This window comes from Rhizobium favelukesii, from assembly GCF_000577275.2.
GTDB lineage: Bacteria > Pseudomonadota > Alphaproteobacteria > Rhizobiales > Rhizobiaceae > Rhizobium > Rhizobium favelukesii.
Window position 1 is genome coordinate 677297 of sequence record NZ_HG916852.1, and the last position, 112975, is coordinate 790271.

General features: G+C 60.4%; 112 protein-coding genes, 2 tRNA genes and 6 pseudogenes (1 of these 120 only partly in view). 80 read left to right on the plus strand and 40 right to left on the minus strand.

The window, feature by feature from the left end; translation table 11 throughout:
* Window positions 1–63 precede the first annotated feature (63 nt).
* On the plus strand, window positions 64–1176 hold the full coding sequence (locus LPU83_RS41745; RefSeq protein ID WP_024313105.1) for a flavin-containing monooxygenase: 1113 nt from the start codon (window positions 64–66) through the stop codon (window positions 1174–1176).
* A gap of 59 nt (window positions 1177–1235) precedes the next feature.
* Here LPU83_RS41745 and LPU83_RS41750 read toward each other — a convergent pair whose 3' ends face one another.
* The 4 genes from LPU83_RS41750 to LPU83_RS41765 are packed head-to-tail and all read right to left on the minus strand — an operon-like array spanning window position 1236 to window position 6746.
* Window positions 1236–3452, minus strand: coding sequence for a 3-hydroxyacyl-CoA dehydrogenase NAD-binding domain-containing protein (locus tag LPU83_RS41750; protein WP_024313104.1), 2217 nt, complete (start codon window positions 3450–3452; stop codon window positions 1236–1238).
* A gap of 34 nt (window positions 3453–3486) precedes the next feature.
* Window positions 3487–3678: a hypothetical protein gene (locus LPU83_RS41755; RefSeq protein WP_024313103.1), complete on the minus strand. Its 192-nt coding sequence runs from the start codon at window positions 3676–3678 to the stop codon at window positions 3487–3489.
* Window positions 3679–3703: 25 nt separating this feature from the next.
* The gene (locus tag LPU83_RS41760) at window positions 3704–4912 is read right to left on the minus strand and encodes an acetyl-CoA C-acetyltransferase (RefSeq protein WP_024313102.1); all 1209 of its coding nucleotides are present in this window, start codon (window positions 4910–4912) and stop codon (window positions 3704–3706) included.
* Window positions 4913–4949: 37 nt separating this feature from the next.
* On the minus strand, window positions 4950–6746 hold the full coding sequence (locus LPU83_RS41765) for an acyl-CoA dehydrogenase C-terminal domain-containing protein (RefSeq protein ID WP_024313101.1): 1797 nt from the start codon (window positions 6744–6746) through the stop codon (window positions 4950–4952).
* Window positions 6747–6951: 205 nt separating this feature from the next.
* Here LPU83_RS41765 and LPU83_RS41770 point away from each other — a divergent pair, with 205 nt between their 5' ends.
* Complete coding sequence (locus LPU83_RS41770; RefSeq protein ID WP_024313100.1) at window positions 6952–7425, plus strand: VOC family protein; 474 nt, start codon at window positions 6952–6954, stop codon at window positions 7423–7425.
* A 287-nt stretch (window positions 7426–7712) separates the two neighbouring features.
* Window positions 7713–8084 carry a hypothetical protein gene (locus tag LPU83_RS41775; protein ID WP_024313099.1) on the plus strand — a complete coding sequence of 124 codons (372 nt, stop codon included), beginning with the start codon at window positions 7713–7715 and terminating at the stop codon, window positions 8082–8084.
* A gap of 7 nt (window positions 8085–8091) precedes the next feature.
* Here LPU83_RS41775 and LPU83_RS41780 read toward each other — a convergent pair whose 3' ends face one another.
* The gene (locus LPU83_RS41780) at window positions 8092–9375 is read right to left on the minus strand and encodes a cystathionine gamma-synthase family protein (RefSeq protein ID WP_024313098.1); all 1284 of its coding nucleotides are present in this window, start codon (window positions 9373–9375) and stop codon (window positions 8092–8094) included.
* Between the two features lie 121 nt (window positions 9376–9496).
* Here LPU83_RS41780 and LPU83_RS41785 point away from each other — a divergent pair, with 121 nt between their 5' ends.
* From LPU83_RS41785 to LPU83_RS41800, 4 genes are all read left to right on the plus strand, one after another.
* A complete protein-coding gene (locus tag LPU83_RS41785) occupies window positions 9497–9955 on the plus strand; it encodes an Lrp/AsnC family transcriptional regulator (RefSeq protein ID WP_024313097.1) in 459 nt (152 codons plus the stop codon).
* A 71-nt stretch (window positions 9956–10026) separates the two neighbouring features.
* Window positions 10027–10728 (plus strand): SDR family NAD(P)-dependent oxidoreductase, encoded by a 702-nt coding sequence (locus LPU83_RS41790; RefSeq protein ID WP_024313096.1) that lies wholly within the window; start codon window positions 10027–10029, stop codon window positions 10726–10728.
* 343 nt (window positions 10729–11071) lie between these two features.
* Window positions 11072–14890 (plus strand): peptidoglycan-binding protein, encoded by a 3819-nt coding sequence (locus tag LPU83_RS41795; protein ID WP_024313095.1) that lies wholly within the window; start codon window positions 11072–11074, stop codon window positions 14888–14890.
* Window positions 14891–15165: 275 nt separating this feature from the next.
* Window positions 15166–15381 (plus strand): hypothetical protein, encoded by a 216-nt coding sequence (locus tag LPU83_RS41800; RefSeq protein ID WP_024313094.1) that lies wholly within the window; start codon window positions 15166–15168, stop codon window positions 15379–15381.
* 118 nt (window positions 15382–15499) lie between these two features.
* Here LPU83_RS41800 and LPU83_RS41805 read toward each other — a convergent pair whose 3' ends face one another.
* Window positions 15500–16000, minus strand: coding sequence for a MarR family winged helix-turn-helix transcriptional regulator (locus tag LPU83_RS41805; protein ID WP_024313093.1), 501 nt, complete (start codon window positions 15998–16000; stop codon window positions 15500–15502).
* Between the two features lie 55 nt (window positions 16001–16055).
* On the opposite strand from LPU83_RS41805, the gene LPU83_RS41810 reads away from it, so the two are divergent.
* Window positions 16056–16460, plus strand: coding sequence for a GFA family protein (locus tag LPU83_RS41810; RefSeq protein WP_024313092.1), 405 nt, complete (start codon window positions 16056–16058; stop codon window positions 16458–16460).
* On the opposite strand, the gene LPU83_RS41815 is transcribed toward LPU83_RS41810, so the two are convergent.
* Entirely contained in the window at window positions 16457–17662 is a 1206-nt protein-coding gene (locus tag LPU83_RS41815) for an MFS transporter (protein ID WP_024313091.1), read from the minus strand. The two genes, LPU83_RS41810 and LPU83_RS41815, sit on opposite strands and share 4 nt — an antisense overlap.
* Before the next feature lie 134 nt (window positions 17663–17796).
* Here LPU83_RS41815 and LPU83_RS41820 point away from each other — a divergent pair, with 134 nt between their 5' ends.
* Window positions 17797–18396, plus strand: a complete 600-nt coding sequence (locus LPU83_RS41820) for a TetR/AcrR family transcriptional regulator (protein ID WP_024313090.1) — start codon at window positions 17797–17799, stop codon at window positions 18394–18396.
* Here LPU83_RS41820 and LPU83_RS41825 read toward each other — a convergent pair.
* Window positions 18356–21859: a PAS domain-containing hybrid sensor histidine kinase/response regulator gene (locus LPU83_RS41825; protein ID WP_024313089.1), complete on the minus strand. Its 3504-nt coding sequence runs from the start codon at window positions 21857–21859 to the stop codon at window positions 18356–18358. The genes LPU83_RS41820 and LPU83_RS41825 overlap by 41 nt on opposite strands.
* 208 nt (window positions 21860–22067) lie before the next feature.
* Between LPU83_RS41825 and mscL the strand changes: the two genes are divergently transcribed.
* The 5 genes from mscL (at window position 22068) to LPU83_RS41850 (ending at window position 27099) form a co-directional block, all read left to right on the plus strand.
* The gene (gene mscL / locus LPU83_RS41830) at window positions 22068–22505 is read left to right on the plus strand and encodes a large conductance mechanosensitive channel protein MscL (protein WP_024313088.1); all 438 of its coding nucleotides are present in this window, start codon (window positions 22068–22070) and stop codon (window positions 22503–22505) included.
* 113 nt (window positions 22506–22618) lie between these two features.
* On the plus strand, window positions 22619–23785 hold the full coding sequence (locus LPU83_RS41835; RefSeq protein ID WP_024313087.1) for a pyridoxal phosphate-dependent aminotransferase: 1167 nt from the start codon (window positions 22619–22621) through the stop codon (window positions 23783–23785).
* A gap of 538 nt (window positions 23786–24323) precedes the next feature.
* Window positions 24324–24512 (plus strand): hypothetical protein, encoded by a 189-nt coding sequence (locus LPU83_RS41840; RefSeq protein WP_225039565.1) that lies wholly within the window; start codon window positions 24324–24326, stop codon window positions 24510–24512.
* Window positions 24513–24851: 339 nt separating this feature from the next.
* Window positions 24852–25886 (plus strand): UDP-glucose 4-epimerase GalE, encoded by a 1035-nt coding sequence (gene galE / locus LPU83_RS41845; RefSeq protein WP_024313085.1) that lies wholly within the window; start codon window positions 24852–24854, stop codon window positions 25884–25886.
* Window positions 25887–26034: 148 nt separating this feature from the next.
* Window positions 26035–27099 carry an enoyl-CoA hydratase/isomerase family protein gene (locus tag LPU83_RS41850; RefSeq protein WP_024313084.1) on the plus strand — a complete coding sequence of 355 codons (1065 nt, stop codon included), beginning with the start codon at window positions 26035–26037 and terminating at the stop codon, window positions 27097–27099.
* A 58-nt stretch (window positions 27100–27157) separates the two neighbouring features.
* On the opposite strand, the gene LPU83_RS41855 is transcribed toward LPU83_RS41850, so the two are convergent.
* Entirely contained in the window at window positions 27158–29218 is a 2061-nt protein-coding gene (locus tag LPU83_RS41855) for an ATP-dependent helicase (RefSeq protein WP_024313083.1), read from the minus strand.
* Window positions 29219–29314: 96 nt separating this feature from the next.
* Entirely contained in the window at window positions 29315–29578 is a 264-nt protein-coding gene (locus tag LPU83_RS41860) for a hypothetical protein (RefSeq protein WP_024313082.1), read from the minus strand.
* A gap of 165 nt (window positions 29579–29743) precedes the next feature.
* On the opposite strand from LPU83_RS41860, the gene LPU83_RS41865 reads away from it, so the two are divergent.
* The 3 genes and pseudogenes from LPU83_RS41865 to LPU83_RS41875 all read left to right on the plus strand — a co-directional run bounded on the left by LPU83_RS41865 (window position 29744) and on the right by LPU83_RS41875 (window position 31788).
* Window positions 29744–30007 carry a BON domain-containing protein gene (locus LPU83_RS41865; RefSeq protein ID WP_024313081.1) on the plus strand — a complete coding sequence of 88 codons (264 nt, stop codon included), beginning with the start codon at window positions 29744–29746 and terminating at the stop codon, window positions 30005–30007.
* Window positions 30008–30229: 222 nt separating this feature from the next.
* Window positions 30230–30487, plus strand: a complete 258-nt coding sequence (locus LPU83_RS41870) for a hypothetical protein (protein ID WP_024313080.1) — start codon at window positions 30230–30232, stop codon at window positions 30485–30487.
* A 153-nt stretch (window positions 30488–30640) separates the two neighbouring features.
* Window positions 30641–31788, plus strand: a pseudogene (locus tag LPU83_RS41875) (acyltransferase family protein).
* A 228-nt stretch (window positions 31789–32016) separates the two neighbouring features.
* Here the strand turns inward: LPU83_RS41875 and LPU83_RS41880 are convergent.
* Complete coding sequence (locus tag LPU83_RS41880) at window positions 32017–32259, minus strand: DUF982 domain-containing protein (protein WP_024313079.1); 243 nt, start codon at window positions 32257–32259, stop codon at window positions 32017–32019.
* Between LPU83_RS41880 and LPU83_RS72775 the strand changes: the two genes are divergently transcribed.
* Together LPU83_RS72775 and LPU83_RS41885 are read left to right on the plus strand one after the other, a co-directional pair.
* Window positions 32227–32553 (plus strand): hypothetical protein, encoded by a 327-nt coding sequence (locus LPU83_RS72775; protein ID WP_162392068.1) that lies wholly within the window; start codon window positions 32227–32229, stop codon window positions 32551–32553. The two genes, LPU83_RS41880 and LPU83_RS72775, sit on opposite strands and share 33 nt — an antisense overlap.
* Entirely contained in the window at window positions 32553–32801 is a 249-nt protein-coding gene (locus LPU83_RS41885) for a hypothetical protein (protein ID WP_024313078.1), read from the plus strand. Before LPU83_RS72775 ends, LPU83_RS41885 begins: the two co-directional genes overlap by 1 nt.
* Before the next feature lie 153 nt (window positions 32802–32954).
* Here the strand turns inward: LPU83_RS41885 and LPU83_RS41890 are convergent, their stop codons facing one another.
* Both LPU83_RS41890 and LPU83_RS41895 read right to left on the minus strand, forming a co-directional pair.
* Entirely contained in the window at window positions 32955–33833 is an 879-nt protein-coding gene (locus LPU83_RS41890) for a capsular polysaccharide synthesis protein (protein ID WP_024313077.1), read from the minus strand.
* An 83-nt stretch (window positions 33834–33916) separates the two neighbouring features.
* Window positions 33917–33991: transfer RNA gene (locus tag LPU83_RS41895), tRNA-Thr, on the minus strand.
* A 151-nt stretch (window positions 33992–34142) separates the two neighbouring features.
* On the opposite strand from LPU83_RS41895, the gene LPU83_RS41900 reads away from it, so the two are divergent.
* From LPU83_RS41900 to LPU83_RS41945, 10 genes are all read left to right on the plus strand, one after another.
* Window positions 34143–34337, plus strand: a complete 195-nt coding sequence (locus LPU83_RS41900; protein ID WP_024313076.1) for a hypothetical protein — start codon at window positions 34143–34145, stop codon at window positions 34335–34337.
* Window positions 34338–34442: 105 nt separating this feature from the next.
* On the plus strand, window positions 34443–35735 hold the full coding sequence (gene murA / locus LPU83_RS41905) for a UDP-N-acetylglucosamine 1-carboxyvinyltransferase (RefSeq protein ID WP_024313075.1): 1293 nt from the start codon (window positions 34443–34445) through the stop codon (window positions 35733–35735).
* A gap of 116 nt (window positions 35736–35851) precedes the next feature.
* Window positions 35852–36289: a DUF2948 family protein gene (locus tag LPU83_RS41910; protein WP_024313074.1), complete on the plus strand. Its 438-nt coding sequence runs from the start codon at window positions 35852–35854 to the stop codon at window positions 36287–36289.
* A gap of 36 nt (window positions 36290–36325) precedes the next feature.
* Window positions 36326–37624 (plus strand): histidinol dehydrogenase, encoded by a 1299-nt coding sequence (gene hisD / locus LPU83_RS41915; RefSeq protein WP_024313073.1) that lies wholly within the window; start codon window positions 36326–36328, stop codon window positions 37622–37624.
* 3 nt (window positions 37625–37627) lie between these two features.
* Window positions 37628–38101 carry a UPF0262 family protein gene (locus tag LPU83_RS41920; RefSeq protein ID WP_024313072.1) on the plus strand — a complete coding sequence of 158 codons (474 nt, stop codon included), beginning with the start codon at window positions 37628–37630 and terminating at the stop codon, window positions 38099–38101.
* A gap of 5 nt (window positions 38102–38106) precedes the next feature.
* Window positions 38107–38583, plus strand: a complete 477-nt coding sequence (locus tag LPU83_RS41925; protein WP_024313071.1) for an arsenate-mycothiol transferase ArsC — start codon at window positions 38107–38109, stop codon at window positions 38581–38583.
* 118 nt (window positions 38584–38701) lie between these two features.
* Window positions 38702–38920, plus strand: a complete 219-nt coding sequence (gene infA / locus LPU83_RS41930) for a translation initiation factor IF-1 (RefSeq protein WP_003545338.1) — start codon at window positions 38702–38704, stop codon at window positions 38918–38920.
* 57 nt (window positions 38921–38977) lie between these two features.
* Window positions 38978–39598, plus strand: a complete 621-nt coding sequence (locus LPU83_RS41935) for a Maf-like protein (protein WP_024313070.1) — start codon at window positions 38978–38980, stop codon at window positions 39596–39598.
* Window positions 39599–39616: 18 nt separating this feature from the next.
* On the plus strand, window positions 39617–39826 hold the full coding sequence (yacG, locus tag LPU83_RS41940) for a DNA gyrase inhibitor YacG (RefSeq protein ID WP_024313069.1): 210 nt from the start codon (window positions 39617–39619) through the stop codon (window positions 39824–39826).
* A gap of 182 nt (window positions 39827–40008) precedes the next feature.
* Window positions 40009–40084 (plus strand) — tRNA-Phe (locus tag LPU83_RS41945).
* Between the two features lie 205 nt (window positions 40085–40289).
* Here LPU83_RS41945 and LPU83_RS41950 read toward each other — a convergent pair.
* The 4 genes from LPU83_RS41950 to LPU83_RS41965 all read right to left on the minus strand — a co-directional run bounded on the left by LPU83_RS41950 (window position 40290) and on the right by LPU83_RS41965 (window position 43503).
* Window positions 40290–41624 carry a hypothetical protein gene (locus tag LPU83_RS41950; protein WP_051166624.1) on the minus strand — a complete coding sequence of 445 codons (1335 nt, stop codon included), beginning with the start codon at window positions 41622–41624 and terminating at the stop codon, window positions 40290–40292.
* A gap of 43 nt (window positions 41625–41667) precedes the next feature.
* Entirely contained in the window at window positions 41668–41853 is a 186-nt protein-coding gene (locus LPU83_RS41955; RefSeq protein WP_024313067.1) for a hypothetical protein, read from the minus strand.
* Window positions 41854–43060: 1207 nt separating this feature from the next.
* The gene (locus LPU83_RS41960) at window positions 43061–43246 is read right to left on the minus strand and encodes a hypothetical protein (protein ID WP_024313065.1); all 186 of its coding nucleotides are present in this window, start codon (window positions 43244–43246) and stop codon (window positions 43061–43063) included.
* A gap of 23 nt (window positions 43247–43269) precedes the next feature.
* Complete coding sequence (locus LPU83_RS41965; protein WP_024313064.1) at window positions 43270–43503, minus strand: hypothetical protein; 234 nt, start codon at window positions 43501–43503, stop codon at window positions 43270–43272.
* Window positions 43504–43746: 243 nt separating this feature from the next.
* On the opposite strand from LPU83_RS41965, the gene LPU83_RS41970 reads away from it, so the two are divergent.
* Complete coding sequence (locus LPU83_RS41970) at window positions 43747–44151, plus strand: heme-copper oxidase family protein (RefSeq protein WP_024313063.1); 405 nt, start codon at window positions 43747–43749, stop codon at window positions 44149–44151.
* Window positions 44152–44280: 129 nt separating this feature from the next.
* Here the strand turns inward: LPU83_RS41970 and LPU83_RS41975 are convergent, their stop codons facing one another.
* A complete protein-coding gene (locus LPU83_RS41975; RefSeq protein WP_024313062.1) occupies window positions 44281–44487 on the minus strand; it encodes a hypothetical protein in 207 nt (68 codons plus the stop codon).
* 237 nt (window positions 44488–44724) lie between these two features.
* On the opposite strand from LPU83_RS41975, the gene LPU83_RS41980 reads away from it, so the two are divergent.
* Both LPU83_RS41980 and LPU83_RS41985 read left to right on the plus strand, forming a co-directional pair.
* Entirely contained in the window at window positions 44725–45150 is a 426-nt protein-coding gene (locus LPU83_RS41980) for an OsmC family protein (RefSeq protein ID WP_024313061.1), read from the plus strand.
* A 146-nt stretch (window positions 45151–45296) separates the two neighbouring features.
* Entirely contained in the window at window positions 45297–46193 is an 897-nt protein-coding gene (locus LPU83_RS41985; RefSeq protein ID WP_024313060.1) for a DMT family transporter, read from the plus strand.
* Window positions 46194–46199: 6 nt separating this feature from the next.
* Here the strand turns inward: LPU83_RS41985 and LPU83_RS41990 are convergent, their stop codons facing one another.
* The 7 genes from LPU83_RS41990 to LPU83_RS42020 all read right to left on the minus strand — a co-directional run bounded on the left by LPU83_RS41990 (window position 46200) and on the right by LPU83_RS42020 (window position 56233).
* The gene (locus LPU83_RS41990) at window positions 46200–47219 is read right to left on the minus strand and encodes a polysaccharide pyruvyl transferase family protein (protein ID WP_024313059.1); all 1020 of its coding nucleotides are present in this window, start codon (window positions 47217–47219) and stop codon (window positions 46200–46202) included.
* 41 nt (window positions 47220–47260) lie between these two features.
* Complete coding sequence (locus LPU83_RS41995) at window positions 47261–48751, minus strand: lipopolysaccharide biosynthesis protein (RefSeq protein ID WP_024313058.1); 1491 nt, start codon at window positions 48749–48751, stop codon at window positions 47261–47263.
* A 67-nt stretch (window positions 48752–48818) separates the two neighbouring features.
* Window positions 48819–49487: a glycosyltransferase family 2 protein gene (locus LPU83_RS42000; protein WP_231052189.1), complete on the minus strand. Its 669-nt coding sequence runs from the start codon at window positions 49485–49487 to the stop codon at window positions 48819–48821.
* A gap of 946 nt (window positions 49488–50433) precedes the next feature.
* Entirely contained in the window at window positions 50434–52056 is a 1623-nt protein-coding gene (locus tag LPU83_RS42005; RefSeq protein ID WP_024313057.1) for a VOC family protein, read from the minus strand.
* The gene (locus LPU83_RS42010; RefSeq protein ID WP_024313056.1) at window positions 52053–53669 is read right to left on the minus strand and encodes a response regulator; all 1617 of its coding nucleotides are present in this window, start codon (window positions 53667–53669) and stop codon (window positions 52053–52055) included. Before LPU83_RS42010 ends, LPU83_RS42005 begins: the two co-directional genes overlap by 4 nt.
* On the minus strand, window positions 53662–54099 hold the full coding sequence (locus LPU83_RS42015; protein WP_024313055.1) for a response regulator: 438 nt from the start codon (window positions 54097–54099) through the stop codon (window positions 53662–53664). The genes LPU83_RS42010 and LPU83_RS42015 overlap by 8 nt, the downstream gene beginning before the upstream one ends.
* The gene (locus LPU83_RS42020) at window positions 54086–56233 is read right to left on the minus strand and encodes a sensor histidine kinase (protein ID WP_024313054.1); all 2148 of its coding nucleotides are present in this window, start codon (window positions 56231–56233) and stop codon (window positions 54086–54088) included. The genes LPU83_RS42015 and LPU83_RS42020 overlap by 14 nt, the downstream gene beginning before the upstream one ends.
* 172 nt (window positions 56234–56405) lie before the next feature.
* On the opposite strand from LPU83_RS42020, the gene LPU83_RS42025 reads away from it, so the two are divergent.
* From LPU83_RS42025 to LPU83_RS42035, 3 genes are all read left to right on the plus strand, one after another.
* A complete protein-coding gene (locus tag LPU83_RS42025; RefSeq protein WP_024313053.1) occupies window positions 56406–56780 on the plus strand; it encodes a response regulator in 375 nt (124 codons plus the stop codon).
* A gap of 312 nt (window positions 56781–57092) precedes the next feature.
* Window positions 57093–57830 (plus strand): helix-turn-helix domain-containing protein, encoded by a 738-nt coding sequence (locus LPU83_RS42030; RefSeq protein WP_051509068.1) that lies wholly within the window; start codon window positions 57093–57095, stop codon window positions 57828–57830.
* Complete coding sequence (locus LPU83_RS42035) at window positions 57812–58189, plus strand: response regulator (protein ID WP_051509069.1); 378 nt, start codon at window positions 57812–57814, stop codon at window positions 58187–58189. The genes LPU83_RS42030 and LPU83_RS42035 overlap by 19 nt, the downstream gene beginning before the upstream one ends.
* 3 nt (window positions 58190–58192) lie before the next feature.
* Here LPU83_RS42035 and LPU83_RS42040 read toward each other — a convergent pair whose 3' ends face one another.
* The 4 genes from LPU83_RS42040 to ybaL form a co-directional block, all read right to left on the minus strand.
* Window positions 58193–58900 carry a sensor histidine kinase gene (locus LPU83_RS42040; RefSeq protein WP_024313050.1) on the minus strand — a complete coding sequence of 236 codons (708 nt, stop codon included), beginning with the start codon at window positions 58898–58900 and terminating at the stop codon, window positions 58193–58195.
* Window positions 58901–58986: 86 nt separating this feature from the next.
* Window positions 58987–61542: a protein translocase subunit SecD gene (secD, locus tag LPU83_RS42045; RefSeq protein WP_024313049.1), complete on the minus strand. Its 2556-nt coding sequence runs from the start codon at window positions 61540–61542 to the stop codon at window positions 58987–58989.
* A gap of 92 nt (window positions 61543–61634) precedes the next feature.
* A complete protein-coding gene (locus LPU83_RS42050) occupies window positions 61635–62018 on the minus strand; it encodes a hypothetical protein (RefSeq protein ID WP_024313048.1) in 384 nt (127 codons plus the stop codon).
* Window positions 62019–62072: 54 nt separating this feature from the next.
* On the minus strand, window positions 62073–63890 hold the full coding sequence (gene ybaL, locus LPU83_RS42055; RefSeq protein WP_024313047.1) for a YbaL family putative K(+) efflux transporter: 1818 nt from the start codon (window positions 63888–63890) through the stop codon (window positions 62073–62075).
* 34 nt (window positions 63891–63924) lie between these two features.
* On the opposite strand from ybaL, the gene LPU83_RS42060 reads away from it, so the two are divergent.
* Complete coding sequence (locus tag LPU83_RS42060) at window positions 63925–64230, plus strand: helix-turn-helix domain-containing protein (RefSeq protein ID WP_024313046.1); 306 nt, start codon at window positions 63925–63927, stop codon at window positions 64228–64230.
* Between the two features lie 4 nt (window positions 64231–64234).
* On the opposite strand, the gene LPU83_RS42065 is transcribed toward LPU83_RS42060, so the two are convergent.
* Window positions 64235–65656, minus strand: coding sequence for a glycosyltransferase family 39 protein (locus tag LPU83_RS42065; RefSeq protein WP_024313045.1), 1422 nt, complete (start codon window positions 65654–65656; stop codon window positions 64235–64237).
* Between the two features lie 635 nt (window positions 65657–66291).
* Between LPU83_RS42065 and LPU83_RS42070 the strand changes: the two genes are divergently transcribed.
* From LPU83_RS42070 to visR, 13 genes and pseudogenes are all read left to right on the plus strand, one after another.
* A complete protein-coding gene (locus LPU83_RS42070) occupies window positions 66292–67905 on the plus strand; it encodes a globin-coupled sensor protein (protein WP_024313044.1) in 1614 nt (537 codons plus the stop codon).
* Window positions 67906–67968: 63 nt separating this feature from the next.
* Complete coding sequence (locus tag LPU83_RS42075; RefSeq protein ID WP_024313043.1) at window positions 67969–68265, plus strand: STAS domain-containing protein; 297 nt, start codon at window positions 67969–67971, stop codon at window positions 68263–68265.
* A complete protein-coding gene (gene cheY1 / locus LPU83_RS42080; RefSeq protein ID WP_007530053.1) occupies window positions 68262–68627 on the plus strand; it encodes a chemotaxis response regulator CheY1 in 366 nt (121 codons plus the stop codon). The genes LPU83_RS42075 and cheY1 overlap by 4 nt, the downstream gene beginning before the upstream one ends.
* A gap of 17 nt (window positions 68628–68644) precedes the next feature.
* On the plus strand, window positions 68645–70912 hold the full coding sequence (locus LPU83_RS42085; protein WP_024313042.1) for a chemotaxis protein CheA: 2268 nt from the start codon (window positions 68645–68647) through the stop codon (window positions 70910–70912).
* 3 nt (window positions 70913–70915) lie between these two features.
* Entirely contained in the window at window positions 70916–71383 is a 468-nt protein-coding gene (locus LPU83_RS42090; protein WP_024313041.1) for a chemotaxis protein CheW, read from the plus strand.
* The gene (cheR, locus tag LPU83_RS42095; RefSeq protein ID WP_024313040.1) at window positions 71380–72291 is read left to right on the plus strand and encodes a protein-glutamate O-methyltransferase CheR; all 912 of its coding nucleotides are present in this window, start codon (window positions 71380–71382) and stop codon (window positions 72289–72291) included. The genes LPU83_RS42090 and cheR overlap by 4 nt, the downstream gene beginning before the upstream one ends.
* Window positions 72288–73331, plus strand: coding sequence for a protein-glutamate O-methylesterase CheB (cheB, locus tag LPU83_RS42100; RefSeq protein ID WP_024313039.1), 1044 nt, complete (start codon window positions 72288–72290; stop codon window positions 73329–73331). The genes cheR and cheB overlap by 4 nt, the downstream gene beginning before the upstream one ends.
* Window positions 73331–73720 (plus strand): response regulator, encoded by a 390-nt coding sequence (locus tag LPU83_RS42105; protein WP_007530058.1) that lies wholly within the window; start codon window positions 73331–73333, stop codon window positions 73718–73720. Before cheB ends, LPU83_RS42105 begins: the two co-directional genes overlap by 1 nt.
* A complete protein-coding gene (cheD, locus tag LPU83_RS42110) occupies window positions 73717–74271 on the plus strand; it encodes a chemoreceptor glutamine deamidase CheD (protein ID WP_024313038.1) in 555 nt (184 codons plus the stop codon). Before LPU83_RS42105 ends, cheD begins: the two co-directional genes overlap by 4 nt.
* Before the next feature lie 17 nt (window positions 74272–74288).
* Window positions 74289–74681: a chemotaxis protein CheT gene (cheT, locus tag LPU83_RS42115; RefSeq protein ID WP_024313037.1), complete on the plus strand. Its 393-nt coding sequence runs from the start codon at window positions 74289–74291 to the stop codon at window positions 74679–74681.
* A 108-nt stretch (window positions 74682–74789) separates the two neighbouring features.
* Window positions 74790–76482, plus strand: a pseudogene (gene fliF, locus LPU83_RS42120) (flagellar basal-body MS-ring/collar protein FliF).
* Between the two features lie 373 nt (window positions 76483–76855).
* Window positions 76856–77602, plus strand: coding sequence for a transcriptional regulator VisN (gene visN, locus LPU83_RS42125; protein ID WP_024313035.1), 747 nt, complete (start codon window positions 76856–76858; stop codon window positions 77600–77602).
* 12 nt (window positions 77603–77614) lie between these two features.
* Window positions 77615–78361 (plus strand): transcriptional regulator VisR, encoded by a 747-nt coding sequence (gene visR, locus LPU83_RS42130; RefSeq protein ID WP_024313034.1) that lies wholly within the window; start codon window positions 77615–77617, stop codon window positions 78359–78361.
* 20 nt (window positions 78362–78381) lie between these two features.
* On the opposite strand, the gene LPU83_RS42135 is transcribed toward visR, so the two are convergent.
* From LPU83_RS42135 to motA, 6 genes are all read right to left on the minus strand, one after another.
* Complete coding sequence (locus LPU83_RS42135; RefSeq protein WP_024313033.1) at window positions 78382–78822, minus strand: hypothetical protein; 441 nt, start codon at window positions 78820–78822, stop codon at window positions 78382–78384.
* 4 nt (window positions 78823–78826) lie between these two features.
* On the minus strand, window positions 78827–79906 hold the full coding sequence (gene flhB, locus LPU83_RS42140; RefSeq protein ID WP_024313032.1) for a flagellar biosynthesis protein FlhB: 1080 nt from the start codon (window positions 79904–79906) through the stop codon (window positions 78827–78829).
* A 128-nt stretch (window positions 79907–80034) separates the two neighbouring features.
* Window positions 80035–81075 (minus strand): flagellar motor switch protein FliG, encoded by a 1041-nt coding sequence (gene fliG / locus LPU83_RS42145; protein ID WP_024313031.1) that lies wholly within the window; start codon window positions 81073–81075, stop codon window positions 80035–80037.
* A 29-nt stretch (window positions 81076–81104) separates the two neighbouring features.
* Window positions 81105–81689 (minus strand): flagellar motor switch protein FliN, encoded by a 585-nt coding sequence (fliN, locus tag LPU83_RS42150; RefSeq protein ID WP_024313030.1) that lies wholly within the window; start codon window positions 81687–81689, stop codon window positions 81105–81107.
* Between the two features lie 64 nt (window positions 81690–81753).
* A complete protein-coding gene (locus LPU83_RS42155) occupies window positions 81754–82692 on the minus strand; it encodes a FliM/FliN family flagellar motor switch protein (protein ID WP_024313029.1) in 939 nt (312 codons plus the stop codon).
* A 6-nt stretch (window positions 82693–82698) separates the two neighbouring features.
* Window positions 82699–83571 (minus strand): flagellar motor stator protein MotA, encoded by an 873-nt coding sequence (gene motA / locus LPU83_RS42160; RefSeq protein WP_024313028.1) that lies wholly within the window; start codon window positions 83569–83571, stop codon window positions 82699–82701.
* A 250-nt stretch (window positions 83572–83821) separates the two neighbouring features.
* Here motA and flgF point away from each other — a divergent pair, with 250 nt between their 5' ends.
* The 16 genes and pseudogenes from flgF (at window position 83822) to LPU83_RS75745 (ending at window position 94352) form a co-directional block, all read left to right on the plus strand.
* Window positions 83822–84556 carry a flagellar basal-body rod protein FlgF gene (flgF, locus tag LPU83_RS42165; RefSeq protein WP_037069067.1) on the plus strand — a complete coding sequence of 245 codons (735 nt, stop codon included), beginning with the start codon at window positions 83822–83824 and terminating at the stop codon, window positions 84554–84556.
* Window positions 84557–84570: 14 nt separating this feature from the next.
* Entirely contained in the window at window positions 84571–85962 is a 1392-nt protein-coding gene (gene fliI / locus LPU83_RS42170; protein ID WP_024313026.1) for a flagellar protein export ATPase FliI, read from the plus strand.
* A gap of 11 nt (window positions 85963–85973) precedes the next feature.
* Window positions 85974–86525, plus strand: a complete 552-nt coding sequence (locus LPU83_RS42175) for a hypothetical protein (protein WP_024313025.1) — start codon at window positions 85974–85976, stop codon at window positions 86523–86525.
* Window positions 86526–86698: 173 nt separating this feature from the next.
* Entirely contained in the window at window positions 86699–87091 is a 393-nt protein-coding gene (gene flgB, locus LPU83_RS42180; RefSeq protein ID WP_024313024.1) for a flagellar basal body rod protein FlgB, read from the plus strand.
* Between the two features lie 4 nt (window positions 87092–87095).
* On the plus strand, window positions 87096–87512 hold the full coding sequence (flgC, locus tag LPU83_RS42185) for a flagellar basal body rod protein FlgC (protein ID WP_024313023.1): 417 nt from the start codon (window positions 87096–87098) through the stop codon (window positions 87510–87512).
* A gap of 2 nt (window positions 87513–87514) precedes the next feature.
* Window positions 87515–87841 carry a flagellar hook-basal body complex protein FliE gene (fliE, locus tag LPU83_RS42190; protein ID WP_024313022.1) on the plus strand — a complete coding sequence of 109 codons (327 nt, stop codon included), beginning with the start codon at window positions 87515–87517 and terminating at the stop codon, window positions 87839–87841.
* Between the two features lie 19 nt (window positions 87842–87860).
* On the plus strand, window positions 87861–88649 hold the full coding sequence (gene flgG / locus LPU83_RS42195) for a flagellar basal-body rod protein FlgG (RefSeq protein WP_024313021.1): 789 nt from the start codon (window positions 87861–87863) through the stop codon (window positions 88647–88649).
* Window positions 88650–88666: 17 nt separating this feature from the next.
* Window positions 88667–89152: a flagellar basal body P-ring formation chaperone FlgA gene (gene flgA / locus LPU83_RS42200; RefSeq protein ID WP_024313020.1), complete on the plus strand. Its 486-nt coding sequence runs from the start codon at window positions 88667–88669 to the stop codon at window positions 89150–89152.
* Window positions 89149–90270, plus strand: a complete 1122-nt coding sequence (locus LPU83_RS42205; RefSeq protein ID WP_024313019.1) for a flagellar basal body P-ring protein FlgI — start codon at window positions 89149–89151, stop codon at window positions 90268–90270. Before flgA ends, LPU83_RS42205 begins: the two co-directional genes overlap by 4 nt.
* Window positions 90267–90800 carry a MotE family protein gene (locus LPU83_RS42210; protein ID WP_024313018.1) on the plus strand — a complete coding sequence of 178 codons (534 nt, stop codon included), beginning with the start codon at window positions 90267–90269 and terminating at the stop codon, window positions 90798–90800. The genes LPU83_RS42205 and LPU83_RS42210 overlap by 4 nt, the downstream gene beginning before the upstream one ends.
* Window positions 90797–91513, plus strand: coding sequence for a flagellar basal body L-ring protein FlgH (gene flgH, locus LPU83_RS42215; protein ID WP_024313017.1), 717 nt, complete (start codon window positions 90797–90799; stop codon window positions 91511–91513). The genes LPU83_RS42210 and flgH overlap by 4 nt, the downstream gene beginning before the upstream one ends.
* An 11-nt stretch (window positions 91514–91524) precedes the next feature.
* Entirely contained in the window at window positions 91525–92043 is a 519-nt protein-coding gene (locus tag LPU83_RS42220; protein ID WP_024313016.1) for a flagellar basal body-associated FliL family protein, read from the plus strand.
* Window positions 92040–92777: a flagellar type III secretion system pore protein FliP gene (gene fliP, locus LPU83_RS42225; RefSeq protein ID WP_024313015.1), complete on the plus strand. Its 738-nt coding sequence runs from the start codon at window positions 92040–92042 to the stop codon at window positions 92775–92777. Before LPU83_RS42220 ends, fliP begins: the two co-directional genes overlap by 4 nt.
* 106 nt (window positions 92778–92883) lie before the next feature.
* Window positions 92884–93033: a helix-turn-helix domain-containing protein gene (locus LPU83_RS75740; protein ID WP_112334066.1), complete on the plus strand. Its 150-nt coding sequence runs from the start codon at window positions 92884–92886 to the stop codon at window positions 93031–93033.
* Window positions 93034–93114: 81 nt separating this feature from the next.
* Window positions 93115–93408: pseudogene (locus tag LPU83_RS42235) on the plus strand (helix-turn-helix domain-containing protein); the annotation flags it as partial.
* Window positions 93409–94076: 668 nt separating this feature from the next.
* Entirely contained in the window at window positions 94077–94352 is a 276-nt protein-coding gene (locus LPU83_RS75745) for a GNAT family N-acetyltransferase (protein ID WP_374046180.1), read from the plus strand.
* Between the two features lie 33 nt (window positions 94353–94385).
* Here LPU83_RS75745 and LPU83_RS75750 read toward each other — a convergent pair.
* From LPU83_RS75750 to LPU83_RS42250, 4 genes and pseudogenes are all read right to left on the minus strand, one after another.
* Window positions 94386–94913, minus strand: a pseudogene (locus tag LPU83_RS75750) (transposase); the annotation flags it as partial.
* A 74-nt stretch (window positions 94914–94987) separates the two neighbouring features.
* Window positions 94988–95122, minus strand: a pseudogene (locus tag LPU83_RS75755) (hypothetical protein); the annotation flags it as partial.
* 11 nt (window positions 95123–95133) lie between these two features.
* Window positions 95134–95244 (minus strand): annotated as a pseudogene (locus tag LPU83_RS72965) (IS1595 family transposase); the annotation flags it as partial.
* 63 nt (window positions 95245–95307) lie between these two features.
* On the minus strand, window positions 95308–97233 hold the full coding sequence (locus tag LPU83_RS42250) for an O-linked N-acetylglucosamine transferase, SPINDLY family protein (protein WP_024313013.1): 1926 nt from the start codon (window positions 97231–97233) through the stop codon (window positions 95308–95310).
* Window positions 97234–97586: 353 nt separating this feature from the next.
* Here LPU83_RS42250 and LPU83_RS42255 point away from each other — a divergent pair, with 353 nt between their 5' ends.
* The 15 genes from LPU83_RS42255 to flbT all read left to right on the plus strand — a co-directional run.
* Window positions 97587–98477 (plus strand): flagellin N-terminal helical domain-containing protein, encoded by an 891-nt coding sequence (locus tag LPU83_RS42255; RefSeq protein WP_024313012.1) that lies wholly within the window; start codon window positions 97587–97589, stop codon window positions 98475–98477.
* Window positions 98478–98754: 277 nt separating this feature from the next.
* Complete coding sequence (locus LPU83_RS42260; protein ID WP_024313011.1) at window positions 98755–99645, plus strand: flagellin N-terminal helical domain-containing protein; 891 nt, start codon at window positions 98755–98757, stop codon at window positions 99643–99645.
* 241 nt (window positions 99646–99886) lie between these two features.
* On the plus strand, window positions 99887–100795 hold the full coding sequence (locus LPU83_RS42265; RefSeq protein WP_024313010.1) for a flagellin N-terminal helical domain-containing protein: 909 nt from the start codon (window positions 99887–99889) through the stop codon (window positions 100793–100795).
* Window positions 100796–101061: 266 nt separating this feature from the next.
* The gene (locus tag LPU83_RS42270; protein WP_024313009.1) at window positions 101062–102027 is read left to right on the plus strand and encodes a flagellin N-terminal helical domain-containing protein; all 966 of its coding nucleotides are present in this window, start codon (window positions 101062–101064) and stop codon (window positions 102025–102027) included.
* Between the two features lie 163 nt (window positions 102028–102190).
* Window positions 102191–102826, plus strand: coding sequence for a hypothetical protein (locus tag LPU83_RS42275; protein ID WP_024313008.1), 636 nt, complete (start codon window positions 102191–102193; stop codon window positions 102824–102826).
* Window positions 102823–104106 (plus strand): MotB family protein, encoded by a 1284-nt coding sequence (locus tag LPU83_RS42280; RefSeq protein ID WP_024313007.1) that lies wholly within the window; start codon window positions 102823–102825, stop codon window positions 104104–104106. The genes LPU83_RS42275 and LPU83_RS42280 overlap by 4 nt, the downstream gene beginning before the upstream one ends.
* 3 nt (window positions 104107–104109) lie before the next feature.
* Window positions 104110–105417 carry a chemotaxis protein MotC gene (motC, locus tag LPU83_RS42285; RefSeq protein WP_024313006.1) on the plus strand — a complete coding sequence of 436 codons (1308 nt, stop codon included), beginning with the start codon at window positions 104110–104112 and terminating at the stop codon, window positions 105415–105417.
* Between the two features lies 1 nt (window position 105418).
* Complete coding sequence (gene fliK / locus LPU83_RS42290) at window positions 105419–106846, plus strand: flagellar hook-length control protein FliK (protein ID WP_029709879.1); 1428 nt, start codon at window positions 105419–105421, stop codon at window positions 106844–106846.
* Entirely contained in the window at window positions 106788–107351 is a 564-nt protein-coding gene (locus LPU83_RS42295; protein ID WP_024313004.1) for a lytic transglycosylase domain-containing protein, read from the plus strand. Before fliK ends, LPU83_RS42295 begins: the two co-directional genes overlap by 59 nt.
* 282 nt (window positions 107352–107633) lie before the next feature.
* Complete coding sequence (rem, locus tag LPU83_RS42300; protein ID WP_037069073.1) at window positions 107634–108305, plus strand: transcriptional activator Rem; 672 nt, start codon at window positions 107634–107636, stop codon at window positions 108303–108305.
* A 130-nt stretch (window positions 108306–108435) separates the two neighbouring features.
* A complete protein-coding gene (locus LPU83_RS42305; RefSeq protein ID WP_024313002.1) occupies window positions 108436–109746 on the plus strand; it encodes a flagellar hook protein FlgE in 1311 nt (436 codons plus the stop codon).
* Window positions 109747–109764: 18 nt separating this feature from the next.
* The gene (gene flgK, locus LPU83_RS42310) at window positions 109765–111231 is read left to right on the plus strand and encodes a flagellar hook-associated protein FlgK (protein ID WP_024313001.1); all 1467 of its coding nucleotides are present in this window, start codon (window positions 109765–109767) and stop codon (window positions 111229–111231) included.
* A gap of 3 nt (window positions 111232–111234) precedes the next feature.
* On the plus strand, window positions 111235–112356 hold the full coding sequence (locus tag LPU83_RS42315; RefSeq protein ID WP_024313000.1) for a flagellar hook-associated family protein: 1122 nt from the start codon (window positions 111235–111237) through the stop codon (window positions 112354–112356).
* Window positions 112357–112392: 36 nt separating this feature from the next.
* Window positions 112393–112740 carry a flagellar biosynthesis regulator FlaF gene (gene flaF / locus LPU83_RS42320; protein ID WP_024312999.1) on the plus strand — a complete coding sequence of 116 codons (348 nt, stop codon included), beginning with the start codon at window positions 112393–112395 and terminating at the stop codon, window positions 112738–112740.
* Window positions 112737–112975: the 5' portion of a flagellar biosynthesis repressor FlbT gene (gene flbT / locus LPU83_RS42325; protein ID WP_024312998.1), read on the plus strand. 211 nt of this gene lie beyond the right edge of the window; 239 of the gene's 450 nt are visible here — the first part of the coding sequence; the start codon lies at window positions 112737–112739; the stop codon falls past the right edge of the window. Before flaF ends, flbT begins: the two co-directional genes overlap by 4 nt.

Here is a 112975-nt window from a genome sequence, read left to right on the forward strand (position 1 = left end):
TGCGCGGCCATATCCTTCGGAACGGCCGCTGCATATCGTACTTCGGATCAGCAAGAGGCCTCCATGACGGATGCAGAGACGATCATCATCGGCGCGGGACCGGCAGGATTGGCCTGCGCAGCGGCGCTGCGGGCGCGCGGACGCTCGTTCCTGGTGCTTGAGAAAGGGCATACGCTCGCCGCCTCCTGGCATCGCCACTATGACCGCCTTCGGCTGCATACCCACAAGATGCACTCGGCCCTGCCGGGAAAGCCGATGCCGCGGCATTTTCCGAAGTATCCGTCGCGGCTGCAGGTGATCGAGTATCTCGAAGTCTATAGCTCTTCGAACGACATCGAGGTCAGATTTGGTGTGCGCGCGACGACGATCCGCAAGGACAAGACGTGGACCGTGGAGACCTCCTACGGAGTTTTCGAGGCGAGCAACGTCATTGTCGCGACCGGCCTCGCAAACGCGCCGATAAGGCCGACCTGGGAAGGACAGGAGCTGTTTGCGGGCAAGCTTCTCCACTCCTCGGAGTTCAGGAATGCCGCGGCGCTTGCGGCTAAGCGCGTCCTTGTCGTCGGCTTCGGCAATTCGGCAGGCGAGATCGCGCTCGAATGCGCTGAGGCCGGCCTTGATGTCGCCATGTCCGTGCGCGGCCCGGTCAGTGTCGTGCCGCTCGAACTTTTCGGACTGACGAGCGCCAGCATTGCCATAGCCCAGCGGTTCCTTCCCTATCGCCTGGTCGATGCGGCGAACGCTCCGATCCTGCGCCTGCGGTTCGGGGACCTCGGGAAGTTCGGACTGGAACGAGCGAGAAATGGCCCGCTGACCGGCATCATCGAAAGGGGCCGTACGCCTCTGATCAATATCGGAACGATCGAGCGGATCCGGTCAGGGGATATCCGGGTGTTCCCCGCAATCTCGACATCCGAGGATCGGCGGGTGCATTTCTCCGACGGCCGATCCGATATATTCGACGCAATCATTCTGGCGACCGGCTACCGGCCGGGGCTTGATGCGCTTCTGCCCGATTTCGCGCAGCGATTTGGCGGCGCCGACGGTCCCCTCCGCGGGCAGATTCAACCGGCAAATGACGGCCTCTACTTTTGCGGCTTCACTGCCGTGCCGACCGGCCTTCTCCGGGAAATCGGAATTGAGGCCGAGAGGATCGCGGCCTCCATCGATAGGTAGCACCTCCACGAGGCCGCAACACGGTCTGGCCACGCAACCGCGTGATACCCAGAGGCGGCTCACGCCGCCTCCTTCTCCTTCGCGTACGGGTCGAAGCGCCCGTAGAAGGTCTCGCCCTGGGCGGCCATGTCCTTCAGCAGTGCCGTCGGCTTGAAGTGCGCCCCATAGGCTGCCGAGAGTCTATCACAGAGCGCCACGAAGGCCTTCACGCCCATGCCGTCGATATAGGAGAGCACCCCGCCGGTGTAGGGGGCGAAGCCGAAGCCGAGGATGGAGCCGACGTCTGCTTCGCGCGGATCGGTGACGATGCCTTCCTCAATGGTGCGGGCGGCTTCCAGCGCGATGGTGACGAGGAAGCGCTGCTTCAGCACCTCGACATCGACCTCTTCGGCCTTCTTCTGCGGGTAGAAGGTCTTCAGCTCCGGCCAAAGCGACTTCTTGGCCGGTTTTGCCGGATAGTCGTAGAAGCCCTTGCCGTTCTTGCGGCCACGGCGATCGAACTCGTCAACCATTTTATTGATCAGCGCCATGTGCTTCGCATCGACGGCGGCTTCGCCGAGATCGGCGACGGTGGCTTTCAGGATCTTCTGCGAGAGGTCGATCGCCACCTCGTCGTTCAAGGACAGCGGACCGACCGGCATGCCGGCCATCTTGGCGGCATTCTCGATCATGACGGGCGGCACGCCCTCGATCAGCATGTCATAGGCTTCGTGGATATAGCGGAAGACGCAGCGGTTGACGAAGAAGCCGCGCGTGTCGTTGACGACCACAGGCGTTTTCTTGATGGCGGCAACGTAGTCGAGCGCGACGGCCAGCGCCTTGTCGCCGGTCTCCTTGCCGAGAATGACTTCCGTCAGCATCATCTTCTCGACCGGCGAGAAGAAATGCACGCCGATGAAATCAGCCGGTCGTTTGGAGTTTTTGGCAAGGCCCGTGATCGGTAGGGTCGAGGTGTTGGAGGCGAAGATGGCGCCATCAGGCAATACCGCTTCAACGGCCTCGATGACGGCCTTCTTGACCTCGCGGTCCTCGAACACGGCTTCGATGACGAGATCAGCGTCCTTCAGGTCGGCATAGTCGGCGGAGGGCGTGATGCGGGAAAGCAGTGCCGCGCCCTCGTCTTGCGTAAGACGTCCCTTACCGATTGAGTCTTTCACGAGGCCTTCGCCGACGCTTTTGCCCTTTGTCGCCGCTTCGATGTCGCGGTCGATCAGGGTGACGGGGATGCCGGCGGCGGCGGTCACATAGGCGATCGAGGCTCCCATGAAACCGGCGCCGACGACACCCACCTTCTTCAACTCCGTCTTTGCAACGCCAGTGGGGCGGCGGGCCCCTTTGGCGAGCTCCTGCATGGAGATGAAGAGCGAGCGGATCATCGAAAAAGCTTCGTTGGTCTGCAGTATCTCGGTGAAATAGCGCTGTTCGATCTTCAGACCCGTATCGAAGGGCACCTGCAGGCCCTCGTAGACGCATTTGAGGATGGCGAGCGCCGCCGGATAGTTGCCTGACGTCTCGCGGCGCAGGATGGCGGGAGCAGCGGGCCAGAGCTGGGCCGCCGCTGGCGTCCAGATGCCGCCGCCCGGAGCCTTGAAGCCCTTCTCGTCCCAGGGTGCGACGGGCTTCAGGCCGTCCTTGATCATCTGCTTGGCGGCGGGGATCAGTTGATCCGGCTCGACCACTTGATGGACGAGGTTCATCGCCCTGGCGCGGGCGGCCGTCAGCGACTGGCCTGTCGTCATCATCTGCAGGGCCGACTGCGCATCCGCCAGTCGAGAAACGCGCTGCGTGCCGCCCGCACCCGGGAAGATGCCGACCTTGACCTCGGGCAGCGCGATCTTCACTGACTTGGCATTCGAGGCGATGCGGCCATGGCAGGCGAGCGACATCTCGAAAGCGCCGCCCATGCAGGTGCCGTTGATCGCCGAAACCCACGGCTTCCCCGATGTTTCGATCTTGCGGAAGAGGCCGGTCATGCGGCCGACGAGATCGAAGAGTTTTTGCGCGGCGCCATCGGGGTTGGCGGCCTTCTCCTGCTGGTAGAGGGAGAACATCGACTTGATCATCGAGAGGTCCGCGCCACCTGAGAAGCTCGACTTGCCCGAGGTGATGACCGCGCCCTTGACGGCGCCATCGGCGACCACGGCGTCGACGATGGCGTTAAGCTCGTCCATCACCGCCTCGGTGAAGACGTTCGTGGATTTGCCGGGCATGTCCCAGGTGACAAGGGCGATGCCGTCCGCGTCGGTTTCGACGGTGAAATTGGTGTAGGTGCTCATTGGGGATTTCCTCATCCCTAAATTTCCCAGGCTTTCAGAAGACGCCGAGCAGATAGCAGCTCACGCCAAGGACCAGGACGAGGAACAGCAGCAGGAAGCGGTTTTCGCCCCGCAGTCGCCGTGCGTGCTCCTTCGGATTGACATGGGATGCCTCGGCCGAAGCTTTTTCCATGTCCTTATCCAGATTTCGAAGCTCGAAATGGCGTTCTGTCTCGTTCTGGCTCATTGGGTGCTCTCCGCTCGGCAGCCCCTTAGACGCGTTCGATGATGGTCGCCGTGCCCATGCCGGCGCCGATGCAGAGGGTGACGAGCGCGGTGTTGAGGTCGCGCCGCTCCAGTTCGTCCAGCACCGTGCCGAGGATCATCGCGCCGGTGGCGCCGAGCGGATGGCCCATCGCGATGGCGCCGCCGTTGACGTTGATCTTGTCATGCGCGATGTCGAAGGCCTGCATGTAGCGCAGCACGACGGCGGCGAAGGCTTCATTGAGTTCGAAGAGATCGATGTCGGCAAGTGTCATGCTTGATCGTTTCAGGAGCTTCTCGGTGACGTCGACAGGGCCGGTCAGCATCAGCGCCGGGTCGGAGCCGATATTGGCGAAGGCCTTGATGCGACAGCGGGGCTTCAGCCCCATGCTCTCGCCGCCCGCCTTCGAGCCAAGGAGCACGGCGGCCGCGCCGTCGACGATGCCGGAAGAATTGCCGGCGTGGTGGACGTAGGTGAGGCGCTCGACCTCCGGATGAGCCTGGATCGCGACGGCCTCGAAGCCGCCCATTTCGCCCGGCATCTGGAAGGACGGGTTGAGGCTTGCCAGCGCCTGCATGTCCGTGCCTGGGCGCATGTGCTCGTCATGATCAAGGATCATCAGGCCGTTCTGGTCCTTGACCGGGATGACGGAATTCTTGAAATAGCCCTTATCCCAGGCGTTGGCCGCGCGCTTCTGGCTCTCGACCGCATAGGCATCGACGTCGTCGCGCGAAAAACCGTACTTGGTGGCGATGAGATCGGCCGAGACGCCCTGCGGCATGAAATAGGCCGGGAAGTTCACCGACGGATCCATGAACCAGGCGCCGCCCGACATGCCGAGGCCGACGCGCGACATGCTTTCGACGCCGCCGGCAATGACGATGTCGTCGGCGCCTTGCGCGATCTTGGCGGCGCCGAAATTCACAGCATCGAGGCCGGATGCGCAGAAGCGCGAGATCTGCATGCCCGGCGCCTTGGTGGAATAGCCGGCCTCGAAGGCAGCGCCGCGCGGGATGACCGCGCCGGCTTCCATGACAGGATCGACGCAGCCCATGATGATGTCGTCTACCTCAGACGTATCGAGTCCATTGCGGTCGCGGATCGCCTCGAGCGTCTTGGCGGCAAGCCGCACCGACGGTACCTCGTGCAGCGAACCGTCCTTCTTGCCACGGCCGCGCGGGGTGCGCACGTGGTCGTAAATGAAAACCTCGGTCATTCCTCTATCTCCCTATCGGCGTCGGGCGCCGTTGAACTCAAAAGGCCTCGGCGGCCAAGGTCATCATCGTCTCTGCGCCGGTCTCGATGCGGGCCTTACGCAGGGCCGTTTCCGGCATGATACGCTCCATGAAGAAGCGGGCTGTGACGAGCTTGTTGCGAAGGTAGCTTTCGCGCGGGCTGTCGCCGTTCGCAAGGCCATCCTCGGCGGCCTTCGCCATCTTCGCCCACATGTAGCCGAGCACCACGATGCCGAAGAGGTGCATGTAGTCGGTCGAACCGGCGCCGGCATTGTCGGGCTTGGCCATGGCGTGCGGCATGAACCACATGGTCGCCGCCTGCACGTCGTTCAACCCCTTCTTCAGGTTCTTGGTGAAGAAGGTCATCTGCTCGTCGTTGCGGTTCTCCTCGCAGAAATCACCGATTTCCTTGAAGAGGGCCATGACGGCGCGACCGCCGTTCTGGCCGAGCTTGCGGCCGACGAGATCGAGCGCCTGAATGCCATTGGCGCCTTCGTAGATCATGGCGATGCGGGCATCGCGCACATACTGGCTCATGCCATGCTCTTCGATATAGCCGTGGCCGCCGAAGACCTGCTGGGCCATGACGGCGTGGTCGAAGCCCTTGTCGGTCAGAACCCCCTTTAGGATCGGGGTGACGAGGCCGAGAATGTCATCGGCCGTCTGGCGGTCCTTCTCGTCCGCCGAGCGGTGGGCGATGTCGGATTTCAGCGCCGTCCAGAGCAGGAAGGCGCGGCCCGCCTCGTTGAAGGCGCGGATCGTCATCAGCGAGCGACGAATGTCGGGATGCACGATGATCGGGTCGGCTTTCTTGTCCGGCGCCTTCGGGCCGGAGAGCGAGCGCCCCTGGATTCGCTCGCGGGCATAGTTGACCGCGTTCTGATAGGCAATTTCAGAGATTGCCAGTCCCTGCAGGCCGACGCTGAGACGCGCCTCGTTCATCATCACGAACATGGCGCTAAGGCCCTTGTTCTCGGCGCCGATGAGGAAGCCGGTCGCCTCGTCATAGTTCATGACGCAGGTGGCGTTGCCGTGAATGCCCATCTTGTGCTCGATCGCACCGCAGGAGACAGCGTTGCGCTCGCCGGGCGTGCCATCGGCCGTGACCATGAACTTCGGCACGATGAATAGCGAAATGCCCTTGGTGCCCTCGGGCGCGCCTTCGATGCGCGCAAGTACCAGATGCACGATATTGTCCGTCATACCGTGCTCGCCGGCGGAGATGAAGATCTTCTGGCCCGATAGCTTATAGCTGCCATCGGCCTGCGGCACGGCCTTGGTGCGCAAGAGGCCGAGATCGGTGCCGCAATGGGGCTCGGTCAGGTTCATGGTGCCGGACCATTCGCCAGAAACCATCTTCGGCAGATAGGTCTGCTTCTGCTCGTCCGAGCCATGGACAAGGATCGCGGCGATTGCACCCTGGGTTAGCCCTGGATACATCATCAGCGACATGTTGGCGGCAGAGGTATATTCGCCGACGGCAGCATGCAGTGCATATGGAAGGCCCTGGCCGCCAAATTCCTCGGGAACGGCAAGCCCGGTCCAGCCGCCCTGGCAATAGGCGTCATAGCCGTCCTTGAAGCCCTTTGGAACGGAAACCGAGCCGTCCTCGTGGCGCACGCAGCCTTCTTGGTCACCGGAGTGGTTCAGCGGGAAGAGCACTTCCTCTGCAACCTTCGCTGCCTCGCCGAGGATCGCTTCGACCATGTCAGGCGTCGCATCGGCAAACCCCGGGAGATTGTTGTAGCGTTCCAGGCCGAGCACGTCGTTCAGCACGAAGAGCGTGTCGTTAACCGGGGCCTTGTAGACTGGCATCGTTCGAATTCCTCCAATTCGGCACGCCGGACCAGACCGGCATTTGAGAGTCTCTTACAAAATATTGACGTTTGCGTAAACGTCAAATTTCATCGGTCCTCGAATTTGTGATGATGATCGTGTGACTGCAGTGTCGGGAATGGCCGGTCGGGAACGTCCTGGGGCTGTCGAACATTTCGTCAGAGCAGCAACGAGGAGGACATCCATGCTCAAGGTCAGTTCGAATCTGTGGTTCGAGAAGGAAGTGCAGGAAGCCGTCGAATTCTATGTGGCGACGATTCCAAATTCGTCCATGGGGGGCATAACCATCCTTCCGGCCGAAACGCCGAGCGGCCCCCCGGGCAGCGTCAAGATCATCGACTTCAAGCTCGCAGATCAGGATTTCGTGGCAATGCAGGCGGGACCACTCGATGCCTTCAACCACGCCTTCTCGATCTCGGTCGAATGCGAAACGCAGGCGGAGATCGACAGGATATGGAACGCGTTCCTCGATAACGGCGGGGTGGAAGAGCAGTGCGGCTGGCTGAAGGATCGCTGGGGCCTCTCCTGGCAGATCGTTCCGCGGGTGCTGATCGAGATGATTTCCGGTCCGGACCGCGAGCGCGCCAAGCGCGTCACCGAAGTCATGCTCGACATGGTCAAACTCGATATCGCGAAGCTCGAGCAAGCGTATCGGTGAGATGCGGGTCGCGGGCTGAAAAGCAATGCGCAGCCGTCGCTCCGTCATCCTTGCAATCACCCGCCCTCGTCCCTCGAGGCACCTCAGGATGAGGGCGGCGATTTCCTCTATTGCGCTGCACCGCTCCGTCCCCATCCCGGGGTGCTCCGCCGAAGCCTCGAAGGGTCAGGGCGGCCACCGGCCGGGCCGCTGATGTCGTACAGTTGTCGCATCTGGGTTGCGTCCGAACGAAGACGCGCTAGACTTCATATGCAGACTGACGAAAAGAGCCTGGGAGGAGCGAATTTATGAGACGGATGTGGCCGGAAGAGTTCAATTCCATTCTCGACGGAGCCGAGGAAGTCACGCTGGAACTGCCGGCGGTGGAGCATGAGGACGGCACGCGCAGCGAAGCGGTCAGCCGCAAGGCCCTGAAGGTCTGCATTCCGATGGAAGACTACGAGCGCATCTGGCCGCTGGCGGAAATGCGCTACCGGCTCGACGGCAGGATGGCGGGCAAGGCGATCACGCTGATCACCACCAGTCCGCACTACCATCGCTGGCACCCCGCCGACGGCGGCAGCGTCGACAATGTTTCCGAGAGTGGCCGCCACTACACGACGAAATATATCGTCGTGCATTTCCTGCTCGACGATGTGAGGGAAACGGCGGCCGCCTGAGCCAAATTCACGCCGCGTCCAGCGCCTGTTGCAGATCGGCGACGAGATCGTCCGGATGCTCGATGCCGATTGACAGGCGGATGGTCGATTCCAGCACGCCGATCCGCTGGCGGACGTCGGCCGGCACGCCGGAGTGCGTCATCGTTGCGGGATGGCTGGCGAGCGATTCCGTGCCGCCCAGGCTGACCGCCAGCTTGAAGATCTGCAAGGCATTCAGGAATTTGAAGGACGCCGGTTGGCCGCCGACGATATCGAACGAGAAGGTCGATCCCGCACCGCTGCACTGCGCCGCGAAGGTGCGCCCGACTGGCGAATTGGCGTCGTGATAGGGCAGGTAGTGAATCCCCGCGACCTTGGGATGCTCGCGCAGGAAGTCGGCGACGACGCGGGCGTTGTTGTTGGCCCGCTCCATGCGGATCTGCAGCGTTTCCAGCGAACGGCCAAGCATCCAGCAGGAGTGCGGGTCAAGCTGCGTGCCGATGGCACCGCGCAGCGCCTTGACCTGCTTCATGACGGCCTTCGAGCCGAGGGCCGCGCCTGCGATCAGATCGGAATGGCCGCCCACATATTTGGTCAGCGAGTAAAGCGAGATGTCAGCGCCGTGTTCGATTGGCCGCTGAAAGACCGGGCCGAGCAGCGTGTTGTCGCAGGCGATAATGGGCGTGTGTCCCTGTTTCCTACCGATCATATCGGCGACGCGACGGATCATCGCGACGTCGACGAGGCTGTTTGTCGGATTGGCAGGCGTCTCGACAAGGATCACCGACACCCGGCCCTTGGCCATGGCTTCTTCGGCGGCAGCCTGGACCGACGCTTCGCTGACGCCATCGGCGAAGCCGACAGCCGCAACGCCGAGATTGAGGAACGTCTTTGCCAGCAGTGTCTCCGTTCCGCCGTACAGCGGCTGGGAATGCAGGATCGCGTCGCCCGGGCGCACGAAGGCCAGCAGCGTCGTGGCGATTGCCGACATGCCGGATGAGAAGAGGGCTGAGCTTTCAGTACGTTCATAGACGGCAAGCCGGTCTTCGACGATTTCGCTGTTGGGATGATTGAACCGGGAATAGACGAGCCCCGCACCCTTACCGGCGGGTGGTTCCTTTCGGCCGGACACGTAGTCGAAGAAATCCCGACCGTCCTCGGCGGATTTGAAGACGAATGTTGATGTCAGGAACACCGGCGGCTTCACCGCCCCTTCCGACAGTTCCGGGTCGTAGCCATAGTTCAGCATCTGCGTTTCGGGATGCAGGGCATGGTTGCCGATATGCGTCTTGGAGGGGTGCGGTGCGGTCATTGTCGTCTCCTCAAGAGGTGCGCGTGATGCCCGCAAATTATATCAGAACACGAGGACTGTTCTTGCTATTTGCTGCGCGCCTATGCTCTCTAAAGCAACTTATTGCGGAGAATGTGGAATTATGACGCAGAAAATTGCTGACGATATGGATCGGAAAATCCTCAAGGAATTGATAGGCGATGCCCGGCTTGCGAACAACGAGCTCGCCGAACGCGTCGGGCTTTCCGCCTCTGCCTGTCTTCGTCGCCTGCGCCGACTGGAGGATGCGGAGATTATCCAGGGATACACGACGCTCGTCGATCCAGCCGTCGACGGCTGGACGATGACGGCGCTGGCATCCATTCGGCTCAGCCGCCAGCATGAGGACGAGATTGAGATGTTCGAGAGCGCTGTTCGCGGATGGGACGAGGTGATCGAATGCCATCTGGTGACCGGGTCGCGCGACTATGTGCTGAAGGTGATGAGTTCTGGCCTCGAGGACTATGAGCGTTTCATCAAGGAAAAGATTGCCCGGCTGAAATGCGTCGATACGATCGAGACCAGCTTCGTGATGAACACTATCAAGGCGCGGCGGGTGTAGTATCGGCAGGCAAACTTGAGGCGTATTCTGCGGCTTAGGTTTCGGCGACATCGATCCGGAGGACGACAGGCATGACCCAGTTTCCTTACAGCTCGGCTCTTATCGTCGGTGCAGGCCCTGGCCTCAGCGCGTCGCTTGCACGCCAGCTGATAGCGCGTGGCGTCAAGGTCGCGCTGGCGGCGCGCAACGTCGACAAGCTGAGCGAACTCGCCGGCGAAACCGGTGCAAGGACCTTTGCCGCGGATGCCGCGCAGCCGGCTTCCGTCGCTGCGCTCTTTGACGACGTCGCGAGTGTCATCGGTGATCCTGAGGTCGTCGTCTATAACGCCAGTGGCCGCCTGCGCGGTCCTTTGACCGAGCTCGACCCCGGGGCTGTCGAACAGGCAATTGCAATTAGCGCCTATGGCGGCTTCCTGGTCAGCCAGCAGGCCGCAAAGCGCATGATTCCGCATGGGCGTGGCGCGATCCTGTTTACCGGGGCGACGGCGAGCATCAAGGGATATGCTCAGTCCGCCGCCTTTGCCATGGGCAAGTTCGCGCTTCGCGGCCTTGCCCAGAGCGCTGCCCGCGAGCTGGGGCCGAAGGGAATTCACGTCGCTCACGTCATCATCGACGGCGCCATCCGCTCGAAGACGCGTCGGGAAGAGCCGGCCAAGCCGGATTCGACGCTCGATCCCGATGCCATTGCGCAGAGCTACATCGATGTGCTGTTGCAGCACAGGAGCGCCTGGTCGCAGGAAATCGAGGTGCGGCCGTGGACGGAATCGTTCTGATATTGGCCTAACATGCAGTTGCCGCCTGCGGTTGCACGCGGAGCGGTGTCGGCCGGTTTCAGCACGGAAACCGGCTGAAAATCCTGAAAAGTTAAAAAAATCTCACACCGGTTAACGGGTTGTTTACCACGTTTCGCGAAAGGTACCGACTGAGCATTGGCGACTTGCATTCCTTTTTTCAGTCTCGCGTTTCATGGGATGCCGCTACGCCGTACAGGTTGCGGAAAGTCTAGTTGATTATCCCTTCATGAACGGTGCTCTCGTCCGCATCCCAATGCGGCGCTGACGGAAAAGCCAATGATCGGCCCTGACGAGGGTTCGGACAGACGAAGCGAGCAAGAAGATGAACGGATCGCGATCAAATTCCCCACGGCATTCCGACAGGGCGTCGCTCGATGCGCTGAACCGCACCATCGAAGGTCTGGAGGCGAGGATCGAGGGGCTGATCGGCACTGGTGCCCGCGACCAGCGCCAGCGCCCCCCGGCGCCGGAGCGCGAGAGCTACGCTGATCCTTATGCCGCCCGCGCACCTCATGGCGCCGAAGCGCGGCCGGATCCCTTCGCTGAAATTCGCCAGCGCCAGCGCATTCTGGAGGCGAGCCGCGAACGCCCGCCGCTGCGCGAGCCCGCATCCTACACGCGCGAGCAGCCAGCCTCTTCGCGTGCGCCGCTCCCGGTTGGCGAACACGCGCCGCGTTCCGCCGCTGCGCAGCCGGCCGCGCCACAACCGGCCTACCGCGTTGCTGAAGACACCATGACCGAGATCGCGCAGGCGCTCGTCAATCTTCGCCAGGACCTGAAGCGCGACATCTCTGAGGGCGTGACGCGCGAAATGAACGCGCTGCGCGAAGAGATCCGCAGCATCAAGGTCGGGGCGGAGGACCGCCGCTTCGCCGATGACATCCGCGCCGACATGAGCCGCCTTGCGAGTAGCATCGATCAGCTTGCCGGTCACTCCAATGTGCCTGAGGTGCAAGGGTTGCGCGGCGAGTTCGAAGAGCTGCGCTCGCTGATGGACGGGCTCGCACGCGAAGATTCAATTCGTCACATGGAGACCCGCTGGGACGGTTTCGAGCACCAGCTGCATGCACTCGACACGGCCGGCCTGCAGGAAGAGCTCGTGGCGTTTGCCTACCGGCTCGACGACATCAAGCGCCATATCGGCGGCATGGGCGAAAGCCCGGCCGTGCGGGCGCTGGAAGACAAGCTTATCTCCATCGCGACGGCGATGGAGCAGTTCGGCAGCATGATCCAGCCGCACGACCGAGCGATGGCCGAGCAGTTTGCGGCGATGGATAGCCGCCTCGACGAAATCAGCCGCGCCATCGCGGCAACCGGTCGCACCGCCGCCAGCGGCGATCCGGCCATGATGCATCGCCTCGAAGGCCGCCTCAACGCCCTGGGCGAACAGATCGATATGATGGGCCACAGCGTCGCGAGCCGCGCGGCGCCGGCCGATGGCCTGGCGGACCGGCTTGAAACCCTGACGCTGCGCGTCGAGGAACTCGCGAATGCCGAGGCCACCTCGCGCCTCGACGAGCGCCTGGAGCACCTGTCCTTTCTGCTCGAGCGGAGCCACAAGGCTGCGCCGCAGCCGGAGTTGACGGGCGCGCTTGCCGACATCTCGCGCAAGATCGACGCGCTCGAGGTCGGCTCGGTCAACGACGCCCTCGCGCAGCGCCTTGACTATCTGGCGCGCCGCATCGACGAGATGGATTTCCAGCCGCTTCAGCCCGTCGCCGCTCCCGTGGACGATAGCGCTTTCCGCCGCATCGAAAGTCGGCTCGGCGATATCGTCGCGCGCCTGGAGGAAAGCACCGCGGCATCGGCGGCCGATCCATATGCGCTGAAGAACCTCGAAGACCAGATCGCAAACCTGTCGGCGCTGATGAGCGAACCGCGGCCCGCGGCCGAGCTGCCGGCGGAGTTCGACCGCCGCATGGGCGCGATCGAAGACTACATGGCGACCAGCGACGAATATATCATCGAGGCTGCCCGCCAGGCGGCCGAAGCGGTGGTGGAGGCCTATGCGAGAAGCGGCGCTCTGCAGGGCGGTGCGCCGGCTGCGGCTGATATGTCGGCGCTCAATGCGCTTGCCGAAGACTTGCGCCAGCTCGAGGACCTCAGCCGCAGCAGCGACGAGCGCACGCACAGGACCTTTCAGGCCCTGCACGAAACGCTGGTCCAGATCGCCGAGCGGTTAGACACTATGGAAGACCGCGCTGTCGCAAGGCCGGCGCCGAGGATGCCGGCCGCCGGTGTCGAATTCGCAGTCGATACCTATGCGATGATGCAGGCCGGCGCCGACGACGCGCAGAAGCCGGCGGTGTTTGGAACCCGCGCCCCGGCGAGCCGTCAGCTCGAGGTCGCCGAAGAGGCGCCCGCCGTGCCAGTCATGGCCGCGACCGACACCAGTGCGATCGCGATCGAGGCGGCGACTAAGCCGGCATCTTCTGCAGGTCCCTCGAAGGGCAGCCTGCTTGCCGGCCTCGGCAAGCGTCTACTGCCGAGCAAGAAGGCAAAGGTGGAGACCGCTGCCGCTGAACGCACGCTTATTGATCCTGCTCCTTCCATCGATCCCGTCGACGTGATGCCGCCAGAAGCCGCCAATGAGCCGCTTGAGCCGGGCTCGGGTGCGCCGGACATCAAGAAGATCCTGGAGCGTGTGCGTGCCAGCCAGAACGCTGTGCGGACGAACGTCAAGCCGGCGACCGAAAACGAGCGCGCCGACTACATTGCTGCTGCCCGCCGCGCCGCACAAGCCGCGGCGCTGGAAACCGAACCGAGCGCAAAGCCGCAGCCCGTCAAGGCCGAGAAGAAGGCAAAGGACAAGGATGCGGTGAAGGGTAGTGCTTTCTCGCGCTTCCGCCGTCCGATCCTGCTTGCCGTCGGTGCCGTGCTGCTGGCGATCATGGCGTTCCCGCTTGCCCGCACGCTGACAAGCGGCCAACCGGCGCCGTCCGCCGAAGTTGCTGTACTGACGGATTCGTCCAGCAATGCCCTGCCGCCCGACAGCGAAACGGCGCCAGATCAGGCCGAAGCGACCGCTCCGGAAGTCCCGGCCGCAAAAGCCCCGATCGCGCCGCTTGCAAGCGCCGATCCGATACCCGCGCCGGCAGCGCCCGACCACTTGACGGCAACCGCACCACTGAATGGCGATGCGGCCGCCCCGCTCGCGCCATCCGGCACCCCGCAGGACGCATCCGGCTTCGTCGCAAAGGATACGGCTCCGGTGACCGCCGCCATGGCCACTGCGCCCGCCGCCCCGGCCACGGAAACAGCAGGTATTGCCATTCCCGATGTCGTGCAGCCGAAGTCGCTCGCCGATGCCGCCAAGAGCGGCGATGCGTTGGCGCTCTTTGAGATCGGCGCGCGCTATAGCGAAGGCCGCGCCGGCATCACCGTCGATCCAAAGGAGGCGGTAAGCTGGTATCAGCTCGCTGCGGATAAGGGCTTCGCGCCGGCCGAATACCGTCTCGGCAACATTTACGAGAAGGGCACGGGTATCGATCGCGATATCGCCAAAGCGAAGCAGTATTACGAGCAGGCTGCAAACCAGGGCAACGCCAGCGCGATGCACAATCTCGCCGTGCTCTACGCCTCCGGCGCGCTTGGCCAGCAGGACTACAAGGCGGCTGCAGACTGGTTCGTCAAGGCGGCCAATCTCGGCATCACCGACAGCCAGTTCAATCTGGCGATCCTTTGCGCCCGCGGCAATGGCGTCGCGCAGGATCTGACCGAGTCCTACAGGTGGTTCGCGATTGCCGCCAAGGGCGGTGACAAGGACGCGTCACAGAAGCGTGACGAGGTCGCCAACGCCATGAAGCCGGATCAGTTGCAGACGGCGCGCGCGAAGGCCGATCTCTGGAAGGCTGCACCGCTCGATAGCAAGGCGAATGGCGTGGACGTCCCCGATGAATGGGTCGGCAATGCCACCAAGACCTCGACCGTCGACATGAAGAAGGCGATCCGCAACATCCAGGCGATCCTCAACAACAACGGCTTCGACGCCGGCCAGCCGGACGGCGAGATGGGCGCGAAGACCGTCGCGGCGATCAAGAACTTCCAGAAGTCGATCGGCCAGGAGCCCAGCGGCAAGATCAACGACGTTACGGTGAAGGCGCTGCTGGAGCGCAACAAAGGGCCTGCCACCAAGGTCTGATCAGAGCTTGTTGCGATCTCCCATGCCGCGCGTGGGGATCGATGTGACAGTCCTGCAGGGGTCCGTCGGATGTCCCTTGAGGCAGCGTAAGCGGCCGAAAGCTCGAGTCTCCCGCGCGCGGGACTCAAGCAGAATAAATTTCGCACCGGGCGGGTGTTTTTCCGAAAATCCTATTTGCAAAATATTGCAACTATGATTCTTCTTGCTGCGTGAGTGCTCTGCGTGTCGTGATTCGTGAATGTCTTTGATGCTGAATGATTTGGCGGAGATTCCGAATGATAGGTCTTGATATTGAGAGTTGGGCGCTGACGCGAGCGCACCATATAGTCCTCAATGAGGGATTGAATCTTGCAAAGGCGGCGCAGGATCTGGATCGCAAGCGGTCGCGCACATTGGTTTACGAGCTTCAGAAAGTCATAGCCGCTGCCATCCTTGAAGCGCATGCAGCCTCGATGAACGCCGGCAGCCTGCAGGCCGGCCAGGAGACCTAGTTCACATTGGTTTGCACGCAGTGGCCGGCGTGAAGGATAAACCCGGCGACTGCTCGCGTCTTTTCCAGCAGATCTCCATAGGCAAATTGCTTCAGGCCGATTGGACGGTGAAGCGGGCCTATGCCTTGCCGGTTTCCGCATCGAGGGTTTCGATCAGTCGGGTCATCACGGCTCGGGCTGCCTCGAGCTCCGCGGGGGTGAAAGACTGTCCGAGCCTGTCGGCCCAGTCTGCCTGCGCTGCCTCGATCGCGGCGAGGCGGGCATCGCCTTCATTCGTCAATTTTACCAGCTTGGCGCGCCGATGCTGCGGATTGTCGACGTAGCTGATCAGCCTGTCAGCCTCCAGCGTATCCGCCAGCCGTTGTACGCCCTGCCGGGCAACCCCAAGCAGCCGGGCGATCTGTGCGACGGAATGCGTTCCGCTTTGAGCACCCGCAAGCACCTGCCAGCGGGCGCTCGTCTGCCCGGCCGGCCTCGCCAAGTCGTCGCCGGCGGCGGTCAGCCGGCCGGCGAGCCGCAATGCGGTGATAGCGAACAGCGAGAAGGCATCGCCTTCGGCGCTCCGCTTCGGGCGATTTTGGTTGACAACATGTTGTCGCTTATGTATTTCGTCAAGCATGACAACATATTGTCATAGTCGAGCGGCCTTGCAAAGAGCTGGAGGAGGAATTTCCATGAAGAAAACCTACACGGGCAGCTGCCATTGCGGCAAAATCCGCTACGAGGTCGATGCCGATCTCCAAGCGGGCACCGGCCGCTGCAATTGCTCGGTCTGCGGCAAGCGGCGCTATTGGGGCGCAATCGTGAAACCCGAAGACTTTCGCCTGCTGTGTGAGGAGACGGCGGCGGGCGACTATCAGTTCGCATCGATGAGCGGCCATCACCGCTTCTGCACGACATGCGGCCTGCATGCCTACGGGCACGGGCATATTCCCGAGATCGGCGGCGACTACTTTTCGATCAATATCGCTTGCCTCGACGACATACCGCCGGAGGAGCTGGCCGCGCTGCCCATCCGCTACATGGATGGGCGTCACGACAACTGGTGGAACGAGCCGGCGGTGACGAGCTACCTCTAGCCGCAGGCCGGCAGTCTCGCAGCCCTTTTGCGCTCGGCGCGGAGACCCAGCAGCCCGGCGCCCGTCACCAGAATGATCGCCGTTGCATAGAGGTCGGTGGTCAGTTGGTAGCCAAGCGATTTGACCAGGAAGCCGGCGAGGATGGCTGGGAGGCTGAAAGCCAGATAGCTCTGGATATAAAAAGCGGACAGCAGACCGGCGCGCTCGTCGGCCTTGGCGAGCGGCATGATCGTGCCGATTGAACCAAGGAAGTTTGTGCCGAACCCGGCTCCCGTCAGGAACGTGCCGATTAGCAGCAACGGCACGGCGCCGAGGTGGACGCCGCCGACCACTGTCAGAATGCCAAGCGTGGTCGCGGCTGTGCCGAAACCGAGGTTGGCCGTGCCGGACTTGCTGCGCCTGAGATAGACAGCAACCGCACCGGACGCCATCAGCGCTGTCACGATCGCCCCGCCCGTCAGCGGGGCCCGGCTGCCCGTCGTGCTGGCGACCAGCGAGGGAACCAGGGAGAGGTAGAAGCCGCCGAGCGTCCAATTGCCGATGTTGATCGGCGTCACCAAGGCGAGCGGGCGCTGGACCTGCGGCGGAATCGAGATCGTCGGCTTCAGAGAGTTCCAGAAGCCCGGCCGCCGGCCACCGCTCTCGCTCGTCGCCCAGATGGCGCCGGCCTGCCCGACGAAGGCAGCGAGCAGGATGGCGTAGACGAGGTGAAGCGGGAAAGGTCCGTATTGGATCAAGGCGCTGGTGCCGATGGCGCCAACGGCCATGCCGGAGAGCGGCGCGATGGAGTTGACGAGCTGTCCCTTCGCCCGGTCGATGTCCACAAGTGCGGCGCCGATCGAAGCGCCGGCGATGCCCGTTGCCAGGCCCTGCACGATCCGCGCTGCAATCAACCAGCCGGGGCCGCTGGCAACGACGAACAGCGCCATGGCGATGATTTCCAAAACGAGCGCGGTGAAGATCACCGGCTTGCGGCCAAGGTGGTCGGAGATCGAGCCGGCAATCAGCAGCGCCACAAGAAGCGCGAAGGCATAGACCGCGAAGATCACCGTGATCATCACCGGAGAGAGGGCGAGGTTTTCTTGATAGATCCGGTAGAGCGGCGTAGGTGCTGCCGAAGCGCCGAAGAAGGTCGCCAGCGTGATCGCGTGGAAAGGGATTGGATTGCGCGAGGTCGTTGTGGAATCGGCGGCGCGGAACATATATAAGCCCCTTAAAGCTAATTCGTTGCGTTAGCCACGTAGGTCGATCTGACGCTAAAAGCAAATGATTTGCGTTAATGAATCGGTCAAAGATTTTGAACCATGCGCCGGGGCAGGAAGACAGGACGTTAGAAATGGCAGCAAAGGAAAATCTCCGACCGGGTGGTCGCAGTGCCAGGGTGCAGGCTTCGGTGCACCAGGCGGTGCGCGCACTGCTTGCCGGCATGGACCGTGCCGATGTCACGATCCCATTGATTGCCGCAAAGGCCGGCGTCACCCCATCGACGATCTACCGTCGCTGGGGTGACCTGCAGGAGTTGCTGGCGGACGTCGCGGTCGAGCGCCTGCGCCCCGATATGCAGCCGATCGACAGCGGCAGCGGCAGGGGAGACCTGGAAGCCTGGGCGGAGCAATATGCCGAGGAGATGTCCTCCGGCGTCGGACGTGAGATGATCCGCGACGTGCTGGCCGCGCAAGACAATGCCAACGCCTGCAAGTGCTGTGCTTTCACCCGCGAGCAGATGGAACTGCTGAGCGAGCGGGCGCTTGCACGCGGCGAGAGCTTTCCGCCGGTCGATGCGGTGATGGATCAGGTTGTTGCGCCGATTATCTACCGAATTCTTTTCGGCGATGTGCCGAGCGCAGAACGGGTGCGCAGCCTCGTGGCCGACGTGATGACGAAGGACATGGACGTCACTCAGCCGCCGTGCGCTTCTGCGCAGAAATCTGCGTGATATAGGCCCTCAGCGCTGCCGGACGCACCGGCTTGTGCTGGATGCCGATGCCGTGCCGCTCCGCTTCGGCGCGAACCTCGGGCGTGCGGTCTGCAGTAACGATAAGAGCCGGGATAAACGCCGTGAACCGTTCCCTGAGTGTGACGATGGCCGAAATGCCGGTGCCGTCGCCAAGGTGATAATCGGCGATAATCACGTCGGGCGGTACCTGGCGCGCATCGACTGCACGGACCGCCCCTAGCGAGTCCAGGCATCGCACTTCGCAGCCCCAGCCGCTGATCAGCAGTTGCATGCCTTCCAGAATATGCGGTTCGTTGTCGATGCAGAGAATGCGCAGTCCCTTGAGGCTCTGCGCCGAATGCTCCACCGGTTGGGCTGCGCCGACACGCTCGGCAAGCCGTGAGGCATCACGTGGCATGACGATCCGGAAATCCGTGCCCTTGCCGTGTGTCGAGTGCAGTTCCACCGGATGGTTGAGGACGCGCGCGATACGATCGACGATCGAGAGGCCGAGCCCCAAACCGGAGGCAGTTTTGGCGCCTTCGTCGAGCCGGGCGAATTCCTTGAAGACGGTCCGGAACTTCGACGGCGGAATGCCGATCCCAGAATCCATGACCTGGATGACGACCTGACTTCCGCGGCGGCGCGCGCCGACCAGCACCTTGCCGTCGATCGTGTACTTGATTGCGTTGGAGACGAGGTTCTGCACGAGGCGGCGAAGCAAGTTGGGGTCGGAGCGGACCCGCAGCGAGGTTGGCATCACCACCAGCTTCAGCTGCTTCTCGCGGGCGATCGGCGCGAAGTCGGTCTGAATCCGCTCCAGCAGATCGGAAAGGGGCACGGAGGCGAGGCGCGGCCGCATGGCGCCGGTGTCAAGCCGCGAAATATCGAGTACCGCGCCAAGGATGGTCTCGACCGATTCCAGCGCGGAATCGATGTTGCGAACGATCGCGCTGCTTTCAGATTGGCCCATGCGCTCGACCAGCGCCGAAGAATAGAGCCGGGCGGCATTGAGAGGCTGAAGGATGTCGTGGCCGGCAGCAGCGAAGAAGCGCGTCTTCCCAAGATTGGCTTCATCTGCCGCAGCTCTCGCCTCACCGAGTTCGTGATTGACGCGGGTCAGTTCCGCCGTCCGCTCGGCCACCCGCTGTTCCAGCGTTTCGTTCGCCTGCTTCAGGGCTCGGTCGGCAGCGACCCGCTGGCTGATGTCGGTCAAGGTTGCGACGATGCCCTTATCCGGCATGGCATTGGAGCGGACTTCGATGATGCGCTCGCCGCTGCCAAGCACCAGCGCGAAGGGCTTGTCGAGCGTCAGGAAGTGGCGAACGGTCTGGTTGACGTCGCCGGCAGGAACATCGCCGCGCTGGCTAAGGATTGCCACGATGTCGGCCAGCGGGAAGCCCACTTGTCCGGCATTCTCCGGCAGATCAAGCAACTGCCGGAAACGCCGGTTCCAGATCGTCAGGTTGTTCGAGCTGTCGAAGACCGCGATGCCCTGGTCCATTTGCGAAAGCGCCGTCTGCAGCATGTCCTGGTTATATTGCAGCGCCTCGCTTGCCTGGTCGAGCAGCCAAGCGGTATCGGCGGAGGCGTCTTCTACCTTCTGAAGGATCAGCGACAACACGAGCCTGGCGGACGAAGAGCCGATGGCGCTGCCGAGCAGCTGTTCGGTAAAGTGAATGAGCGCCATGTCGGCCGGCTGGTCATCGTCCAGATTGCGGCCTGAATTTTGCTGGTAGGTCTGGAACGACCGCTCCATGCGCTCTTCGCCGAGATAGCGCGAGACCGTCGCCTTCAGGTCGCCGACGCTGATGCGGGTCTTCCAGCCACGCGTGGCAAATTGCGAGCGGGACTGCCGTTTGATGAAGATACCGGCCTGGATGCGTTCAAGCGGTCGCCCATTGCGGGTCACCGAACCGATGACAAAGAAGGCCGTGTTGACGAGCAGGCTCATCACCGTGGCATTGACCAGCGGATCGGCAGCGTTACCGGTGAAGATCGTCGTGCCGGGGAAGATGAAGCCGAGGACCGCGCTTGCGACCCCCGAATAGTCCGGTCCGCCAAGCGAGGGCAGGAACAGCAGATAGACCCAGATCACAAAGCCCGACGTCAGCCCGAGGATGGCGCCGCGGGCATTGGCCCGTCGCCAGACGAGGCCGCCGAAAAGGGCAGGGGCCATCTGCGCGATCGCGGCAAAGGAGAGGAGGCCGATCGAGGCCAGTCCCGTCGTGCTGTCGGTCGAGCGGTAATAGGCGTAGCCGAGCAGCAGCACGGCGAAGATCGCGCTGCGCCTTATGTTGAGCAGCGTCTTTGCGAAGTTGTTGCGCTGTCCTGTGCGGTCGGTCAGCTTCCGGTGCAGGAAGATCGGCATGATGATGTCGTTCGACACCATGATTGACAGTGCGACCGAAGCAACGATCACCATGGCAGTCGCCGCTGAAAAGCCGCCGATGAAGGTGATCAGCGAGACGACAGGCATCTGCCCGGCAAGCGGCAGCGAAAGCATGTACAGGTCGGCATTGCCGTTGCCGCCGAACGTCAGCAGGCCGCCGATCGCCACCGGCAGGACGAAGAGATTGATGACGACGAGATAGAGCGGGAACAGGAAGCCGGCGAACCGGAGCTCCCGGGCGGTCCTGTTCTCGACAACCGTGACGTGGAATTGCCGCGGCAGCATGATGATGGCGAAGGCCGACAGCAGGATCAGCGTGATCCAGCGACTGATCGGCGTCTGGTAATGCAGCGCCGAGAGCACGAGCTGGTTCTCGCTGGCCTTCTGCCAAAGGTCGGATGGACCGTCGAACAGGAACCAGATCACACAGACGCCGGCCGTGAGGAAGGCGAAAAGCTTGACGACGGACTCCATGGCAATGGCGAGGATCAATCCGTCCTGGTGTTCGGTCGCATCCGTGTGGCGCGTGCCGAACATGATCGCAAAGCAGGCGAGCACGAGCGTTACGAGTAGCGGCAGGTCGAGAAAATAAAGGTTGCCGCTGCCGATGCCGTAGTCCGACGGATCGAGCATCGCCGTCACGGTGCTCGATACCGATTTGAGCTGCAACGCGATGTAGGGGATGGCGCCGACGAGCGAAATCAGCGCCACGATGGTCGCGACCGTCGGGTTCTTGCCGTAGCGCGCGGAAATGAAGTCGGCGACCGATGTCAGCTTCTCGGCCTTGGCAAGCTCGATAATCCGTCGCAGCACGGGCATGCCGAGCGTGAAGACGAGAATCGGGCCAATGTAGATGCCGAGGAACTCCAGCCCGCGCTGGGATGCAAGGCCGACGCTGCCGAAATAGGTCCAGGAGGTGCAGTAGATCGCGAGGCTGAGTGCATAGACGGCCGGCCGGCCGCCAACTGGCGTTCCGTACATACGCCGCCTGCGGTCGCCATGGCTCGCCACGGCAAACAAGAGCAGCAGATAGCCGAATGCAGATGCAAGTATGACCCAGCCTGGCAGCATCGAACCTCCACCGGCGCACCACGGTTCTCCCGGAGCACCGAGATTAAGGCAATTCAAAAGCTTTGAACATCGGGTGGGCTCTAGGCCTTAAGTCAAAGACCGTTGGAGCGGCGAAATTTGTAATTAGCAATTGAATAATTGCATCGAAGATGTAGCTAATAAAAACAATGACCTGTCAGTGAGACTGTATCAGAGGGAGACGGATCGGATGCTCAATGAGTTCAAAGCATTTATCGCTCGCGGCAACGTCATGGACCTTGCTGTCGGTGTTATCATCGGTGGTGCCTTTGGGGGTATCGTGAGGTCAGTGGTGGACGACATCATCATGCCGATCGTCGGTGCTATCTTCGGTGGCTTCGACTTTTCGAACTATTTTGTCGGCCTGTCCTCCAACGTGAACGCGCCGACACTGACTGCTGCGCGCCAGCAGGGCGCGGTTCTTGCCTATGGCAGCTTCATCACGGTTCTGATCAACTTCCTCATACTTGCATGGATCATCTTCCTGATGGTCAAAGGTGTGAATAAATTGCAGGCTCAGGTGGAGCGGCAGAAGAAGGTTGCTCCCGAGGAGGCGCCTCCTCCGCCAGCCGACGTTGCGCTTCTGACCGAGATCCGTGACCTGCTCGCCAAACGCCCAGCCGTCTGATCAAATCATGAGCCTTCGCCGGCTCATCCATCATGAAAATCGACATCGCATCACCGATTGTCATGGGATTTGCCGCCGCATTTGCTTTATGTAGGCGGAAACCGGAGTGATGCATGTCGATTGTAAGCAGCCTTAGCCCGCGCGCAGTCCAGGCGCCCGAAAGCGGGATCGTCGAAGTCGTCAACTATGCCCGTGGCCGCGATGGCCTTCTGCCGCTTTGGGTCGGCGAGGGGGATTTGCCGACGCCTGAATTCATCAGCAGGGCAGCGATGGACGCGCTCTCCGGCGGCGAGACCTTCTATACCTATCAGCGCGGCATCCCGGAGCTGCGCCAGGCGCTCTCGGACTACTACGCAAGGCATTTCGACATAACCCTGCCGGTCGAGCATTTCTATGTCACCGGTTCCGGCATGCAGGCGATCCAGATCGCCGTGCAGGCATTGACCTCGCCTTGCGACGAGCTCGTCTACCTGACACCCGCCTGGCCGAACATCGCGGCCGCCCTGGAAATTGCCGGCACGCGTTCGGTCGGCGTCCAGCTGACTTTCGAGGGCGGCAAATGGGCGGTTGATCTCGACCGCATCGCGGCGGCGATCACGCCGAAGACGACGGCCTTCTTCATAAACACGCCGTCCAATCCGACCGGCTGGACCGCAAGCAAGGACGACCTCGTGGCCATCCTGGCGCTGGCGCGCAAGCATGATCTCTGGATCATGGCGGACGAGATTTATGCGCGCTATTACTTCGCCGGCGGCCGCGCACCGTCCTTCCTCGATGTGATGGAGCCGGACGACAAGGTGATGTTCGTCAACTCCTTCTCGAAGAACTGGTCGATGACCGGCTGGCGCGTCGGCTGGATCGTTGCCCCGCCGCAAACCGGCCAGGTGCTCGAGAACCTCATCCAGTATTCGACCTCAGGTGTCGCCCAGTTTATCCAGCGCGGAGCGGTCGCTGCCCTGAACGACGGCGACGAGTTCGTCCAATCCAACATCGACAAGGCCAAACGCTCCCGCGATATCCTTTGCGACGCGCTGATCGCAACGAACCGCGTCGAGACATTGAAGCCGGATGGCGCTCTTTATGCATTCCTGAAGATCGACGGGGTGACCGACAGCCGCAGGGCGGCCATCGACATCGTCGACAAGACCGGTGTCGGGCTTGCGCCGGGAACGGCCTTCGGGTCGGGCGGAGAACTCTTCCTGCGGGCCTGCTTCCTGCGCGATCCGACCCAGATCCAGACGGCCGCTGACCGGCTGTGCGACTATATCCTCAAGCTCTGACAGGATGAAAGGCCCGGCTCAAGCCGGGCTTTCGCGGGATTGTGCAGTTGATGCCACCGCGCGAACCGTGATGATCCGCGAGAGGCAAGTTTGCGCCGATATTGTTGAAAGTCCGTTTTCTGCAAACCTTCATTGTTTTAACGGCCGCAGAGGCCGGCACAGAAAATTGAGCAGGGGGGCCTGCCAATTTTGCGTTCAAGCAGTGTGTGCCGCGTAGCGGAAGTGAAACAGCATCGAGCGGCAATATTCGCTCAAATCGCGAATTGGCTGACCTTTCGGTAAGCCCGGATTTTGGACTTTTTCAACACTGTCAGCCAATTGCGGTTAGACAACATGCAGAGAGCAGCCAGCCTCTTTGCATGCTTCGGTCGCGAGGATTGCATCCTGCGGTCGGGCATTCTTCTCCTTTGAGGCGACCCTTCCCTTAGATGCGGCCAACAATAGCCAGGACGACCAGAAGGCCAGTGAGGCAGCTATACAGCTTGGCCATGTTTGGTGTAGCAATTCCCTTAGAGGTTTAGCGTGGGGGTGGGTCTTGGTGAGGAAGATAATTTCCCTCGTTTTGGGTACGGTGCTGGTAGTCGCGGGAGCCTACGGCTTCCTGTACCTGCTGTTCTTCACCGTTGATCCCGTCAAAATCCTGTACTTCATGGTTCCCGGAGGGCTGTTCGCCATCGGGATAGCGATCCTGTGGGAAGACATCACGGAATTCCTTCGACGGAATTGAACGTCTGGCGATAGTCCGTGTGGCCGGTCCCAGTATGTTCCGTGGACGTCTGGTATCAGCGTATAAAATCATAAATGCGCAACCCCTTCGGAGGAATGTCGGCGTGGCTCGGGCTTTGGAATGGCTTTTACGTCTGGAAAGGTCTGGATCGCGCATCGCTGCGTCCACCGTTTTTGCCCGAAATGGCACATCGATAGAATTGTAGCAAAGCTGGAAAGCCGCATCTAACCACATCGGCAAACTTACCCGGCCGGAGGCCTCCGCACCGGCCGTTTATACGAAATTCTGAAAGGAAAACGGCTTCAGATCTCCCCGCGTATGAAAACGGGGATTCAGGACATGGCAATTTTGGTCACGGGCGGGGCGGGCTATATCGGCAGCCACATGGTCTGGACATTGCTGGATGCAGGCGAGGACGTCGTTGTCCTGGATAACCTTTCGACAGGCTTTCGCTGGACGGTCTCGCAGCGCGCACGCTTCTATCTCGGCGATGTTGCCGATGCACAGGTTCTGAAGACGATCTTTATCGAGAACGACATCGAAGCCATCATCCACTTTGCCGGCTCGGCGATCGTGCCCGCATCCGTTGCCGATCCGCTTGCCTATTACGATAACAACTCCGGCAAGACGCGTGCGCTGTTGAGCGCTGCGATCACCGCCGGCATTCGCCATTTCGTCTTCTCCTCCACCGCCGCCGTCTACGGGCCGCAGAAGACGTCCGAACCGGTAAAGGAGACCGCGCCGCTCAATCCGGAAAATCCTTACGGCCAATCCAAGCTGATGACGGAATTCATGCTGCGGGACGCCGCGGCCGCCTATGACTTCGATTATGTCGCGCTGCGCTATTTTAACGTTGCCGGTGCCGATCCGCTGGGACGCACAGGCCAATCGACCTCCGGCGCCACCCACCTGATCAAGGTCGCCTGCGAGGCCGCGCTCGGCAAACGCGGCAGCGTTCAAGTCTACGGCATCGATTACGCGACCCATGACGGCACCGGTGTGCGCGACTATATTCATGTCAGCGACCTGACGGCGGTTCACCTGGAGGCGCTGCAGCATCTACGCCGTGGCAATCGCTCGCTGGTTGCCAATTGCGGCTACGGCACCGGCTATTCCGTCCTCGACGTGCTCAACATGGTGACGCGCCTCCACGGCCACTCCTTCAAGGTCGATATGGCTCCGAGACGTCCGGGCGATGCTGCAAGCGTTGTCGCGGACTCGGCGCTTGCCCAGCGTGTTCTCGACTGGAAGCCGAAGCACGATTCGCTGGAGACGGTCGTTCAAAGTGCGCTTGACTGGGAACTGTTCCTGATGAATCGCAACGTCGACGATCTGCAGACTATCCAGAAGGCGCTCGCCGCCGCGTCGTTCTGAGGAACGAAACCAATCCTCGGCCTTGCCGGCAACCATCGACTATGCCGCCGAGTACGGTAAGGTGCCGTAAGGGCGACAGCCCCGGTTCACTCCAAGGCGCGGTGCCGGGATTGCGAGAAACGATGGCCATGGGAGCGAGGAGATCAGCATGCGGGACGAGGCTCAGCAGAGTGAGGTGATTGTCGAACGACGCGCCTCGGCCGGGATCATCCGCCTCAATCGACCGCGTGCGCTGAACAGTCTGACGCTTGAGATGGTCCGTGCGGTTGCGGCTGCGTTGGACGACTTCGCGGCAGACGCCACTATCGCCACCGTGGTCGTATCGGGGCAGGGGGAACGCGGCTTCTGCGCCGGCGGCGACATCCGCGCATTGCACGAAAGCGGCCGTGCCGGCACGGATTTGGCCATGACCTTCTGGCGCGACGAGTTCCGCCTGAACTATCGCATCGCCACCTATCCGAAGCCCTATGTGGCGCTGATGGACGGGATCACCATGGGCGGAGGCGTCGGTCTGTCTTCACATGGCCGCCATCGCGTCGTGACCGAACGGACCAGGCTTGCCATGCCGGAAACCGGGATCGGCTATTTTCCGGATGTGGGGGCGACGTGGCTGCTGTCGCGCACGCCGGGCGAGGTCGGCACCTGGATGGGCCTGACTGGGCTGACCATCGACGCGGCGGACGTCATCTATGCCGGTCTGGCCGACCACCACATCGCCTCCTTTCGGCTGCCGGATCTTGTCGATACGCTGGCCGAGCTCCCGCGCAACGCCGCATCGCGCGATGTCGAAGCGGTGTTGAAGAATCTGTCCAGCGATCCGGGAACGAGCGCCGTCAAAAGCAATAGAGACCTGATCGAGCGCAGCTTTCATTTCGGCGCTGTCGAGGAGATCATCCATGCGCTTGAGAACGAGCCTGATGATTTTGCCGCCGAGATGCTGCGCATTCTCCATACGCGCTCCCCGACCAGTCTGAAGCTGGCGCTTCGTTTGTTGCGCCAGGGCAGGCAAAGTCGGAACCTCGCCGAATGCCTCAACCGCGAACTCGGTGCTTGCGTGCAGATATTGAAAAGCCCGGATTTTTATGAGGGCATTCGTGCTGCCATCATCGACAAGGATCGCAATCCGCGCTGGATGCCAGCGACCGTCGAAACGGTCGACCCGGCGGTCATCGATGCCTTCTTCCGGCCTGCCGAGCCGCCGTTGGCGCTGTAATCTCTTGTTTGACGCATGTCTTTGGCCCGAAACCGGCTCCCTGTTTCAGAAGACAGCTCTAGCGCCACATGCCGCGCATGCGCGCCCCGACATCGACGCGTACCTGCCGCGCCTGGTGCGATGCTCCGCCATCGGTCCTGGCCTGCGGCCAGCCCACCACCTCGAAGAACTGCAGCAGCGTCGCCGGAATGAAGCGTGTGCGTGACGCGTAGACATGCCGGTCGCCCTGCGCGTTCTGGCCGTGCGTGAAGAAGCGCTGCGGCACGACGAGGTCGAGATTGTCCTTGGCGCGGGTCATCGCGACGTAGAGCAGCCGCCGCTCTTCCTCGATCTCGGCGCTGGTTCCGACCGCGAGGTCGGAAGGGATGCAGCCATCGACAACGTTTAGCATGAACACTCTGGTCCACTCCTGCCCCTTGGCGGAATGGATCGTGGAGAGGATCAGATAGTCCTCGTCCAGCAGCGGCACGCCGGCCTGGTCGCTGGTCGCATCCGGCGGGTCGAGCGTCAGCTCGGTCAGGAAACGCTCTCGCGAAGGATAGCCGCCGGCGATCTGTTCCAGTTGCAACAGGTCGGCCTGGCGGGTCGAGGCATCCTCGTGCAGGCGTTCCAGATGCGGGCAATACCACTCGCGAACGAGACCAATCTCGGCCGGCCATCCGGCCTTGCCCGTCTTGACTTCCTGCAGCATCGAAACGAAGGCGGTCCAATTCTCGCCGGAACGGGGCGGGGCCGGCAGTTCGGCGAGCGCCTGCAGCGGGCTGGCATCGGCAGCCATCTGGTCGATGACGCGCTGTGCGGTCGAAGGCCCGACGCCCGGAAGCAACTGCATCAGCCGGAAGCCGGCGACGCGATCGCGCGGGTTCTGGGCGAAGCGCAGGGCGGAGAGCATGTCCTTCACATGCGCGCTGTCAAGGAACTTCAGTCCACCGAATTTCACGAACGGAATGTTGCGCCGGGTCAGTTCGACCTCCAGCGCGCCGCTGTGATGGGAGGCGCGGAACAGCACCGACTGCTGCTTCAGCCTCACGCCCTCTTCGCGGTTTTCCAGCACCTTGTCCACAACGTATCGCGCTTGATCGGCTTCGTCGCGCACCGTGACGAGACGTGGACGTTGGGCGGATTGCCGTTCTGTCCAGAGGTTCTTGGTGAAGCGCTCCGAGGCAAGGTCGATCACCGCATTGGCCGCTGCGAGAATCGGCTGTGTCGAGCGATAGTTGCGATCGAGCGTGACAATATTCGCGGCAGGACTGAATGCCGCCGGGAAGTCGAGGATGTTGCGCACAGTGGCGGCGCGGAAGGAATAGATCGACTGCGCGTCGTCGCCAACGACCGTCAGGCCTTGTCCGCCGGGCTTCAATGCCAGCAGGATTGATGCCTGCAGGCGGTTCGTATCCTGATACTCGTCGACGAGGACATGATCGAAACGGCTGCCTATATCGTCCGCGATGATTGGCTCGCTGACCATCTGCGCCCAGTAGAGAAGCAGATCGTCATAATCGAGAATGTTCTGGTTCTGCTTGGCTTCGACATAGGCGCCAAAGAGCTCCTGCAGCTGATTTTCCCAAGCCGAACACCAGGGAAAGGCGTCGCGCAGCACCAGGCTGAGCTCGCTTTCCGAATTGACCACGCGCGAATAGATCGCAAGACAGGTGCCCTTCGTCGGGAATCGGCTCTCCATCTTCGAGAAGCCCAGCTCGTGCCGGATGAGGTTCATCAGATCGGCGCTGTCTTCGCGATCGTGGATGGTGAAGGCCGGGTCGATGCCGATCTGCTCCGCATAATCGCGCAAGAGCCTCGCCCCGATACCGTGAAACGTTCCGCTCCAGGCGAGCGCGTCCGCCATGATGCCGGAATTGCTACCGAGCACCTGGGCGCAGATGCGCTCAACGCGGCGCGCCATCTCGGCGGCCGCGCGACGGGAAAATGTCATCAGGAGGATACGGCGCGGATCGGCGCCTTTGACGATCAGATGCGCGACGCGGTGCGCGAGCGTGTTCGTCTTTCCCGAGCCGGCTCCGGCGATCACGAGCAGCGGACCGGCAATGTGGGCGCCATCAGCGAGCGTGCCGTATTCGACGGCCGCGCGCTGCTGGGGATTGAGCTTTTCAAGATACATTCAGCCGTCCGGTTGCTTCGGCGGAGAATCGCACCGCGGAAATGTTGAACGTTCCTTGAATGTTCTCGAACGGCGTCGCTGTCAAGCGGCAGCATGTCAGGGGAAATCGGGAACGATGACACGCCTGGTCAACTTCAGGGTGCGATCCGGCTGGAGGATATAGGTTTCCCTAACCCTGGTGCCGGTGGAATCGTAGAAGGAATTATAGATGGCACTGCCGGGCGGCGATTTGGTCAACTTCGTGCGCGGCTGCCCGCCGTAGGTAATACTGCCCGGAATCGGCTGAACCTCGGTCGAACTATCCGTGGTGCAGCCCGATAGCATCACGACCGATAGAACCGTCGGAAGCAGTACCTTCATCGTTGCAACCCCGCCTAAACCCCAAGGATATATGGCTCGGCAGGTCGAAACGCCAAGTGCGAGCGCCGGCCTCGGCGAGCTTCTTCGGAGTATAGATTGGTGCAGTGCAACTAAAATTGCCCTCCGGCGTTAGCCAGTAACTGGCCTGGTCATTCGGAGGCGGTCATGGTGTTTCGATTTCAGACAACGGAAGGTCACTGCAGTACCTGCGAGCAAGGCCATGGCCTCGCATCGACCCGTGCCTCGGTCGAAAGCGCCCTCAGTGCCGCCTATGACGTTGATAGCAGCGAAATTGTCGTGTCGATCCTCGGACCTTACGTCGTTCTTGAGGGATTCGTTCGGCAGAAGGGCCATTTCAAGCGGGCGGTTGAGATAGCTGAAGGGGTGGTAGGAAAGGACTATGTCCGCAGCCGGATGTTGCGACGTTAGTCAGGCTACCCAAATATAATACTGTAAACTCATCAGTTTTGGCGCTCACATCCAGCATATAGCTGTGCACATGGATGCCAGTACCTACCATCATGTAAAATCATACAATTTAGCTTGATCGAAAATACGACGAATTCACTGTGCGAAAGTAGTAGCGGCAGCACTGGAACTAAAAACGCTTTTCATTAGTTAATGCTTGTAATCAAAACACAGGAGAAGCGCATGCAAAGACTTCTTCGACTGGGAGTGCCGGCTTTTGCGCTGGCAATAGGGACCTTTATCACGCCAGCTTCGGCTTCGCTCGAGATCACGAGCGACTATTCCGCTATGCCGCAGGATGAGATGGCAATGAACGAATATAGTGGCTCGGTGTCCTGCACCGCGCCGACGACGCATTATGTTCCATCCTTCATTCGGTCTTTTGACGGCGCCATTATCGGCGTCGGCTACCTCGAGGTGCAGAGTGACGGTCGCTGTTGATCGTCCCCGTTTCGTTTTGGAATTCCTGACATAGGGTCGCCAAGATCGCGCTCTCCCCACGCAGGGCCGATCAACTTTTCTGGTTGCGCGTTGTGCATTGCAGCACATTGCGTTAGCTTCCGCGAAGCTGAGCCTCAACCGGAAGGATACCCGATGATCATTGAGAGCAAGCGGATCGGATGCCTTGACGGGCTGCGCGGCCTTGCTGCGCTTTGGGTCCTCTTAGGTCATAGCCTGCAACTGACAGGTTGGCATCTTCCGATCCTGTCGTCGCCGGATCTGGGCGTCGATCTTTTTATTATGCTGTCCGGCTTTCTGATGGTCTTTCACTATCGGTTACGCGAGACCGCCAATCCTTGGGAAAAGCCGACCACTTGGTTCGGTTTCTGGCTCAAGCGCTTCTTCCGTATTGCGCCGCTCTATTACGTGATGCTGTGCATCGCGCTGTTGCTGGGGCCGCAGCTCTATGAGAGCCGGATGGTCATCGACACCTTCCTCGCGCATGGCCCGCAATTGCCGGAGCGCTATCTGGACGGCAGCCTGCGCAACCTTCTCATCCACGCAAGTTTCCTCTTCGGGCTGCATCCGACCTATGCGTTTCGCACGCCGCTGCCTGACTGGAGCCTCGGCCTGGAGATGCAGTTCTATGTGGTTTTTCCGCTCGCGATGCTGCTTTTGAGGAAAACCAGATGGTTGCCCGGCGCCGCCTTGATTGCGCTTGCCGCCTTCATCGTCGCCAAGGCTGTCCAGGCCGCACATATCGATTTCCCGATGCCGTCTTTCCTGCCGCTGAAGATGCACGTCTTCCTGTGCGGCATGCTGATTGCCAATGGGTTGTTCGTGACGCAGCGGCAAACCGTGATGAACGGCTTGCTTGCCGTCATCCTGGTGATGATTCCGATCGGCGGCGACATGACCTCGACGAAGGTTGCCGTCCGCCTGCTACTCGTGGTCGCCTTCTTCGCGCTGGTGCACTATCATCTGTTGCCCGGCCTGGTCGGAAGGCTCGGCGACCGCGTCTCTTCTCTCATGGGAAATCGCTTCTGCCATTGGCTAGGCGAGCTTTCGTTCGGGGTCTACCTGATCCATCTGCTGCTGCTACAGCCGATCGCCGCATTCATCTCAGGCATTTCGGGTCTGAGATTTCGGCGCCGGTACGCTTTGCGATCGTGGTGACCGCTCTCCTGCCGCTAGCCTATGCGCTGGCTTACCTGGGTTTCACCCGCATCGAAGGGCCGGGCCAGAAGCTCGGGCGCAAAGTGTTGGACAAGATCGGGAGAAGGCGTCTGAAGCCGGCGTGAGACTGCTTATCGCAATCGAGGCTCGTCTGCTTTCGCAGAGGGTGACGAGCCTCTGACCATCATCATGATGGCTGCCGATGTTTTATTGAGGGACGTGCCTGAATGGCAATGAGGTTCGTCGCGATCCCAACAGCAAGCGCCGCCGAGGGTTAAGTAAAAATAAATCATTGCCCTGTTCCGGGACAGGTTATCGACAATCTGCCGGTAGTCAGCGGACCGAATGCCCGATCAATTGACCTTCAGCTTTGCTTCTTCCGCGGCGGCAACAAACTCCGCTCGAGCCTCTTCGACCGTCTTGCGACCGTCAAGGGCAGCTCTGCAGGTGCTTCTTGCCTTAAGATAACGCAACCCGCGAGCGCTCGGCCAAAGGTCTGCCAGGCACTTCAACGCGTCCAGCGGACCGAGGATGGTGCGCGCGCCGGTATTTTCGAACCCCACATGAATTGGATCATTCCATTTCTCTATGGCCATCGGCGTATTCCTCCATTGCTTACGCCAAAACATGCGAATCAGCCTCCACGTTCCTCCAGAAGGCCGCAAGCAAAGGATATTTTAGCGATATTTTCGGGGCTCGCAAACGGGAAAACCGGTGCGCTGCTTGATCCCGTATTCATCGGCATGCGCGTTTCCGATCTTTTTGCCGCGCAAGACGTTGTTCCCTCTGAGCGGCGGCAGATCGCTGCTTTTAACAGGCTGAAGACGACACTTTGTGCAACCATGGAAGGCTCAACGTCAGTCGCCCCTGTCAGCGTTGGAGATCGGTGATGCAGAACCTCAAGCATGTGCTGACTGCGGAGTGCCAGAAGTATGTTTCTCTGGTCGTCTTCATGCGGCGTGGCGAGCAGCGATGGCTCGAAATCGATGACGCCACGGGTAGGAACGTGGACGTTACCGATGCGAAGCTTGCTACATTTGAGGAGACTGTCCTAACGCTCAGACGGATGATCGAGGATCTCGACGCATCCGACTATCTGTCGTGCCGTCCGACGAAGGATTGGCACTTCGACGCCTGACCAAGACATTTCGTCTTCGAGCCAACGACTTCGCGGGGCCCGCGAACCCGAACTGAGGTTATAAAGCGATTCCGAATCGTAGACGCAGGCGCAGTCGAACAGGCACTGCCGCTTACAAGCCGCCTGTTGATGTGAGCGCACGCGCGCGACGGTTCACGAGTTTCGGCGTTCGCCCTGCCGGTTCTGAAGAGCGGTTTCAGCGACTTTCCGGAGCTCAATATCCGCGTTGCTTTCGAGGGCATACGAGACCTCTTGATTGCTAAGCTTGGTGTCAGAACTGATCTTTAACCACGGGATCGCTGCCGTATCGACGTAGTCGGGGATCGGCTCCAGTAGCTCTGGCTGTGTCAGAATACGCTTCAAGAGAATAGGACCCTTTGACGCGAGTTTCGGGGTGGCTTGCCAAATAGCGAGCGCTTTGCGGTCAGTCCTTATGATGTACTCAAAAAGATACATGACCCAAAAGTAATGAAGGGGCTTCCCGCGCTTTGTATAGTATTTCACCATCAACCGGAACCACTTGCACACAAGGTAATTTTGCGGCTCCGCAGCAAGAAAAGAAATCCCCATTGTCCGGCCGGGATAACTGTCGGGAAATGCGAAAAATCCGCTCTCCATCAACGGTGGCAGCCATTCGTCCAGTGGTTTGACACAAAAAGTCGTCGCATCCACCCAAACCCCGCCAAAGTCCCGCAGCAGGGCGACCCTGATTAAGTCCGCCCGCCACTGAATTTTGCGGTTGCTTTTGGGAGGTGGTACGTTAACGAATTCGGCTACGTTTGCATCGCTCAGGACGTTCACATCCCAGGAGGGATTTTTCCTGATCCAAGAATCGACAGCATAGCGGACAACTGGCGGCGCTTGCTCCAGAGGTTTGTCCCAATACATCCACACTGCGCGAGGAAGTTTTTTAGGCATCGTTTCGAATGCATAGCGAGCATTCTCTGAATGGAACTTCTTCTTTCCAACAAAGCTGCGTCGTATCGAATGGGCTACTTTCTTCCAGATCAGAAATGCGTCAAATAAAAACATTGATAATCCCGCTGTCTCTTACAAAGGCAGGCTGCCCAGCAAAGCCGGAAAGGTGGCGCTCTATTGATTTCTTTAAGGAAAACTGGTGCTGCCGAGTGGGATTGAACCACCGACCTCACCCTTACCAAGGGTGTGCTCTACCACTGAGCTACGGCAGCAAGGACCAGACGCGCAACCGAACCGGCTGCATTGCGTGAACGGGGGGCTATTGCCACAGCTTCATGATAAGCGCAAGCCGCAATTTCCATCTTTGTAGAGATTAAGGTCGGGCCACTTTTGAATTGGCGCAAATTCGGGTAAGCCTGCGGCATGACTGAGAACACCGAAAAAGGCCAGCACAGCCGCAAGGCGGAGATCGAACGACAGGCGACACTGCGCCGCGAGCGCGCCGCCGAAAAGCTCCGTGAAAATCTGTCCCGCCGCAAACAGCAGACCCGTGCCCGTCGATCGGGGCAGGCGGATGAGACGAATGGGCTGCCTGCCGCAAAAATGGACGAATCGTAATGTTCGGTTCACAGCGAATTGAAGCCCCCGCTAATTTCGTCTAAACACCCGCATCTTTTTTTACAGACAGCCTTTCAGAAAGGCGGGCATCGCCCGTAAGCGCACATGGATCGTATTAGAATTGTCGGCGGTAATGAGCTTAACGGCATCATTCCGATTTCCGGCGCAAAGAATGCCGCCCTGCCGCTGATGATCGCCTCGCTGCTCACCAGCGATACACTGACGCTCGAAAACGTGCCGCATCTGGCCGATGTCGAGCTTCTGATGCGCATCCTTGGCAATCACGGCGTCGATGTTGCCGTCAACGGCCGCCGCGAGCGCCAGGAAGATTCCTACTCGCGCACCATCCACTTCACCTGCCGCACCATCGTCGATACCACCGCTCCCTACGAGCTTGTATCCAAGATGCGCGCTTCCTTCTGGGTCATTGGCCCGCTTCTGGCGCGCGAAGGCCAGTGCCGCGTCTCGTTGCCGGGTGGTTGCGCCATCGGCACGCGCCCCGTCGATCTGTTCCTCGATGGCCTGACCGCGCTTGGCGCGAACCTCGAGATCGACAGCGGCTATATCAATGCGACCGCTCCGAAGGGTGGCCTAATCGGCGCCCGCTACACCTTCCCGAAGGTATCGGTCGGCGCGACGCACGTGATGATGATGGCAGCGACGCTCGCCCGCGGCACAACCGTCATCGGCAACGCCGCCCGCGAGCCTGAGGTCGTCGACCTCGCCAACTGCCTGAACGCCATGGGCGCCAAGATTTCCGGCGCCGGCACGAGCACGATCACAATCGAAGGCGTCACCTCGCTCTCCGGCGCGCGTCACCGCGTCCTGCCGGACCGCATCGAGACCGGGACCTACGCCATGGCCGTTGCCATGGCCGGCGGCGATGTGACGCTTGAGAACACCGATGCCGCGCTCCTCGACACGGCGCTTGAAACGCTCCGCCGCGCCGGAGCCGAGATTTCGCCGACCAACAACGGCATGCGCATTCGCCGCAATGGCGCAGGCATCAAGCCGGTCGATATCGTCACCGATCCCTTCCCGGGCTTCCCGACCGATCTGCAGGCGCAGTTCATGGCGCTGATGACGCGCTCGACCGGCATCTCGCATGTCACCGAGACGATCTTCGAAAACCGCTTCATGCACGTGCAGGAACTGGCGCGTCTCGGTGCGAAGATTTCGCTGTCTGGCCAGACGGCGAAGATCGAGGGCGTTCCGCGGCTGAAGGGTGCGCCAGTCATGGCGACCGATCTGCGCGCTTCCGTTTCGCTCGTCATCGCCGGCCTTGCTGCCGAAGGCGAGACGATGGTGTCGCGGGTTTATCACCTCGATCGCGGCTTCGAGCGCTTGGAAGAAAAGCTCACCCGCTGCGGCGCCATCGTCGAGCGCGTCAGCGAGTAGTTAAAAGGGCGTCACTTCGCCCTTTGTGCCGGTTGCGCATTGCGTTGCCGCGCCTTATGTCCGTTGTCAGACGCATCGCCATTCCGGTGATGCATTGGCGATGGGGTATTGCCTGCATGACCGATCTGAGGCTTGTTGCGCTCGATAGCGAGGATCTTGCCGTCGTCTCTGCGCATTTGCAGGATAGCGTCTTCAAGATCGCCGATATCGCCTGGTCGCCGCGCGAGGGTCAGGTCTCGGTCGCCGTCAACCGCTTCGTGTGGGAGGAAGCCGGCAAGAAGCGCAAGGGCTTCGAACGCCGTCGCGCAGCTGTCGTCTTCAAGCGCGTGCTTGCGGTGCGTTCGACCGGCATCGATCGCAAGAATGGCGACGAAGTCTTGTCGCTGCTGGCCATCCGCTTCGAACAGAAAGGCGAGGGGCCGGAAGGCATGGTTGAGCTGGTACTATCGGGCACGGCAACGATTGCGCTGGATGTCGAGTGCATCGAGGTTCAGCTTGCGGATGTCGGCGGGGCGTGGGAAACCGCATCCAAACCGCGTCATCCCGGCGCTTGAGATCTGGTTCGTCTGTTATCAAAGAGGAATATCGCATTGGCAATCTGGCTGGATCAGGCATCGGAAGGCTTCGAGCAACGGTTTGCCGCCTTCCTGACGACCAAGCGCGAAGTTTCAGAAGACGTGAACGCGGTCGTTCGCGCCATCATCGATGATGTCAGGGCGCGCGGCGACGTGGCGCTTGCGGAATATTCGAAGAAGTTCGACGGGATCGATTTTGCCGTGACGCCGATGCGCGTGACCGAGGCCGAGATCGACGCCGCCATTGAGGCGGTTCCTCCCGAAGTTCTGGGTGCGTTGAAGGTCGCGGCCCTGCGCATTGAATCGCATCACCGTCGGCAGCTCCCGAAGGACGATATCTACGAGGACGACATGGGCGTCGGGCTCGGCTCCCGCTGGACGGCTATCGAGGCGGTCGGCCTCTATGTGCCGGGCGGCACTGCGAGCTATCCGAGCTCGGTGCTGATGAATGCCGTGCCGGCGAAGGTCGCCGGCGTCGATCGCATTGTCATTGCCGTTCCCGCAACAGGCGGTGCCGTCAACCCGGCCGTGCTTGCTGCCGCCAAGCTCGCGGGCGTCACCGAAATCTACCGGCTCGGAGGCGCGCAGGCCATCGCTGCACTTGCCTATGGCACAGAAACCATCACGCCTGTCGCCAAGATCACTGGTCCCGGCAATGCCTATGTTGCCGCCGCCAAGCGCCAGGTCTTCGGCACCGTCGGCATCGACATGATCGCCGGTCCCTCGGAAGTGCTGGTGATTGCCGACAAGGACAACAATCCGGATTGGATCGCCGCCGATCTCATGGCGCAGGCCGAGCACGATGCGAGCGCGCAGGCGATCCTCGCCACCGATGATGCCGAGTTCGCAAAGTCGGTAGAAGCAGCCGTCGAACGGCAGCTGAAGACGCTCAATCGCGCCGAGACCGCTGCCGCAAGCTGGCGGGACTTTGGCGCGATCATTCTCGTGAAGTCCCTGGAGGGCGCTATTCCGTTGGCAAACAGGATCGCGCCTGAACACCTCGAGCTTGCCGTTGCCGATCCGGATGCACTGCTGTCTCGTATCCGCAATGCTGGCGCGATCTTCCTCGGGGCCCACACGCCCGAAGTGATCGGCGACTATGTCGGGGGCTCGAACCACGTTTTGCCGACGGCACGTTCGGCGCGGTTCTCCTCCGGTCTTTCCGTGCTCGATTTCGTCAAGCGCACCTCGCTCCTACGTCTCGGTCCCGAGCAACTCCGCACGCTAGGCCCCGCTGCCATTGCGCTCGCCGTGTCCGAAGGGCTGGACGCGCATGCGCAATCGGTTGCGATCCGCCTCAATCTGGAAAGGTGAGAGATGGCAGCGGGCGACTTCCGGCTTTGCGACGTCGTCCTTGACGACACCATCGGCCGAGCGACGCCCGACGTCGAGCACGAGCGCGCGGTCGCTATTTTCGACCTCGTCGAGGAAAACAGCTTCACCCCTATCGGCCATCACGGTGGCCCGTACCGACTGAATATCTCGCTGGTCGATTCCAAGCTGGTTTTCGCGATCACGACCGAGGACGGAGGTGCCGTCGCGACCCACATCCTATCGCTGACCCCGTTTCGCCGCATCGTGAAGGATTATTTCCTGATCTGCGAAAGCTACTACGAGGCAATCCGCTCGGCGTCGCCGAGCCGCATCGAGGCGATAGACATGGGACGGCGCGGCATTCACAACGAGGGCTCGCAGACGCTGAGGGACCGTCTGAACGGCAAAATCGAGGTCGATTTCGACACTGCCCGGCGGCTGTTTACGCTGGTCTGCGTGCTCTACTGGCGCGGCTGACGGCGATGGAACCCGCGGTCGAGGCAGGCGAGGGGACAAGGCCGGGCGCCATCCTGTTCATGTGCGGAATGAACGCCATCCGCTCCCCCATGGCCGAGGTGATCGCCCGCAGCATGCTACCGGCGAACGTCTACATCAAGTCTGCAGGCGTTCGCGCCGGGGAGCGGGATCCCTTCGTCGACGTAGCACTGGAGGAGATCGGACTTTCTCTCGGTCGGCATCATCCGCACACGCTGGAGGAGCTCGAGGACGACTACTTCGATCTCATCATCACGCTCTCGCCGCCAGCGCACCACGCCGCGCTGGAGCTGACACGGTCAAATGCCATCGAAGTCGTTTACTGGCCGACCAAGGATCCGACCGTCGTTCAGGGCACACGAGAGCAGATTCTGGACAGCTATCGGGAAGTCCGTGATCATCTGACCGAACTCATCGAGAGCCGGCTGGTTAGAAGAAATACCATCGCCGCGCAATCGGCGTGAAACAAATGACAGAAACGCGATCAATTAGGTTCACAAACCTCCGTTGATTGTGTAGTTTCCGCGCAAAATTTGGGGCGGCTGCCGCCGTCATCTCAACCGACAGGAAGAAAACCACTATATGCCTAAAGAAGAAGTCCTCGAATTTCCGGGTATCGTGACCGAGCTTTTGCCGAACGCGACGTTCCGCGTAAAGCTCGAAAACGAACACGAGATCATCGCCCACACGGCCGGCCGTATGCGCAAGAACCGCATCCGCGTTCTGGCAGGCGACAAGGTTCTCGTTGAAATGACTCCCTACGACCTGACCAAGGGCCGCATCACCTACCGCTTCAAGTAGGCCTGGCCTCAAAGGCTCGAAAGGCTATTTTCTTCGTCTTCCGGTGGTCGAGGTTCCATGGCGCTGAAATACAAGCTCATTCTGGCTTCCGGCTCGCCCCGCCGCGTCGATCTGCTCAACCAGGCAGGGATCGAGCCTTCGCGTCTGATGCCGATGGATATCGACGAGACGCCGAAGAAGTCGGAACACCCGCGCTCGCTTGCGCGGCGTCTGTCGACGGAAAAGGCCGAGGCGGCGCTCGCTGCCATCAAGGGCGACATGATGTGGAAGGGCAGCTATATTCTGTCCGCCGATACCGTGGTCGCCGTCGGCCGCCGCATTTTGGGGAAGGCCGAGTTTGCGGATGAGGCATCGGCCTCGCTGTATCTCTTGTCTGGCCGCAGCCACTGGGTCTACACCGGCGTGTGCCTGGTGACGCCCGACCGCAAGATCCGCCAGAAGATTGTCGAGACCAAGGTTCGCTTCAAGCGGCTCTCCGGTTTCGAGATCGAGAACTACCTTGCCTCCGGGCAATGGCGCGGCAAGGCCGGCGCCTATGGCATCCAGGGCCTGGCCGGCACATTTGTGCAGAAGATGGTTGGCTCCTACTCCAATGTCGTCGGTCTGCCACTTTATGAAACCATCCTTCTGCTGACCGGCGAAGGCTTTGACGTGCATAGCCGGTGGCCCGAGGGCTGATCCTCGAAGGGACCGCTTATGTCTGACGAAAAGAAAGCAGCTGCCAAGGTGGAACCGCTGCGCAAGACGCACCCTTGCCCGGAATGCGGCAAGCCATCCCACCGCGAACACTACCCGTTTTGCTCGAACCGCTGCCGCGAAGTCGATCTTTCGCGCTGGCTCTCCGGCTCCTATGCCATCCCCGTTGCCGACGACGAGGCGAAGGCGGATTACGAGGACGAGGAATAGGCTCGTTTTCCACGGGCGAAGCCCTTAAATTCGTTGATGAATCCGGAAAATTCAAAGGGTTCTCAAAAAACTGTCATTTGGCGCTTGCCATGTCCCGACAAGATGCTATAACCCCGCTCGCTTCCGGGGCGAACCAAGGCCCCCGGTACTTTCTCGGGAAAGAACATCTGCGAAGCGGGTTAGCCCAGATAGCTCAGTTGGTAGAGCAGCGGATTGAAAATCCGCGTGTCGCTGGTTCGATTCCGGCTCTGGGCACCAAATCACCATTGATTTTATTGTGTTTTATTTTGCTAGGTGTCCAGAATCTCGTAGGGCTGGATACCACTATCTCTCAATGACCGTTCTCGGCCCCATTGCGGACACTCCGGTGACCGGAGTTCCGCGATAGCATGGGCTCCAGACCTGACGCGACGATTGGGATTTCGAACATGGTTGGGCGGCTGACTTAGCGTTGGTTTGCCGCTCAAGCGGGACACACGTTGCAACTCCTCTCGAGCTTTTCCAAAGCGGCAGCACCGGCCCAGCCCTCAAAGCCATATGCCTTGACGCGCTGCTTTATGAGGCAGCAGTCGGCACGACCGGCCAGGGCCGGCTCAAGCGGATCATCGGTCCAAAACCTTTCAGCAGGCTTCCAGTAGCCTAGAACATCGAGCAGCGACACGCCGAAATAATATTCGTCGGCATAGGAGTCCCCGTAGCCGGGATCGTGCCGATAGGTACCATCGGGGTTCAGGGTGTTCCCGATTGACCAGCGCAACATCTGGCGGATCTCATCGCGGGCCGTCCTGCGCTCCTCCTCGCTCATGTGCGGCCAGCCGAACTTGAAGATCGTCGCGACATCGTAGAGGTTGTGATTGTTAAACTTCCCGCCACTGCGCCACCCGAACGGATAAGGATCGTCTTTGATGGCGAGGGTCGTCCTGATGATCTGCGGCCAATGATCCACTTCGCCCTTGCTGTACCGCACGACATGAAATGTCATGCTGAGATCGGCGGTCTTGCGTATCTTACCATCGATGACGTACCAGGCTCCCCAATAGCCAGTTCCGATATCCTGTGAGCCGTGGATAAAAAACCAGGCAGCCTCGCGCATTGCATCCCAGTCAATGTTCTCGTCAAGCGCTACAAAGCCGGCAAGGACATCCTGGAGATCGCGCTTGTAGGCTGCCGTTGAATAGCTCGTCATCACGCTGCTGAGTTCGCCGCGGTGGTCGATGCCTGTGTTTTCGATATCCGAGATGAGCAGGCCCTGCAAATAGTTGATGAGGTCGCGTCCGGTGGTGAGCCGCGGGCGCAAGCGATACCGAGGGGGTTGCCCCTGGCTTGTGAGAAGGCCAAAGGCCGTCGCTGTCGCGCCTACTCGCATGAACCATTGATCGTAGCAGAGTCCCCAGAAACCATCCACCGGCGATTGCTCGGTGGCAAAGTCCTGGGTTTTGTCCTGCAAGCTCCGCTCGATGCGGTCCAGCTTGTCCTTGAGTGCATCCCAGTTTGCCGTATAGCCGAGCAGCCACTTTGCCTCGAGATACATTTGCTCCGAGCATTGCAGCGTGTTACCCGCAGCTTGCTCGGCTGCGATCCTGGCGGCGAGCGCCCCGAGGCGCTCCGCATACTGCTGACGCCGTTCCCGATAATTGGGGTCGAACGCCTCGAACTCGCGAACAACGACGTCGCGCATGTCGACCGTGTCCGCGAACGCGGCTGACGGGGAGCCGCTGAATATCACGACCCCCGCAAGCGCCAGCAGCGTCGGCCGAAAACCTGCAACAATGCGGCGACCGCAAAGCGAGTGTGCCATTGTCTCCTCCACATCCATCAAGGCTTGTTCGTTTGCGGGACTGTTACATATGCAGCGCGTCTATCAGCTTTGCGTCTTTGTGAGCCTCGCGGGCGTTATTGATCGCCATGAGCAGGTTGGCCTGGCTGAGCTTGCCCAGCTTGGGATCGTTCTTCAACGCCTCACGCACCGTAGAACCGATCTTTACCACGCCCTCGTGGCTGGCTGCATTATGATCCTTGCAGGTCACCGTGGCCGGTCGATCTGAACCGCGCCGAGAGCTGGCAGAGCGGCGGCGGCGAAGACGAGCGAAGGTGGAAGGTGGCGAACCATCGATTTCCTCCCTGGTTAAACTCGCCCCCGCAACAAGGCGAGGCCGAGGCAGTCTAGCAGAAATTGAAAACCCAATCGCGCATGATGTGCGCTTACGCTTCTATCGCTCTCACTCCCAGGGTTGTATCATTCGCCAGGAAAACGAGCGTCATGTGCGCAGAGCACACTGTCCAAAGGGAGGATGCCTTGCCTAGATCGTTGTTCCTCTCACTAGCGCTGGCTGCCGGTCTGTCCCTCGCGTCAATCTCCCTGCCGACCTGGGCAAGCGCACAGACCAATATCACCATCAACATTGGCACCGATCTCAATAGAGGCAGAGGGATCAGTTGCAGTGAGGGCGAGAGGCTGCTCCGCAACCGCGGTTTTAGGGATATCCGGCGGATCGACTGCCGCGGTAGGGGCAGTAGCCGGTTCGAGATTGCCGTGCCGCAGCACGATGGCCGCGTTGTAGACATGCGCCGCATCAGTAGTAGAAGGCGATAGTGCCTGCCGCAAAATTTGCCGACTGTGTTTCTGGAGGTCACGTCCCGGTAGTATGGCAGATCGCATCGTGCCAGATGATCAGCTGCGCCCGGTTTTGAACGCTTTCCGGCCGAGCTGTTCGTCTGCTTGGCGCAAAGCGGACCAAAATAGGCTGGACACTTTTCCAAAAAGCCTAATGATTGCGTAGCAAGATCCGGTGTCCAGCGGCGTGCTAACTATATTGTTTTTGTTGAATTTCCGTGTCTCGGCTCTGGGCACCACTCCTTTTCGAAGCAGATACAATCTAGTCGCTCTTCGCTTCGGTTATTTCAGCCAATTCGCGTCGCGTTGCGTTGCACGGCCATTGCCGCATTTCCCAGCGACTGAATACTGCGACAGCCGAACCGTTTTCGTCCAGGATAGCTGCGGGGTCTCCCCGGTTTGTCAGGGCCCTCCAAAAATTCATAAAGGTGCTACGAGATGCGGGAGCAACGACCAAGATCGTTGGCGACGAGCAACAAGTTGCGCTTGGATTAGAGGACGTCGTTCGCCTATCCGGGCGTTTCGCCGAGGTGAACGTCACTGACGAAGAACTCGTTCTGGACGGCGTACTGCTCGGCATCTACCAGACCCATGAGTTGCAACTACCAGAGGGCGGCACTCTAAAAGGAACAGTCGTAGAAGGTCTGGCTTTCAACGATCTCCCCGATCAGGCGTTTGAAGAACAGTTCCTCCTCAAGCCGGCGCTCGCGTATGTCACGGTAACGAAGACATTGCAGCGCGGTTTCTTGAGCGCCTCGAGAAGCCCTCCGCTTGAGGGCGCGGCCGATCAGATCAGCCGGCTTCACCCACCCTGTCTAAGCGGGTGCCGCTACGCCATCCGTCGTAGCACATCGAGCAGCGTCTTGGCGTCGTCATTGGCGCCGATCCGCCCGAGGCTGTCGTCTGCAAGCGTGATGATGGCCTCGAGCGCTTCGTCCTCGCTCCAGCCCGCTTCGACCGATGCCGCGACGAGATCGCGAAATGCGAACTGCAGGGCGTCCTGGCAGCGGATGTCCCGGTCGGGGTCATCGCTGGCGACAAAGGGCTTGTAGATCTCTCTCATCTCGCTCTCCGCGAATGTGCCGGCGAGGCAGAATAGTCGAGATGAGTTTAAGGAAGTGCTTAAAAATGCGCTACTGTTCAGAAGCTGCGTCGCCTCCGCGACGAGCCGGCAATGCCGCTTCGCGGATGGGGTCGCCGGATGGTAACATGATAGTTTGGCGAAGGTTAAATCTCCGAAGGTAGGCCGTTCTCAATTGAATTGCGCAATGATAATACTATCGGAGCAAACGGAAGGGGATACTCTATGCCACGCATCTCGCAGTTATACTTCAAGACCGCAGTCATATTTCTGATCGTCGGCGTCGTCATGGGTCTGAACATGGCAATTTCGCAGGATCACAGCGTCATCGGCGCGCATGCGCACTGTAATCTGCTGGGGTGGGTGACCATGGCAATCTTTGGCGGTTACCATGCGCTCAATCCCCAGAAGGCCGAGAAGCGCCTCGCGATGATCCAGTACTACGTGTACACGGCTGGCATCGCCCTGATGGTGCCGTCGCTCTACCTCATGCTTCAGGGCAACCCCGCCATGGAGCCGCTTGTCGCTCTTGCGTCGATTATCACTTTGGCAGGCGTCTTGCTCTTCGCCTTCATCATCTTCTCCAACGGCAAGGTGGTGGTCACACCGTCGGCGCCGTCTTACCGCTGATGCCAGCCCAATGCGACGTTTGGCAGGGCGTGATCGCCTTGCCGGACGGTCTCCCTTAGCACAATTTTCGTGCTGGGTGCGATGCCGGTTCGTGCCAGGCGTCACGTTGCGCGGACATCGCGCAGAGATTCAATGGATGATCTGTATGCGGATCTGTTCCTTCGCCGCATAGGTGTGGCAATCACTGGCCGCATCGCCGACGAAGATCACGTCGCCATCGGAATCGAACAAGCCCCAGCAGGCCTCGTCGTCGACGTAGACCTTTCTGATATAGCCGAACGGTTCGGCATCGATGATGACGCTGGGTGCAACAGGAACAGCCGCAAGTGCTCGCATGGATAACTCCAATGAGTCGTTTCTGTTTTAGTGCACTCTTATATTGCCATTTGAAGCTGACGTGGGCCTATCCTCAGAAATCGGGATGGGAAACTGAGGTTGACGTGCGGGCGAATTGAAGCCGACCGAATCACCTGGGGTGGTTTGTTTTCCTCCCGCCGCTGGAACAGAAGCGCGTTGCCGTGAACACTCAAAATGCCTATCTAGGATCGGCTATCATCACCAAAGGATTTACCCATGGCCGATCTCAAGGCCCGTCCCCGTCCTGTTGGCGCAACCGCCGTTCTTAGCCGTACAGGTTTTCCGCATGTCACCTCGGCCACCAAGGGTGAGCTCGATATCGTCACCGGCGCCTCGCAGCCCGGCTTCAATCCGCTGGATCTCCTCTATGCGTCGTTGTCGGCCTGTCTCGTACTGAGCGCGCGCATTGCTGCGAGCCAGATGGGCATTCTCGACCGGGTCACCGAGATTACCGCCGACGTCACCGGCGAGAAGGCGAGTGAGGGGCCGTCTCGCGTCCAGGTATTCAACATCGCCTTCTCGATCAAGGGCGACCTCGACGAGGAAACGCGCCTGAAGATCGCGCATGCGGCGGAGGAGATCTGTACGGTCAGCAACACCATCCGTGGCACGCCGGAATTTTCGACCATCATCACCGGCTGATTGGCGGTGCTGCAAATTCGCATCGGCGGACAATAAGATTGCGCTTTTGCCTGCGCTCGTCGTTCATTGGCTATCCGCCCGCCACAGCTTCTGATAGGTCCGATGCTCGCCGCCAGCCTTGAGGCGGTGAGAAAGCATCGAGAGTCATGTCGCAGGCCGCTTCCGCCATCGCCGAAACCCCCAGGTCCAACCGATTTGCGCTTGCCGCCCTGATCCTCGGCGGCGCGGCGATCGGCGGCTCGCCAATCTTCGTGCGGCTGTCGGACGTCGGGCCGATGGCCACGGCTTTCTGGCGGGTTGCCCTGGCCTTGATTCCGATCTTCATCTCCTCGCTTGCCAAGGGCAAGGATGCCGGGCCGAAGCCTGAAAAGGCCTCGGATTATGCCCTGCTGATCCTGCCTGGTGTCGTCCTCGCCATGGATCTTGCCGCCTGGCATCTCTCCATCACCATGACGTCGGTGGCCAATGCAACGCTGCTCGCCAATCTTGCCCCCGTCTTCGTCACGATAATCGGACTTCTGTTTTTCGGCGCAGTGGTCACCCGCGTCTTCGTTCTCGGCCTCGTATTGGCGCTCGCCGGCGTGGTCATCCTGAAGGGCGGCCCCGCGGCGCTCGGCAATGGCGACCTGCGCGGCGATGGTGTGGCGGTGGTCGCAGCCGTGTTCTATGCGGGTTACATCCTGGCGATTGGCAAGCTGCGCAGCCGCTTCGATACGGTCCGCATCATGCTCTGGAGCACCGCGTCGGCCGCTGTCTGCATCTTCCCGCTCGGATTCTTCTACGAAGACCAAATGCTGCCGCCGACAGCCTATGGTTGGGCGATCGTCTTCGGCCTCGCCTTCGTCAGTCATGCGAGTGGACAGGTGGCCATCGCCTATGCGCTTGCCTACCTGCCGGCGGCCTTCTCGTCACTGACGCTGCTGCTGCAGCCCATCGTGGCGGCAATTCTCGCCTGGGTTCTGCTCAGCGAGCCGATCGGGCCAATGCAGGCGATCGGCGGCGGCGTTGTGCTCGCCGGGATTCTGGTTGCCCGGCGAGGCTGATTTCAATCAGGCGACCGCTGCCGGGGCGACCCTGCGTGCATCGAGAATGGCGAGTGCCTCGTCGACCGTCGAGGCAAGCTCTGCCTTGTCGCTGTTGCAGGTGCCCCACGCCTCGATGAAGCTGCTCGTCTTGCCGTAGCTGTTGTCGAGAACGCAATGATCGGCGCCCAAGAGCACGCACATGATATGACCGTGCATGCGGTCGGTGATGACCTGGCGCGCCGAGCTGAGCAGGGCGACGCCACGGTCGAAGCGCTGCTGCGCCCGTTCACGATAGGCAAGCTCGGTCATCCGCGCCCGACCGCCGATGCGGCCGGTCAGCAGGCCTTTCAAAATTGCGGCACGCTTTGTCTGGCGCTGGAAATCGGCGGGCTCGTCGGGCCAGTCCGACTTTACCGTGCCCGGACGCAATGTTGCAGCGGTCAGGTCCTGTGCAGCGCCGACTTCCTGGTCTTCGCGCAGATTGAGCAGCAGCTCATGTTGCGCCGCCGGGCGAGCGACCGGCCCGATGCAGAAAGCCATGTCGGGGCAAAGGCGTGTTTCGCATGGGAACCAGCGCCGGGCAAATTCCAGGCTTCGCTGGTCGCGGACGAGAAGCGTGAACTGGCCGTGGCGCTCGATCGCGCGCGCGGTGCTGTCGATGTTGGCCTGCTCCTTGAAGTGGATCGTCTGCGGCATCTGCACGATCGGGCGGCCCTTGTGCTTGTTGAGCAGACCTTCACGGAACTGGCGATAGCCGGCCCAGATGTCGCCGAAATTGCCGCCGCCGTGCAGGAAGATGCGACCGCTGCCGATCGTGCCCAGCATGCGACCTTCATCATACGTCGGAATTTCTGTCACAAAGGACGGGCGCGTGCGTTTGCCGTCGAAATAGGCAAGTTCGCCGAGCCAGATTGCGCTGTCGCCGATGTTGTAGTGGTTCGGAAAGTCGAGAAGCGCAAAACGCTCGGAGGGATCAAAGAGATCGGAAAGGCAATTGGCGATCACGCCCTGAAGGCGGTTGATGATCGTAATATTGGATTCCATTAAATGCTCCTTGTTTGCGGACAAGTGGTCCATGCAAGCGGCTATGCTTCGGCCTGTTTGCGGAATGGGTTGAGGGACATGGCGAGTGCGATATAGGGGCGGATGACCGAGCGGCCGAAGATCGGCAGGAAGGCAAGGTAGATCGCTCCGCCAAGGCCGATGCTAAGGCCGAGCGCCAGCCAGCGGTTGTGAACGCGCGCCAGGATGACGGGATTCGCAAACCAGACGCAGACGGCCATGAGTGCAGCGCCGCAGAACGGCAGGGCGACGGCCTTCAGTGTGCTCTTGGCGTCGATGTGCGCATATCGTGCCAGGACATATTGCTGATAGGGCATCGTCAGCCAGGCACGCAGCGTATAGCCCGCCGCGACTGCAACGACGCCGTAGGGAACGAGCAGCCAGGTCAGGATCAGCGTCGTCACGAGCTGCAAGGCGGCGACGGAAAGGATCGATTCCGCCCGGTTGACCGCAGAGAGCGCGGATGAGGCGAAGAAGTTCATGACGAAGGGAACCGCCATCAGCACCAGCACGGTCGCGATGTCTCCGGCATTGCCCCACTTGTTGCCGAAGAGCAGCGCGATCATGTCGTTGGACAAGGCGCCGAAGCCGAGCAGCAGCGGAATGGTGCCAAGCGCGGCTGCACCGACGATCTTGTTGTAGGCATTGCGGAAGGCGGTGGCGTCATTCTGCAGGCGCGACAGCGTGACGAGCGACACGCTGCCGATCGGCGCAAGCACCGCCTGGCCGATCAGCTCGATCAGCCGCCAGGCAATGCGATAACGGCCGACTTCGACCGGGCCGAACCAGCGCGAAATGAAGATGTCCTGTACGCGGGCAAGCAACATCCACATCAGCTGGGTGACGACGAGGCTGATGCTGAAGAGGAAGACGGAGCGGAACATCGTGACGTTGAAGCGAAACTTCGGCATCCAGGGGTAGTAGTACCACCCGAGCAGCACGGTCACGGCGGCGTTGACTGCGGTCTGCGCGACGAGCGCCCATACGCCCCAGCCGAGAAAGGCGCAGACGACGGCGGTGATGCCGGATAGCAGGCTCGCGGCAATTGCCTGCCCGGCGAGGCTCTTGTGGCCAAATTCACGGGCGAGGCGAGCATTGTGGATGACCGCCAGCGAGGAAATCGGAAGCAGCGGCGCGAGCCAGCGAAGAATGCCGGAAACGGACGGATCGCGCACCAGATCGCCGTAATAGGGCGCAAAGAAGAACACCAGCGAGGCAACGATGCCGCTAAAGGCGATCGTCGCCCAGAAGGTCGTGTCGGCAAGCTCCTCGTCGAGATCGAGCTGGCGTGTAACAGCATCGCCGAGGCCCGCATAGGCAAGCACGCGGCCGATTTCCACGAACAGGCTTGCAAGCGCAAAGGTGCCGAAATCGCCGGGGCCGAGAATGCGCGCAAGGATGACGAAGATCACAAAGGTTGCGATCGTGCTCCAGGCCACCCGGATGACCGACCACAGGACGGAGAGCGCGGTTTTCTTCTTAAGCTCGGCGTGGGCAATTGCCGTATCGGCCATGCATTATCCCATCGAATTTGGTTCGCAAAGGCTTGCGCGTTGGTTCTGTTGGCGGCGTGCGGCTGCCTCAGGCGGGCTGCCTTGCCTTTGGAGCCCGCCAATAGGCGAGCATGCCGGTAAGGTTGTCACGAAGCTGGCTGCGGTAGCTCAGGCCGAGTTCCTCGTTGAGTTTTTGGCGCCCCATGGCTTCCATGACCGCCTGGCGGATTTCCCAGCGCAGCATGCCGCGCATGTTTGAGCGGCGATCGAAGAGATATTTGGCATACAGTGCTCCGTTGCCGAAGGCGTAGCCGGTCTGGAGGCGCTTGATGTCCGCGAGCTCGCGACGCCCATGGAAGTGCTTGACAGCAAAATCCGGCAGATATTCGACACGCACACCGGCATTGAAGGCGCGGTGCACATAGTCGGTATCCTCTCCGGAGCGGAACGGCGATCCGGCCCCGAAGCGAGTATCGAAGAGGCCGATCTTCTCGACCAGCGCATAGGGAAACGCCATGTTGGCGCCATGAACGAAGCCGCCGGCATGCAGGTCGCTGGTCAGTACCGCAGGTTCCATCTCGGGCTTGATCGTCACCGGCAGGTCGCGTGTATCGCCAAGCTCGATCCGGCCGCCGCGCATGACCATCTCCGTATCCGAGCTGAAAAGCGCCGCAAGCGTGCTGAAATAGTCGGGGAAGATCTCGCAATCGTCGTCGGTAAAGGCGAGGATGCGTCCCCTGGCGGCTTTGAGCCCCACATTGCGTGCGACGGCGAGGCCCGGTTTGACCTCGTAGATCAGGTTGGTCTTGATCGGAGCGGTCGACGCCCACTGTTGTCCACGAAGACCAGTTCAAGTCTCAAATAGTCTGCCTGGCGGGCGGCTTCAGAAACGGCATCCAGGCAGTTTGTCAGTCCATAGGCCCGATTTCTCGACGAGATGATCAGGCTGATGTCCACGGGCCGAGGAGGCATTCAATTTCCCCTTCTGCGATCGATGTCGAAGCGAGGATAGGGCTGGGATCCCGCTTCGGCAAGGAGCATTTTTGCGGTGCAGCAAAATAGAACAGATGGAGCAGTTCGCAGACGAATGTGGTAATTTCTTGCCTTAAATAGATATGAAGTTAATATAAATATAGATCTTATGTTAAGTCGCAGCCTTATATGAAAAGAATAGTCAAAAGTAATCTATTAAAATTCTATATCACGCACTGCCAAATTTTGTATTGGTTTATCAATGGAGAGTTTATGTAAGAGTGTTAAGATATATAGTATAGATTTTAGAACGCTGGTGGTGATTTATTTCAATAATCGATGCGTTGTAATAGATGATACAGGCTCCTTCAGATCTATGGAGAAATAAACAGAAGCATCCTTCTGGGTGGCAATAATTGATAGCTCCAGCGCCCGGCGATCACTGTTCAGATACGAGATGAAATAGGATTTCGCCCCCTGAAGGGTCGTTTGGCCTTTGTTCACTGCCCGCTTCAGATAAATCAATAGACGGTTGTTCGCCGAGGACGTCGCGCAGACCGAGTTGCTACTCTGGGGCAACGCGAAGACGTGGGTTTGCGCAAGGGCTTGAGCGTCCGGGGCGTGCTTGAAAGGCAAGCGACCGCTGGTGCTCGCACCCGGCGAAGATGCTTAAGTTGATGCTGCCTGGCGAATCGCACGCCATGCCCGCCTCGCTTGAAGGCGCCTCCAAGTCAGTTGATTTGCTGTGACAGCCATTTCTGGATGATCGAAACGTCGGCGTCGCCGAGATCGTGTCCGCCCGAGATGACGTCCGAATCGACGGTCGCTCCCGATTGCTTCAGGCGTGTTTCGAGCTCGCTGGCATACTTGCCGTAAGCATCCGTCTTGCCGCTGATGACCAGAAGATCGGTGCCCTTGAGATCGGCGTGTGGAAACGTCTTCAGGACCGGCATGGAGCGCAACAGAACCGCTTTGTGCACCAGATTCGGATGCAGATAGAGGAGCGAGTTGAGCAGGTTCGCGCCGTTGGAATAGCCGACATAGACGATCCTCTTCGGATCCAGGCCGTATGACGACACGGCGCCTTCGATGAAGGCGGCGAAGGCTTCGGCTTCGCTCTTGATATCGTCCTGATCGAAGGAGAACGGCGTGATGCGCTTGTACCAGCGCGGAATACCTTCCTCGGTCGCGCGTCCGCGCACGCCCAGCAGCGTGGCACGCGGGGCAGCCTCGTGCAGCAGGGGCATCAGCGTCGTCTCGTTCCCGCCCGAGCCGTGCAACAGCACGAAGACGCTGCCGTCAGGGTCCGGCGGCGTATAGAAGCGGTGCACGAAGGGCAGGTCGCGATAGTTGACACGGGGCTCGCCGGGCATCGAAAACTGCGGCAGCAAGACCTTTAGGTCCTTGAGGTCGGTGATCGGATCCTTGGGAACGAAGAGCTTGGTGCCGAGCGTGGGCTGCGGCTCGTCCACCGTCATGCCGGGCTTGTCTGTCGCCAGTTCGATCAGCGTGCCACCCGGCTCGCGGGCATAGAGCGATTCGAAGTATTTGCGATCGTGCAGGTTCGTCGCCGCCGCGCCGTCCTCCTTCAGTGCATCGTGGACCTTGTGAAGTTGCTTTTCGTCGGCGGCGCGGAACGCGACGTGATCGGCCGTCCCGGTGCCCGGCGCGCCAGACCAGAAGCCCTGGGCATCCCTGATGTCGACAATATCGCCTGATTGCGAGACAAGCCGGTCGATGTTGCCGTGGTTGGCCTGGAAACGGTAGCCGAAATGGCGCTCCACGAAGTCACGGCTTTCGGCCGGTTTCTCCGTCAGCATGGTAACGCCGCGCACCCGTTGAACGGCGTGCTCGACCGGCACGCCAGCGCCATCCCAGGCGGCCGGTGATTTCAGATCGCGGGCACCGGCGAGCTTGACGATGATGTTATCGGGGTCTTTCAGGCGCAGAACGGGTTCGCCAAACTCATCGGCCGGACCTTCCGAGCGAAGCCCGAAACTCATGCAGCGGGTGAGCCAATAGCCGATGCTGGCAGGATCGATCGCCAGTGACAACTCACCGATCTGGCTGTGGCCGACGCGGCCGGGTGAACCGTCCTCCCATACCAGGAACGTCACGAGCGACCCCGGGCTGCCTACGGTGTCCCCATAGAAGAGATGAAGCTGTGTAGCATCTTCAAAACCGGCGGTCTGCTTGACCAGCCGCATGCCAAGAAACCCCGCGTAGAAGTCCACGTTTGCCTGCACCTTTCGGGTAAGGAGGGTGACGTGATGGATGCCAGATACCATTGAGTACAGTCCGGATGGGTTGGAAGGCGTCGTGAGCGCCAGAATCAGTGCGAGTATAAACGTCATGCCGTCATAATTGGAGTTTGCCTCGAATGTTCCGCATAAAGAACTAGGCCATCTCCGCGCCGCTGCAAATCCAAATGGTCCAGTCCGTCCAAAACCTCCCGGAATTGCTGGAGGGTTGGCGGCTTGATCATGTAGGCGCTTGCGCCGAGGTTCTTGGCGCGCTGCATGTCATCTTCGTCGCTGGAGGTGCTCAGGATGCAAACCGGGATGCTCTTCAGCTGCGTGTCTGCCGAAAGCGCATCGAGAACCTCGAAACCGTCCATGATCGGCATGTTGATGTCGAGCAGCATCAGGTCGATCCCGGGCCCGCCATCGGCGGTCGCGCGCTCCTGCAGAAGCCGCATCGCATCGCGGCCGTTGGCGGCGACGTGAAGGTTGAAGCTGACCTTGGCGCGTTGCATCAGCTTAATCTTCAGGAGTTGGACGTCCGCCGGACTATCCTCGACGAGAAGAACCTCGGCCAGCCTGGACGATCCTTCGGGCGGGGGCGATACCGCCTTGGCGCCCTGCCCATCCGGCGCAGTCGTCGAAGCAGTGGCAGCAGGCCGGGCAAGCGGCAGCTCGACGATGAAGGTGGATCCGACAGGCTCCTTGCCTTCACACCAGATCGCGCCGCCGTGCAGTTGCACAATGCGCCGGCAGATGGCAAGTCCAAGCCCGGTGCCTTCGACGCCGCGGCCCACCAGCCGTTTGAACGGCTGGAAGATGACCTCCCGGTGTTCGGGGTCGACACCGGGACCGTTGTCCTGCAGGGCAAGGCGGCATATGGCGCCATCGCTTTCGGCGGAGACAAGGACTTCGGGACGGTCGGCGCAATAACGGATTGCATTCGAAACGAGGTTCTGCAGCAATTGCACCAGTAAGGTGGCATCGCCCATCACGTCCGGCAGATCGCCATAGGAGATCGACGCCCTCGAACTGGCGATCTGTTCGCGAAGATTGCTCTCCACCCGTTCGATCGCTGTCGAAAGCGCGACGGGCTTCAATTCGAGCTCGCCCGAAACCTCCAGTTTCGTGAAGCCGGAAACCTTGACGATGAGGTCTTCCATGTGGTCGGCGGCGCCGAGGACATAGTCCAGCAGTTCGCGGTCCTCGTCGGATAGCGTCGGGGAAACCTGGAGGATCTTGCTGAATGATTTGATCGTGCGCAGCGGCTCTTTAAGATCGTGGGCCATGGCGCGCGTGAAGATTTCGAGCGACTGGCGCTTCTGCTCCAGCTTGGCTTCGAGGTTGCCGTGCATGATGGCGTTCTGAATGCACCAGTGGAGCGCTTGCGGGGAGAGTGCGTCCTTCGTCAGATAGTCGCGAGCGCCGGCCTTCATCACCTCGACGGCGACGGTCTCGCTCCCCTGGCCGGTCAGCATGACGACATTGGCGGTCGGATCCTGCTTCAGCATGTCCTCCAGCACGCCGATGCCGTTGCGGCCGGGCAGGGAATAATCCAGCAGGATGCAGTCCGGACGTTGCTGTTTGCTCAGTGCAAGGCCTTCGTCGCCATTCCCGGCCTCGCGGACGCTGTAGCCAGCTTCGGGCACGCGCGCGAGCATGCGCCGATAGAATTCGCGGTCGTCGACATTGTCGTCGACGATGAGTATGGCGCAGTCGTCAGCCACGGCCGTCCCCATCCACGGGCAGGATCGCGATCTCGAACCAGTATTCCTTCAGCCGCTGTATGGCGGCGAACAGGCCGTCGAGGTCCACCGGCTTCTGCACATAGGTATTGGCGCCGAGCGCGTAGCATCCCTCGATATCCCGCTCGTCATCGGAGGTCGTCAGGATCACGACCGGAATCTTACGCCAGTCCGGATTGGATTTGATCGCCTCCAGCGTCTTGCGACCGTCGAGGCCGGGCATGTTGAGGTCAAGCAGGATCAGGCCCGGCCGCGGCGTCATGACCGCCAAAGCTTCCAGTGCCTCGTGGCCGGACGCCGCCCAGCGGACGGGATTCTTCAATTTAGCGCGCTGAAAGGCCCGAAGCGTCGCCTCGAAATCGTCCTCGCTGTCTTCGACAATGAGGATCGGCTGTGTCTCACGCTGTGACATGCTGGTCCTCTCGGTTGTGGCCCAGTGTGAAATAGAAGGTCGTTCCCTGGCCGAGCTCGGATTCGAGCCAGATATCGCCCTCGTGTCGCGCAATGATCTTGCGCACGAATGTCAGGCCTGCGCCCGTTCCGTCATCGGAATCCTTAGGCTTTTCCAGCCGTTTGAAAATACGAAAAATGTCCTCGTGGAACTCCGCCGGAATGCCTTTGCCATTGTCCCTGACGAAAAAGACGTCGCGCGCTGAGGTTCCGCCGTTGCCGGTGAAGTGCTCGATATGCCCGATCGTCACGAGCGGCTCGGGCTTGTCATTGTATTTGACAGCATTGGTGATCAGATTGCGGTAGACCTCGGTCAGCCGCAGCGCATCGCAGACGATTTCGGGCAGGCGACCCTCGACCTTAACCTGCGCATGCCGCTCTTCGAGATAGAGCTCCATCGTCGAAACGACGTCCCTGACGATCGCATTGACATCGCTGCGCTTGACCGCCAGCTGCTGTCGGCCGATGCGCGAGAAATAGAGCAGGTCGTTGACGAGCTTTTCCATCCGCTGGCTGAGGAGAACGAGGCGGTTGAGGCGCCGCACGCCGTCCTCGTCGAGCTGCTTTTCATAGTCTTCCAGCAGAAATCGCGAGTGGTTGTGCAGGCCGCGCAGCGGTTCCTTCAGATCGTGCGAGGCAATGTAGGCGAATTCATCGAGGTCGGCGTTGCTGCGCTCGAGATCCACGGTATAGGCCTGTAGTCGACCGAACATCGTTTTGAGCTGCTCTTCGTGTGCGACGCGATCGGTGATGTCACGGAGGATGCCGACGAAGGTGATGGTGGTGTCCGTGGCGAGCCTGCTGACGGAGAGATCGAGAGGAAATACCTCGCCGTTCTTGCGTCTGCCGGAAACCGACCGCGTCGTCCCGAGGATATGCTTTTCGCCGGTCCGGGCGTACCGATCGAGATAGTCGTCATGCTGGGAGTGAGAGGGCTCCGGCATCAGCAGTCGCACGTTCTGGCCGATTGCCTCCTTTGCGGCATAGCCAAACATTGCCTCCGCTGCCGGATTGAACAGCGAGATCACTCCTTGCGCGTTTGTGGCGATGACAGCGTTGGGCGTGTTTCGAGTGACGCTGTCGAAGCGAATGCGCTCCGCGTTCAGGCTGCTGCTGTTGCGGAGGAAATAGAAGACCAGCAGGGCGACCAACCAGAGCGTCGCTATTGTGATCGCCCGGTTGGTGGCCTCGTACCAGTAGCCGACACCCTCCCGATCGACCGCAAAGAATCCCAGAGACACGAGGACCGAGCAGGCGAACGCGAAGGAGAAGGGCGCATTCTTGTTGCCGAACCACAGTGAGGCCAGCACGAGAGGCACGTAGAGAATGCCGTTTGCCACGCCAAGCGGCGTGTAGAGATCGACGAAAAGGCCGGTAAGGCAAATGACAGCCGGCAGCCAGATCGGCATGCGGCCGCTGCTCTCCGGCTTCACCCACCAGGAGCGCGCGAGCGTCGCGGAGCCGAGCAGCACCAGTCCGGCCGCCGTATGGACGGCCATGCCGATACTGGCGCCCCATTGATAGCCGTGCTCGGACCGCGTCGCATAGCCGGCAAGCGCTGCCATGCCGAGGCCGATGACGACATAGCCGACGAGCTCCTGCACGAGCTGCGCTCGTTCCTCGCGGCCGGACAGCGCGAAGGCGAGCGAGAGATTGGCAACGAAGAAGACGACCGCTGTATTCGGCGCCATGCCGCTGTCAATCCTTGCAGTGAAGGCCGGCTCGACAATCAACCCGGTGAGAAAGTGCTCGATGATCTGTGTCTGATCTCCAACGAAGACGATCTCGATCAGCCGCTGCCCGCTCATTGCTGCTGCCAGGCTGAAGAGGAGGAATGCCAGCATGTGGCTGCGCTGACCCGTTTGAACGGAGCAGATGAGGCCGAGCCCGGAGAGCGCAAAGCAGAGAGCCGTATTCAAGGCCATTCCCGAAAAGCCGGGCAGCACGGAGAGAATGGGTTGGATCTGTCTGATCCATACGACGATCACGATCACCCCGAGCGCAACGAGGAGGGCACCGATCGCCACGACGACGAACCGGTACTGCCGTTGTCGGCGAAGGATATCGGCACTCGCAGCCTGGATCGGCTCTGGCACGCGGTCTCTCCCGTTTTTGTGCGCTCATCTAGGTCTGGAAATTGCAAACTTTCAATACGGTTCGTTGAGATCGGGAGAGCTTTCCCCGTGCGCGTGCACGGATGCGTATTTGGATTTTCGCGCTGCCCGATCCTGGGGCATAGTGGAAGCTCGATGGTTCGAACGGATCAATATGCCGACAATATTTTACGTGGACGACAATGGAGATGACCTCTTCTACGCCGACTATGTGCGCAAGAAGCAGCAGATCGACGTCACACTGCTGTGTTTCTCCAAGGCAGAGAGTGCCATGCAGGCGTTGGAGGAAGCATGCGTGAAGGGCGAAGGATTGCCGGATGCACTGATCGTGGACCTCTACATGCCGCTCGATAGCGGCCTCGATCTGATCGCGCGGTTGCGGGCTGACTCACGGTTTTCTCGCATCCGGCTTGGCGTCTGCACCGGCTCTGATGCAGAGGAGGATCGCAGGCGCGCGCTGGCAGCGGGCGCAGACTTCTATGCCGAGAAACCCATCGATCTCCCGGCCGTGATCGCGCAGATGAGCTGACGTTGAGAGAAAAAGCCGAGAGCGCCGAGCAACCTTAAGTTTGCCGCCACAAACACAGTCAACCCCTTGACTGAAAGGCTGGTCGGCTCTCTCCGATGCCGCGAGGGCATCGCCTTCCACATACAAGGGGTGTTGCATGCGGAAAGACAAAAGACTTGGAAGGAAATCGCGCAGCCCCTAATCCGGGAGATCGAGGTCTTGCTTCACGCTCTTCCTGCAATAGTCTTGCTAGTGGTAATAATTGTGCCGGTCCAAGACGTGTATCCTTAGATCTTGGGATACCGCCAAATCTGAGAGGCAGCAGGAGGTGCAATGAGTAGTGTCGCCGCCATTCCTTTCCATCTTGGACCGGAACTCGGTCGGGCGATCAATCGTACCGATTTCTTTCGCTTGCTGAGGGCTGCAGCGCAGCACTACCACTTTGAGTGCTTTGCTCTTGCGCGTGTTTCGGAAGCTTCACCGCCATTCAGCACGCGCGAGATCATCATCACCAACGTTGCCGAAAGGCGCACAGCCTTGTTTCTCTACGGCATGCGTCAGGCTCTCGGACTTTTGAAGACAAAAGCCTCGCAATTTCTCGCCACGCCGCTGACCGGAAGCGGCAGTCTGCCGGAAGACTATCCGCGCGACCTCGTCCTCAACGAATTTGACAGCAACTCCTTCCTCCTCGTTCCCCTGTTCACGCCGGAGGGCAAGCGTTACTGCGTCGCTTTCAGCGGCAAGCGTGCCGAACCGGATCAGGGAGAGGTCGCCGAAGTCCTTCTCGACACGATGCGGATATTCGATAAGTTCTACGAGGAGATACTGGCGCACGAAATCTCGGGGCGCCTCACTCAACGCGAGACCGAAGTCGTGAAGTGGACGAGTGAGGGCAAAACCTCCGCGGACATCGCGATCATCCTCGGCCTTTCGGAACATACCGTCAATTCCCACATAGCGGCCGCCGTCAGGAAGCTCGACGCCGTCAACCGCGTCCACATGGTCGCGATCGCGCTCAGGCCGTCAAGGTTCTCTTCGTCGACGACGAGGTCATCGAGTTTCGATCGCTGAAAAAGAAACTCGCCACGCTGACCGAGCCGCCAGTCGCCATCGAGTATGCGCAATCGATCGACGATGCTCTAGAGAAGCTTGGCGCCGACAAGTTCGATCTGATCCTGCTCGACAATCGCCTGTTGCCGAACGCCGATTTCCGTGAGACCGTGCCGAAGCTGCGCGGCAGCGGCTATACCGGGCCGATCGGCGTCGTCTCCATGGATATCTCGGACGGTTACTTCCAGCACTTCCCGGATTATGGCGTGGATTTCCGGATCGGCAAGGACGAGATGGACGTCGAAGCCCTGCAATACATCATCCGTGAATATGTCACCTACAATGTGCCAGACGTCTGGAAAGACGACTACACGAGATGAAATTTATGTTCGCGGGGAGGGGAGGCGAATAGCAAATCGGCTTCCGCCCGCGTCCGAGCGCTCGAGACGAATGCCGCCGCCGAGCGCCCGCAACATCTCGCGCGCGGCCGTGAGGCCGAGCCCCGGACCGGCCGTCCTTCCATCCTGCGGTCGTTTCCAGAACGCGTCGAAGATCTTGTCCTGATGGGTCGGGTCGATGCCAGGGCCGTTGTCGGAAATGCGTATTGTTACATCAGCAGAATCCTGCTCCGCTTCGATCGTCACGACAGGAGGCGATGCGCTGCGATAGGCCAGCGCATTGGCGATCACGTTCGTGAGCGCGATCCTGACGATCGCGGCATCCGAAATAATTGTTGGCAAGCTGTCGTGCTGCAATGTCGCGCCTGATGCGGCGACTTCGCTCGCCATGTCGACCCAGATCTCGCGGACAAGACCATCGAGATCGATCTCGGTTGCAGTCACCTGCGGCGCGCTGCTCGCAAAGCCCATCAGAGCTTTTGTCAGCCGCTGCGCCGTCTCGGCTTTATGGAGGATGGTTTGCAGGCTTTTCAACTGGTCGCCGTCGAGCCTGTCGGCCAGGTCGTCGAGCAGGATTTCCGCGTACATCGCGATGTGGCGCAGCGGCGATTGCAGATCGTGCGAAGCGATCGCCAGGAAGCGGCGAATGCGCTCCTCGTTTTCATTTGATGCAGCCGGTTGTTCGGACGACATGCTGAAACCTCCCACCCCGCGAGAATAGAAAGAGGGCGCCGGCTGTGCAACCGGCGCCCTCGTTTCGTTTCATCTCGGCATCGTACTCAGCCAGCGGTCTTGCGCGGCTGGCCCTCTTCCGGAGGGATGATCTCCGCCGCGGCTTCCGTCGTGGCGACAGCCGCCCGGTGGCGGCGGCGCCAGTCGCCGAGGAAGAGCAGGATCGGAGCTGCAATGAAGACCGACGAAGCACCGGCAACGAGGATGCCGAAGACCATCGGAACAGCGAAGCTCTCGACCGCGCTGCCGCCCCAGATTGCCATCGGCAGCAGGGCGAGGAAGGCTGTCGCGTTGGTGTAGAGGCTTCGGGCCAGCGTCTCGTTGATCGACCGGTCGATGATCTCGCGCAGAGGCATCGACTTGTAGAGCCGCATGTTCTCACGCATGCGGTCGTAGACCACGACCTTGTCGTTCACCGAATAACCGACCAGGGTCAGGATTGCGGCGATGGCGGTGAGGTTGAAATCGAGGCCAGTCAGCGCGAAGAAGCCGATCGCCTTGGTCACGTCGAGGACGAGCGTGACGATGGCGCCGACCGCAAACGGCCATTCGAAGCGCCACCAGATGTAGAACAGCATCGCCAAGCTGGCGATGACGACCGACAGGATGCCGGCCCAGGCGAGCTCGCCGCTGACCTTCGGACCGATGACGTCGGTGCCGGTGACGGTTGCCGATGGGTCGATCTTGAGGATTTCCGCCTTCAGCTTCTCGACTGCGGCCGTCTGGGCTTCTTCACCGCCGTCCTGCCTCTGCGCGCGCACCGCCATCGTGTTGTTGTCGCCGTAGGATTGGAGGGAGACTTCGCCGAGGCCAAGGCTGTTCAAGCCCTCACGGAAGCGACCGAGATCGCTGGCGTCCTGCGTCTTCACCGACATCTGGATGCCGCCGCGGAAGTCGACGCCATAGTTGAGGCCGGGATGGATGAAGAGAACGACCGAGGCGATCGACAGGAGTGCCGAGACCGTCACGCCGAAGAATCGAGCCTTCATGAACTGGATGTGGCGGCCATAAGGGTTGAACATCATCGGTATCAGGGGACGGATGTTCAGGACCTTGAGCTTACGGCGGCGGGTGATCTCGATCATCGTCACGCGAACGAAGGCGACGGACGTGAACATCGAGATGATCAGGCCAAGCGCCATGGTCACGGCAAAGCCGCGGACCGGTCCAGAGCCGAACCAGAACAGGATCGCGGCCGCGATCAGCGCCGTCATGTTGCCGTCGATGATCGTCGAATAGGCGCGGCGGAAGCCGGTGTCGATCGCGGCAAAGGCGCTCTTGCCCTTGCGTGTTTCTTCGCGGATGCGCTCGTTGATGAGAACGTTGGCGTCGACCGCAAGGCCGATGCCGAGGACGACGCCGGCGATGCCGGGCAGCGTCAGGGTCGCTCCGACAAGCGTCAGCGCCGAGAAGGTCAGGATGGTGTGGATCAGCAGCGCGAAGTTCGCGAGAAAGCCCCACGTGCCATACAGGATGAAGATGAAGGCGGCGACCAGCACGAAGCCGACGACGCCGGAATAGATGCCCTTGTTGATGGCGTCCGCGCCGAGATCGGCACCGACGGTGCGTTCTTCGATGACGGTGAGCTTGGCGGGCAGGGCGCCGGCGCGCAGCATGGCGGCAAGCGTGGTTGCGCTGTCGGCAGAGAAGCTGCCCGAGATCTGGCCGGAGCCGCCGGTGATCGGCTCGCGGATGACAGGCGCGCTCAACACGGTGTCGTCGAGAACGATGGCAAACGGATTGCCGACGTTCTGGCGGGTGATGTCCGCGAAGCGGGTTGCGCCGGCGCTGTCAAAGCGGAAGCTGACGACCGGCTCATGCGTATTCGGATCGAAGCTGACGCGGGCATCCGAGAGACGGTCGCCGGAGATTTCCACGCGGTCGAGAACCGGATAGGTGTTGCCCTTCTCGTCCTTCAGCATCGTCACGCCCGGCCCCGGAGCATTGTTCGGAGACAGCATGTGGAACGACATTTTCGCGGTCGAGCCGAGAAGCTGGCGCAGACGGGACGGGTCCTGTGCGCCCGGGAGCTGCACGAGCACGCGGTTACCGCCGATGCGCTGGATCGTCGGTTCCGCAACGCCCACCTGGTCGACGCGCTGGCGAATGACCTCGAGGCTCTGCTGGACGGCAGAATCGACGTTGCTGGCGATACCGGCCGGCGAGAAGGCGATGAGGATGTTGCCGCCGTTCGTCGTGACCGAAAGATCCGACTGGCCGGCGCTGAGGCCGGTGGCAATCGCGTTACCGAGCGTCTTCAGCTGTGCAACCGCATCATCGCTCTGTGCCGGATCGGTGAGCGCAACGACAATCTGGTTCTGGTTGCGAACGATCGCCTTCGTCTGGATGTTCTTTTCACGAAGCACGCGACGGGCATCCTGCAAGAGCGATTGCAGGCGCTCGCGGGTCAGGTCCGCTTCGTCGACTTCGAGAACGAGATGCGAGCCGCCGCGAAGGTCGAGACCGAGCGAAACACGGTTGTGCGGCAACCACGAGGGCAGACGATCGAGGGTGGATTGCGGCAGTGCGTTCGGCAAAGCAATCAGAATGCCGAGGAGAATGATCACCGTATAGGTGAACACCAGCCATGGTGAATTACGCATGTTGTTGTTTATCCTTGATAACGCTTGAGCCTGCGCTCCTCGCGCAGGCGGCGTGTCTTAAAAGCGATGGAAAGCGCCGGACAGGCGCGCGTTCATGCCGCGGCCGCCGGCGGGCCATGTGAATCGTAAGCCTTGGCATCGGCCGCGCGGAGCGCGGCATGGAAGGCTTCCAGCCGCTGTGGCTCGCCGGCCAAGGGCAGTTCGATGCTCGGAGCCGCGCCAAGGGCTGCGACGCCGGAATCAAACGGCGCGTATTTTGGAGCCGCCTTGCGTTCGGCCGTCAGGATGCCGCGGACGGCATCTCGAGCGCTCAACTGCAGCGGCTGGCCGTCCTTGCTGGACGACGAAATGGAGTTCGCGCCGCGCGTGGGACCGATGACGAGGTTGCCGCCGAGCAGCAGGCCGAGATAGGCGAAAACGGCAACGAGCAGCGAGATCGCAACGCGACTGCTCATGCGGCGCGCGTCGAGCCTCATCTCGTGATCGTTGGGATTTTCAACCTCGTACCGGCTCAACGGCGCAAAAGTCTCTCATTCTTTGTCGGGAGAAGGCGTTTCCTCGGCTGCGATTGTAGCAGTCTCGGCTTCGCCTTCATAGGGCACACTGTCATGATGCACTTGGGCGAGCCGGTCAACCATGCCCATGGCGATTTCCCGTTCGCCCATGATGACGGTGTCTGCACCATATTCCTTCAGCTCGTCGACCTCGGCGTCCGAATGCGCGCGTGCGACGATCAGGATGGAAGGGTTGATGGCGCGACCCTGTTCGGCGACGCGGCAGGCCTCGAAGGCGTTGGGGATGGCCACGACAAGACTGCGGGCCGCGGCGATGTTGGCAAGGTCGAGCACCTCGCGCGACACCGCATTGCCGCTGATCGCTTCGATGCCCTGATCCCGAAGCTCGCCAATGCGCTTGTCCGAGTCCTCGATCACAAGAAAAGGGGTGCTGGACGATTTGAGGTTCTGGCCAACGATGCCGCCCACACGGCCGTAACCGACAAGGATCGCATGCCCGCGAAGCGCCGTCGGGTGTACGTCGTCCTCCTCGGCCACCGGCTCGTCAGCTGGTTCGGGTAGCTTCTCTGCCATCGGTTCGGCGACAGGCTCGTCGCGCTTGGTCCGCTCCAGCATCGGGCGCAGATGATCGCAGACGTAGAAAAGTAGCGGGTTGAGGATGATCGAGATGATCGCGCCTGCGAGGATGAGGTCGCGTCCCTCCTCAGGCAGCAGGCCAAGCGCGACACCGAGCGTTGCCAAGATGAAGGAAAATTCGCCGATCTGCCCGAGGCTTGCCGAAATCGTCAGCGCCGTGCCGACAGGCTTGCGGAATAGCAGAACGATCAGGAAGGCGGCGATCGATTTGCCGATAACGATAATGAAAACGGTGGCGAGCAGCGGCAGCGGCTTCTCGACTAGGATGTTCGGATCGAACAGCATACCGACCGAGACGAAGAAGAGAACCGCGAAGGCATCGCGAAGCGGAAGGCTTTCCTGGGCGGCACGGTGGCTGAGCTCGCTCTCGGCCAGTACCATGCCGGCAAAGAAGGCGCCGAGCGCCAGCGACACGCCGAACATCTTGGAGGCGCCAAAGGCAACGCCGAGAGCGATCGCAAGGACGCCAAGGCGGAAGAGTTCACGGGATCCGGTGTGGGCGATGCGGTGCATCGTCCAGGGAATGATACGCCGCCCGAAAACCAGCATCAGCCCGACGAACAGCGCGACCTTGATCAGGGTCATGACGATGATCCCGCCGATGCCGAGGTCGAGGCCGAAGAGTCGGCCCACTGCGGCGGAAAGAGGCTCGACCGTCGCGTGCTCCCCGCCGCCGAGGCTGGCAGCCGCCGGGATGAGGACGAGCGCCAGAACCATGGCGAGGTCCTCGACGATCAGCCAGCCGACCGCGATCTTGCCGCGATCGGTCTCGACCAGCCGCCGCTCCTGCAGTGCCTTCAAGAGGACGACTGTCGAAGCGACGGAGAGAGCGAGTCCGAAGACGAGGCTCCCTCCCGTCGGCCATCCCATGAGCGCACCCAGTCCCCAACCGAGCAGCGTCGCAAATGCAATCTGCGCAACGGCGCCCGGAACCGCGATGCCACGGACGGAGAGCAGGTCTTTCAGAGAGAAGTGCAGCCCGACGCCGAACATGAGAAGGATGACGCCGATTTCGGCGAGTTCAGGTGCAAGGCTCTGATCGGCAACGTAGCCGGGCGTATGCGGACCGACGAGCACGCCAGCGACGAGGTATCCGACCAAGGGGGGCATACGAAGCCTGTTGGCAAGCGCGCCGAGGATGAACGCAAGCACGAGGCCTCCGACGATTGTCGAAATCAAAGGCGTATCGTGCGGCATCACTTTCTCCCGAACTGGAAATCCCGTTTAAAACATGACATATATGACCTATATCAACCAATATGGGTGGTTTGGCAGTATGGGTCAAGGCGCAAAGGAAACAATTCTGACCCCGGCATTGTGCCGGGCCGCTCGCGGATTGCTTGACTGGACGCAGCTCGAGCTCGCCGAGCATGCGGCCGTGTCGCGCAGTACCATCCGTGACTATGAAGGAAAACACCACGAAATTCATCGAGCAACCGAGGCGCAGTTGCGTCTCGCGTTCGAAAAAGGCGGTGTCGTGTTTGTGGAGGTTGAAGGGATGGGAACATGTCTTGGCCTCCCATCCGCGACGAGGTGACGGTCTACTTACCGGCGAGGCAGGCCGGCGAAATCCTGTAGGAAAAGATCGTCTTGCCGCGGTAGTAGCCTTCCGTTGGCCGCCAGCTCTGGACTAGCTCAGGCGATTGCACGCAGTCTACCGGATGCATCGTCACAAAAAGGACGCTGTCTGTGATATCGCCTGGCAGGGAAAGGGTCTGCTCGTAATAGTTGTCGGGCGCGCCGGCAGGCGGCTTGGCGTAGATCCGGACAGGATCGTTTCGCAGCGTGTGGAACATGTCAGCCAGGAGATCGCGGCTGTCGCTGACGATGATCGAGGTGGCCGACCGCCGTGCGAGCTCACCTGCCTCGCGACTGATCGCGCTGCGACCAAGATAGCGCTTCATGATCTCGTTTCCGTTCGGCAGAACGAGCTGGTGCGCAAAGACCGCAGCCAGAGGAAACAGGAAGCTGGCCGTACCATTTATAGCAAGCGAAAGGCGCAAGCCTTTTGGCCAGAGGCGGTGAAGCAGCCATACGGCGAGAATCGTTCCCGCACTATAGGCGGTCACACCCCAATTGGCATAGGCCTTGGCGACCAGCGCCTGAAGCGTGATCAGCAGAACGACGGGGATTGACAGCCAGATCAGCAGCGCTTCTCTTTCATTGTTCTTACCCTTGAAGGCGCGCGCGACAGCCCAGAGCATCGCAAAGAAAACGATTGGCCCGACGACGCCGAATTGCGCCGCGAAGAATTCGAGACCCCCGGCGACGTCGATACCGAGCTTGCTCCAATGTGCAATGTTCGTGGTGTGACGGATGGTCGTGCCGTCGTGGGCAAGATTCCACCAGAAATTCGACGCAGCGACGGCAAGTGCGACGATGACGGATACGAAAAAATGGCGCCAGGCTATGCGCGCGCTTGGAAGCAGAATGAGCGCGATCAGCCCACCGGGGACGACGAAGAGGATCGCGTATTTCGAGAGGAACGCGCAGCCGAAGGCAAATCCCATGAGGATGGCGAGACTTGCAGAGGGCTTCGCTATCAGGCCGAAATAGGCCCATAGCGCAACAGTCAGGAAAAAGAGAAGCACGACATCGGTGGAAAAGAACGCCGATGACAGCGCAACGCCCGGCAGTGTGATGAAGGTGACGCCGGTCCACCCTTCGATGTCAGGCCCGACAAAGCGCTTGGCCGTCTTCATGAGCATGATCGAAGTCGCCATGTGGATCAGCGGTCCGCCAACCCTGATCCAATAGATCGATGTCGATCCCGCGAGCTCCGTCATCGCCCGAATGACCCAGGCGATCATCGGCGGCTTTGAATAGTAGCCGAAATCAAGATTCTGCGACCAGAACCAGTATTGCGCCTCATCGACGAACAGATCGGTCGTGTCGAAATGAAGGGTGATGACTCGCCAGAGTGTCACGCCAAGGATGATGAAGAGGCCAAGTCTGGCAGACATGAACGGAAATTCCGCTGAACTCAAACGCTGTAGAGCCGAAGGTTAGCGCCCTGGCGAACCGGGCGTGTTATTGCCTGGTTGCGAAGAATCAAAGAACGCGCAGGGCAACCTGGCCGCGGGTCGCTTCGATCTGGTCAAGCAGCGTAACGGCTACGAGAACAGCAATTGCGAGGAAGCACGACCCCAATCCAAGAACAATCATTGCCCAATCCTTCTGACGTCATGTCACGGTTATTTCTGGGCGTATAACACAAAGCTTGCGTCGGACTTGTAGCAGCGCTGCAACGCAAGCCCAGTAATTCGTAGATGGTTATTAGGGCCTGCTGGAAAGTCGGCATTCATAAAATACGCATTAACCTTCAGGCAAGGAATTAACCATAAACATTGCATGACACGTCGGAATGGGAAAACTCACTCGTTCCCACCAGGCATGACGCCGCCCCGCCGTACCGGTCGATCCGGAATCCATCTCATCAAGCAGCTCCGAAGCAGAATCTACTGATCGGGAGGCTTCAGGCCGCCGGCTGCCGCCGGAGGCAAGCCACCCATCGGCAGCATGCCTGCCGCGCGGAGCAACAGATTTAATGACGGGCATACGCCCGGCATGTGGTTGGGGACAGGCGTTGGGGCAGGAAATGCCATCAGATCAGGCTCGAGGAGCGCAGGCAGGCAGCTTGCGTGACCGGTTGCGCTTTGCCGGGCTCGACGCCGAGCACTGTGATTTGGTCCGGCGCCACCGTGTCGATCTTCAGCAGCATCTCGCCGCCGGCCTGCGCGATCTTTTCCAGCGTTTTCAATCGTTTCCCGACGCAGCGCGCAACTTCGAGAGTGAGCGTCAGGTCGAGCGGCTTCACGACTTGCAGGCCTCGCACTGGGACGTTTTGACCGATGCGCGTTTCGACAGCCTCTATGCCGAGCGCGTCAAGGTTCTCTCAGATTCCGAAAGCAAGATGGGCCTCGACCCGCGCTGGCATGTCGCGGGTCACGGCGTCGTTCTCGAGCACGTCATCGGCGGCCTTGCGACCGAACTGGCGGGTCGCTCCTTCCTGCCGAGCAGTCGTCGTCGGGCCAATGAAATCTCCGACCTGATGTCGGCGATCATTCGTCTCGTGATGGTGGATGTCGAGATTGCCGTCTCTTTGCGTTTCAATGCCTTGCGTGCTGCCCAGCAGCGCGCGCTCGCCGATCAGCGCAACAATGACAAGGCGGACATCGCGCACGTTTTCGCCGATGTGATCAACGGTCTTGCCGCCCACGACCTCACTGTTCGAGCAGCCGTTGAGGAAGACGGCGCCCACCGGGACATCGCGCAGGCGCTGAACGGCGCGCTCGATGTCGTCCAGTCCGAATTTCAGGCGATCGCCGAAAAGACAGCGGCGGCTGGAACGTCGGTGCAGACGCTTGGTGATGCCTCGAAGCAATTTGCCGGCAAAGCATCCATCCATGCCCAGCAGCTGCTCTCCTCCGCCGCCGCCCTTGCCGACCTCTCGCAAAGCGTCCGCCACGGTGCCGCAGGCAGCCGTGCTGCCGAGCAGGCTGCCGCCTCGACGCGCACCGCGGCGGAAGAAAGCGGCCAGGTGGTTGGACGCGCGATTGCCGCCATGGCGGATATCGAGCAGTCCGCCGAAAGAATCGGCCAAATCATCGGGGCGATCGACGAGATCGCCTTCCAGACCAATCTCTTAGCGCTCAACGCCGGCATTGAAGCCGCCCGCGCAGGTGATTCGGGACGTGGATTTGCCGTCGTGGCACAAGAGGTGCGCGCCTTGGCGCAGCGTTCCGCTGACGCTGCGCGCGAGATCAAGACGCTTGTGAGCGCCACCAAATCGCAGGTGGATGCCGGCGTGCAGATGGTTGGACGTACTCAGGATTCGATCGGCAGCATCGTTCGTCAGGTCAGTGAGATCAACACGGCGATCGCGGCGGTCGCAACTCAGGCAAGCCAGCATGCCGCGAACCTCGATGTCGTGACGGCCGAGGTCAAGGGCCTTGGCGTGCAGATGACCGACAACGCCGCTTGCGCATCGCGTTCTGCCGAAGGTGCGGACGACCTGCACGCCATCATCGTCGAACTTGGCCAGACGATCCGCGAATTTCGCGTTGCCCGGCTGAACGCCGAGCCCGCGCGCCCCGCGCCGCTGTTGTCCCCGGCCGTCGATGTCAGGCGCTCTGCCGATGTCGTGGTTGACGACGAGGATTTCGGATTTGTGCAGCCCGTCGCCTCGGTCGGAGGGCGGATTGTTTACTAACGAGCCGGTATATGAGCCATGCTCACATTCGTTGAGCGGGAACTAAGAGACAAGGAAGAGCTGATGGCGGCAAGGAAAACTGGGAAGACGCTGAACCTGTCAGCGGTGCTTGATCTGAACGAAGCGACCGCGCTTCGCGACAAGCTTGCTTCGTTGCGCGGCAACGATCTGGCCATCGATGCCTCTGCAGTCGAACGCGTTGGTGCACTGAGCGCGCAGGTCCTTATGGCCGCGGCCAAGACCTGGGACCAGGACAAGCTCGCCTTTACGTTCAGCAAGGCTTCGGACGCATTTCAGAAAACCATGCAACTGATTGGTGTCGATATCCACCATCTGCTCGCTAAGGAGATCCGGCAATGAAGAAAAAAGTGCTTACCGTGGATGATTCACGGACCATTCGGAACATGCTTCTCGTGACGCTCAACAATGCGGGCTTCGAGACGATCCAGGCCGAAGACGGCGTCGAAGGCCTCGAGGTTCTGGAAGAATCCAATCCCGACGTCATCGTCACCGACATCAACATGCCGCGCCTCGACGGTTTCGGCTTCATCGAAGGCGTTCGCCGCAACGACAAATATCGCGCGATCCCGATTCTGGTCCTGACAACCGAAAGCGATGCGGAAAAGAAGAACCGCGCGCGCCAGGCAGGTGCCACCGGCTGGATCGTCAAGCCTTTCGACCCTGCCAAGCTGATCGATGCCATTGAGCGCGTAACCGCTTAAACCCAGGATTTTCGCCTATGGATATGAACGAAATCAAAGAGATCTTTTTCCAGGAGTGCGAGGAGCAGCTCGCCGAACTGGAATCCGGTCTCCTGAAAATGAATGATGGCGATCGCGATCCGGAAACCGTCAACGCGGTGTTCCGTGCCGTCCATTCGATCAAGGGCGGCGCTGGCGCCTTCGGTCTGGATGATCTTGTCGCTTTCGCGCATGTCTTTGAGACCACACTTGATTGCGTTCGTTCCAACAAGCTTGAGCCGACACAGGATGTCCTGAAGGTCATGCTGAAGTCGGCAGACGTGCTGGCCGACCTGACCAACGCCGCCCGCGATGGCGGCAGCGTCGATGAAAGCCGCAGCCGCGGCCTGGTCAAGGAACTGGAAGCGCTCGCCAACGGCGAGCTGCCCAAACAGTCGGCTGCCGTGGAAGCACCGGCCGCGAAGCCGGCGACGGTCGCCGCCGCTCCGGCGCCTAAGCCCACCGATGACAGCGGCTTCCAGCCGATCCCCTTCTCCTTCGACGACTTCAGCGGTGAGGAAGAGGCTGGCTCCGATCTGCCCACATACGAAATTACCTTCAAGCCGCGCTCTGACCTCTATTCCAAGGGCAACGACGCGACGCTGCTGCTGCGCGATCTAAGCCGTCTTGGCGAGATGAGCTGCTACTGCAACATGGATGCGTTGCCCGGTCTCGACGAGGTCGATCCGGAAGCGGCGTATTTCTACTGGAACGTGACTCTCAAGACCGACAGGGGCGAGGACGCGGTCCGTACGGTCTTCGAATTTGCCGAGTGGGATTGCGACCTGGATGTCCTCGCCACTGAGACAAACGCCGTGGCTTCTGCCTCCGAAGAACTGCCGATGATCCCGGTTCCTTTCGATCTGTCGATCCTCGATGACGGTGCTGCGGAAGCGCCAGCAGAGCAGCCAAAGTCCGATGCGGCAGCTGCCGTTGCTGCTGCCGAAACCGCGTCCAACGTCACGCAGATGGCTGCCGCCGCTGCCCGCGTCGAAAAGAAGGAATCCGCTGCCGCCGCTGCTGCGAGCGCTGCCGCTGCCGCCCAGAACAATGCCGCCGCCGGCCAGACGATCCGTGTCGATCTCGACCGCGTCGACCGCCTCATCAACCTCGTTGGCGAGCTCGTCATCAACCAGGCGATGCTGTCGCAAAGCGTCATCGAAAACGACACGACCGGCACGTCGTCGATCAATATGGGCCTCGAAGAGCTGCAGCAGCTCACCCGCGAGATCCAGGATTCGGTCATGGCGATCCGCGCGCAGCCGGTGAAGCCGGTCTTCCAGCGCATGTCGCGTATTGTTCGCGAAATCGCCGACATGACCGGCAAGACAATCCGCCTGATCACCGAAGGCGAGAACACCGAAGTCGACAAGACGGTCATCGACAAGCTGGCCGAACCGCTGACGCACATGATCCGCAACGCAGTCGACCACGGCATCGAAACGCCCGAGAAGCGCGCCGCCGCCGGCAAGAACGTCGAGGGCACGGTTCGCCTGACGGCCAAGCATCGCTCCGGCCGCATCCTGATCGAGCTGGCCGACGACGGCGCCGGCATCAACCGCGAGAAGGTGAAGCAGAAGGCGATCGCCAACGAGCTGATCCCGTCCGACGCAAATCTGACGGATGAGGAAATCGACAACCTGATCTTCCTGCCGGGTTTCTCCACGGCTGACAAGATCTCCGACATCTCCGGTCGCGGCGTCGGCATGGACGTCGTCAAGCGTTCGATCCAGGCGCTCGGCGGCCGCATCAACATCACCTCGAGGCCGGGGCAGGGCTCTGTCTTCACGATGAGCTTGCCGCTGACACTCGCCGTTCTCGATGGCATGGTCGTCACGGTCGCCGGCCAGACGCTGGTCGTGCCGTTGACGGCGATCGTCGAAACGCTGCAGCCGGAAGCTGCCGCGATCCACTCCTTCGGCGCCAGCCATCGCCTGATCTCGATCCGCAACAGCTTCTGCCCGCTGGTCGATGTCGGTCGCATCCTGAACTTCCGTGCCACCCAGGCCAACCCGGTCGAAGGCGTTGCTCTTCTCGTGGAGTCCGAAGGCGGCGGTCAGCGCGCCCTCATGGTCGATGCGATCCAGGGCCAGCGCCAGGTGGTTATCAAGAGCCTTGAGGCGAACTACACGCACGTTCCGGGCATCGCTGCGGCAACCATCCTCGGCGATGGCCGCGTGGCGCTGATCCTGGATGTCGACGCGGTCGTGGGAGCTTCCCGCGGTCAAGCGCTGAGGCAGGAAGTGTCGCTGGCGGCGGTGGGGTAAGCGATGTCATATGCCGTAAAAAGTCTGAAGGATGGGGACCGCGAGTTGATCGCGTTCCGCATCGGGGATCAGGAATTTTGCGTGAATGTCATGTCGGTGCGCGAGATCCGCGGTTGGACGCCGGCAACGGCGATGCCGCACTCGCCTGGCTACATGAAGGGCGTCATCAATCTGCGCGGTGCGGTGCTGCCGATTATCGATCTGTCGGCTCGCCTCGGTATGCCGCCAACCGTGCCGACAGCGCGACACGTCATTATCGTGGCTCAGGTGCACCGCAAGGTCGTGGGTCTGCTGGTTGATGCCGTATCCGATATTCTGACCGTTACCGAAGATAACGTTCAGCCGACGCCGGAAATCGCATCTGAACTGCAGCGTCAGTTCGCTCGCGGTATCCTGGCGATCGACAAGCGCATGATCTGCCTGCTCGAACTCGAAGCCATTTTCCCCGAAACGGAAAGCGAAGCCGCATGAATGTCCTGAGTGCAAAAGACACGCGGCAGGGAAGCCCTGACGAGGTGCTGGCGAGCGGAGAATATCCGCTGACGCGCCGCGACCTCATGGAAATTGCTGCGATGATCTACTCGGATGCGGGGATCTTCCTGAACGAGACAAAGGCGTCGCTGGTCTACTCGCGTCTTTCGAAGCACATCCGCAACCTCGGCCTCTCCGGATTTCGGGAATATTGCGCGCTCGTTTCTTCACCGGCAGGCGCCGCGCCGCGCCGCGAGATGCTGTCGCATCTGACGACGAACTTCACCCGCTTCTTTCGCGAGAACCATCACTTCGAGCATCTGCGTGAGCATGTGCTGCCGGAGCTGCTGGTTCGCGCCAAGATGGGCGGCCGGGTCCGTATCTGGTCTGCTGCCTCCTCGGACGGTCAGGAGCCATATTCGATCGCGCTGACCGTTCTGTCGATGATGCCCAACATCGCCGACTACGACTTCAAGATCCTGGCGACCGACATCGACCCGAAGATCCTGGCGATCGCCCGAGCGGGCGCCTATGAGGAAGGCGCGCTGGAGACGGTATCGCCCGCCATGCGCAAGCAGTGGTTCAGCGAAGTCGAGGTTCAAGGACGGCGGAAGTTCCAGGTCGATGATCGCGTCAAGCGTCTGATCACTTACAATGAACTGAACCTGATGGCCCAGTGGCCGTTCAAGGGCAAGTTCGACGTCATCTTCTGCCGAAATGTGGTGATCTACTTTGATGAGCCGACGCAAATGAAGATCTGGGCGCGCTTTGCCGAACTGCTGCCGGAAGGCGGTCATCTCTATATCGGCCATTCCGAGCGCGTCTCCGGCGACGCCAAGCATGTCTTCGACAATATCGGCATCACGACCTACCGCTACACGACCAAGGGCGTGGGGAGGAAGGCATGAGCGCGGCAGCCCGAGTTCTCGTCGTCGATGACTCCGCCACCATGCGCGGCCTCATCACAGCTGTGCTGAGCGCCGATCCGGAGGTCAGCGTCATCGGTCAGGCAGGCGATGCGCTTGAGGCGCGCGAGGCCATCAAAAAGCTCAACCCCGATGTCGTGACGCTCGATATCGAGATGCCCAACATGAATGGCCTCGACTTCCTCGAGAAGATCATGCGGCTGCGTCCGATGCCTGTCATCATGGTCTCGACGCTGACCCATCGCGGCGCCGATGCCTCGCTGGCGGCGCTTGAAATCGGCGCATTCGACTGCGTCGGCAAGCCGCTTCCCGGTGATGCGCGCCCCTTCGGCGATCTTGCCGAGAAGGTAAAGGCCGCTGCCCGTTCGCAGCGGCGCCAGTACACCCAGCCTGCACCGGCTACCCCGCCACCTGCAGTTGCCGACTTCCGCGTCGGCCGCAAGATCGTCGCGATCGGTTCGTCGACCGGCGGCGTCGAGGCGTTGATTGCGGTGCTTCAGAAATTCCCGGCAAACTGCCCGCCGACTGTTATCACGCAGCATATGCCGCCGACGTTCACCCGGAGCTTTGCCGAACGCCTCAACCGGCTCTGTGCGCCGGTCGTGCAGGAAGCAACCGACGGCGCGCGTCTGGAGATCGGCAAGATCTACCTTGCGCCAGGTGGCGAACGCCATCTGCAGGTTGCCAACGCCCATGCGCCTTGCTGCCGTCTCATCGAACGTGATCCCGTGAACGGCCACAGGCCGTCCGTCGATGTGCTGTTCGATTCGGTGGCCGAACTGGCTGGCCGCAATGCGGTCGGCGTGATTCTGACCGGCATGGGCCGCGACGGCGCCGCCGGTCTATTGAAGATGCGCCATGCCTGCGCGCGCACCCTCGGTCAGAACGAAAAGACAAGCGTGGTCTATGGCATGCCGAGAGTTGCTTACGAACTCGGTGCCGTCGAGCAACAGTTGCCGCTGAATGGCATCGGCGAAGAAATCTTGAAAATGACAGCCGCCCGAAAGGAAGGAACCGACTAATGTCAATAGCAGAGAAAATCAAAGTTTTGATCGTCGACGATCAGGTCACCAGTCGACTGCTGCTCAGCGACGCGCTGACCCAGCTCGGCTTCAAGCAGATCACCGCTGCCGGCGACGGCGAGCAGGGCTTGAAGATCATGACCCAGCAGCCGCACCATCTTGTCATCTCCGACTTCAACATGCCGAAGATGGATGGCCTCGGCTTCCTTCAGGCCGTGCGTGCCAACCCGGCGACGAAGAAGGCGGCTTTCATCATTCTGACGGCCCAGGGAGACCGTGCGCTGGTCACGAAGGCGGCGCAGCTCGGGGCCAACAACGTTCTCGCCAAGCCCTTCACGATCGAGAAGATGAAGGCGGCTATCGAAGCCGTATTTGGAGCATTGAAATGAATCTCGACGTTGCAGCCCGCCGCGTCAATATCATCCAGGGCGAATGGAAGGTCCTGAATGATCCGAATGCGGTACTGACGACCATCCTTGGATCGTGTGTGGCTGCATGCCTGCGAGATCCCGTGGCAGGCGTTGGAGGAATGAATCATTTCCTCCTGCCGGGGACAGGAAACACGCCGATGACGGGCGGAGATGCCACGCGTTACGGCGTCCACTTGATGGAACTGCTGATCAACGGTCTCCTGAAGCAGGGCGCGCGCCGCGACCGCCTGGAGGCGAAGATCTTCGGTGGGGCGAAGACGATCTCGACATTCTCGAATGTCGGCGAACAGAACGCCGCCTTTGCTGTGCAGTTCCTGAAGGATGAAGGCATTCCCGTCGTCAGCTCAAGCACCGGTGGTGAGCACGGGCGCAAGCTCGAATACTGGCCAGTCTCCGGACGCGCTCGACAGTATCCGCTCACCGGTGCGGAAACGCAGAGAACGGTTGCGCTTGAGCAGCGTCCGGTCGCTCCGCAGAAACCTGTCGAAACCAGCATCGAATTCTTCTGAGGGCGAGGACGTTATTAATGACTGTGAATGCAATGACAGAGCAGCCGCCGCCCGCCGAGGCCCTGCCCGATGTCCTGATGCGCATCGTCTCGGAACTGCATGACGTCGCCTATCTGATCGAGCGGATCGAGCCACAGCTCCTCGAAGTCGGGGGCGGTGCCGAACTGCTGAACTCGCCGGAAAGCATGAAAGTCATGCAGGGAATTGATCTTGCCGTGCAGAAGACGCGCGGACTTGCCGAGTTCATCGACACCATCACCGGCGAAATCCCGCAGGACTGGGCAGTCGATGTCGCGACGGCATTGAGCCTTGTCAAGCTCAGCGAAATGCAGCGGGCGCTAGGCGGCGCCATGCATCATGGCAACGTTCAGCCTCTGGCGAAGGCGGCCGGAGACTTCGACTTCTTCTGATCCGGGTTTCACTCGCACGTCCCACGAAACGTTCGCACAAGTTTCGGCATCTATCGTCGAAATGAGGCAATAAGCCTGCTTTGTCTGTGACGGTCGTGCGAGAACAGAATGAATCTGTTAAATCAATTAGTTCAAATTTTTAAGAACTTCAGTTCGCTAGGACGGAATCGCCTGCTGGCGCTGACCGGCGTGGGTGTCGTTTCAGTCGTGCTGATCCTGGGGGCAGCCTTTTTGGTCAACAAGCCGGCTCAGGAAACACTTTACGTCGGGCTTGATACGCCGGATCTGAACCAGATCAGCATGGCGCTCGCCGAGGCGAATATCGGATTTCAGGTCGGAAGCGACGGCACCAGCATCACGGTTCCTGCCGGCATGACCGGCAAAGGCGCGGCTTCTGCTCGCCGAGCGGGGCCTCCCGAACAGCGCCAACGCAGGCTATGAACTCTTCGACAACGTGGGTTCGCTCGGCCTCACCTCGTTCATGCAGGAAGTCACGCGGGTTCGCGCGCTTGAAGGCGAAATCGGGCGCACGATCCAATCGATTTCGGGCATCACCGCTGCACGCGTCCACATCGTCATGCCCGAGGTCGGCAACTTCCGCAAAGCCGAACAGAAGCCCACTGCCTCTGTCATGATCCGCGCCAGTGCCGCGGCCGGCCGCAATGCGGCGACATCGATCCGCCACCTTGTTGCATCGGCCGTTCCCGGCCTCGATGTCGGCGATGTCACAATCCTCGATTCCGCGGGCCAGTTGCTCGCTTCCGGCGATGAGGCCAGCAATAGTTCGCTGAACCGTTCGCTGAACATCGTTCAGAATGTCCAGGGCGAAGTTGAATCCAACATCGACAAGGCGCTCGCACCCTTCCTCGGCATGGACAACTTCCGCTCCAGCGTCACGGCCGAATTAAACACCGACAGCCAGCAGATCCAGGAAACAACCTACGATCCGGAATCGAAGGTCGAGCGCTCGATCCGGACGACCAAGGAAGCCTCTCAGTCGCAGCAGAAACAGTCCGACAACGCCACGACCGTTGAGCAGAACATTCCGCAGGCAGCGCCCGACTCCGGCGGCGCCACCGGTCCGGAATCGCAAGACAAGTCTGACAAGAAAGAAGAGCAGACCAACTACGAAATCAACAGCAAGACGACAGCAACGACGCGCAACAGCTACAAGATCGACAAGCTCTCTATCGCCGTTGTCGTCAACAAGGGCCGCATTGCTCAGATGGTCGGCGAACCTGCCGATCAGGCGAAGGTCGATGCCTATCTCGCCGAGATGCAGAAGATCGTCGCATCGGCAGCCGGCATCAGCACCAACCGCGGCGACGTCGTGACCGTCACGGCCATGGACTTCCTGGAGAACCAGCTTCTGGAGGAGACGGGTAGCAGCGTCCGTGTGATGGATATGCTGAGCCGCAACCTTGCAGGCATCATCAACTCGCTCGCCTTCGTCGCAGTCGCCTTCCTGGTGATCTGGATGGGCGTCCGCCCGATGATCCGCAGTGTGACGGGCAATGGTGCGGCGGCTATCGGCGACACGTCGCCAGAAAGCGCCGGTCTCGAACTTCCCGACTTCGCCCCGGCGGCAGGCGCGGGCGCAGGTGGCGCGCTCATGGATGGCTTCGGCTCCGACTTCGGCTTCGACAGCACCGAGGACCTGCTCAGCCTTGGTGACGACGACGGCAACTTCAACCGCCGCGTCAAGGAAGGCCCGGAACGCAAACTGGCGCGCATGGTCGAGATCAACGAGGAGCGCGCCGCGAAAATCCTCAGAAAATGGGCGGTCGATAACGCAGCATAGTAAATGGCCGGGCAACCGGCCTTTACTTTGCCCATTTGCTGCATGGCGATCCGGTCGGATTTTGCTGTTGCTCGGGCGCGCGCATGAAGATTTCTGAGGATAGAAGTGACACAGGGCCGATCTGGCCACGCGTTTTACGCGAATCGTATTGTCAGAGTTCCCCGAATCACTTTACTTTAAGAATTCCTTAACAAGCGGAATTTGCGTGCGAATCAGCGCACGAAATGCAGAGCATGTAAATCCCAAGAACTCGGAGATGGTGGATTTTGCCACCTATCGTAATCTTGGGTGATTCGCGGAGAGGTCGTAGTTTGTTCAGGAGCGTGCGGATCAAGCTTCTGTCTTAGTGGTTCACAGCCGCAGGGTTTTGCCAATGGACATGCATATATTGCAGGCTCTCAAGAGCGATGCGCACAAGGCAAACTTCGTTGGCATCGCAGCGATAAACCTTTCCTCGCGTGACGAGTTGATCGCGCAGCTCTGCGAGATTTCGAACACGGGACGGTTGCAGCCGGGGCTCCGCGCGTTGACGGATTATGTCGGCGCTTCGCATTATCTGTTGGCGCGAGCGGACCTGGTGCAGGAGGCGGGCCTCGATTTCGTGGTCTCCTCGGACTGGCCGTTCGATCTCGTCACCAATCTGGCGCATGCCTTCGTCGGCGGCTTCGCCCGTGCGACGGAACTCGAAAAGTGCATGCAGCTATTCAAGCCGCATTTCGCCCTCCTGCCGGATACGGCGGACGCCCCTGATGGCGCCAGCCGCCAATTCTGTTCGCTGATGTTCAATATCGGCCGCTCCCGTCTCGTGCTGATGTTTCTGTTTGATGATGGGTTCATCCTGTCGCAGGAGCGGTTGCGGGATGTGGGGCTTCTGGCCGCCTATTTCGCCAGCTTCCTGCAATGCGGTGCTACCAAGACTGACCGGGACTTCGAATTGACCGATCGGGAACTGGAGTGCCTTTTCTGGATCGCCGAGGGAAAGACGAGCGACGAGATTGCGATGATTCTCGGCATCTCCCGCAACACCATCAACAACTACATCACCAGTGTCATGCGAAAGACGGCTACGAAGACTCGTTCTGAAGCCATCGCATTCGCGGTGAGGAACAATCTCGTCTAAGGGGACGGCGTTATGGGGCAGCCATCCGGTAGGTCGATAGGCAATTCGGAAACGATGCGCGGCGTGCGAACCAACAAGGTGGCGAGCCGGTCTGACCTGTTCCCGCGCCTGATCGGCATGCAGAAGCTCGCCTATGCCCAGAATTTCGCGGTCTACCGTCTCAGCGCCGCCGGCGTCCCGGCAAAGCAGCGCCTGGTTTGCGAACTGGAGAATTGGGGTTCTGTCAACAGTGGCTTCAGCCGGGCATTCATCGACGCCCATGGCGAAGCGCTGCTTGATCATATCGAGAAGTCGCTTCTGCCCGTTGTGTGGGCTGGGGGCCTCGATCGCGCCCCTCCGCGGCCTGCAAGCATCGCTCCTTTCATGGCGCGCCTGACGGGCGGTGTGGTTCCGTTCTCCGGAATGGCGTTTCCGGTGCGCCTAGGCGCCATTGGCAACGGCTTCGTTGTCTTCACCGGCGACGATCTTGAACCGGCGAGCGACATGATCGTTGAGCTGCACGCGAGGTCCTGCCAGATCATGATCGACCTGCTCTCGCTCGACGAGCGCCGTGTGGCGGCCGCCGAAGCACTCAGCGAACGCGAGATTGCCTGCCTGCAGCTTGCCGGCGACGGACGCATCAGCGAAGAGATTGCAGAAAAGCTTGGCCTCTCCGTGCATACCGTCAACGCCTATCTCGGCTCGGCAACGGTCAAGCTGGATTCGGTCAACCGAATCCAGGCGATCGCGAAGGCCATTCGCCTCGGATACATAAGCTGACGAGAAGGCGCGCGGGCGCTTCAGCCCGCCAATGCCTGCAATGGCTCGACGTTATAGCGTGCGTCGCGCAGGCTCTGCTCGAGGACAGCGGTGTTTTCGTCCGGGTCCGTCGACGGACTTTGGAAGGCGATGTGGTTGATCTCGATACCGGCATGCTCCTCGGCAAGCGTGAGCTGCGCATAGATCGTAACGCCGCGCGGCTTGATTTCGAGATCGATCACCACTTCGGGCTTGCCGCCCCACTCGAGCGTATAGCTGCCGCCATGGCCGAAATTGACCGTGCCGGGATGGAAGAAAAGTTCGGCGGCTGACGACACCAGGTCGGAAAGATTGCCGTAGTACTCGAAGCGCAGAAGAGAGATGAGGTCCGAAGCGTCCAGAAGCCGCAATTCCGTGGCCACAGGGCTGATTGCTTCGGCCAGGATTTTTTCACGCTGGGTAGAGTAGGGGCATTTTTTCATTCGGCTATCTTACCCGTTTGTTCTTGGCTTGCGTCGCGTAAACCCGATGGATGAGTTCCGCGACTGCCTTGTAGAATACAGACGGTATGACACTATCGACCGAGACTTGCGCAAACATGGAGCGCGCGAGAGGCGGGTCTTCGAAAACCGGAATGCCGTTCTTTTCCGCGATCTCTCTGATTTTCAACGCAATTAGATCCTGACCCTTGGCGACGACGACAGGTGCGTCATTTTCCTCTCGCACATAGCGCAGGGCGACGGCAAAGTGCGTCGGGTTGGCGATCACAAGCGTGGCGCGATCGACGTTGGCGATCATGCGGCGGCGGGCACGGTCGCGCATCACCGAGCGCTGGCGGCTCTTGACGAATGGATCGCCCTGCGACTGCTTGTTTTCTTCCTTGATCTCGTGTCGCGTCATCTTCAGTTCGGTGAACCAGTGATAGCGCGTCCAGAAGACGTCGGCGATCGCCACGACCCCGGTGGCAATCAGGACGACGATAGTGATCTTCTGCATCGACGTCATCATGCGCGTGAAGATCGTCTGCGGATCGGAGAACATTGCGTCGATCGCGTTGAAGTATTCGCTTTTCAGCACAAAGAACATGACGACGCCGACGATCACGATCTTCGTTAGCGACTTGCCGAACTCAACGAGGCCGGGCAGGCTGAACAGCCGCGACCATCCCTTGGTGATCGAAATACGCGAGACCTGCGGCCGTATGCGCTCGAGCACCGGCGTCGGCAGGTTCTGCGAGATGGACGCGGCGACGCCAAACACCATGAACAGGATGAAGGCAGGTGCGAGCAATGCTGCCGAAACCCAGCCCAGGTGAACGAATAGCGAAAGCGCATCCGGCCCGGTTTCGAGCTTCCATTGGTCGGGCTGTTCGAAAATGTCCTTCAGCGCCTCGCCGACCTTGCTGAGCCCGTCCGGCAGGAAGAAGATGATGTAGACGTAGGTGGCAAGTACGGTGGCAAAAAGCGGCACCTCGCGCGAAAACGGCACGTTGCCTTTCTCGGCAGCGTCGCTTTTCTTTTTCGCTGTCGGGTCTTCTGTTTTGCTATCCTTGTCGTCGTCGGCCAAGGCAGAGGCCCTCCATCAAAAGAAACGGCCGCGCCAGGGCGCGGCCTTTCCGGAAGGGTATCTCCCTTTCGCCGCCGCGATCAACCACGGCGGTCGCGAGGGCGCGCTTCGTGCACAACAACAGCGGTTTAGGCGGCTGCGGAGCCTTCGCCCTCGGTCTCCTTGAGCTGGATTTGTCCGGAATTTGCCAGGCGAATCGCTTCCTGGGCAATAGCGCGCCGCGCGATGGCGATTTCGCGCGGATTGATGCCGGCAGTTCCGCTCTGCAGATCCGATTCGATCATGCGGCGCTGGCGCGGGCTGATCGAGGCGAGCACCGCCTCGCGCATTTCGGCCGCCGAGCCGCGCAACGCCATGGTGAGGATGTCGGACGAGATGTCGTTCAGCAGCATCACGCGGCTGCGCTGCGGCATGAGCATGAGGTCGTCGAAGAGGAAGATCTTCGGACGGACCTTGTTGACCGATTCGCGGCTGATCGATTCGAGCGAGGTGAGCAGGGTATCGACCTGCGGCTTGTCCATCTCATTCATCAGCTCGGCAACCTTCGTCGAGCCGATCGAATTCTTCTCTGCGTCGATCTCGGTCAACAGGGTCATCACCTGCTTCTCGATGATCTGCGCGGCCTTGGGGCTGACGGACTTGAGGTTGACGGTACGGTTCATGATGTCTGCGCGGCGACCGTCCGGAATCTGCATCAGGACCTTGGCGCCGAACGAGGAGGGCATCATGGAGAGAATATAGGCAACCGTCTGCGGATGTTCGCGCAGGAGGAACTTGCCGATGAAAGCCGGGTCGCCTTCGCCGAGACGGTCCCAGATCGACGTCTCGTAGGCCTGGAAGGTGGTGCGACGGCCGAGGAGGCTGTCGACTTCGTCGGGGGTCAGGCCCTCTTCGAGGATGCTCTCGATTGCCTTGGCGTTGTCCATGAGACCCGCACCCTCGGTGAACAGGTCCTCGAATTCGGCCACAAGCCCAAGCAGTTCATCAGGCGGGATCGCACGCAGCGTTTGCGCCGATCCGATGATCGTCTGCAGCTCGGCCTGCGTGAAGTACTTCAATAGCCTGCCGGCGACCCCTTTCCCCATAGCGAGGAGAACAGCCGCCGCCTTTTCAGCCTGGGTCAACGGTTTCTCGGCAAGAGCGCCGCCGAAATCGTCAAAGTCCATCATGGTCTAACCTCTCCGTCCCTGCACCGGGATCAGGCTTTTTTCGTACTCAAAACTTCTATCAGCTTGACGCCGAAACGCGTGTCGTCGTTTTCCAGAACGGTGATCTCGCCGCGAGCAATCTTGCGGCCGTTCACCATGATTTCGACCGGCTCACCGATCTTCTTGTCGAGCGCGATGGTTGCGCCTTCGTTCAGGTTCATCAGGCCGGCGACCTGCATGCGGCTGCTGCCGAGCATGATCTGGACGTCGATCGGGATGTCCATGATCAGGTCGAGGTTCGACTGCATGGCGCTGCCGAGCGGCGCCGGTTCGGAACCGACCGCACCAAAGGAGGCGTCACCGAAATCGGAAGAGCCGCCAAAGTCGGAGGTTGTGCCGAAATCGCTGCCATCGAACGCAGGCTCCTCGGCCGCGTCATCGAAATCGCCGCCAAAGGTGGATAGATCGGTGCTGCCGCTGAAGGCGTCACTCTCGTCGGCGAAGTCCGGCAGGCCGCCTTCCGCGTCGGTCTTCAGGACGCCGCGCAGGTCATCGATGGCCTGATCAAGCTCGGCCTCGTTGCCCGGGAGCTCCATTGAAAGGTCGCTGTTCTTGGGTGTCTTCTTCGTCGCCATGAAATCACTATTCCAGTTGAAACTTGCCTCAAGCTGCCGTGCGGCAGCCCGGTTGGAAAATGGGCTAATTCATCAAGTGGCGGATGAGATCGTCATCCGAGTTAATCGTATCCTTCACCCGGACGGTATAATTCTCGCCCGAACGTCCAAACTCGCAGATGTACAATTCTTTGCTGTTGGCGCTCACTTCGACGCGGACGTCGCCGCGATCGTAGAAGGGGATGACATCGCCAGCCGCAAGCTTCGAAATGGTCCGCAGCGTCAAGTCTTGCAGACGGATCTTGGCGTTGAGCGTTACCTGCGAGCGGCGCACCTGCTCGCTGAGTTGATCGCTCCATTCAGACGATTTTGCTGACAGCCCCTTGGCCTTCGGAGCCGTCACGCTCGTCTTCAGCAGAGCAGCTTGGGGAACGATCAGCGAGACATCCGAGGTAATGCCGGAAAGCGTGATCGACATGTTGATCGCGGCCGCAAACTCGTCGGGCTTGTCTTCGGCCGGCTTGGCACGCGTTTCGAACGCGTAGGGAAATTCCAGGGCCGGCTCGAAGCCGCCAGGCGCGTTCACCGCCGAGCGAAGAACATTGGCGATCTTGTCGAAAACCATGACCGCAAGCTCGAGCTCGATCACGGACAGCAGGCGGTCGGCCGGCTGCTCGACCATCTCGGCGGACGCACCCAGCAGATGCTCCATGAGCGTGATGACGAAGCTGTTACCGCAGGCGAGCGTAATGTTCTGCGACCAGTTGCGGAGCGTCGCGTCGACAAGCGTCGTGTTGCCGCCAAGATCGGCGACGAGGTCGTTCTTGTGTCCGCGGTCACAGCCGAGATAGGCCACTTCGACGTCGAGGTTGGTCTCGCTTTTGATGATGTCGGGCAGGAAGGCCGTATAGACATCGCCGAATGCGCTGCAGATCTTCTCGATGGTGGCCTTGTCGCCGAGTCTACCGGTCAGCTTGGCAAGAAGGGCTTCGTCCATAAGGGGTTTCTTGAGGGTAGCGTTCATGACCGTTTACGCCGCCTTGTTCTCGCCGCCGGGGTTCATCATTTCCTGCTCGACTGCGTCGATCGAAGGACGCTCATAGGCCGAGATCGTCTTGCGACCGTACTCGAGGGCAACTTGCGGCACGGAGCCGTTCATGTAGGCAAGCAACGTCTGCTTGACGATGACATAGAGGCGATGCTGCTTGTTGCGGACGATCTTGATCTGGGAAACGATCGGCGAACACACGCAATAGGACAGGAGAATGCCGAGGAAGGTGCCGACGAGCGCCGAGCCGATCAGGTGGCCGAGAACTTCAGGCGAATCGTTGATGTGTGCCATCGCCTTGATGACGCCGAGAACGGCCGCGACGATACCGATTGCGGGGAAGGCGTCGCCCATGATCTGGATGGCGTGATAGGGCTTCATCTTGTCGTGCAGGATCGTGTTGATCTCTTCGTCCATCAACGCCTCGATCTCATGCGAACGAGCATTGCCGATGATGATCAGGCGGACGTAATCACAGATGAATGCCGTCAGTTCCTTGTTCTTGAGGATCGTCGGAGCGGATTGGAAGATCGAGGATTCGGCCGGATTGTCGATATGTGCCTCGATCTCGTTGCGCGACTTTGTACGAAGGTCGCGCATCAGGGAATAGAGTACACCAAGCGTATCGAGATAATTCCGTTCCTTCGGGACCGTGTGCTTGAAGGCTTCCCCAAGCGCCTTGCCGGAATCCTTCACGACCTTCATCGGGTTGCCCATGACGAAGCTGCCCAGGCCGGCACCGCCGATGATGACGAGCTCGAAAGGCTGCCAAAGCGCCTCCACATGGCCGCCCATCGCCATGAAGCTGCCGATGATGCAGCCGCAGGTAATCACAAATCCGATAATGATATTCATCGTCAGTCCAAACCTGATCGTTATTTTCAACCCAAGGGATAGGGCTGCTGGCTTGCGTGAGGCTGATGATTGCCCCTGCAAATCAAGCTTTTCCATGCCAGCTTCGCGCAAGCATTTGCTGTCAGCTTGTCGGTGACGAATGGGCATCCGTGCCTGTTTCTGAGATGCCGCCTCAGCGAGATCCGTAGTCCAACCGACTGCAAACACCCGGATTTCGTACCGTTCATCGCCAATGCAGGAGCCTATCGGGATGCAATCCGGTCTTTATGTTTCGTTGTCGTCGCAGATAGCACTCGAACGTCGCCTCACCACCATCGCCGACAATATGGCGAACGTGAACACGACTGGCTTCCGCGCAACGGAGGTGAAGTTCGACGAGATGCTCGGTGAGACCGGCAACAAGATCAACGCCAAGGTCGCCTATGTTTCACAGGGCAACGACTATCTGTCGGGTGACAGCGGCGAGCTCGAGCACACCGGGAACATGCTCGACTTCGCGATCAAGGGCGATGCCTGGTTCTCGGTGGATACGCCGGCCGGCAAGGTTCTGACCAAGGATGGCCGCTTCACGATGAAGGAAAACGGCGAGCTGGTTTCGGTCCGCGGTTATCCGGTTCTCGATGCCGGCGGCGCGCCGATCACGCTCAGCAAGGCCGCGGGCGAACCGAAAATCGGCGTTGACGGATTGATCTATCAAGACGGCAAGCAGGTTGGTTCGTTGGGTCTCTTCGAGGCGGATATCAGCAAGGGCTATCTGCGCTATGAGAACAGCGGCATCATGACGACCGAGCAGCCGCGTGCTGTCACCGATCGCTTCAATGTCGGCGTCCAGCAGGGCTACCTCGAAAATTCCAACGTCAACGCCATGCGCGAAATCACGCAGCTGATCGAAGTCAATCGCGCCTTCGAGAGCATGACGTCGCTCTCGAAGGACAGCGAGGCCTCGTTCAGCGAAGCGATCAAGACGCTCGGCGGCAGCCGCTAGCCGAGGTCTGACACATGGGCAACACGCCGCTCACCGAAGCCGATCTCTCGCCGAAGCTCGCGCACCTCGCCGGGCTCGTCTCGCGCTATTCTAACCCCGAGTTCCTGGTCGCCCCTGGCGGCCATGTGCAGACGATCGCCGCCGGCCACTACACCGTGACCGGCCTCTCGCGCCATGTGCGGCTCGGCGAATTCGTGGCGCACAAGTCGTCGACCGGCATCCACCTCGGCGAGGTCGTCCGCGTCGAGCCTGAATTGACCTACGTTTGCCCGATCGAGCCGGGCGAGCCGATCGGCATCCATGATACGGTCATTCGCAAGGGTGCCTTTCGCATTTCGCCGTCCGACGACTGGTGCGGACGCACGATCAACTCGCTGTGCGAGCCGATCGATGGCCTGGGTCCCATCGTCGAAGGCCTCGGCCGCCGTTCTATTTCGAATACTGCGCCGCCATCCATGACGCGAAAGCGTGTGGAGAAAGGCTTCAAGACAGGCGTTCGCGCCATCGACATTTTCTCGCCGCTCTGCCTCGGCCAGCGCCTTGGCATTTTCGCCGGCTCAGGCGTCGGCAAATCGACGCTGCTCTCGATGCTGGCGCGCGCCGACGCCTTCGACAAGGTCGTGATCGCACTGGTCGGCGAACGCGGCCGCGAAGTACGCGAATTCATCGAAGATACGCTTGGGGCCAACATGAGGAACGCGATCGCCGTTGTTGCGACGAGTGATGAGAGCCCGATGCTGCGCAAGATGGCTCCGCTGACTGCCGTCACCATCGCCGAGCATTTCCGCGACCAGGGCGACAACGTCCTACTGATCGTCGATAGCGTCACCCGATTTGCCCATGCCATCCGCGAAGTCGCGACCGCATCCGGTGAGCCGCCGATCGCGCGCGGCTATCCCGCTTCCGTTTTCACCGAGCTGCCGCGGCTGCTGGAGCGTGCGGGTCCGGGCCCCGAAGGCACGGGGACGATCACCGCGATCATCTCGATCCTGGTCGATGGCGACAACCACAACGACCCGATCGCCGATTCGACGCGCGGCATTCTGGACGGTCACATCGTCCTGCAGCGTAGTCTCGCGGAGGAGGGACGCTACCCACCGATCGATCCGCTCGCCTCGATCTCGCGCCTGGCGCGCAAGGCCTGGACCCCGGATCAGGAAAAGCTTGTGTCGCGCCTCAAGACGCTCATCCACCGCTTCGAGGAGACACGCGACCTTCGCCTGATCGGCGGTTACCGACCGGGCGCCGACCCTGATCTTGATATGGCGGTCAAGCAGGTACCGATTATTTACGATGTTTTGAAACAGTCGCCGGGCGACGTCGGACCGCAGGATGCCTTTGCCGATCTGGCTGGCGCCCTGAAGGCCGCGGCCGGCATCGGCGGCCAGCCGAATATCCGCAGGTAGAAAGGCGCGAAGTGACCGATTTCGACGACGATGAGAAGATCGCCCCGCTGAAGCCTCTGCGGCGCAAAACCGTCTTTCTCGACCGCGTTCTGACGATCGCCGGCCTTATCCTGGCGGGAGCGTCCGCGTTCTTTCCGTGGTACGTTTTCTTCAACGAAGACAAGTTCGGCATCAATGTTGCACAGGGTGACCGGACGCGCGACCTTCCGGACTGGCCGGCGCGGAACGTCTTCAGCGTCTCGCCCCTTGCGATGGCCAACAAGAACCAACACGAAAAGAAGCCCGAGATCCCGGTCGATCCGCTGACGACGGCGACGGTTACCAATATCGGCAGGGAAGACGACAAGGGCGCGCCGGCTGAAGACCAGCCGTTTCCCGGAAAATCGGGTTTTCGCCTCCTTCACGTCGCAAATGGCCGCGCCCTGATCGAAGACACATCAGGAATGTACGTCGTGCGTGTCGGATCCATCCTGCCGGACGAAAGCCGGCTGGCGACACTGGAGGAGCGCGATGGCAAATGGGTCATCATCACCTCCAAGGGCGATGTCTACCAGCACAATTGAACGCGGGCCGGCCGCGCAGCGAATCAGTCGAAGGCTCCGCCGGATACGGTCGGAGCCTTCTCTGCATTCTGGAGGCAGGACCCGACGACGTCCGGATTTCCGCGCCGCATTCTCCGTAAGTCTGACGCAAGATTACCGCCGTAGGTTCGCCTCAGTAAAAACGGAGAGTTCCCATGCAACCGATTCAACTTTTCGACTTGGCCTCGCGGCAGGCCGAATGGCTGACGATCCGTCAGGAGGTTGTGGCCGGCAACATCGCGAACGCGAACACGCCGAAATACCGCGCCAAGGACATCACGCCCTTCCAGGCCGCCCTCGACAAGTCGGACATTAACATGGCGCGTACCAATGCTGCGCACCTGACCGGCAACGATCTGGGCACGAAGAGTGAGATCGACGTCAAGGATGCGGCTCTCGATCAGGAGATCGGCGTCCAGGAATCCGGCAACACGGTCGGCCTTGCCGAAGAACTTTCCAAGTCCGGTGAAATCAAGCGTCAATACGATTTGAACACCTCGCTGGTGAGCTCGTTCAACCGGATGATGCTGATGACGGTGAAGAGCTAAGATCATGGATCCTCTGTCAGCAGCACTCAAAATCGCGGGATCGGGGCTCGAGGCGCAATCGACGCGCCTGCGCATGGTGTCCGAAAACATTGCCAACGCCCGCTCGACCGGCGACACACCCGGCGCCGATCCCTACCGCCGCAAGACGGTCACCTTCGGGGAAGCCGTGGATCGCGCCAACGGCGTCACCACGGTCAACGTCAAGAAGCTCGGGGAGGATGAATCGAAGTTCATCACCGAATACGACCCCAGCAATCCGGCTGCGGATGAAAAGGGCGTGGTCAAGCTTCCGAACGTCAACATGCTGGTCGAGATGGCCGACATGCGGGAAGCCAACCGCTCCTACGACGCCAACCTGCAGACCATCAAGCAATCCCGCGACCTGATCTCGGCAACGATCGATCTCTTGAAGAGCCAATAATAATGATCAACAACGTCAATAGTGTCAGCTCCCTGTCGATGACCCGCGGCCTCGCCGCCATCGATCAAGACAACTCCACGGCCTCCTCCGCTGCAGAAAGCGCGGCAAATGACGGTGGCTTCGGTGCGGTTCTCAGCAACGTTGCCACCGGCGCCCTGAATACCCTGAAGGATGCGGAAGGCATGTCCTTTGCCGGCATCAAGGGCACAGCCACGACGCGTGAAGTCGTCGATGCCGTCATGCAGGCGCAGCAGACCCTTCAGACCGCAATCGCCATTCGCGACAAGGTCGTTACAGCCTTTCTCGACGTCACCCGGATGCAGATGTAATTGATTTAAGGACAAAGCCATGAGAGCGCTTGCCATTGCTGCAACGGGTATGGACGCCCAGCAGACCAATCTTGAAGTCATCGCCAACAACATCGCGAACATCAACACGACGGGCTACAAGCGCGCTCGTGCTGAATTCACGGATCTGCTGTATCAAACCGAGCGGGCAAAGGGCGTCTCCAACCGCGCGAACCAGTCGATCGTACCGGAAGGTGCAAACATCGGTCTCGGCGTTCAGACGTCGGCAGTCCGCAATCTGCACATTCAAGGCGAGCTCGCGCAAACCGGCAACGACCTCGACGTGGCACTTATCGGCCGCGGCTTCTTCCAGATCCAGGCGCCTGACGGCACGACGCTCTACACCCGCGCCGGCGCCTTCAACAAAAACGAGACCGGCCAGATCGTCACCGTGGACGGCTATCTGGTGGCGCCGAACATCACGATCCCGCAGGGTTCGACGCAGGTGACAATCAGCCGTTCGGGCGAAGTTTCGGCGAAGCTGCCGGGCAACACCGATCCGACCGTGCTCGGCCAGCTACAGATCGCCGACTTCGTCAACGAAGCCGGTCTTCAGCCCCTCGGCGACAACCTGTTTCAGCAGACGCCCGCTTCGGGCGATGCCGTCGTCGGCACCCCCGACGAAGAGGGCTTCGGCTACATGAAGCAGGGTTACCTCGAATCGTCGAACGTCGATCCGGTGAAGGAAATCACCGAGCTGATATCGGCGCAACGCGCCTATGAAATGAATTCCAAGGTCATCACCACCGCCGACGAAATGGCCTCCATCGTCAGCAAGAACCTGAAGTAATCGGGAAGGGCCGAAACATGATGTTTTGCCGGGTCAAAGGTATCCTCGGATGGGGGGCAGCTGCCGCCATTGCGATCACCGCATTTGCCGCGCCGCAGGCAGCAGTCGCTGCCGGCATGGGCTATGCGGTGGTTCCGACAACGACCATCTACCCCGGCGAAACCGTTTCCGGCGGCCAGCTCCAGGAAGTGGAAGTGACCAATCCCAACCTGAGGGGCGATTATGCAAAGTCGATCCGCCAGGTCGAAGGGATGATCTCCAAGCGCACGCTCCTGCCGGGACGCACGATCTCCGTTTCGGCGCTGCGGGAGCCCTTTACCGTGACGCGCGGCTCCTCGATCCGGCTGATCTTCACGCTCGGCGCGATGACGATCTCGGCAGCCGGGTCGCCGCTTGAAGACGGCATGACGGGGCAGCTCGTCCGCGTTCGCAACATGGATTCCGGCGTGATTGTCAGCGGCACCGTGCTCGCCGACGGCACCATACACGTGGCCGCAAAATGAAGATGTTGTTCCGCCTTTTCGTAGCCCTCGCGTTTCTGTCCCCGAACGTTGTCGCCGTCACGCCCGCTGCGGCCATGAACTCGCGCATCAAGGACATTGCCTCCCTGCAGGCGGGACGCGACAACCAGTTGATCGGCTATGGTCTCATCGTCGGCCTCCAGGGCAGCGGCGACGGCTTCCGCGCGTCGCCGTTCACCGAGCAGTCGATGCGCGCGATGCTGCAAAACCTCGGCATCTCCACGCAGGGCGGCCAGTCCAATGCAAAGAACACGGCCGCCGTCATGGTCACGGCCAATCTGCCGCCGTTTGCCAGCCCCGGCAGCCGTATCGATGTCAGCGTCAGTTCGCTGGGTGATGCCACGTCGCTGCGCGGCGGAACGCTGATCATGACGTCGCTGTCGGGCGCCGATGGCCAGATTTACGCAGTCGCACAGGGCTCGGTCGTCGTCTCGGGGTTCAACGCGCAAGGCCAGGCCGCGACCGTGACCGAGGGTGTGACGACGGCCGGACGGGTGCCGGGCGGTGCCATCATCGAACGGGAGCTGCCGTCGCGCTTCAAGGATTCCGTCAATCTCGTTCTGCAGCTGCGAAACCCGGACTTCTCGACGGCCATTCGCATCGCCGATGTCGTCAACGGCTACGCTTCCGCTCGCTTCGGCGGCCCGGTCGCAGAGGCCAAGGATGCGCAGGAGGTCATCGTCCAGAAGCCGAGAACGGCGGACCTCACGCGCCTGATGGCCGATCTGGAGAACCTTGTCGTCGAGACGGATACGCCGGCGAAGGTGGTGGTGAACGAGCGAACCGGAACGATCGTTATCGGTGCCGATGTGCGCGTGTCGCCGGTTGCCGTCAGCTATGGTACTTTGACTGTCCAGGTGACCGAGACACCGCAGATCATTCAGCCCGAGCCATTCTCGCGCGGCGTCACCGCGGTTCAGCCGCAGACCGATATCGCTGCGCAGAAGACGGGCGGCAAAGTGGCGCTGCTGAATGGGCCTGATCTCAGGACACTCGTGGCGGGTCTCAACAATATCGGCGTCAAGCCGGATGGCATCATTGCCATCCTCCAGGGCATCAAATCAGCCGGCGCGCTGCAAGCGGAGCTCGTCCTGCAATGATGAAGAACATGACTGCATCTGACTTGCTTCGGCGACTTGCCCTCCCTGCGATGGCCGTGGGGGCGCTGTCCATCCCCGGCGCCTTTGCGCAGGAGCAGCCGGCGCCGAAGGGTGAAATGACCTCGCAGGAGGAGATCAAGCAGTTCTGCACGAACATTGCCGATCCCGCTCGCGACCAGCGCTATCTCCTGCAGAAGCAGGAACTCGAGAAGCTTCGCACCGACGTCGATTCCCGCATCGCGGAAATGAACAAGCGCAAGGAGGAATATCAGGACTGGCTGAAGCGCCGTGATGATTTCCTCAAACAGGCCGAAGCGGGCCTCACCGATATCTATAAGAAAATGAAGCCGGAAGCGGCCGCATCGCAGCTGCAAGAGGTCAAGATCGAAGTGGCGGCAGCCGTCATCATGCGGCTGAACGCCACGCAATCGAGCCTGATCCTCAACGAGATGGATCCGCAGAAGGCTGCGATCATCGCCAACATCATCGCCAGCGCGTCCGATCCCAATACGTCGAAGGATCCCTCATGAACAAGCGTTTCCCGGTCGCGATTGCAGCCGTCGCCCTGCTTGCAGGCTGCGCATCGCCGCAGGCTGTCAATGAGATCGGTCGCGCCCCGGCCATGAGCCCGATCGGCAGCGGTCTCGCTTACGGCCAAACGCCGCAGATGGCGCTCTATCCGAAGCAGCCGCGCCAGGTCGCACAGGGCTATTCTCTCTGGAGCGACTCGCAGGCCGCCCTCTTCAAGGATGCTCGCGCGCTGAATGTCGGGGACATTTTGACCGTCAATATCCAGATCAACGATAAGGCGAAGTTCGAGAATGACACCAGCCGCAGCCGGACCAACTCGAGCGGCCTCAACTGGGACGTCGACGCCAACGTCATGGGCTGGAATCCGTCGTCGAAGACCGATGTGACCTATGGTTCCGACACCAGCACCGACGGCAAGGGCAAGATCGACCGGTCTGAAACGCTGAAGCTCATGGTCGCGGCCGTCGTCACTGGTATTCTCGAAAACGGCAACCTCGTGATCAGCGGCTCCCAGGAAGTCCGCGTCAACCAGGAGATCCGCATTCTCAATGTCGCCGGTATCGTCCGCCCGCAGGACGTCAACGCCGACAACCAGATTTCCTACGAGAAGATTGCTGAGGCCCGCATCTCCTACGGCGGCCGCGGCCGCCTGATGGAAGTGCAGCAGCCGCCGCGCGGCCAGCAGGCCGTCGATCTCTTCTCGCCGCTCTGAGGCAGAACACCATGGCAGAGACAGAAGCCGCCGAAGGCCAGCCGAAGAAAACATCGGCCGCAATGATGACCATCGCCGGGCTTGCGATCCTGACGCTGCTTGGCGCCGGCGGCGGCTGGGTGGTCGGCGGCCTGGTCGCACCCAAAATCAAGGGTGCTGAACAGGCGGTGCAGGCCAAGGCGGCCAAGGACGAGGCCGCGCAGAAGAAGGAAGGTGAGGCAGGCCTGCCTCACGTTTCGACCGAAGCCAATAATGTCGTTCAGCTCGAGCCGATCACCTCGAACCTCGCCTATCCCTCCGAGAACTGGGTTCGTCTGGAAGTGGCGTTGCTGTTTAACGGCCCGCCCGACGTGAAACTCGCAGAAGATATCCATCAGGATATTCTTGCTTATGTCCGCACGGTTTCGCTGCAGCAGATCGAAGGGCCGCGAGGCTTCGAATATCTTAAGGATGACATCCAGGAGCGTGTTGACCTTCGCGCGCAAGGGCGCGTATCGAAAGTCATGTTCAGGACCTTCGTCGTCGAATGATTCGCTTCCTACTGCTGTTTGCTGCCATGATGGCGGCACCGGAGCTGGCGCATGCGCAGCAGCTCCCGACAAACCTGTTGAACTTGCCGGTCGACGGTTCGGTCGCGGCATGGATCATCAGAACGTTCGGCCTGTTGACCGTTCTTTCGGTCGCGCCGGGCATCCTGATCATGGTGACGAGCTTCCCGCGCTTCATCATCGCGTTCTCGATCCTTCGGTCGGGCATGGGCTTGTCCTCCACCCCCTCGAATATGATCCTGCTGTCGCTCGCGCTGTTCATGACCTTCTACGTCATGCAACCGACCTTCGATCAGGCATGGCAGACCGGGGTTCAGCCGCTCCTATCGAACCAGATCGACGAGCAGCAGGCAGTGGCACACATCGCCGAGCCCTTTCGGACGTTCATGGTGAGCAACACGCGTGACAAGGACCTGGCGCTTTTCGTGGATCTGGCGAGGGAGCGGGGCCAGAGCGTCCAGACCGAAGAAAAGATCGATTACCGCGTCCTCATTCCCGCTTTCATGATCTCGGAGATCCGGCGCGGCTTCGAGATCGGTTTCCTGATCGTTCTTCCCTTCCTCGTCATCGACCTGATCGTCGCCACCATTACCATGGCGATGGGCATGATGATGCTGCCGCCGACATCGATTTCCTTGCCGTTCAAGATACTCTTCTTCGTGCTGATCGACGGCTGGAACCTTTTGGTCGGAAGTCTCGTCCGTTCCTTCCACTGAACACGTTTCGAGGCGCCGCGCCTGCATCCCGTCTAGGCACGAGATGAAAGCCCGCGACTTTTGAACTGACCCCCGAAAGTTGGACAACAACCTTCGGGGGGTTTGCATGTCCAAGCACAGCGAAGCTTTTAAGCGATCTGTTGTGGAGTTTTATCAGACGGGTGAGCGAGGCGCTCGTGAAGTAGGCCGGCATTTCGGCGTAGATCATGCCACGGTTCGCAAATGGGCGGCGAGTTACGCGGCGCACGGACCTTGAGGTCTGGCGAAGAAATCCAGCCGCTACGATACAGCTTTCAAGCTGTCGGTTCTAAAGCGGACGTAGGAGGATGGTCGCTCCTACCGTCAGACGGCGGCGTTGTTCGACATCCGCAATAAGAGTTGCCTGGCGGATTGGGAGCGGCGCTACAATACTGGCGGTATTGATGCCTTGAGCCCGCGTCGCAAAGGAAGGCCCCGATTGATGCCCAAGCCGCAAAAACAACCGGACGCTTCACGCAGCGATGATAAAAAGAGCCGTGAGGAGTTGCTGGCGGAGCTGAACTCTCTGCGGATGGAGAACGCCTTCCTAAAACTCGATGCCTTAACGCTGGAGCAAGCAGCGCTCAAAAAGCGCAAGTCATCCAAGCGTTAAGGCCATTATATCCCATTGACAGCTTGCTGAAGCTTTCGGGCCTTTCCCGCAGCACGTTTTATTAATGGCTTATCCCGTTCGCGCAGGTATGCACTGTGCATAGTGCAGGATTGAAAACGGAAGCAGCCGAAATTACGGAGTTGCTCGGTCGCGACGCGAGACACCAAGGGTACGATCAAGTCAGATTCGCAAAGCGTTGTCTCGTCGGGGCAGTATGGCGTTCGCTTGATCCACAGATGCTTCACGGAGTGATGGTGCAAAGGCTGTCAGCGCCTTTTAGAGCCTGTCAAAGGACGCATGCCCAAAGAACTGACCTTCTCTCTGATCCGGTCGCGTACTCATCTCCTGGAATTGCCATCGTGTATCGGGGCTTGCCTATTCACAGCCGCTCTCGCAAAATTATGGCGTCGAGTTGAGTGGCAGCTTTGAAACCAAGGACATACGGTGACCGAATACAAACTCCGTCGTCTTCGCGGCGATGACGCATCATTTTTCAGAGAGATTCGCCTAGAGGCCCTTGTCAGCCATCCCGAGGCATTTGGCGCTTCATGGGAAGACGAGCAGAACAAGTCTTTAGAAAGCATCGCTGACAGATTGGAGAGAGGTTATGTCCTCGGAGGAATATCCGACGGAGGGGTGCTAACCGGAGTCTCTCAAAATCTACTTCAATCAAAACTCAGCATATTGGATCGATTTGGGGAATGTATGTCCGCCCGGTGGCACGAGGGTCTGGACTTTCACGAAAACTGCTTGCCACGATCATTGAAGAAGTTGGAACGACGCTACGTTCGCTTCGCCTATGTGTCGTTTCTTCCAACCAAGCAGCTATCCGGCTCTATAAATCGATGGGCTTCGAGGAATGGGCTGTCGAGGTCGAAGCTTTGAAAGTCGATGACGGATACCACGATGAGCTTTTGATGCGGCTGGAAATCGGTCCCAGGTAGACGACTGCGATCACATGTTGGACAGCAATGGGTTCACGGGCTTACCCTACTTCGGGTTCCGGTGATCTTCGAACCGATAGGGACATGACGGAGGTATCCGTTGGCAATGTCTTCGGAAACCAAGCCTGGCGGGTGCGCGTATCGACGAGTGTTTCTCTCTTCGCCTGCCCGCCGTGGGGGAAGCGCGGAACGCCTCGGTTTCTTTCGATGGTATCGCCACCTCTTCTCGTGCCGTCTGACCTCGTCCAGCGCCCGGAAGATGTCGCAGCCGTTCTCCACGGCGTAGTTCTTGGCGCGGTCGGGTCTCTCCGGTCGAACCATGTCGAGAATTTGGTCCTCGTGTGTCGCCGTCCACCGCGTGTCGCCCACGATGTCGCGCCAGGTCGTTCGGCCGATCCGCTGCCCGAGGCCCAGGATGGTGTCAACGTTGGTCTGGAAGTGCCGCCTCTGGTTCCAGCGGAAGACGAACTCGTTAGCATAGTTGTCGACATGCTTGTCGCTGACACCGTGGTATGTCCCGTAGCTCCACCCTTGAAGTTCGAGAACAGCACTTCGTGCGCGGGAGGCGCATCCACTGCGCTCAGGTTGATGGCTTGGTGTCCGCGATCCGGCAAGCGCCTGTACGCGGTGTTTCCGTCCGTAACGAGCAGGCTCCCGACGGCGGTGTTATCTCGGATGAAGGCGTGCAGGCTCTCGCGGTTGATGTTGACGATGCGCTGCAGGCGGCACCGCGCCAGGTAGCCAGCCTGCACCTCGACGGCACCGATCATGAAGATCTTGGAAGGGCAGACATCCCGTTGGAATGGGTGGCGAGAAGGTACGCCGCGAGGAACCACGTTCGGAGAGGAAGATGCGTTCCATGCATCACCGTGGCCGCGATCAGCGATGTCTGGTGCCGATACTCGGTGGCAGTTCGCGTCCCGCCGGCGGGCTCTTTACCGTGCGAATTTGCTTTTTAGTCGAAGCTGAAGAACGGCGTTGTACGGGGTGGCAGCGCCGGAACGTCGATGTGGTCCGGTTCCAGCCCCATCTTCGCGCGGTCCACCATGATTTCGTAGGCCCTTTCGAGGTGCAGCGTGAAGCGCTCGGCATCGAAGAGGGGCATGATGCCGGCGTTCCGTCTGATGCGCTGCTTGTATTCAGCAATGCGCTCGGGACTGTTCGCAAGCGCGACCGCCGTGTCCTCGTAGGCCTTGATGTCGGCGGCCACCAGTTCCGGCAAGCCTATAGCGTTGAGCAGACTTTCGCTGACGCGAGAGGCAAAATTGGTGCCCTGGACGGTCAGAACCGGCAGGCCGCCCCAGAGCTGCTCGGAGGTCGTTGTGTGCCCGTTGACCGGAAACGTGTCGATGCCAAGATCGGCCATCTGTTGGCGATCGATGTGCTCTTCGTAGGACACGCGTGGGCAGAAGATCACTCGATCTGAATCGATCCCCCTCTTGTTGATGTAGTTGAGCAAGTTGGTCTGGGTGTGGGGCGACGAAAGCATCAGCCAAAGCACGCCGTTTTGCGCGCGCTTGAGGATGTTGCACCAGACGTCCAGTATCTCTGTGTTGATTTTGCGGTTCGCATTGAACGAGGCAAAGACGAACGCCTCCTCCGGCAATCCAACCTGCGTGCGGGTCGTCGGCGTCGGCTTCGGACGATTTGCGGGGTCGTTGGGTTGGTAGCTCTCCGGCATGCGCACCAGCTTCTCGTGGTAGTGTGCTTCGCTGCTCTTCGGCAGCACGAACCGATCGCCGATGGCGTAATCAAGGTCGACGTCGGTCACGCTGCCGGGGAAACCAAGCCAGGCTGCCTGCAGCGGAGCGCCGCCATAGTTCAGTATTCTGGATCGACCGCCGAATGTGTGTCCCTTTAGGTCGACCAGGATGTCGATCTGCCGCTCCCGGACTGCGTTCGCGGCTTCCTCGTCGGTCATGTCTCGAACGATGCACACGTCGCCCCATTGCGAGCGATCGACAGTGCCGGCCTCATGTTCCAGGTACTTCTCCTCGGTATGGCAGAAGAGCGTTATTTCGAATTTGTCGCGGTCGTGCAGCTCCAGAATACGGCGCAGCAGCTTCATGGTTGCGTGTCCGGCCCAGAAATCGGACGAAAGATATCCGATACGGATCTTCTTGCTCCAGGCGTGGGGAACGGCTCTTCGTCGGGCTGCTGCTTCCTTCAATGGAAGAGACGGATTGTGAGAAGCACGCGCATTGAGCGCTTCGTCGCTGCACCAGTGAAGGTTGTAGAAGGGATTGTCGCGCTCCAGGACGCTGAGGTCGCCTTTGTCGAGCATCCGTTGTACCGGCAGAAACTCCCTGGCGACGAGGTCGAAGTCGCAGACCTCGCGCGCGAAGACCAGCTTGAGGAGCCGGAGCGGCATGATGTCGGGAAATTTCTTGAAGAGATTGTGGACAAGCGTCGCGTTCGTCGCGTCCAGAATGTCGTCACTGAGGAGTTGCACCGCAAGGCGGGCATGGTCGGGATTGCTGCTCTCGGAAATCACCTTGCGGTAAGGGCTCACGAGATCCTTCCGGCCTTGCCTGATGTGGATAGAGGCCAGAACGTAGGCAAGATCGGCGTCCGAGCGGGCAAGTGTCATGACGCGCAAGGCCTGGAGCAAGGCTTGCTCTTCGTCGCCGCAGGCAAAATACAGAAGCGCGGCTTCGCGCGTGTAGGTCGACTCCTTGTTGCTGTCGCGTTCGCCGGCAAGCGCATACGCGCTTGCCGCTTCCGATTTGAAGCCCAACTTGAGAAGGTTTTTGGCCAGGAGAACGTAGGTCTTGACGTCTTGCTGCGTGTCGATGAGTTTGTTCAGGACTTCAAGCGACTTGAGATATTGCCCCTTTTGATAGTCCTTCGATGCCGCCGCAAACGAAATATTGGTATTCAAGAGCCCACTCCATCCGGAACTTCTTCAACGAGCGTCGTGGCCAATCGTGCGCTGGCCTACACGGCGCCCCAGTTTGCACCATCTAGGCACGCCAAGCTTGCTCGAAGCCGGTGTGCGCTCCTGCGACAAGGCGTTCGAAGAATGTTTGGAGACTGTTAACCACCGGCTCCATGCGACGCCGTTTCCCCAGCCGTTTTAATGAGTTGGCAATGAATGGGTGCGAGATTGCCTCTCGACATGACGGGTTTGGTTGCTCAAGAGAACGGCGCCGAGTGGCATGAAGCTGGTCCGTCATCGCCGGTATTGAAGTCCGGTATGTCCTCCTTTGGTATTTTGTTTTTGGGGACAGACTTATGACAAGCATTAACACCAACAATTCCGCAATGGCGGCACTCCAGACGCTGCGTAACGTCAACAAGGGCTTGAGTGACACGCAGAATGCCGTTTCGTCTGGCCTGCGCGTCGGCAAGGCTTCCGACAACGCCGCCTACTGGTCGATCGCAACGACGATGAAGTCCGACAACAAGGCGCTTTCGGCTGTGTCCGACGCCCTCGGCATGGGTGCTGCCAAGCTCGACACGGCCTACACCGCTGTCGACAGCGCAATCGACGTCGTCGGCGAAATCAAGGCAAAGCTGGTTGCAGCCAGCGAAGCCGGCGTCGACAAGACCAAGCTTCAGGACGAAATCACGCAGCTGCAGTCGCAGCTCTACAGCGTCGCTCAGTCCGCTTCGTTCAACGGCGAAAACTGGGTCAACAACGCCGGCGGCACGGTCAGCGTCGTTTCGTCCTTCGTCCGCGGCACCGGCGGCGCAGTCTCCATCAAGACCACCGACTACACCCTCGGCGCCACCAACACGCTGTTCGACGGCTCCACGACAGGCGGCATCCTCGGTGCTAACGGTGCGAGCTCGGGCAGCTCCATCTACGGCTTCACGATCGGCTCGAGCACGACCCAGGGCGACATCGACAACCTGCTGACGGACGTCGAGAGCGCTCTGAAGAACATGACGACCCTCGGTTCGCAGCTCGGTTCGCTCCAGACCCGCGTCGACATCCAGACCGACTTTGTCTCCTCGCTCAGCGACTCGATCGACTCCGGTATCGGCCGCCTCGTCGACGCCGACATGGAGGAAGAGTCCTCCAAGCTCAGCGCCCTGCAGACCCAGCAGCAGCTGGCGATCCAGTCGCTGTCGATCGCGAACTCTTCTTCGCAGAACATCCTCTCGCTGTTCCGCGGCTGATAGCCGTCACCAGCCATCTGAGAAGCGATTTACGGCCGGGTTTTCCCGGCCGTAAATGTTTTAATCGCAAGTTAATAAGGCGAGCTAACAGAAGGATATTTTTAACTATTTTTCTTTTTAGAGTTCAGGGTTTCTTAACCATGATGCTGTCTTATGTGCCTATCGAAACGGCGAGTTGATTGAGCACAGAAAAATCGGTCAACAGGCATGACGCTGACCGCCGTTCCCGGTAGTCCGGAATGTCCCTTCCTACACATTCTGCCAAAGGGGCAATTAAATGACCAGCATTCTGACCAACAACTCCGCAATGGCAGCTCTCCAGACGCTGCGTAACGTCAACAGCAATCTGTCGGATACGCAGAACGCCGTTTCGTCTGGTCTGCGCGTCGGCAAGGCTTCCGACAACGCTGCTTACTGGTCGATCGCCACCACGATGAAGTCGGACAACAAGGCGCTTTCGGCCGTTTCCGACGCCCTCGGCATGGGCGCCGCCAAGCTCGACACGGCTTACACGGCCGTCGATAGCGCCATCGACATCGTCGGCGACATCAAGGCAAAGCTCGTTGCAGCCAGCGAAGCTGGCGTCGACAAGTCGAAGCTGCAGGACGAAATCACGCAGCTGCAGGCACAGCTTTACAGCGTTGCTCAGTCCGCTTCGTTCAACGGCGAAAACTGGGTCAACAACGTCGGCGGCACTGTCAGCGTCGTTTCGTCCTTCGTCCGCGGCACCGGCGGTGTGGTCTCCATTAAGACCACCGACTATTCGCTCGGCGCCACCAACACGCTGTTCGACGGCTCCACGACAGGCGGCATCCTCGGCGCTAACGGCGCCAGCTCGGGCAGCTCCATCTACGGCTTCACGATCGGCTCCAGCACGACCCAGGGCGACGTCGACAACCTACTGACGGACGTCGAAACCGCTCTGACGAGCATGACGACCCTCGGCTCGCAGCTCGGCTCGCTCCAGCAGCGCGTCGACATCCAGAGCGACTTCGTCACTTCGCTCAGCGACTCGATCGACTCCGGTATCGGCCGTCTCGTCGACGCCGACATGGAAGAAGAGTCCTCCAAGCTCAGCGCCCTGCAGACCCAGCAGCAGCTGGCGATCCAGTCGCTGTCGATCGCAAACTCCTCGTCGCAGAACATCCTCTCGCTGTTCCGCAGCTAATAGCAGGAGCGCCTCCGGGCGTCTCGAACAGAAAGATCGCCAATGGAAAGCCGCGCTTCCGAGCGCGGCTTTTTTAATGCCTGTTAACTCCGCGTTAACCAAATTCATGTCTTCTGCCGTCAACGAAACGGTATGTTAACCAAGCTTAAGAAGCGGTTAGCGGGCATGATGCTGATTGCCGTTCCCGGTGGTGGACCGGAATGTCCCTTTTCAAGATTTGCCATCAAGGGGCGATAATTTCATGACCAGCATTTTGACGAACGTCGCGGCAATGTCCGCCCTCCAGACCCTCCGCAGCATCAATGGCAATCTGGAAGACACCCAGAACCGTGTCTCGTCCGGTTACCGTGTTGCCGAAGCCAAGGACAATGCTGCCTATTGGTCGATTGCGACGACCATGCGTTCGGACAACAAGGCTCTTTCGGCTGTCTCCGACGCGCTCGGTCTGGGTGCGGCAAAGGTCGATACCGCCTATTCGGCCATGGACAGCGCCATCGATATCGTCAGCGAGATCAAGGCAAAGATCGTGGCCGCGACGGAAAAAGGCGTGGACAAGACCAAGATTCAGGACGAAATTGGACAGCTTCAGCAGCAGTTGTTGAGCGTAGCTCAGTCCGCTTCCTTTTCCGGCGAGAACTGGGTGGCAGGCAATTCCACTAAAAGCGTCGTCTCCTCGTTCGTGCGCGATGCGAACGGCCAGGTTTCCGTTCAGACGACACAGTATGTGCTTGATGACTCCACGAGCGGCAACGTTCTGTTCGGTATGACGACCACGGGAGCGATCGATACATCGACGGGTATCATAGGGACGTCGAGCGGCAGCGTCGGCTCGATCTACAGCATGGACATCACCAGCTTCAGCTCCAGCGACATCGACCTTGCGCTGACGACCGTCGAATCAGGCCTCAGTGCCCTGACAAAGGCGGCCTCGCAGCTCGGCTCGATCTCAACCCGCATCGACCTGCAGGAAAGCTTCGTTTCCAACCTCAGCGATTCGATCGACTCGGGTGTCGGGCGCCTTGTTGACGCTGACATGGAAGAGGAATCGAGCAAACTAACGGCCTTGCAGACGCAACAACAGCTGGCAATCCAATCGCTGTCGATCGCGAATTCCAGCGCGCAGAACGTTCTCACGCTCTTCAAGAACTAAGCCGCCCAGCAGCATCCGAAGGAGATGGAAAGCCGTGTCTTTGACGCGGCTTTCTCTTTGTTTTTGAAGCGATAATCAAGATTGCGCGAGGCTTGCGACACTGAAGCCATGGCACTTGCGCCCGTCGAAGGCCTTGGTTAACTTCCCTTAACAGTTGATTTGTTTTTAGCGACAAACCGGGCCTGGGGGACCAGCCGGGGGCATGACGCCAGGTCAGTCGCTGCCGGTTGCCGGCCTGTCCCGTTTCCCTACTCAGAGCCAGAAAAATGACATACAAAATTACCAGCTCGGCACAGGTAAACGCCCTCGCGGCGCTGCGCATCATCAACAAGGACGTCGCAACGGTTCAACAGCAGGTTTCGTCAGGCTATCGTGTCGAAACGGCTGCCGACGATGCGACCTACTGGTCCTATGCAAGTGTCATGCGCTCGGACAGCAGCTCTTTGCAAAACATTCACGACGCGCTTGGCGTCGGCGCATCGAAGGTCGATACCGCCTATACGTCGATGGAAAGCCTGATCGACCAACTCGGCGAGATCCGCAAGACCCTCGTGACGGCGCAGGAAGCCGGGGTCGACAAGACGAAGCTCAACACCACGCTCACCGAGCTGAAGGGGCAACTGCAGACGACCGTCCAGGCGACGAACTTTGCCGGCGAGAATTGGCTGCTTAACCGCGACACGACGCTTCCGACATCGCGCTCCGTGATCGGCGGTTTCGCGCGCGGTACGAACGGCGAATACCAAGCGCAAACAATTGATTTCCCGGCCGACCAGACCGTCATGATCGACACGACGGACGCCAATCGCGGACTTCTCACCAAGACCGTCGACGCGAATGCGCTTAATGCGGACGGCACCTCGACGGCACGCGACTACTATCTGCTCAACGCCGGATCGACTTCGCCCGCCAGCGGGACGGAGATAAAGCTCGACAGCAACACGACCCCCGCGCAGTTGAAGGACATGCTGGCAGTGGTCGATTCCGTATTGTCGCAGCTGACGACGACGGCGGCCGGCCTCGGCACGATGAGCGCGCGCATCAGCGATCGCGTTGCCTACACCGCGGATATGTCTGACTTGATCGACAAGGGTGTCGGCGCGCTCGTTGACACCGACATGGACGAAGCGTCGACCCTCCAGAAGGCGTTGCAGACGCAACAGCAGATGGGTGTTCAGGCGATCTCTATCCTGAACACGGCTGCCAGCAAAGTGCTGATCCTGCTGCAATAGTGGCCGGGCCGTTGGGCTTTCTCGGCTTTGCCCTTCATCCTCGCGCAAGTTTGACACCATAGTTTCGGTACAAAGGCGCAGTGCGGAAACCGTGCCTGATGAGTTGTCAGTTCATGATGGGGCGCGAGATGTCGCAGTCTTCTGCAGCGAGAGGGTGGATTCGGTGAGCGCGCTGCTTTCTCGGTACCTCAAGGATTTTGGTGAGCCGGCCGTGGTTGCTCCCGTCGCGGAAGCCGACGATCTTGCGAATGATTTCGGCGGCTTTGCGGACATCGCATCCGAACCGGCCCTGGATCTGGAAGCCGAGCGCCACAGCGCTCATGCCCGAGGCTATGCCGAGGCAACCGCTGCACTGACCGAGAAGTATAATTTGGAAACGCAAACGGTCGCGCTCGTTCATCAGCGCGAAGTGGAAGAGCTCCGCGACCGATACGAGGTTGAGGCCGCAGAGCTAATTGCCTCCCGGCTTGACGTGATGGCGGGTGAGATTGCCGAGCTTGTCAGCGCGACGGTCGCAAAGGCGCTGGCGCCTGTTATGACCGATGTTCTGTCGCAGAACGCTGCCGTCGATCTTGCCGGCATCCTTCGCGAGGCGGTCCTGGAGGGAGATGTCGGTACCGTGACGGTCAAAGGGCCGGCACGCCTTTTCGATGTGCTGAAGAACACACTTGGCGAAAAGGCTGGTCTTCTGCGCCATCATGAAACGGGCGATGTCGACCTGACCGTCGAATTTGGCGACGCTGTCCTGGTCACGCGGATGTCGGCCTGGGCGACGAGCTTGAAGAAAGTTCTGGAATGAGTGAGAGCGAAAACCACCATCACGGCAAGAACGAGATCATCATCGTCAAGCGACATGGCGGCGGGGATCACGACGGGGCTCATGGTGGCGCCTGGAAGATCGCCTATGCCGACTTCATGACGGCCATGATGGCGTTCTTTCTCGTCATGTGGTTGGTCAACGCTGCGAACGAGGAAACCAAGGCCTCGGTTGCGACCTATTTCAATCCGATCAAGCTCGCCGACGAGAAGCCCACGGAAAAAGGCTTGAAGAAGCCCGTCGATCAGGCGGATGGCGACCAGAAACAGGACAAGTCGAAGGAAAAAGAGGACGAGCCCACCAAGGGCGCATCGGCCGCAAACGGCGATGACCAGACCTCGACATCCGGCGACCAGGCCGACTTCTTCGAGAATCCTTATTCGGTCCTGGCGGAGATTGCGCAGGAAGTCGGCCAGCAGGCAAACATCAGCGCCAAGGGCGAGGGCGGCGCCAGCGATTCCGGTCCGGCAACCGGCGCTGACGGCGGTCAGGCCTATCGCGACCCCTTCGATCCGGATTTCTGGACGAAGCAGGTCGAAGTGACGCACGCCGACAAGACACAGCCGGCATCGAGCGCCGCGCCCGCCGGTGGTGCGGCAGACGCGACCGAAGTTGCCAAGGCGCAATCCGAGAACGCGGCGGATCTGACAAAGGCCGAGGACGCCGGCAAGGGTCATGACGAGCAGGCCCGGGAAACGGCAGAGAGCAAACCGCAACACGATGCAGCACCCGTGGAAACGGCTGCCAGAAATGCCGAGGGCAAGGAAAAGCCGAAGACCGAGGCGCAAAAGGCCGCCGAGCAGAAACGGGCCGAGGACCTGCAAAAGGAAATCGCCCAGCAGATCCGCGGCGTTGCCGGCAAGCTCGCCGAAGGTCTCACGGTGACACCGACAGAAGGCGGCCTTTTGGTCAGCATTTCCGACCAGGGCGATGATTCCATGTTCAACATCGGATCGGCCGTTCCGCGCAAGGAAATGGTGCTGGCGATGGAAAAGATCGGTGAGATCCTGAAGGGCAAACCAGGCGCCGTTGTCATTCGCGGCCACACGGACGGCCGTCAGTATAAGGGCGAGAACGAGAACTGGCGCTTGTCGATGGATCGCGCCCAGGCTGCCTACTACATGATCGTTCGCGGCGGGCTCGACGAAAAGCGGGTCTCGCAAGTCTCGGGCTTTGCTGACCGCAAATTGAAGGATCAGGCGGATCCCTTCAACGCGACCAACAGGCGTATCGAAATATTGCTGCAGACGGATCAGGGATAATCCATGATCCGTCTCCATCAACGTCTTCTGCTTCTGCTTCTCGGCCTCGCGGGGAGCCCTGCTGCCGTCGCCTATGCGGAAGATCAGGAGGACATTGCACCCTACAAAATGCTGCGGTCGCTGCAGTTCGTGCAGGATTCCGTCGTGCTTGGCGATCATTCTGCCGCCGAGATGCAGCGCTTCATGCTTGGCACGATCGATCAGCGCCTGCGCACCATCGATCCGTCGGTTTTCGATGATGACCGCAACGTCGATGCGGCGCTGATCTACGCGATGAGCGGCGGCAATCCGGAGACCCTCGAATACCTCGTCGCCCGCGATGTAAACGGTCACTTCGACAATCGCATCAGCGATGTGTTGCGAAAATATTTGAGCGGCAAGGGATTGCTTGTCGCCAAGAGCCTTGTCGAGACTGCGAACGAATACAAGGATAAGAAAATCGGCCCCTATCTTGCGCTGGTCGGCGGCAATGTCACTCTCGCCAAGAGCCCAATGGAGGCGCTGAAACTGTATGACCAGGCGCGTCTCAATGCGCCGGGCACGATCGTCGAGGAGGCGGCGCTGCGACGCTCCGTGTCGATCTGCGTCGAAGCCGGGATGGTGGACAAGGGGCTCGATTATTCGCAGCGCTATATGCGCCGCTTCCTGCATTCGCCTTATGCGAGCCAGTTCGCGGATCTTTTCGTCAAGCTGCTGGTCAATCATGACCACGAGGTGGAGCCGGACGACGTTGTTGGCATTCTCTCCTTCATGGATGAGGCCAGGCAGCGGGAAGTCTATCTCCGCATCGCTCGCGCAGCCGCGATCGCCGGCAAGGGTGATCTCGCACGGATGGCAGCAGCGCGCGCCCAGACGCTTGCGGGCGATTCCGACAACGCCTTTGGAGCGCTGGCCGATTTCTACGGCGGTATGGCGGCGATCCCGACCGACAAGATCGATACGGCCGCGAAGAACATCGCATCGATCCCCGACGAGGAGCTGTCGCCGCGCGACCAGGCTCTTAGGGCGGCGGCAAAAGCCATTGCAGAACAAGTGCTTCGTCCGCCGGACCCGGCAAGCCTGACGCAAGCGACCACCCCTAAATCGTATAGCCAAGAAATTACTTCTGAACAGGCAGCAGCCTCACCAGAGGCCGAGCAGGGGGAAATACCCAACCTGGCTCAAGGTCCTGTTGTGGGAGAAGCGGCAGGGACGCCGCCATCCAATGTTGGGGGACAGCAGGACGCCGACCCGTCATTCAGCGCATTCGTGACGTCAAGCCGATCGCAGCTGGATGAGATCGACGGCCTCTTGAACAAAGAAAGCAATTGAGATGATGGACATCAGCGTTTCGGGGGGAGCGTCTGGAGCAGGGGCTGCCTCTGCCGCGGGCATCGGCCGTCAGACCGGCAACGGTGGTGATGCGGATGCAGGCGGGTTCTCTGACGTCCTGAACAAGGCAAGCGGCGGAAAGCATGACTCGGCCGAGCAGCCCGCGGTGGGCCAGCACGCTGGCGACGGCACAAACGGCAGTGTGTCCGCTGCGCCGCGCCACGCGAACACGAAGGCATTGATCGATCTCGGCAGCGCCTCCCTGGCGGCGCAGGCGGAGATGAAAGAAAAGACGTCCGGGTCGGCCGAGAAGGAGACCAAAAAGGCGGAGCGTGACCCGAAAGCCAAGGGCAAGCATGCTGATGACGCCGACTTGCAGGATCTGTCCGACAAGCTGGACGATGACGCGATGGCACATTCGGCCAAGGGCACGAAGCTGACAAAGGCTGAGGGCGCCGGGATCGAGAAGGGCGCCGAGGATGACAGCGGGCTCTCGGATGTCCTCAGTTTACTGAAGCAGGCGCCGACCGACGGAACGGCTGCAGCAGCAGCGTTCGCCGCAATGGCCGCGGTGAGCCAACAGGCGGATGGCAAGGTATCGACCGATCCGAAAGAAAAGTCCGTTGCGGGTATCAAGCCGAAGGACGAAACGTCCCCTGACGCGGCCCTTGCCGGCGTCGATGCGAGGGTCGACGCTCAGCTGCCCGGCACAGTGGTTGCCGGCGATACCGACGCGACGACATTCCGGCTGAGCCGTGCCGATGGCCGCGGTCAGTCGATGGATATGCATCTTGGCATCGACAAGGATGCCACCGGTGAGTCTGGCGGCAAGGCTAGCATCGAGAGCGTCTCTGTTCTGGACTCGCGCCGCTACATCGGTCTGGCGCAGAACACCAATTCTGCCGCAGTGACGGCCGCGATATCCGGCGATCAGGAATGGGCCCATGCCATGCAGGCGAGCTCCGCCTTGTCGAACGCCGCTGAGTGGACCAGCACTGGCAAGGTGGTGAATACGCTCAAGATCCAGATGAACCCGATCGACCTTGGTCTCGTCACCGCTACGATGCGGCTGCACGGCGACGCGCTGAATGTCGACCTGAAGGTAGAGAGCGGCGCGGCCTATCGCCAACTCAAGGAAGACCACGGCAAGATCATCGAGGCATTGCGCAGCCAGGGCTACGCGATCGACAACGTTACGATCAGCATGGCGCCGGTCGACCGCTCGGACGCCGGCAATCAGGCGAACGCGCAGAGCCAGCAGCAGGGTCAGGCCTCTGCCCAGCAAGGTCAGGGCGGCGAGGCGCGTGAACGCCAAAATCAATCAGGACAGCGAACTGGCGGAGGCTTCAATGGCTCGGGCGAAAGCGGTGTTGAAAGCACTTCTCCTGGCGCCGCTGGCAGCGGTCGCACTGGCGACGTCTATCTCTAGCGCACAGGCGTCGAACAGTGCCTGTGAGCAGGAGATTCAGGCGGCCGCACTGAAATACGGCATCCCCGAGGGCATTCTCTACTCCGTTGGCTTGACCGAGACCGGACGCAAGGGGTCGCTCTACCCTTACGCGCGGAACATCGAAGGGAAGGCCTTCTTTCCACCCTCCGAGCAGGACGCTCTGAGACAGGTTGATGTTGCGCGCAGGTCAGGCGCGAAGCTCATCGACATCGGCTGCATGCAGATCAACCAGTACTACCATGGTGAGAATTTCCGGTCTGCGGAGGAGATGTTCGACCCCCGTCGCAATGTGGAATACGCGGCAAGGTTCCTGCGCAATCTCCATGATCGTCACGAAACCTGGACGATGGCAGTGGCCCGCTATCACGCCGGACCCAACAATGACCCCGCCCAGAAGCAGTATGTCTGCCGGGTCATCGCCAATCTGGTTGCCACCGGCTACGGCAAATGGACTCCCAATGCGAGCAACTTCTGCCAGAATTAATTCAATCAATACGAGTAAAAACAGAACAAAGCAGAAATGTGTCATATTGTGGCGAGAATCTGTCTCAATATGGCAAGGCAAGTCACATTGTAGACCTTGTTAACTTTTCCACGAAATTTTTGTGTGCATAATTTCGATCTGCTACTACATCTAGATCAAATCGCGCCTCAATTCTTAATCAACTATTAATTTCTGCCAGTAAGTTCCTGCAGCTTGTCCCAGAATCGCGCGATTCGTACCCATAGAGCATCGAGGTACCACAAGTGATTCGGAGGCGGACGAATGATCGTAGTGGTTGATGAGCGTGAGCTCGTGAAGGATGGTTACACTTCACTTTTTGGGCGGGAAGGCATTCCTTCCACGGGGTTTGATCCAAGTGAATTCGGCGAATGGGTTCAGACGGCGGCGGATTCTGATATCGCGGCTGTCGAGGCATTCCTGATCGGGCAGGGGCAGCAGAATTTCGAGCTGCCGCGCGCAATCCGCGACCGGACCATGGCGCCGGTTATCGCGGTCAGCGACCAGCCGTCGCTCGAAAACACCCTTGCACTTTTTGATTGTGGTGTCGACGATGTCGTGCGCAAGCCGGTGCATCCCCGCGAAATCCTGGCTCGAGCCGCCGCCATCCGGCGCCGACTGAAAGCGATTTCCAGCCACACCGACATCGGCGCGATCCGCGTATTTTCCGACGGTCGCGATCCGGAAATTCATGGCGAAGTCTTTGCGCTTCCCCGTCGCGAGCGCCGCATCCTGGAATATATGATCGCAAACCGCGGTCGCCGCGTCACCAAGACGCAGATCTTCAACGCGATCTACGGGATCTTCGACGACGAAGTCGAAGAAAACGTCGTTGAAAGCCACATTTCCAAGCTGCGCAAGAAGCTCCGGAAGAAGCTCGGCTTCGATCCGGTCGATTCGAAGCGCTTCCTTGGCTACTGCATTGACTGGAACTGATTTTTTCAGAACGGGCCGTGTTGCCTGGCCATAGTCGCTGCATTCTCATCGATGATGGTTCAGCCCCAGACAGCTTCACGCAAGGCCCACCAAATACTCTCAAGCCTACTCAGGGAATCGAGGTTTTCAGATGAGCATTTTTGGCAGCATGAAGACGGCCGTGTCCGGCATGAACGCCCAGGCAAACCGCCTCAGCACCGTCGCCGATAACATCGCAAACGCAAACACGACGGGCTACAAGGCCGTTTCGAGCGCTTTCTCGTCGCTGGTTCTGCCTTCGACCTCGGGTAACTACAATTCAGGCGGCGTCCAGACGTCCGTTCGTCAGTCCGTTTCCGAGCAGGGCGATATCTCCTACACGACGTCGAGCTACAACCTGGCGATCTCCGGTGATGGCTTCTTCATCGTTCAGAGCCCGGACGGCGTTCCGGTTCTGACCCGCGCTGGCGATTTCAGCAAGGACGATCAGGGCAACCTCGTCAACGCTGCCGGCTTCAAGCTGATGGGCTATTCCTACGACGCGGGTGCTCCGGCCGTCGTCGTCAACGGCTTCTCCGGCCTCGTCCCGATCAACGTCAACCAGTCCGGCCTGACAGCGATCGCGTCGACGACGGGCACCTTCACCGGCAACCTGAACTCCAATGCCAACGTTGCGACCGGCAACCTTCCTGCCTCCAACACGGCTCCGATCACGACCGACACGAAACAGATGTCGATGGTGGGTTACGACAAGCTCGGCAATACGATCCAGTACGATTTCTACTTCACCAAGACAGCGGGCGCGACGGCAGCTTCCGCAGGTCCGCCGCCGGTTGCCGCAACCTCGGGCACGTGGCAGGTCGCAGTCTTCCGCCACGCCGATGCGGCAACAGGTGGAACCTCATCATTTCCGTACACTCCGGCAGCGACGGCTCTCGTTGGCACGACGGGTTTGACCTTCGACACAAACGGCAAGATGGCCTCCACCGGTGCGATGACGATCACCGATCCGGTAACGGGTGGAGCAATCGCCATGGACCTGAGCGGCTTTACGCAGCTCGCTTCTGAGTTTGCCGGTAGCGGCACACCGAACGGCCAGGCAGCCAGCCCGGTTGATAGTGTGTCGATCGACAAGGACGGTACCGTCTATGCCAAATACAAAGATGGAACGTCAAAGCCGCTTTACCGTGTCCCGCTCGCAACAGTTGCAAGCCCGGACAACATGACGCTGATGAGCGGCAACGTTTATAGCGCCAACGGGCAGTCCGGCGTCACCGTCACCGGCTTCCCGCAGACCAACGGCTTCGGCAGCATCCAGGCCGGCGCACTCGAAAGCTCGAACGTCGATCTTGCCGGCGAACTGACCGAAATGATCGAGTCGCAGCGCAGCTACACCGCCAATTCCAAGGTGTTCCAGACGGGGGCCGACATCATGGACGTCCTCGTTAACCTCAAGAGATAAGTAGGGTACGGATAAGCCATGTCGCTCACTTCCGCACTAAATACGGCGCAGAGCATATTCAACAATACCGGCACTCAGAGCAGTGTGGTATCGACCAATATCTCAAACTCCAGCAACAGCGATTACGTGCGCCGGCAGGCGATGATCACCACGTCGCTGAATGGGGCGCAAGTCGTGAAGATCAGCCGCGCGCAGGAAGACGCGCTGCTGAAGCAGTGGCTGAAAGCGAGTGCGCAGGACAGTGGCCAGCAAACGCTACTTGGCGGCCTGACCGACCTGAAATCGATCATGGGTGGCAACGACTACGAAACGTCGCCGGCAAATTATCTCTCGACGTTTCGCGAAAAGCTGCAGGCCTTTCGCACGTCGCCGAGCAGCACGATTGCCGCGCAGAGCGCGGTCACGGCCGCGCAGGACGTCGCCAATTCACTGAACGATGCAACGAAATCCGTGCAGGCCGTCCGTCAGGGTGCGGACAAGGAGATCGCAACCCAGGTTTCGACACTGAACACCCTGCTTGCGCAGTTCAAGACGGCGAACGATGCCGTCAAGAGCGCTACCGCGACCGGCGGCAATCCAGCCGATGCACTGGATGAGCGCGACAAGCTGCTGAAGCAGATCTCCTCGATCGTCGGCGTCAACGCAGTCGATCGCGACAACGGCGATATGGCGCTCTACACCACAGACGGCACCGTTGTTTTCGACACGATTCCCCGCACAGTCACCTTCGTCGCGCAGGACACCTACACTACCCAGACCAAAGGCAATGCGATCTACATCGATGGCGTAGCACTTGCGAGCGGCAAGGGCTCGACGAGCACGGCCCAGGGAAGCCTGCAGGCGCTCCTGCAGGTTCGCGACGACATCGCGCCCACATTCCAGTCGCAGCTCGACGAGATCGCGAAGTCGCTCGTCACCATGTTCTCGGAAACCGGCGGCGCGCCCGCCACGACGCAGCCAGGCCTTTTCGTCTGGAAGACCGCGGTGGGAACGCCGGGCGGCACGCCGACCGCAGCAGGCGTCATCGACGGCATCGCCGGCACCATCACTGTAAACGCCGCCGTCATCACCAGCCAGGGCGGCGACCCGATGAAGTTGCGCGATGGGTCAATCTCCGGCCTCACCAACCTCAATCCGACCGGCAAAAGCGGCTTCTCCGACAATCTCGACGCGCTCTACACGGCGATGGGCACGGCTCAGACCTTTTCAGCGACCGCTGGTCTTTCGTCCAACGTCAACATCATGGATTACGCCTCGAATTCGATCGGCTGGCTCGAGCAGTATCGAAGCGATGCGACGACGGCGTCCGAGAATACCTCGGCAGCACTCTCGCGTTCGACGGAAGCCTATTCCAACGAGACCGGCGTGAACCTCGACGAGGAACTGACGCTGCTCCTCGACATAGAGCAGTCCTACAAGGCGGCCACGAAGATCCTGAACGCTGTCGACGAAATGTTGAAGTCATTGCTGGATATAGCGAGTTAAGCCATGAAAAGTTCATTTATTTCTAGTTCAGCCATTCAGAACGCGATGCGATTGACGATCCGCCAGTCGCAGAAGCAATTGGTCAGCGCTTCTCTCGAAGCAACGACGGGCGTTTACGCCGACATCGGCGCCTCCCTGGGTTCTGGCGCAGCCAAGAGTGTGAACTTCACGTCCGAGGTCAGCCGCATCAAGGCTCTCAAGGGCAGCAATTCCGTCGTATCGGCACGTCTCGAAGCGTCGCAGCTCGGCCTCAACAGCATGAAGAAGGCCGGCGATGCGCTGGTCTCCAAGTTGACAGCGCTTCAGGGCAGTCAGGACAAGACCAGCATCACGGTGGCGATGCAGTCTGCCGGCGACGCGCTGTCGCAGCTCATGGATACGGGCAATTCCATGCTCAACGGCGAGTACCTGTTCTCCGGTATCAACACCGATGTGCAACCGCTCACCAACCAGCAGAATGCCGCGACGACCGCCATTCAGACGAACCTCACGGCCTATGCAAGCGGCCTCGGCAAACCAGTGAGTTCTCTGACCGGCGCCGAGATGGGTAAGTTCATTACTGACTTCGTTGAGCCGATGTTCTCGCAGGACACGTTCAACGGCACCTCCACGCCGATCGCGTTCCCGCCACCTGGCGCCCCGACCCCGCTTGCGCCTGCGGCCTATGTGACGCCGCCGGCCTGGAGCGACTGGTCGGCCGCATCGAACCAGAACATGACGAGCCGTATCAGTAACTCGGAAGTCGTAACATCGTCGACCAACGCCAACTCGGACGGCATGCGCTACTTCGCGCTCGCTTCGATCACCGTTTCGGCGCTGGCCAGCCAGAATGTCAGCGCTGACGCATTGAGCACGGTTACCTCCAAGGCGATCGGCTATGCGGCGCAGGCAACGACCGGCATCGTGACGCAGGCAAGCCAGCTCGGTCTTTCGCAGGAGCGCGTCGAGAAGGCCAACGATGCCCTCGATGCACAATCAAGCATCATTCAGAACAAGCTCGTCGATCTCCAGGGCGTCGATACCTCGGAAGCATCGACACTCGTCAACACGCTCCAGACGCAGCTGGAGACGGCCTACACCATCGTATCGAAAATCCAGCAGTTGAGTCTCGTGAACTACCTTTGATGATCAAGGGTACGAAAGACAAAGAAGGATGCATGAATGTATCAGTTCTCTTACTCCGAGGTCATGGAGGACTCGGTGGCCGATGCGAAGGAGCGGGAACGTCAAGTTCTCGACCGGTCCATCGAGCTGCTGTCGATTGCGCGGGACAAAGAGAAATACAGCCGGGAAGCCATTGATGCATTGTTCTACACCCGGCGTGTTTGGGTGAGTTTCATCGAGGATCTCAAGCATCCGGACAACCAGCTTGAGATCCAGCTGCGGGCCAACCTCATCTCCATCGCGATCTGGATCTTGAAGGAGTGCGATCGGATCAGGCGCCGGCAGTCGACGAACTACCAAGGCATTATCGACGTTACCACCATCATCAGGGATGGACTAAAATGAAAAGCACACTTCGTATCTCGCTAAAAGCCGGGGAAAAGATCTTCATCAACGGTGCGGTCTTGCGCGTCGATCGCAAGGTCGCGCTGGAATTCCTGAACGATGTAACGTTCCTTCTCGAAAACCACGTTCTCCAGCCGGAAGAGGCGACGACGCCTCTGCGCCAGCTCTATTTCATTGCGCAGATGATCCTCATCAATCCTGAGGGCAAGGAGCAATCGACGGCGATGTTCCGCAA

Coding starts and splice junctions, on each gene's coding strand:
- motA (WP_024313028.1), bottom strand. CDS start 83,571: ATGAATATCATTATCGGATTTGTGATTACCTGCGGCTGCATCATCGGC.
- LPU83_RS41975 (WP_024313062.1), bottom strand. CDS start 44,487: ATGCGAGCACTTGCGGCTGTTCCTGTTGCACCCAGCGTCATCATCGAT.
- LPU83_RS41790 (WP_024313096.1), top strand. CDS start 10,027: ATGACCCAGTTTCCTTACAGCTCGGCTCTTATCGTCGGTGCAGGCCCT.
- LPU83_RS41995 (WP_024313058.1), bottom strand. CDS start 48,751: ATGGCCGATACGGCAATTGCCCACGCCGAGCTTAAGAAGAAAACCGCG.
- LPU83_RS42050 (WP_024313048.1), bottom strand. CDS start 62,018: ATGAGGCTCGACGCGCGCCGCATGAGCAGTCGCGTTGCGATCTCGCTG.
- LPU83_RS41900 (WP_024313076.1), top strand. CDS start 34,143: ATGACTGAGAACACCGAAAAAGGCCAGCACAGCCGCAAGGCGGAGATC.
- LPU83_RS42105 (WP_007530058.1), top strand. CDS start 73,331: ATGTCAATAGCAGAGAAAATCAAAGTTTTGATCGTCGACGATCAGGTC.
- LPU83_RS41835 (WP_024313087.1), top strand. CDS start 22,619: ATGTCGATTGTAAGCAGCCTTAGCCCGCGCGCAGTCCAGGCGCCCGAA.
- flgB (WP_024313024.1), top strand. CDS start 86,699: ATGCAACCGATTCAACTTTTCGACTTGGCCTCGCGGCAGGCCGAATGG.
- LPU83_RS41800 (WP_024313094.1), top strand. CDS start 15,166: ATGATAGGTCTTGATATTGAGAGTTGGGCGCTGACGCGAGCGCACCAT.
- LPU83_RS41865 (WP_024313081.1), top strand. CDS start 29,744: ATGGTGTTTCGATTTCAGACAACGGAAGGTCACTGCAGTACCTGCGAG.
- LPU83_RS42270 (WP_024313009.1), top strand. CDS start 101,062: ATGACATACAAAATTACCAGCTCGGCACAGGTAAACGCCCTCGCGGCG.
- LPU83_RS41745 (WP_024313105.1), top strand. CDS start 64: ATGACGGATGCAGAGACGATCATCATCGGCGCGGGACCGGCAGGATTG.
- galE (WP_024313085.1), top strand. CDS start 24,852: ATGGCAATTTTGGTCACGGGCGGGGCGGGCTATATCGGCAGCCACATG.
- LPU83_RS75740 (WP_112334066.1), top strand. CDS start 92,884: ATGTCCAAGCACAGCGAAGCTTTTAAGCGATCTGTTGTGGAGTTTTAT.
- LPU83_RS41870 (WP_024313080.1), top strand. CDS start 30,230: ATGCAAAGACTTCTTCGACTGGGAGTGCCGGCTTTTGCGCTGGCAATA.
- cheY1 (WP_007530053.1), top strand. CDS start 68,262: ATGAAGAAAAAAGTGCTTACCGTGGATGATTCACGGACCATTCGGAAC.
- LPU83_RS41980 (WP_024313061.1), top strand. CDS start 44,725: ATGGCCGATCTCAAGGCCCGTCCCCGTCCTGTTGGCGCAACCGCCGTT.
- LPU83_RS42260 (WP_024313011.1), top strand. CDS start 98,755: ATGACCAGCATTCTGACCAACAACTCCGCAATGGCAGCTCTCCAGACG.
- LPU83_RS41775 (WP_024313099.1), top strand. CDS start 7,713: ATGAGACGGATGTGGCCGGAAGAGTTCAATTCCATTCTCGACGGAGCC.
- LPU83_RS41820 (WP_024313090.1), top strand. CDS start 17,797: ATGGCAGCAAAGGAAAATCTCCGACCGGGTGGTCGCAGTGCCAGGGTG.
- LPU83_RS41990 (WP_024313059.1), bottom strand. CDS start 47,219: ATGGAATCCAATATTACGATCATCAACCGCCTTCAGGGCGTGATCGCC.
- LPU83_RS42220 (WP_024313016.1), top strand. CDS start 91,525: ATGGCAGAGACAGAAGCCGCCGAAGGCCAGCCGAAGAAAACATCGGCC.
- LPU83_RS41920 (WP_024313072.1), top strand. CDS start 37,628: ATGGCAGCGGGCGACTTCCGGCTTTGCGACGTCGTCCTTGACGACACC.
- fliP (WP_024313015.1), top strand. CDS start 92,040: ATGATTCGCTTCCTACTGCTGTTTGCTGCCATGATGGCGGCACCGGAG.
- LPU83_RS41965 (WP_024313064.1), bottom strand. CDS start 43,503: ATGAGAGAGATCTACAAGCCCTTTGTCGCCAGCGATGACCCCGACCGG.
- flgG (WP_024313021.1), top strand. CDS start 87,861: ATGAGAGCGCTTGCCATTGCTGCAACGGGTATGGACGCCCAGCAGACC.
- LPU83_RS41860 (WP_024313082.1), bottom strand. CDS start 29,578: ATGAAGGTACTGCTTCCGACGGTTCTATCGGTCGTGATGCTATCGGGC.
- flgA (WP_024313020.1), top strand. CDS start 88,667: ATGATGTTTTGCCGGGTCAAAGGTATCCTCGGATGGGGGGCAGCTGCC.
- murA (WP_024313075.1), top strand. CDS start 34,443: ATGGATCGTATTAGAATTGTCGGCGGTAATGAGCTTAACGGCATCATT.
- LPU83_RS42205 (WP_024313019.1), top strand. CDS start 89,149: ATGAAGATGTTGTTCCGCCTTTTCGTAGCCCTCGCGTTTCTGTCCCCG.
- LPU83_RS42255 (WP_024313012.1), top strand. CDS start 97,587: ATGACAAGCATTAACACCAACAATTCCGCAATGGCGGCACTCCAGACG.
- LPU83_RS41910 (WP_024313074.1), top strand. CDS start 35,852: ATGACCGATCTGAGGCTTGTTGCGCTCGATAGCGAGGATCTTGCCGTC.
- LPU83_RS41770 (WP_024313100.1), top strand. CDS start 6,952: ATGCTCAAGGTCAGTTCGAATCTGTGGTTCGAGAAGGAAGTGCAGGAA.
- LPU83_RS42090 (WP_024313041.1), top strand. CDS start 70,916: ATGTCATATGCCGTAAAAAGTCTGAAGGATGGGGACCGCGAGTTGATC.
- LPU83_RS42155 (WP_024313029.1), bottom strand. CDS start 82,692: ATGAACGCTACCCTCAAGAAACCCCTTATGGACGAAGCCCTTCTTGCC.
- LPU83_RS42135 (WP_024313033.1), bottom strand. CDS start 78,822: ATGAAAAAATGCCCCTACTCTACCCAGCGTGAAAAAATCCTGGCCGAA.
- rem (WP_037069073.1), top strand. CDS start 107,634: ATGATCGTAGTGGTTGATGAGCGTGAGCTCGTGAAGGATGGTTACACT.
- LPU83_RS42280 (WP_024313007.1), top strand. CDS start 102,823: ATGAGTGAGAGCGAAAACCACCATCACGGCAAGAACGAGATCATCATC.
- flgH (WP_024313017.1), top strand. CDS start 90,797: ATGAACAAGCGTTTCCCGGTCGCGATTGCAGCCGTCGCCCTGCTTGCA.
- cheD (WP_024313038.1), top strand. CDS start 73,717: ATGAATCTCGACGTTGCAGCCCGCCGCGTCAATATCATCCAGGGCGAA.
- LPU83_RS42070 (WP_024313044.1), top strand. CDS start 66,292: ATGCCATCAGATCAGGCTCGAGGAGCGCAGGCAGGCAGCTTGCGTGAC.
- LPU83_RS42265 (WP_024313010.1), top strand. CDS start 99,887: ATGACCAGCATTTTGACGAACGTCGCGGCAATGTCCGCCCTCCAGACC.
- secD (WP_024313049.1), bottom strand. CDS start 61,542: ATGCGTAATTCACCATGGCTGGTGTTCACCTATACGGTGATCATTCTC.
- fliI (WP_024313026.1), top strand. CDS start 84,571: ATGGGCAACACGCCGCTCACCGAAGCCGATCTCTCGCCGAAGCTCGCG.
- LPU83_RS72775 (WP_162392068.1), top strand. CDS start 32,227: ATGAATTGGATCATTCCATTTCTCTATGGCCATCGGCGTATTCCTCCA.
- LPU83_RS41795 (WP_024313095.1), top strand. CDS start 11,072: ATGAACGGATCGCGATCAAATTCCCCACGGCATTCCGACAGGGCGTCG.
- ybaL (WP_024313047.1), bottom strand. CDS start 63,890: ATGCCGCACGATACGCCTTTGATTTCGACAATCGTCGGAGGCCTCGTG.
- LPU83_RS41760 (WP_024313102.1), bottom strand. CDS start 4,912: ATGACCGAGGTTTTCATTTACGACCACGTGCGCACCCCGCGCGGCCGT.
- LPU83_RS42015 (WP_024313055.1), bottom strand. CDS start 54,099: ATGTCACAGCGTGAGACACAGCCGATCCTCATTGTCGAAGACAGCGAG.
- LPU83_RS41885 (WP_024313078.1), top strand. CDS start 32,553: ATGCAGAACCTCAAGCATGTGCTGACTGCGGAGTGCCAGAAGTATGTT.
- motC (WP_024313006.1), top strand. CDS start 104,110: ATGATCCGTCTCCATCAACGTCTTCTGCTTCTGCTTCTCGGCCTCGCG.
- LPU83_RS42005 (WP_024313057.1), bottom strand. CDS start 52,056: ATGACGTTTATACTCGCACTGATTCTGGCGCTCACGACGCCTTCCAAC.
- LPU83_RS42305 (WP_024313002.1), top strand. CDS start 108,436: ATGAGCATTTTTGGCAGCATGAAGACGGCCGTGTCCGGCATGAACGCC.
- cheR (WP_024313040.1), top strand. CDS start 71,380: ATGAATGTCCTGAGTGCAAAAGACACGCGGCAGGGAAGCCCTGACGAG.
- LPU83_RS41765 (WP_024313101.1), bottom strand. CDS start 6,746: ATGCCAGTCTACAAGGCCCCGGTTAACGACACGCTCTTCGTGCTGAAC.
- cheT (WP_024313037.1), top strand. CDS start 74,289: ATGACTGTGAATGCAATGACAGAGCAGCCGCCGCCCGCCGAGGCCCTG.
- fliG (WP_024313031.1), bottom strand. CDS start 81,075: ATGATGGACTTTGACGATTTCGGCGGCGCTCTTGCCGAGAAACCGTTG.
- infA (WP_003545338.1), top strand. CDS start 38,702: ATGCCTAAAGAAGAAGTCCTCGAATTTCCGGGTATCGTGACCGAGCTT.
- LPU83_RS41855 (WP_024313083.1), bottom strand. CDS start 29,218: ATGTATCTTGAAAAGCTCAATCCCCAGCAGCGCGCGGCCGTCGAATAC.
- LPU83_RS42315 (WP_024313000.1), top strand. CDS start 111,235: ATGAAAAGTTCATTTATTTCTAGTTCAGCCATTCAGAACGCGATGCGA.
- LPU83_RS42025 (WP_024313053.1), top strand. CDS start 56,406: ATGCCGACAATATTTTACGTGGACGACAATGGAGATGACCTCTTCTAC.
- visN (WP_024313035.1), top strand. CDS start 76,856: ATGGACATGCATATATTGCAGGCTCTCAAGAGCGATGCGCACAAGGCA.
- flgC (WP_024313023.1), top strand. CDS start 87,096: ATGGATCCTCTGTCAGCAGCACTCAAAATCGCGGGATCGGGGCTCGAG.
- mscL (WP_024313088.1), top strand. CDS start 22,068: ATGCTCAATGAGTTCAAAGCATTTATCGCTCGCGGCAACGTCATGGAC.
- LPU83_RS42075 (WP_024313043.1), top strand. CDS start 67,969: ATGGCGGCAAGGAAAACTGGGAAGACGCTGAACCTGTCAGCGGTGCTT.
- LPU83_RS42065 (WP_024313045.1), bottom strand. CDS start 65,656: ATGTCTGCCAGACTTGGCCTCTTCATCATCCTTGGCGTGACACTCTGG.
- LPU83_RS41785 (WP_024313097.1), top strand. CDS start 9,497: ATGACGCAGAAAATTGCTGACGATATGGATCGGAAAATCCTCAAGGAA.
- LPU83_RS41890 (WP_024313077.1), bottom strand. CDS start 33,833: ATGTTTTTATTTGACGCATTTCTGATCTGGAAGAAAGTAGCCCATTCG.
- LPU83_RS41825 (WP_024313089.1), bottom strand. CDS start 21,859: ATGCTGCCAGGCTGGGTCATACTTGCATCTGCATTCGGCTATCTGCTG.
- fliE (WP_024313022.1), top strand. CDS start 87,515: ATGATCAACAACGTCAATAGTGTCAGCTCCCTGTCGATGACCCGCGGC.
- LPU83_RS41850 (WP_024313084.1), top strand. CDS start 26,035: ATGCGGGACGAGGCTCAGCAGAGTGAGGTGATTGTCGAACGACGCGCC.
- flaF (WP_024312999.1), top strand. CDS start 112,393: ATGTATCAGTTCTCTTACTCCGAGGTCATGGAGGACTCGGTGGCCGAT.
- LPU83_RS41880 (WP_024313079.1), bottom strand. CDS start 32,259: ATGGCCATAGAGAAATGGAATGATCCAATTCATGTGGGGTTCGAAAAT.
- LPU83_RS41805 (WP_024313093.1), bottom strand. CDS start 16,000: ATGCTTGACGAAATACATAAGCGACAACATGTTGTCAACCAAAATCGC.
- LPU83_RS42210 (WP_024313018.1), top strand. CDS start 90,267: ATGATGAAGAACATGACTGCATCTGACTTGCTTCGGCGACTTGCCCTC.
- cheB (WP_024313039.1), top strand. CDS start 72,288: ATGAGCGCGGCAGCCCGAGTTCTCGTCGTCGATGACTCCGCCACCATG.
- LPU83_RS42040 (WP_024313050.1), bottom strand. CDS start 58,900: ATGTCGTCCGAACAACCGGCTGCATCAAATGAAAACGAGGAGCGCATT.
- visR (WP_024313034.1), top strand. CDS start 77,615: ATGGGGCAGCCATCCGGTAGGTCGATAGGCAATTCGGAAACGATGCGC.
- LPU83_RS42060 (WP_024313046.1), top strand. CDS start 63,925: ATGACATATATGACCTATATCAACCAATATGGGTGGTTTGGCAGTATG.
- LPU83_RS42085 (WP_024313042.1), top strand. CDS start 68,645: ATGGATATGAACGAAATCAAAGAGATCTTTTTCCAGGAGTGCGAGGAG.
- LPU83_RS41970 (WP_024313063.1), top strand. CDS start 43,747: ATGCCACGCATCTCGCAGTTATACTTCAAGACCGCAGTCATATTTCTG.
- LPU83_RS41780 (WP_024313098.1), bottom strand. CDS start 9,375: ATGACCGCACCGCACCCCTCCAAGACGCATATCGGCAACCATGCCCTG.
- flgF (WP_037069067.1), top strand. CDS start 83,822: ATGCAATCCGGTCTTTATGTTTCGTTGTCGTCGCAGATAGCACTCGAA.
- LPU83_RS41925 (WP_024313071.1), top strand. CDS start 38,107: ATGGAACCCGCGGTCGAGGCAGGCGAGGGGACAAGGCCGGGCGCCATC.
- yacG (WP_024313069.1), top strand. CDS start 39,617: ATGTCTGACGAAAAGAAAGCAGCTGCCAAGGTGGAACCGCTGCGCAAG.
- flgK (WP_024313001.1), top strand. CDS start 109,765: ATGTCGCTCACTTCCGCACTAAATACGGCGCAGAGCATATTCAACAAT.
- LPU83_RS41935 (WP_024313070.1), top strand. CDS start 38,978: ATGGCGCTGAAATACAAGCTCATTCTGGCTTCCGGCTCGCCCCGCCGC.
- fliN (WP_024313030.1), bottom strand. CDS start 81,689: ATGGCGACGAAGAAGACACCCAAGAACAGCGACCTTTCAATGGAGCTC.
- LPU83_RS41755 (WP_024313103.1), bottom strand. CDS start 3,678: ATGAGCCAGAACGAGACAGAACGCCATTTCGAGCTTCGAAATCTGGAT.
- fliK (WP_029709879.1), top strand. CDS start 105,419: ATGATGGACATCAGCGTTTCGGGGGGAGCGTCTGGAGCAGGGGCTGCC.
- LPU83_RS41815 (WP_024313091.1), bottom strand. CDS start 17,662: ATGTTCCGCGCCGCCGATTCCACAACGACCTCGCGCAATCCAATCCCT.
- LPU83_RS42030 (WP_051509068.1), top strand. CDS start 57,093: ATGAGTAGTGTCGCCGCCATTCCTTTCCATCTTGGACCGGAACTCGGT.
- LPU83_RS41750 (WP_024313104.1), bottom strand. CDS start 3,452: ATGAGCACCTACACCAATTTCACCGTCGAAACCGACGCGGACGGCATC.
- LPU83_RS41950 (WP_051166624.1), bottom strand. CDS start 41,624: ATGGCACACTCGCTTTGCGGTCGCCGCATTGTTGCAGGTTTTCGGCCG.
- LPU83_RS41810 (WP_024313092.1), top strand. CDS start 16,056: ATGAAGAAAACCTACACGGGCAGCTGCCATTGCGGCAAAATCCGCTAC.
- LPU83_RS41985 (WP_024313060.1), top strand. CDS start 45,297: ATGTCGCAGGCCGCTTCCGCCATCGCCGAAACCCCCAGGTCCAACCGA.